Source organism: Salinibacter sp. 10B (assembly GCF_002954405.1).
Taxonomy (GTDB): domain Bacteria; phylum Bacteroidota; class Rhodothermia; order Rhodothermales; family Salinibacteraceae; genus Salinibacter.
Genome location: NZ_MQWC01000004.1, coordinates 1,952,266 through 2,067,608 on the forward strand (window position 1 = coordinate 1,952,266; position 115,343 = coordinate 2,067,608).

The window sequence follows — 115,343 nt, forward strand, 5'->3', positions numbered from 1 at the left end:
TTTGTTCTGCCCTCTCATCAGGATGCGTTCGGCCTCGTTGTCACCGAAGCCATGTCCACCGGACTACCCGTAATCGTGTCTCGGTCGGTCGGTGCTTCCTGTCTCGTGACTCCCGAAGTCGGAATCGTCATTGATCCCCCCGATAATGTCGAGGCCCTCAAAACGGCCTTTACCACGCTTGCGTCCGACCCAGACCGACGTGCGCAGATGGGGCGCGCTGCCCGAGAGACTGCCCTCAATTGCTCGTGGTCACGTATGGGGAGCCGTTACCTTGAACTGTTTCACGAGGTGGGTGCACCTTCCCACTCTGGATTGTCACAACCCGCCTCCAAAAAACTTGCATAGCATCGCCCTTCCTGGGGACGACTGCGCCAAAGCCCCCCTTGCTCCTGCGCCTGACCTCAGCTTCCGTTCTAGTGGAAAGTGAAGACCCAACCGCTCGTCTTGCGATAGATTCGAAGCACTGTGATTCTGCCTATGTCCCAATTCCCCCTTGTTTATGTGCGGCATTCTTGGCGTCATTGGCGACGCCCCCCTTCGCCCTGAGCGCTTCGACGCTGCCCGCGACCTGATGGTCCATCGCGGACCCGACGACGCTGGTTCTTTTTCGTCTGGCCCGGCGCATCTTGGCTTTCGTCGCCTCGCCATTCTCGACCTGTCGTCCGCAGGGCACCAGCCCATGACGGCCCTCGACGGCCAAGTCGCCCTGGCCTTCAACGGCGAGATCTACAACTACCGTGCGCTCCGCGACGAGCTGCAATCGGATCTGCCGTTCCACTCCGACACGGACTCGGAAGTGCTCCTGAATGGATACCTGGCATGGGGCTGGGACCGTCTCCTGAAGCGCATCGAAGGCATGTTCGCGTTCGTCATCTGGGATGCCCGGTCCCAAACCCTCTACGGTGCCCGAGATCGAGCAGGAAAGAAACCGTTCTACTATACGGAGCAGCCACAAAGCCTAGCGTTTGCCTCGACCTTGAATGCCCTCCGTGCCCTGCTCCCGACCTCTCCCTCGGTCAATGACGCGGCCCTGGACGCGTATCTGACCTACCAGGCGGTCCCGTCGCCCCTCACGATGTTCGAGGGGCTCTACCAGTTGCCCCCAGCGCACGAACTCCAGTACCACGTGCCAACCCAGCGCCTGGACGTAAACCGCTACTGGAAAGTACGCTTCACAAACAAGCTCAGCGTTACCGAAGATGACGCCCTCGATGCCCTCGACGACCTCGTCCGAACGGCCGTGCGGAAACGCCTCGTGAGCGACGTGCCCCTCGGCGCGTTCCTCTCTGGCGGCGTCGACTCCAGCCTCGTCGTGGCCATGATGGCACAGGAGCAGTCCCGCCCGGTCGAAGCCGTCGTGATGGGCTTCGACGACCCTGCCTACGACGAGCGGCCTTACGCGCGGCAGGTCGCCGACCGTTGGAACGTCAACCTGCATGAGCACATCCTCCGCCCCAATGCTATCGCCGATCTCCCCGAGATAATCTGGCAATACGGGCAGCCCCTGGCGGACGTCTCGATCGTTCCGACCTACTATGTCGCCCAGGCCGCAAAGCAACACGTGACGGTCGTCCTGAATGGAGATGGAGGCGATGAAGTATTCGGGGGATACGCCCGTCCAATGGTGGCCCGCGCGGCCCAGTCCTACCGTCGCTTCCTGCCCAAAATGGTACGTCAGATGCTGGGCCGAAGCTTAAACGGACTGGCTGACGATCGATACGGCGCGCTCCTGAAGCGCGTCGGGATGCTTGCGGACGCCGGCGCGGGATCTGCTCGCGACTCGTTCGTCTACGACCGGGCATTCCGCACCTACCGCGAGACGGCCTATACGCCTGCTCTCCATCGTTCGGTCGCCGAAAAGCACCCGGACACATGGTATCGGACCGTGTGGTCCCAGGCCGAGGGCCAAGACGATGTGGACCGCGCCCTCTACGGAGACTTCACCACGTATCTGCCGGACCAGCTTCTCACCAAGATGGACGTGTCGACCATGGCTCACGCCGTGGAAGCCCGTTCTCCGCTGCTCGACAAGGACCTCATTGAATACGCGGCTCGTCTCCCCACGTCCCTCCGCCTACACGGCTACACGACAAAGTATCTGCTAAAGCGCCTCGCCGAGCGCTACGTGCCCCACGAGGTGCTGTACCGCCGCAAGCGAGGGTTCGTAATGCCTGCGTCCGACTGGCTCCGAGGCGAACTGGCCCCGTACGTTCGCGCCGCTCTCGACAGTGATCACTTCTTCGATCGAGGCTGGATCCTTCCCTCCTTTGTCCGCCGCATGCTTGACGAGCACCGGCACCACACCCAGGACTGGGGAGAGCAGCTCTGGACGCTGTTCGTTTTAGAGCTGTGGGCCCGCCAGACGCTCGACGGTACGCTTTCTCGCTCCGACAGCCTCGACGCCCTCTTCCAATAACCCTTGCTCCCGTTTCGCCCCGACCCCGCTCTGCTTCCTCCTCAGTGAGGGAATTCAATAATCAGCACGCAGCCACTTCACCCACCTCATTCGCTCCGGAACGAATGCATGGGGCCCAGGCATTCCTGAATATTACTCTTTCATATTCCTACTTACTTTACCCCTCATATACTTCTGTACAAGATACTGATAGAACGCTACTTTATTTCTTCTTTTTACCAACTTCCTTCTCGTCCATGACATCAAAAGTGAAGCAAATAGCAAGGCAAATTTTTCAAATTGTCGCCCCATCGAGGTACGCTTCCCTCCATGCGGCACGGTCGAGACGTTTTTCGGAGTCGTACGAAAAAAGCTGCGGGTGCGACAAACTCACCGCAGAATGTATCGAAATCTTTGGATCTGCGACGGTGCAGGCGGGCCCATTCAAGGGATTAGAATTTCCGCCAGACACGCACCACCGGCATCTTGCCCCTAAATTGCTGGGGTCCTACGAGCATATTATCCACTCAAAAATTAAAGATTTTGCTTCCTCGTCCTACCAACAAATCCTTGACGTTGGTTCTGCCGAGGGATACTACGCTGTCGGGCTCGCTCTCCTTCATCCGGATACTCAAGTAGTGGCTTTTGATACTGATTGGTGGGCCCGAGATGTCACCCGAAAATCAGCTGCCCTCAATGGATCCCCGAATGTAGAGGTTGTTGGTGCATGTACTCCGACGTGGCTTAACAAAAACCTTCGGCCTCCCGCTCTCATCGTGCTCGACTGTGAGGGATACGAGTTTACGCTTGCGAACCCAGACGTAGTTGATTTCTCAAAATGCGACTTAATCATAGAGGTTCACCCCAACCAAGCATCAAACCGGGAGGCCGACATCGCCAGCCGGTTTCAGGACACCCACGATATTGACATCATTGACTGGAAATCTCCAGCCCCAGACATGTGGGCCTCTCGTCTTCCAAAGGCGCGACGTAGACAGGCCGTCTGCGAATACCGCACGGACGCAAACGACCAGTACTGGCTCGTTGCTAGCAGACAGCGCTGAGGAGAACATGACCCTCCTGAGCAAGCAGTACTGCCTGCTGCCCCTTAACTCGGATCGACAGCCTTCCTCCCGCTTCCCATGACCCGCATAGCGACCCATTCCCCACCGATCCACACAGTTCAGATCGGAATGAGTTGGTTTCCCGAACAGGCCGGAAACGGACTCGACCGGATGTACCACGGCCTCACGCAGCACCTGCCGGACACAGGAGTCTCTGTTCAGGGGGTGGTGGCTGGGTCGGAAAACGTCTATTCCACGTCCAATCAGGCGGTCTCGGCCTTCGCTTCCGACAGCAGCTCTCTTCTATCCCGCCTAACAGGAGTCCGACGAGCCGTCAATCGAATTCTTCAGAATGCGCCTGTGGATCTTATCGCGTCCCACTTCGCGCTCTACACCGCCCCTACCCTTCCCGCGATCGGCGACCGACCGCTCGTCATCCACTTCCACGGTCCGTGGGCACAGGAGAGTCGAGTCGAGGGCGCGTCGCCCCTCACCGTTCGGGCCAAGAAGTGGCTCGAAAACATCGTCTACCGGCGCGGGGTCCAGTTTATCGTTCTCTCTTCCGCGTTCCGTGATGTCCTGATTCGGGAGTTCGACGTCTCTCCCGAGAAAATCGAAATCGTACCCGGCGGGGTCCACGCCGATGCGTTCGACACGGGACGCTCTCGGCAAGACGCGCGCAGATCCCTTGGGTGGCCCACGGACTGTCCCACGATTGTTGCCGTTCGCCGGCTGGCCCGTCGCATGGGACTGGAAAACCTGATTGACGCCCTTCGAATGGTGCGGCGTCGTGTGCCCGACGTGCGCCTGTACGTGGCAGGAAAGGGACCGCTAGAAGCGGAGTTGAAGGCGCAAATTGAGCGATTCGAACTGGAAGACCACGTGCGTCTCCTCGGCTTCGTCCCGGAAGAGCAACTTCCCCTCGTGTACCGGGCCGCCGACGTTTCGATCGTTCCGACCATTGCCCTTGAAGGATTCGGCCTGATCACGGTCGAGTCTCTCGCCGCGGGCACACCCGTGCTCGTGACGCCGCACGGTGGACTCCCGGCGGTGGTTTCCGATCTAGACCCAACGCTCGTCCTTCCCGGAGACACCGCCGAAATACTGGCCAGCGGGCTCGTTCAGTCGCTTCGTGGTCGCCGCTCTCTTCCCTCTACAGCCGAATGCCAGCGCTATGTCCGCGAGCGCTTCGACTGGCCCGTCATTGCTGCGCACACGCGGCACGTCTACGAAACCGTTCTCGCCTAATCGCTGCCATCATGTCTCCTCGCGTACTTTTCGTTGACCACACGGCCAAACTTGGAGGGGGCGAACTGTCCCTCCTCGCAGTGGCCACCGCCTTCCAAGACACGAGTCAGGTGGTGTTGTTCGAGGAGGGTCCCTTTCTCGATCGTTTGCAAAAAAACGGCGTTGACACGACCGTTCTCCCCGCTCCAACGACGCTCGACGGCATCCGCCGGGAGGGCTCTCTACTTGATAGCGTGCGAGCCCTCCCGGGCCTCTGGCGACTCATCTGGCGCCTGGCCCGCCTAGCCCGAGACTACGATGTTATTCTGGCCAACTCGCAGAAGTCGATGCTCGTCGCGGCCCTTGCCGGCTTCCTTGCGCGACGACCCGTAATCTGGAACTTGCGGGACCTGATGTCGCCCGCCCACTTCGGGTTAGTGCAGCGGCGGGTCGGAGCGATCGTGGCTACAGCCTTCGCATCGCACGTCATCGCAAACTCGTATGCAACGCGCGACGCACTGGTTGCGAACGGGGGACCCGCAAATCGGATCTCCGTCGTGCATAATGGCATTGACGCATCCCCTTTCCTTGCTGTCACGCCTGACGACGTGGCCGCCGTTCGCCGCGAGCTTAATCTGCCGTCTTCTGGTGTGGTGGGGGTCTTTAGCCGATTGGCCGAGTGGAAAGGGCAGCACGTGCTTATCGAAGCATTGCGCGACCTCCCGAACGTTACGGCCCTTCTGGTTGGCGATGCGCTGTTTCCCGAAGACGAACACTACGCTGCCCGCCTCCGGAGCGACGTCGAACGGTGGAACCTGCACGATCGCGTGTGGATGACCGGGTTCCGGAACGACATTCCCGTGTTGATGCAGACCTGTGATGTCGTGTTGCACACCTCCACCGCACCCGAGCCGTTTGGACGAGTCATCGTGGAGGGCATGTTGGCCGGACGGCCGGTCATCGCCACCAACAAAGGAGGACCCGCTGAAATCATTGTCGACGGTGACACAGGAGTTCTAACCCCTGCCGACGATCCCCAAACGCTCCGCCTGGCCCTGCGGCACATGCTTGACAACCAGGAGTCTGCCACCTTGCTCGCCCGAAAGGGACACGCACTGGCTCGTTCCAGGTTTTCGACAGCAAATATGGTGGAAAGGGTACAGTTCTTAATTGGGAAGGTCCTTCAGAACTCCCCAAAGAGCACATCAGCCGGACGCATCTCATCTCGTCGTCCTGCGTCCGTGTAACCCCTTCACTTCCCCTCTGTTATCATGTTTTCTTTTATTCAGGTTCTTAAAAATCTCGGCGGTGGGCGTGGCACATTCATTCGCAAAGCTGCTCCCGAAAAGGTCGGAAGCATTCTCGATATTGGCTGCGCGTACGGATGGGAACTCAATGCACTGTCAAACAAGGCCGACCGCCTCGTAGGAATTGACATTGACGAGGCAGCACTAGCACAGGCCCGTGAGCAGTACCCGCACCTTACGTTTCTTTCATGCAACGCAACCGACCTCCCATTCGACGACCATGAGTTCGATGTCGTCATCCTGTCGGAGGTGCTCGAACACGTAGGGGAGGAAAACAAGCAACTGGTCATTGATGAGGCTTATCGCGTTCTCGCTTCCGGCGGACGCCTCATCCTTACAGGCCCGTTTGACGGAGCTACTGCATGGGCCGATCCCCTTGACTTCAAGCGACGATTCCCCACCCTTTACCAACGATATTTACAGGTAAGTGGTTACCATCCCAAGACTGCGATAGAAGTGGGCCACAAACACTTGTCTCTTCCAGAGATCCAGCAGCTCTTTCGTGGGAACTTTGATCCCCAAGAGACATGGTTCACTGGGCTTTTCTCCCCCTTCCTCACCTGGATACTTACCGTGGGCGAGCGAACAAACCTCCTCCCGGATGGGCTGGTCAAACGTCTGAATCAGCTTCGTGCGTGGGAGGGGGGCGTCTCATACCCGAAAGCACTCGCATACAATATCCGTCTCGTTGCGCGCAAGCGAGATTGCCCACCACAAGTTGTTCAAGCCTGAATAGTGAAGCCGTCCCAAGCGTATTGATCAGAGAAGGAGCGAGGGACAGTGTAGAACTCGGAAAAGCCCTCTGGTCTTCCCTGTAATCTATTCCAGAGGACCTCTCGAATTTTCCCCAATCGAGCTCATTTCCTAACCTCCACACCTTTCTCTCATTCCAACTTTGAAACTGTGCAGAATTCAATCGCAGGAAAAAGTGAATACGGACCTTCCTCCTCAGTAAAAATGCCAAGGAGAACAAATTACGCATGCTGAACGTCTCGCTTCTCATTATGAGTTCAGCCACATAAAGAGGGAATCTCCGTAAGTGCCCTGTCTTCAACCAACCTGTCGTATTCGCTCCCCTCTCCCATCTCATTTCTTTTTTTCGGGGGCTCTCTTTCTCCGATAGCTCGATAGGTCGAACTACGCTCTCATCTCCGACTAAGGAGGGGACGCCGTTCCTTTTCTACCCTCTTTAAGGGAGTCTTCGCGGCATACTCGTTGTGCCTCGTATTCGACGGTTTCTTGCTAAGCCTCTGCTCTCGTCATACTGGAGCGGACCCGCCGTCCTCCCCCCACATCGTAGACTTATATTTCTGTTATGATGGCTCCCCCGTCGACGTCCAGTTCTTCGCGCTTCAGTGCATGGTTGCAACTCCCAACAGTTGGAGTCGTGCTGGGCATCCTCATGTTCACTGTAGCCATTACCGCTTTCAACGGGGAGCTGACAACAGTGCGTACCCAGGGAGCCGACAATACAGTCACACTCCCGATCCTTGTATATCCCGATGACGGCCAATCGAGTCACATAGAGCGCGTGACCGTGAACGCCTCCGACGTATCCAGCGTGGATAGTCTCTATTTCCAGATGCACCAGCCCTCCTACCATCTGGGGGGGGTTCAAACCGATGAACAGGACGGTTTTGACACTGAAGGTGCCGCCTCGATTCGACTAAACGACGGTCCTTGGATTGACGTCCGAAACAATACCGTAGACTGTCCCCCTCCGGAATCTCGTCACGGATGTGTGGGGGGAACCTCAGCCACGATTCGGTTCACTCTTCCCGCCTCTGCGTCCGGGGCCCTTCAAGACGGGGCAAACACCATCGACTTCCGATTCAACGGCACAGACGGCATTCGATCCGGCTATCGCGTGCTCGGAATCGGATTCATGGAACCAGGAGATCCCGACGCCCGAGATTTTGACGCCTATGCGGACGACTACAACGGTGACGGAATGATGGATGGTGTCATTGACGGCACCACCTGGACGTGGGACGATCCCTCGAACTGGACCTCCCCTTCTGACGGAAATGCCTCAAATGGAGCCGACCTCTGGAGTCAGCGGGACATTCTCGTTAATGGGACCGATGAATCGATTACGGCTTCGTGCTCAAGCTGTCACCTCAAGGACGGAACCGACCTGAAGTATTTCGGCTATTCCAACCGCTCCATCGTTTCCCGAGCTCGTTTTCACGGACTCTCGGCTCAACAGGGAAAAGACATCGCCGCATACATTCGGTCTCTTACCCTTCAAACCGAAGGCGGGACGACGTACGACCCGCCAGGTCGCCCTTGGGATCCCCCGTTTCAACCGGGCCCCGAAATGCTCGGGTCGAATCAGCCCGCCGATGAGGGCGCTGCAGCCTACTGGATGGCGGGCGCGGGCCTGCGGTGGGTTCTTGACAATCAGCGAGAACAGCCAAACACCGAGCGAGACATGCTGGCTCATATTTTCCCCAAGAATGGGGACCCGTCTCAGGGGATTGATTACATCGAGAGCGGTCCCCATGCCGGTGACCTCAACTGGAGGCACATCCACATGGACTCGACGCTCAATTTACGTCGCATCCCTCTTGCTGTGCAGTTGCCGGACTGGAACAATTGGTTGCCCGACGTACACCCACTCGACTTCCATCCCGACATGACATCGACGGCCCCCTGGTCGTACCTCAACGGGGAATTCAGCCAATTGGTCGACAATGACGATGCTGGCGATGCCAACTGGGCAATCCGGTCGTTTCGGGATAAGACCCGCGAAATCGGCTGGCCGAAAAGCATCGACGGGGCAAGCATGATCGGCTCTCCGACGGATAACGAAGTGGCTCTTGCTCGCCTTTCGAGTCAACAATGGATCACCATTCGGGTGCTTAACGCCCTCTTCGACAACCACTTATTCGACAACGCGGGCGAAGAGTATTGCAATTATCAAGAACAAGACTACCACAGTTGGTGCGAACCCCGTTCCTGGCTGAGCGGGTCACGGATGCTCTTTCAACTCGGTCCCCATGTCAACGGGACCCTCAGTGGAGACCCGGAATATGGATACGGCGACCGGGCCCACAGCGTCCACATGACCCACCTTTGGTACCATGCTCAGCTTATCGTTAATCCCGGAGCTCGAGACCCCGGAGGCATTTCACCGGTCGACTGGAACTACCAGCAGGCCTTCATTACGGGCCCACACCCTACCGCTCTTCGAACCCTTACGAGTTCGGTTACGAAGTGGCAGCTCGTTTCGAACAAGCTCGGCAACAACCCAGAGAAATCAACGCGTTTTGTCTCGTCTTGGAATCCTGGGGGATTCAGATGGACGTTCCTCCTCAGCGATCTCTCTCCCTCCTGGAGAGGACTGTCTCACAATACCACGGGCAAAGTTGTGGAGGCGGCCTTCCGAACCTGGTGGCATGAGACAAAGAGCTATGATCCGAGCAGTTTCCCTCGTGATGCCGAAAGCGATCCCCGGATCTTTGATCATGAGGACATCGAGATCAAACCGGCCACGAACGTCCCGGAGTGGGAAAGCCAGTCCCGCTATTATCAGGCTTGGCGATCTATTGCCGACGATCACGGAGACGAGTTGGCAGGAGTCCTTGACTCGATGACCACGTGGGCCGGAAAGATGTGGCCAAAGGGAAACGATGAGTCGCTTATGGGAGACTACCCGACGTGGGACGAAATCATCGACTACACCCCGTCTGATACCACCAGTCAGAACATTACACTCACGTCCGGTTGGAATCTTATTTCCAGCCGCCTGACTCCTTCGGACGGATCGATGGATGTGCTCTTCTCGGACGTAGAGACGGACCTCGCGATCGTCCAGAACCAGCAGGGCGATGCCTACGATCCGACAAGCTCAAGCAATTCACTTGAGACCTGGGACGACAGCCAGGGCTACCGAGTCTACATGACCACGGACCGGACCATGACGATTGACGGCACAGCCCTGGAATCGCCGAGCCTCACCCTAAACGAGGGATGGAATATCGTCCCCTACTACCCGTCCAGCAAAATGCCGGTCGATGACGCATTTGCGTCGATTATCGACAAGGTCGACATCGTGAAAGACCAGGCTGGCAACTCGTACATCCCTGCTCGCGGGCTCGACGAGATTGGCTCGTTACAACCCGGACAGGCGTACAAGGTGTACGTAAGTGCGTCCACCTCCTTCTCCTATCCATAAGTACCACACGCAGGGAGGAACGGAATCTGACGTTCCTCCCCCCATTCCCACATAGCGTACATCCTCGAAGCCCCTGGGAGCGCCTCTCCCAGGAGCGTTCGTGTTTCTTCTCCTCTCATCTCAAGTCCCCGCTTTATACGACGTCCGGTTGCAGGCTTCAGGGACGAAGGGACCCTGCCTTGGCAGGCGAGGAAAACGTCGGTTCCTGCGCTGAATGAAACGGCATCTCCGAACAGGGAACCCCCGTGGCCTCACAAGTGCGGGACTGCTCGTCTCTCCTCACGCCTTCCGCTCTCCTCACACGGGAGGCCCCCGTCGGAGAATACTGCCCCTAAACGGGCGGATTCCGCCCCACATTCCTCAAATCTTCAACACGAAATTACTCGACGGGGACTACAGTATTCTGGCTCATACACTCAATATGGGCCGAGCGGACGGTTTGGTGTCATGCATTCCGTTGTTCTTACCGGGCACGTCCCAATTTCGTAATGTGCTTCCCTTTTCTGTCCAGACCGGCCAATAACCTTCAAACGGGCGATTCCATTTCCCAATCGCCCAGCCGTTCCACTTCTTCCGACCATGAGATCTCCCCGACCGGACCGAAGGTATAATCTTCCAGTCCCCTTCGCGCTCACATCTACGATTTCTCCCAGCCCGACATGTCTGATGCTCACACAGGAGAGAATCCGCTTTGAAACGTAACCGTGGTCACAGGCAGGCACACTGGGACTGCTCCAAAAGGAGACCGCGGTACGACCTTTGGGATGAGATGCGGACAACTGACGCTCTTTCCCGCTTCTCCCCCTCCCTCATGCGCCTTTGGACTCTCCTGCTTGCCCTGCCCCTTTGCCTGTCGTCCATCGGTCCCGCACAGGCCCAGTCGTTTCACTACGCGGAGAATTGCGTCTCGAATGTCGACAACGCCACCGTCCTCCTTCCCTCCTCCGCGAATCTCATCCTTCCGGACGGGACCTCGCTCGCCCCGTCGGATACCCTCGCGCTTCGCAATGCGGACGGCGACTGTGCAGGATACGGTGCTTGGTCAGGAAATGACCTCGCGGTGGCTGCGTCCGGTCCGGCCATCATCAGCGAGGCCCCGAGCGGCTACCAAGACGGGGCGCCGCTCACGTTCGAGGTGTACGACGTGTCGGACGATCGCGTCGTGAATGTGGGAGGACGCGTTGCTTATGCCTCGTGCGACAATGTCGACGTCGCAACGTGTCAAGACGATGGCACCTACGCCAATGGGGCATTCTTCGTACTCGATGCCCTCAATGCGTCGGCCCTCCCGGTGGAACTCACCGATCTTACGGCCGCCCGGGAAGACCGGCGCGTTCGCCTCGAATGGGCCACCGCTCAGGAGACCAACAACGCGGGCTTTGAGGTGCAGCACCGTCTGGCCGATGAGAGCGCCACTGCCTGGACGACAATTCAGTTTGTGGACGGGGCAGGCACGACCTCCACTCCAACCTCCTATACCTTGAAGACGGATCCCCTTGAGGTGGGAGCCCACGAATTTCGCCTTCAGCAAATCGACCAGGACGGGAGCACCTCCCTGAGCACGACGGTGACGGTCGAGATGACGCTCGACGAGGCCTATCGGCTTTCCCCCGTCGCCCCCAATCCCGTCCAGTCCGAAGCCCGACTGTCTATCACAGTGCGGAAGACCCAAAACGTCACTGTGTCAATGTACAACGTTCTGGGCCAGCGCGTGGCCACGCTGTACGATCGCACGCTCTCGGCCAACCAGAAGCAGGACATTCGCATTCCGGTCCAGAATCAATCGAGTGGCTCCTATTTCCTCCGCATTGAGGGAAAAACGTTTACCGACACGCAGCGACTGTCGGTTGTTCAGTAGTCTATTCGGGCTCCGAGGAGGCGCACTCCGACGTCAAAAACTCCTCGACGATCGAGTTAAAGGCCTCTGGCTTTTCGACGGGCAGTGCGTGACGGGCATCGTCCACCACGGCCACCCGCGCGTCGGGGATGCGAGTCGCAATCCGGTTCTTGGTGGCGACCGGCGTATAGTCGTGCTCCGCGGCCACGAGCAACGTAGGAGCGGAAAGAGACGAGAGCCGCTCCCTCACACTCCACCCCATAATCGCATCAATGGACCACAGGTATGCCTGCCGATCGTTCTGTGACCAGCGCTTGATAAATTCGCGGCGCAGGTTCGTCTGGTCCGGCTTCGGGAAGAGTCGTCCCGCAATAATTTTCCCCACGCGCCGCATGCCCAGCAGCTGCACGGCTGTGCGTCGCGACACGTAAAACCAGATGTCATTCCACGTCCGCAACCGGGCATCGGCGGTGCTATTGACCACGACGAGGCGTCGGACGAGCCGGGGGGCGTCGAGACCCAGCTGGAGGGTCACCATCCCCCCCATCGACAATCCCACGATATGTGCAGGGGTCGCATCCAGCGTCCGCAACGTCACGGCCACGTCTCTAGCGAACTGCGCCATGTGATAGGGCCCCTGTGTGGACTCCGAACGCCCGTGTCCCCGAAGATCTAGGCGGATCACGCGATAGCGATCGGCAAAATGGGACACCTGCGCAAACCAGTCCCGCGTGCTCGAGCCGAGGCCGTGAATAAAGAGCAGGGGAGGACCCGTCCCTTCTTCGTCGTAGTAAAGCCGTGCATTATCGACCGAAAGGTAGGGCATGCATACACCGGAACCAGCGAATCATCGTATTGAGCCGATGCCTGCTACCTTTTCGATTCCGGATCGTTCATTTCAGCACGGTCTTTGACGGCCCTTTCCGCCCTTCACGAATGTGAACTCCACAGAGAGCCGACCGAGGCGGGATCAATTTATAACACGGTGCGTCAAAATACACACGAATGACGCGTTGCGTTACGAATGTCCGATTCATCCTGGTTTCTCATGGCCCGCCGCATCAAACGATACGACAACCGGAAGCTCTACGACACCGAGGCAAGTGAGTACGTCTCGCTAAGCGACATCGCTACACTTGTTCGACGTGGGGAAACGGTAGAGGTGGTGGACAATGCTACGGACGAAGACCTGACGGCTCAAACCCTCACGCAGATTATTCTGGAGGAGGGAAAGGACGGCCGCCACGTCATTCCGTCCGATCTTCTGCACCAGATCCTCCGACGCAGTGAGGAGATGGTTGATACGAGCATCGACCAGATTCGGTCGACCGTCGACGACTTGGTGCAGAGTTCGCTGGGGCGCCTGAAGCAACTCGTGCAAACCCCTCGGGCCCAGGAACTGGACGAGCTACGCTCCCAACTGCGTCAGCTTGAACACCGACTCTCCGTCCTTCTCGACAACTTGGATGAGGAGCGACCGCCTTCGTCATCCGACGCCCCTCCGGCTGCGGCGGATGTGGATCGTTCCTCGTGATGTCTCCCTCCAGACCGCCGGTGAAGGCGACCGCACGTTCGCTCAATGCACTCACAACCAACACTTCGACCCATGACTGCTCAAAGCAAGAAACCCAACGACCGTACCGATACCCTTCAAGACGAACTGACCCAACGCGGCCGCGACGTGTGGCTGGCCGGCCTCGGAGCCCTTGCCACGGTGGAAGAGGAAGGCAATAAGCTTTACAACCGCCTCGTGGAGCGGGGCAAGGAGTTCGAGGAAGAACGGCGAAAAGAGCTAAAGGAAGCCGAAGAGGAGGTTCGAGAAAAGGGCGACAAGGCCCTCACCCAGCTCGAAGAGGCCGGCGAGGAAACGCAGTCCCTCCTGCTCGACACCGTTAATTCCGCCCTGGAACGCTTCGGCGTTCCCACGCGCTCGGAGGTTGATCGCCTCTCCGAGAAGGTGGAGACGCTCTCGAAACAGGTGGACGAGCTGTCGAGCACCCTTTCGGACCGGAACGCCCAGACGGACGGCAAGAAGTAACCCTCCATCGCCGAAAAGTACGGAGGAGTCCCGAAGCACGGGGCTCCTTTCGTACGGCGTGGCACTGTTTTTGTCACTGCGAAGGAACGGGCCATTCTTTGAGTTGTGAAGCTCATGGCATCGACCTGTGGGGCGCACTGGAACCGCTTCCGTACTCCCCCAATACAGTCTCCTGATTCTCTCACAGACATGGAGCATTCACGATGACGACGAACGGACGAACCGGCCGCAGTACCATCGGCCTCGGGTGTGCCGGAGGCGTGATCGAAGGGGCCATATACGAAATCGGCGCCCTTAGCGCCCTCGACGAGGCGGTAGAGGGCGTAGAGCTGCACAACCTTGATATGTACGTGGGCGTCAGCTCTGGGGCCCTCATCGGGTCGATGCTCGCAAACGGGGTGCCGGCCCGTACCCTCAGCCGCGCTGTGATTGGGGAGGCCGCCGATCCAACCCTCAACCTAAACCCCGAGGTGCTCTTTCGGCCCGCCATGAGAGAGTACGCCGGACGCCTCTGGAAACTGCCCAAAACCCTTGCGTCTTCCCTTCGCTACTACGCCTGCAACCCGAGGGATCTTTCCCTTTTCGGCCTCCTGTCCACGTTTGGGTCGGTCCTCCCAACAGGCTTCTTCACCAATGCCCCGCTGGAACGCTTCCTTTCAGAAGCTTTCTCTACCGGCGGCCGGACCAACGACTTCCGTCGCCTGAAACGTCAACTCTATGTCGTGGCCATGCACCTCGACTCGGCCAACGTGGTCGTCTTTGGCGAGCCGGGACACGACCACGTGCCCATTTCTTCTGCCATCCAGGCCTCAACTGCACTGCCCGGCCTCTACACACCGGTGGAGATTGACGGACGGCAATACATCGACGGTGTGGCTCGTCGCACGGTGCACGCCAGCGTGGCCCTCGATGCCGGGGCCGACCTGCTCTTCTGCATCAATCCCATCGTGCCAATCAACATTCAGATAAAGCAGCACGCCGGCCGCCTGCTGGACGACATGGATGCGCCGCCGTCCCTTGCAGACCGGGGCTTGCCTACGGTGCTTTCGCAAACCTTCCGCGCCATCGTAGACTCCCGCAAGAAAACGGGCTTCAAGAAGTACGAGCACACCCATCCGGACGCCGACCTGCTCCTCATTGAGCCGGAGTGCGACGATACGAGTCTCTTCTTCTCGAACATCTTCAGCTTCAAGAACCGCCACGACGTCTGCGAGCACGCCTACCAGGCCACGCGACGCCACCTTCTCAACCGGGCCGACGAGATCGGACCAATGCTGGCACGCCACGGCCTCACCCTTCGCCTGGATGTACTCCAGGACGAATCGCGCTCGCTTTACAAGGATCCCCCTACGCCCCTGCCCGCAACGGAACGGAATGGCGAACACGACGCCTCCACCGCCGATGTGTTGCGGGAAACCGATCAGGTGTTGGATCGACTCGATGAAGTTCTCGCCCGCGTCCGCTCTGAAGCGGCGTAACTCGTTTCCGAGCTGCCAGCTCCGGTGCAGCCTCGAAGCAGCCCCCACGTGTCGACTGCTCACATTTCACCAGGATGACGACGGACGGCCGACGATGGACGGCCATCCAGCATGCTCTTTGACCGCTGAGAACAGGCTGTGCTACAGTGTGAAGTATGTGCAGTGCTCCGGTGTGCTCCTTCCAAGAAACCCGCACCTTCGTCGCTCTAGGGCATCTGTGTAGGTTTTTGGGAATGTCCGCAAGATGCTGCACCGGTTCTTTCAGGGCACAATCCAGTGGTGCGGAGCTGTTCCGGCCTTGAAAAGTCAGGCGCCCGGACGGCGGGAAGGGAGGCGTCTCTGCTGCGCGTCGTTGCTTGAACGGAAGCGAGATTACCGATCTGAGATCGGTTGACGCGCAGAGCCCCCCGGAGCAGGGAATCCGGGATTCCCAGCGTCAGCCTGAGTTTTCACAGCCCTTGATCTTTTTGGTTCGTTTTTCGATCAAGCGAAAAATGAACGTTCATGATTGAAAACAGGCATTTGCCTTATCGCGAAGCAAAAGGGCCGAGGAAAGCGATTCTCCGTACTGCGGTTAATCACATAAATCCACAGAGATGTCCAGGAGCGACGATGGTGGCCGTTTCTGGCGGCTGAAAGCGGCCCCACATGCAATCTACATGTGGCACAAGACGTGCCGAGAACATTTAGTGGGAATCGGCTTACCAGCACGGCGGTCGGCCATCGGCGAGCTCTCTGGCAAGACAATCGCCTCTCACCAGAGGAGACGGATCTGGTCCTTCATCGGAGCAGATCCGTCCGTCCCCCCATACGCCCACACTCCCATACATTTCGGGCACACCCACGTGGCCTACGGGCAGCGGAGCCTCCCTCCTTTCATCCGACGTGTCCAATCTCCGGCCGCCACTCTACAACCGCCGCGACACTCGAGGCTGCACCTCCTCCTTCCAACTCGAAAAGCGATCTTCCCGAATGGCGGCCCGTGCCTCGCGCATGAGCCAACAGTAAAACGCCAGGTTCTGCTGAGACGCAATCTGGAGCCCCAGGTACTCGCGTGATTTCTGAAGATGCCGGACGTACGCCTTCGTGAAGGTTTGCGACACGTACGTATCGAGCCCCGGATCGATGGGCGTGTGATCGTCGGTCCACTGGGCATTTTTAATATTGATGATGCCCTCCGTGGTAAAGAGCTGCCCGTTGCGCCCGTTGCGCGTGGGCATCACGCAGTCGAACATGTCGACGCCCCGGGCCACGTTCTCCAGTAAATTGGCGGGCGTGCCCACGCCCATCAAGTAGCGCGGCTTGTCGGCCGGCAGTTCAGCCGTGGTCACCGACACCATTTCGTACATCTGCTCGTGCGGCTCCCCTACGCTGAGCCCCCCAATCGCGTACCCCGGAAAGCCGAGGTCGACCAGTGCCCGGGCCGATGCCCGACGCACCTCCGGATACACCACTCCTTGCACAATCCCAAACAGTGCCTGCTCGTGCCCGTAGCGCGGATCGGTCTCGTCGAACCGATCCTTGGCCCGCTCAGCCCAGCGCAGCGTGAGATCGTTGGACCGCCGAGCGTACGCCTTTGACACGTCCGCCGCCGGGCACTCATCGAGCACCATCATCACGTCGGCCCCCAGCGTGCGCTGCGTATCGACCACATTCTCAGGAGTAAAGAGGTGCGTATCCCCATCAATCGGATTCTTAAACTCGACGCCCTCCTCCGAGAGCGTAGCATGGTCACTCAGCGAGAAAACCTGATAGCCGCCCGAGTCGGTAAGCATCGGCCCCTCCCATCGCATAAATTCGTGCAGTCCACCGCCCCCCTCGATTACGTCCAGCCCAGGACGCAAAAAGAGGTGATAGGTATTGCCTAAAATCATCTCAGCGCCCACGTCCTGCCGGAGCGTGCGGGGGGACACCGCCTTCACGCTTCCGCGCGTGCCCACCGGCATAAAGATCGGCGTCTCCACCGTCCCATGGCTCGTGTGGAGGCGACCCGCACGAGCCGCCGACGAGGCATCCGTATGATCGAGCGTAAACGTCACGAAATGACGGGAGACTCAAGAAAAGACTCAGGACTGCGGCTGGGGCACCGGCTCCGGAACGTCGACGTCGGCCGTACGAATCTGTGCCTGCACGGCCTCCCGGTCCTCAGGATCGGGCAGGGCAACGACGACCGGTCCTTCGGCCGTACGCAGAAGCAACACCTCTTCCTCCAGCACACTTACAAACACATCCGTGTTGGCGTAGCGGCGGTAGTGCCGGTGGTAGGTTGTGGCCGAGATCGTCTCCACACGGTCAATATCCTCGTAGGGAACCGTGTGCGAGCGCGCCCCCTGCGTAAGCTCAAGAGCCGCGGACGTGCAACGCACCGCAACCGCGGGCCGAAATCCAACGAGACCAAGGGCTCCCAACAGCACGACCGATGCCAACTGGCCCGCCCAAAAGAACAGTTGCCACGAGGGATTGCTTGCCAGCACCGGCTTCAGAAGCGCCCACCCCAGATAGTGGGTCATCAACAGAACGAGAGCCAGGCCGGTTATCACAACAATAAACAGGGCCTCGGCCCGCCGTCGATCGGAGGTCCATGTCCGAATCGCACGCCCGAGAAGCGAGTAGCTGGGATCGAAACAACGTGGAGAGTCTGCTATGGGCGTCACAGTGACGGTGCTCGGTCTGTGAGCAAGAATGGACGGCGGAGCGGACCTCCAGTTGTGCGGATGGAGAATCTTGCCGAGCAATCATGGACTAGGAGCCGAAAGGGGCAGCCACGGGCCGCCTCGGCACCGCTCGTTCCTCCACGGGCACTCCTATCTGCAATGCCGAGCTCACCCTACACCGAATCACGGTGGTAAGCTACAAAGCAGAATCCCCAGCCCCAACCGCAACGGTCGTTCCGTCTTTACTCGAACCGATTTCGTGCTACCGAATCTCGAGAACTAGTATTACACTCCGAGTCCGGGTGAGTTGCCCTGGAGTCCTGTTCTGTGGATCTCTGTCTCCACAATGTTACTCAGACGCCAGAATTTGCGCCGTTCGCCTCGGTTTCCCCACCATACTCGCCGAGTTCGAGGGTCAATTCCTCGCGATAGGCCCGGTAGGCCGTCACCAAGATCGCAGTGAGGGGGACAGCGATAAGTAGGCCGAAGATGCCGAGAAACATCCCGAACGTGAGCAACGAGAATAGCACCAGCAGCGGGTGCAGCCCCACCTGATAGCTCAGAATATTGGGCGTCAGCACGCTCTGCTCAAGAAAGCTTTCCCCCAGCAGAACAGCGATCACCACGGCCGCCTTCACCCAGCCCGCTAACAGGAAAGCCACCAGTCCACCTACGACCAAAGCGATTATGGCCCCAAGCTGCGGGATAAAATTGAGCAGCCCGGCCAGCAACCCAATGATCAGCCAAAACGGTACGTCGAAGACGAAGAGGAGCACCGACACGTTGAAGGCGGCAATGGAGCTGATCATGAGTTGGCCGCGGAGGTACTGTCCCACGATGCTTCCGGCCTGCACGAGATAGTCGCGCCGCCCCCCCGCCGTCGGGAAGAGCTCCGTGAGGCTCGCCTGAATGTCGGGGTAGTCCCGCAACGTGTAGAAGAGCAGCACCGGCACGAGCGCCACGAGCGTGACGACGCCCAGCACGGACCCGAGCGAGGAGGCCACCCCCTCCACTGCCTCTGGCAACCGGCGGGCCTGCCGCTGCAGCAGCGCCTGCAGCTGCTGCAATGCTTCCTTCTTTTCGATGAGCCCGGTGCGTTCCAGGGTGTCGAGAACCGAGGACGAGGCCAACCACGACCGGAATCCGCCCACCCCGTCCAGCAGGCGATCCGACAAGACCTGAATCTGGTCGGTCACGCTGGGCGCAAGAATCAGAACAAACAGCGCAAAGGTGCCGACGACGGCCCCCGTAATCAGCAGCGAGGACGCCCAGCGCGGCAGCCGAAGCCGCTTGCGAAGGGCCGCCACGAGGGGATTCAATAGATAGGCGAGCAAGTACACCCCGACAAATGGGATGAGAACGCGACTCAGCTTGTCGATCGTCCACAGCAGTAACAGAACGCCCCCAGACAGCATGAGGGCACGGGCGGCCTTCTGGCGCCGGAGGGGCCAAAGCAGCAGAGCCCCTGCCAGTCCCACAAGGGGAGGATTGAGAAAGCTCCCTTCCTGAGGCGATACCTGCATCTGATACAGCAGGGCCAAAAAAAGCACCACTCCCCCGGCAATGAGCACGGTTTCGAACGCCGTGATGCGCTCGAAGGCCGATTGTGATACACTGTGCTCTGAAGAGGACGAACTGGACGCCGGCGTTTCGCTTTCCGCCTCAAACAGGGACGACGATGACGACTCTGGAGATTCAGATGGGGACGACATGGAGAACCTCTCGCACTGACAGAAACCAATCACCGACGATGGAAAGACCTGCTTCCTGCCTTCTCCGGCGTTCCCTGCTACAGCGAACAGCAGGCAGGGTTCAGGCCCGGCCTGTTACTCCAGTGCGCGCACAGCCCCTTCCACTACATCCTCGAACACCGACATCGGCAGGTCGAGCTTCGCCATCGTCTGCATCCCGAAGTACGTGTTCGCCAGAAAGTGGGCCATCGACTCGGCCTCACGCTCCTGCGAAAACTCTCCCTGTGCCTGTCCCCGCTCAACGAGAATCCGGAAGACCTCGTGCATACGAGCGAGGCTCTCACAGGCCCGCTCGTGTGTCTCGTCGTCGCAATGAGCCCGCTCCACCGCTGCGTTGGCAAGAAAACAACCCCGCTTCTCTCCCTGCCTCGGGATGCCCTCGTCCAGCAGATGCCGAATGGCAGCCCGTGCCGACCCAAACTGGTCGAGGAGTCCTTCTCCCCCTGTGGCCCCCTGACGGCGATAATGATCCAGCGCCTGCAGATACAACTCTTGCTTGCTCCCAAACGTGTTGTACAGACTGGATCGACTCAGTCCCGTTCGGTCCACGAGATCCTGTGCACTCGTCGCCTCGAAGCCCTGCTCCCAAAATAGCTCCATGGCCTGGTCCAGAACCTCTTCTGGATCGAACTCCTTCGTGCGAGGCATATTGTGGAGCCGTTGTAATGGGGAATGAGTCTGAGATATAAAAGCAGTATAGAAACGAACGTTCCAGTATTGACCGGCCGAAGGTCGCCGTGCGTGGCCCGGGCTCGTAAATGGCCGGGAGGCGGCCTCTGATCAACGATCGTGCCCAGACGGCGCGGATGCACAGGGAAACGCGATCATTCCGGCTCCATGGTAGAATCGAGTTCGAGTGCCCACGTCCACCGGTGATAATCCCGCAACGGAGTGCGGCATGCAGCCGTTCGAAAAGAAAGTCGATTTCTTTACGGGACGACGCTTGGATACGTAGAATTATCTTCGGTAGATGGTATTCATCTCCCATTCGGGTCTGGGGGCGTAGATTCATCCGGTCGGGGTTGCCCCTCCCTCTCTCGGGCACGCTCCTCAAGCCGCTCGGCCTGTTCGCGGAGATGCCGAGCCTGTTCGCGCAGCTGCTCCGGCATTTCTCGCTCCATCTGCCGCCGGAGGCTGTCCATGTGACGGCGCAGGCGATAAGCATCTGCACGGTGTTGGGTCACGAGACTGTCCGCCCGACGGGTGTATACTCGGGCAAGACTATCGGGATTGAGCCGCATTCGAAGGACGCGTTCGAGGCTGTCGGCATTAATGCGGGTGCGAACCTCGCGCTCAAGGCTGTCGGCGTCGATTCGAGCGTGGATTTCACGCTCGATGCTGTCGACGTTGATGCCTGCCCTGATGGCCCGATCGAGACTGTCGACGTCAATGTCGATATCCAGGTCCCCCAGTTCCGGCGGATCCGGGATTTTCGGCAGATCGAGAGTGTCGCGGTCCCCTCCTCGCCAGAACACGACCGTGCCGTCCCCGAGACTGTCAATCTCGAATGGGCCGCCCTCCCCGAGGCGAAGGGTGCGCTCCGTTGAATCGCTCCGGATGACGATTCTCCGCTCCCGTACCTTCGTTGTTGAATCGGTAGGAGATGCTTCTGCCGAGGTAGTCCCTTCTCTTTCTCTCGTCTCCATCACGTCCACGGTCTGCTCCGCCGTTGCGCGATCCGACTCCGTGTCTGCGGTCGACTGCTGTGAGGCACACGCGGCCAGCCCGAGCGGTAGACCCGTGAGGAGCAGAATCGCCGCCCCCATTGAGAGCCGCTGCACGTGCGTCGACGGGGCCTCGGACGGTGCGAGCACGCGTTGAATTCGCCCGAGTAATGATCCGTCGCTCGCCGCCGGGGTCCAGGCCGGAGACGTTCCGCCCACGGCCTGTTCTGCCAAAGTGGTGAGGGCGTTCGCGTACACGGTGCGCTTGGCGCCCGTATCCACTGCGAGAGCGTCACAGCAGGCTTCTCGGGTTCGGCGCACCTGCTTCGAAATCCACCACGTCGCTGGGTGGAAGAAGAGCAGCACTTCTACAACCGCCTGCAGGCGCCCCACCAGCACGTCGTGACGCCGGACGTGAGCCAGCTCGTGCCGGAGCAGTGCCTCTACCTGGTTCGGCGGAAAGCCGGTGAGAATTCCTGCTGGCACCAGCACGGCGGGCCGCCCCCACCCGACGACCATTGGACTGTCGATCCGCACCGATTGGCGAAGAGCCACCGGACCTGACACGCCCATCTCGTCCGCGAGGCGTCGCAGTCGATCCTGCCATTTGCTCGGAGCGGGTGTGCTCGTGCGGCGCAGTCGGCGGACGCGCCACGCCCCGCCGGCCAGCCGGATCGCATATACCACGACGCCGAAGCCCCAAACGACCACGATCCAAGGCAGGGCCGGCTGGAGCCCAGCGGCCGCCGTCTCGTACCAGGAGGCCGACCGGGCCCCCTCAATAGTTGTAGGTACTGGTGCAGACTCAACAGACGGCGCATCCACAGTTGCTGGGAGGACCGATGCGATTGGGGCTCCGCGTTCCTCCACGAGAACGTGCTCGCTCAGCAAGGTACCCGTGGCCACCGGTAGCACGAGAAGAGTGAGAAGCGCTGCACAACTCACGACGTAGCGAACCCGGGGCGGATGATCGTCCAGCAGGCGCAATGTCCCCGCCAGTAGCACAGCTACGAGCGCCCCCTGCCACACGAAGTGGAGGAGCGTCCACCCCAGCAGGTCGATGGAGGAAGCAGACAAAAGCGTCCAGAAGTCAGGCAGGGTCATCGGTCTCGTCGAACTGGTCTAGAAGATCACGGATTTGGTTAAGCTCGTCGCGGGACACGTCCTCGGTGGCGAGCGCCCGCATCACGAGCTGGCGCGCCGATCCCTCAAAGGCCCGGTCCAACAGGTCGCGGACGAGGCGGCGCTGCGTGTCGGCCTCCTCGATCACAGCCGCGTACACGTGGGCCCGGCCGGATTCGTCGCGGGTCACGAGCCCCTTCTCCAGCATGAGCTGCAAGTGCTTCAGCACGGTCGTGTAGCCCTGGTCGGTGTCGAGACGCTCCTGCACGGTGCGCACCGTGGCCGGGCCGTGTGTCCACAGCACACGCAGGATGGCGAGCTCAGCGTCGGTGGGGAGCGGTAGGTCGGGGGGCATGGAGGAGCGGTGAGAAACAAGATCACAATGAACGACTGCGTCTCCGTTACTCTTGTCGATTGTCGCTTTCTCGAACGCACAAGAGCACGGAAGCACGTAGGGGTGAATGTTCGCCCTCAAATACGAACTCGCTCGTACTTTACTACGAAGTCGTTCGTATGTTCTGAGATCATCGATTTTCTCCATAGGGCCCTTGAAATCGGGCCTCGTTTCAAGGCAAGCCATTTTCTTCTCTCCCCTCCCGCCCCATGTGCTTCTGAGTGAGGTTTGTGTGAGAGAAGCATCCATTCCGAACTCCGCCCCCCAACTTGCTTATGAGTATGGATGGTTTGCCGAAGATCGGCCTCCTCCTTCTCTTTGGTGTACCGACTCCGGTACGCCGTTTCGCGCCCCGCAACGAACCGATGACGCTTTCCCGTACATGATCGACGCTCTTTCTCCGGACGTTCTACGCACCCGCTTCGACTCGTCTCAGTTTGATTTCGAGACCACCGACGACCTGCCGGCCGACACCGAGGTTGTGGGCCAGGATCGAGCCGTCGAGGCCCTGGAGTTTGGGATGAACATCGAAAGCGACGGGTACAACGTCTTTGCTCTCGGTCCGTCGGGGACCGGTCGTCGCGAGCTCGTGCAGCATCTGCTAGAGAAGCAGGCCGAGGACGAGGAGACCCCACCCGACTGGTGCTACGTCAACGACTTCGATGAGGAGCGGGAGCCGAACGTCCTGAAGATGCCTCCGGGGCGCGGCCATGACCTGAAGGAAGACATTGACGATCTCATCGAGGAGCTCAAGACCGCCCTTCCCGCGGCGTTTGAAAGCGAAGAGTATCAGTCGCGCCGCGAGATGATTCAGGAGGAGGTGCGGGAGGACCAGGAGGTCGCCCTCGAACGGCTTCAAGAGCGGGCCCGCGAGGACGATATTGCCCTCATCCGCACGCCCCAGGGCTTTGCCTTTGCCCCCATCCGCGACGGCGAAGTGGTGGCCCCGGAGGAAATTGAGTCGATGCCGGACGAGGAGCGGGAGCAGGTCCAGACGCAAATCGACGAGTATCAGGAGGAGCTCCAGGAGATCCTGCGAAAGGTGCCGGAGCACGAGCGCGAGGCCCACGAGCGCATCGAAGAGCTAAACGAGGAAATGGCGGCCCTTGCGGTCGACGAATCCATTAACGTCCTCCGGCAAAAGTATAGCAATCTGGAGGCGGTGCTCGACTTTCTCACGGCCGTCCGGAATGACATTATCGAGAACGTCGACTTTTTCGTACAGGCGTCGCAGGACGGCGGACAGCAACAGGCCCAGCAGTCCCCAATGATGCAGCAGGGACAGCAGGGCGGGCAGCGGGGCGCCCCCCCAGACGGAGCCTTCTGGCGGCGCTACCGCGTAAACCTCATCGTCGATAATGGCGATACCGACGGCGCGCCGGTGATCTTCGAGGACAACCCGAACTACCAGAATCTCGTCGGTCAGGTGGAACAGATTGCCCAGATGGGCGCGCTGGTCACCGACTTTAATCTCATCCAGTCCGGCGCGCTCCACAAGGCCAACGGGGGCTACCTCATCGTGGAGGCCCGCGATTTGTTGACGCAGCCCTACGCCTGGGAGGGCCTGAAGCGGGCTCTCCAGAACGACGAGATTCAGATTGAATCGCCCGGACAGGCCCTCGGCCTTATCCGAACCGTCACGCTCGAACCGGAGGCCATCCCTCTCGACGTGAAACTCGTCGTCGTGGGCGAACGGCTGCTCTACTACCTCCTCGATGCCTACGACCCCGACATGGACCGGTTGTTCAAAGTCATGGCCGACTTTGACGAGCAGATCGACCGAGACGAGGGTCACGAAGGGGAGTATGCCGACCTCATTGCCACAATGATTGCGGACGAGGACCTGCGTCCCTTCGATCGTGCAGCCGTGACGCACGTCATGGAGCACAGCACGCGTCTCGTGAGTGACGCCGAGAAGCTCAGTGGCAAGATTGAGCGCATTCGCGACCTGGTGCAGCAGGCCCACTACTGGGCCGGGCAGGACGACGCCGAGACGGTGACCGATGCGCACGTGCAACAGGCCATTGACGCCCAGATCCGCCGTGCCGACCGGATGCGTGAGCGGATGCAGGAATCGATTGAGCGGGAAACGATCTACATTGATACGGACGGCGACGCTGTGGGGCAGGTTAACGGCCTTGCCTACCTCGACCTGGGCGGCTTCAGCTTCGGCAAACCAAACCGCATTACGGCCCGCACGCGGCTAGGAAAGGGAGAAATCGTAGACATCGAGCGCGAGGCGGCCCTCGGCGGCCCCCTTCACTCCAAGGGCGTGCTCATCCTCTCCGGCTTCCTCCAAGGACGCTTTGCCCAACAGTACCCGCTCTCCCTCTCGGCCAGTCTCGTGTTCGAGCAAACCTATGGCGGCGTCGACGGAGACAGCGCCTCGTCGGCGGAGCTCTATGCCCTTCTGTCGGCACTGGCGGACGTGCCCCTGCGGCAGGACCTCGCCGTCACCGGATCGGTGAACCAGCACGGCATCGTGCAGCCCATCGGGGGCGTCAACGAAAAGGTCGAGGGCTTCTTCGACATCTGCCAGGAGCGCGGCCTCACCGGCAAGCAGGGGGTGCTCATTCCGGCCAGCAACACCGACCACCTTATGCTTCGGCCCGACGTGGTGGATGCCGCCAAGGCGGGCGACTTTCACGTCTATCCCGTGGAAACTGTCGACCAGGGCATTGAGCTGCTGACGGGCCTCGAGGCCGGGACGCGAAATGAACAGGGGGCTTTCCCGAAGGGAACCATCAACGGAAAGGTGGAGGCGCAACTCCGCACATTTGCCAACCGTCGCCGCCAGTTTGCCCTCACAGATGGACAAATGGAATCGGTCGACGCGTGATACGTGATGAGTGATTCGTAAAGTGTGATATTGGGAAATAGTGTTCTCCCACGTCACAATTTCCGTATCGGACCGACGCTCCTCCCTTTGAACCTTTACGACCGTGTGCGCCATGAGCGAGGAGTCTTCCTCTTCCCCCCAGAACATTCTTGTGGCTCTCGACGCCTCCCCCCACAGCCGGGCAGCCCTCGACGCTGCCGTCCGGTTGGCCGCAACCTTCGAAGCCAAGGTGGAGGGACTGTTCGTCGAGGACGAGACGCTGCAGCGGGCGGCCCAGCTCCCCTTTGCGAAGGAAGTGCGCACGTACACCGCCCCACCCAAGCGTCTGAGCAACCAGCGCCTCCAACGCCAGCTACGCTACCGGGCCACATACGCCGAGCACACCCTCCAGCGGGCGGCCGAGCAGGCCGAGGTCTCCCACGCCTTTCGGACCGTAGAGGGGCAAGTGACAGAGGAGTTGCTGCGGGCCGCCGAAGGAACCGACCTTCTCATCCTGGGCAAAACAAGCACTGCCAGCAGTCGCCGCCGCCTCGGCAACACGAGCCGGACCCTCCTGTCTGACGCACCGACGCCGGTCATGGTGCTGCGAAAAACCGTGCCGGCCCAACATCCTCTTCTGGTCTACTATGACGGCTCGGACGCGGCCGACACCGCCCTCCGCCTCGTCCTCCAGATTTCGCGGCGGGCCGATGGCACCCCGATCCAGCTCCTCTTTCCGCCTCCGGAGGCCGACGTCGATCCGACCCGCCTCCGCAACCGCATTCAAACACGCCACGGGGAGGGGGATCTTCCCCTTCACGGTCGCCAGCTCACCCCCGCCGAGATGCACCGTCTCTCCGCCTTTGCCCGCGAAAAAGAGGGCCTCCTGGTGCTCCCTGCCGGATGCCCGCCCCTTTGCAATGTCCCCCTACAACAATTTCTCTACGAAATTGACCGCCCACTGCTCGTGGTGCGCTAGTGGTGCGTCACGTTTTCCATGTCGGGGAGACCGATGGGCCAGTGGACGGTCTTCAGGCTGCAGAATGCTGTATTCAACACAGCGTGTTCAATTCGGAATCCGACAGCTTCTGTTTGACTGGCCACTAGTTTCAATTTTCGTTTCGGGTTTTGCGTTGTGCATGACGCGTTCCCATTTTCAAGGGACGAGCGGGAACGTCCCCCGCTTTCGTCCGGACTCAAGTCCCTTCCCAACGCCTCTCTCCAAACGCCGAACACTTGCGCAGAACACCCAACCGCTCAACGCCCAACCGCTCAACGCTCATGGACACGGACCCAATTGCGAACCTCGCCCTCACCCCCACGTCAAACGCCAAACTCACGCCGCTGGAGGTGCTGGCCGACTTTGCCGACGCAACCCGCGGCTGGGTGTACCTGGAACGTGCATCGCGGCACTACGCCGATCAGAAAGCCGTGCCCGCCCTCGTGCTTCGACACTACCGGCAGGGCGCTCCGCCCCACATCGACTTTGCGTTTGCGTCGACGTCGGCGGAAAGCGATGAGGTGCGACTCGTGATCCTCGATGCACCGGATACCGACGAGCCCCTTTCCGAGCAACAGCACGCCCTGCTGCTCGACACCCTCCTAGAGACACTTCGAGACTACCTCAGCACCCGTCCCGATCACGTTGACCTGCATGTCGATCGGGACACTGCCTAGAAAACTGTTTTGATGTTCGCTCGCCTGAACATCGGAGAGAAGGCGCAGTCCTCGGCGTCCCTGCATCGTTCGAAAGGCCCTTACACTGACGGGGCTCGCCGATCTGCGGTCTTTACGATCAGCTTGACTTTTGATCGTGTGAACTGAAACCGGCGTGCCGTCCTTCTCGAAGACGAGCCGCTACCCCACGAGTACCCCAGCGATGGTGGCCGTCATCCACGAGGCGAGCGCCCCGCCGACCACCGCCCGCAGTCCAAGCGCCGCAATCTCGCTCTTCCGGGACGGCGCAATGCCGCCGATGCCGCCGATCTGAATGGCGATGGACGAGAAGTTGGCGAATCCGCAGAGGGCATACGTGCCAATGATGGTCGACCGCTCGCTGAGCACCGGCTTCAGGTCGCGCAGCGAGGCGTACGCCACAAACTCATTCACGGCCACCTTTTCGCCCAGCAGCGTACCGAACTGGAGGATGTCCGCGGCCTCCACGCCCATGGCCCACGCCAGCGGAGCAAAGAGAAACCCAAAAATGGCCTCTAGCGAGAGGGTCTCAAAGCGCCCCCCGGACGCCTGCTCCACGAGCACGTTTAGGTTATAGAGCTCTGTGCCGTAGACCGTCGGTGCCCCCACCCATTCGAAGCCCGCATTGATGGCCCCAATGAGGGCAATGAACGCCAGCAGCATGGCACCCACATTCAGGGCCAGGCGCAGGCCATCAGATGCGCCGCTGGCGGCCGCTTCGATGACGTTGTCATTCTCCTCATGATGTTTCACCTCCGCTCCGCCTTGCGTCTCTGGCGTTTCGGTTTCGGGCACGAGGATTTTTGCCATCACAATGGCCGCAGGGGCACTCATCACCGAGGCCGATAGCAAGTGCTTGGCGAAGAGCTGCCGCGAGGCCGCCGAGTCGCCCCCAAGAAACCCGATATAGGCCGCCAGCACACCGCCTGCTATTGTCGCCATGCCCCCCGTCATGAGCGTCATGATCTCGCTACGGGTCATGTCTTCCACGTAGGGCTTTACCGCGAGCGGCGCTTCCGTCTGCCCGATAAACACGTTTGCCGAGGCAGCCAGCGACTCGGCCCCCGAGATGCGCAGCGACTTCTGCATGAGCCATCCCATGCCCTGCACGAGGGGCTGTACGAGGCCCAGATGATACAGCACGCCCATCAGCGACGCAAAGAAGATAATCGTGGGCAGCACCTGAAAGGCAAAGTTATTGCCTTCCGCCGGATTCCCAAGGTCGCCGAAGATGAATTCCGACCCCTCGTAGGTGAACGAAAGCAGCGTGTCGAAGAAGGTGGCAAGCGTATCGAACACCATCTCGCCGGGCCCGGTCTTAAGCACCAGTATGGCAAAGATCAGCTGCAGCCCGAGCCCCACGCCCACAAGTCGCCAGTTGATGGCTTTTCGATTCGTGGAGAACAGAACGGCAATGCCGAGAAAGACCGTGACGCCAATGAGGCCGCGCAGGAGGGCGACGGGAAACGACATGTAGTGGAGCACTGCGTGAGAGGTCTAACCGAACGGGACAGGGCGTAATATAGACATCTGCTTTGGAATGGCAAGCGACAAGGGCGTGAGAACAAAATCAATACGCGAATGTCAAGTGACCCGTTAAATGAGAAAAGGGCGCTGGACGTAGGTCCAACGCCCTCTTCCCTCATGGCAAGCACACCGACGGAGCAGGAGTTGACTCCTCTCTCTTCCAATCTCTCCTCAGTTCTGTGATGAGGAGGAGCTCGTGCTCGACGTCTCCGTCGCACTCCAGGTATTGTTGTTCGGATTCACGTCCGGGAGCAGCTGGTTCGGGTCGAGCTGCACCTGCTGGAGCGTGCGGTCCGTAAACGTGAGGGTGTGAGTGTCCTTCGTGAAGAAGGCTTCCGCCGGAATGCGCTTCTGACTAGAGGACCCGTCCTCAAAGCGGAGCTGCACCGTCATCGGAAGCATCAGCTCTTTCTTCTGCTCAAGCGTAACCGTCGTCGTGTCGCCGGTCGCCACGTTGGCCACGGCGTGGTCGACATCGTCGGTCTCGTAGAACCAACTGCGCCAGAACCAGTCCAGGTCTTCCCCCGCCACGTCCTCGATGGTGCGGAAGAAGTCGGCGGGCTTCGGGTGCTTGTAGGCCCAACGGTCGAAGAAGGCACGGAACGCTCGATCGAAGCGCTCCGGCCCCACCACGTACTCTCGGAGCAGCATGAGGCCGTTGGCGGGCTTGTAATAGGCGAGAAAGCCGAGCGCCTGGTCGCGGATGTGGTCCGCGTACGTCATCACGGGCTGGTCGGAGAAGGGCGACGACGCAAACCGCTGGCCGAGCACGCGCGAGACCTGCTGTAGGCTCTGCCGGTTGCTGTTGTCGTAGAAGGCATCCTCCGAGTACTGATTCATGAACGTGTTGAGCCCCTCGTCCATCCAGGCCCAGCGTCGCTCATCCGATCCCACGACCATCGGGAACCACGTGTGACCAAACTCATGGTCGGTGACGCCGAAGAGACCTTTCCCCCGCGACTCCACGTCGCAGAACATAATCTGTGGATACTCCATTCCGGCCACGACTCCCGCCACGTTAATGGCGTTCGGATACGGATACGGCGCCAGGAAATCGGAGTAAAATTCGACGGAGTGCTGCACGTACTCGGTCGACTCCTCCCACCCGGGGTTCTTCTCGGTTCCAAGCCCTTCCTTCGGGTAGAAGGACTGGGCCAGAACCGTACGCTCACCGGTTTTCGCCTGTGCCGCATCCCAAATGAAGGCCTGCGAGGCCGCCCAGGAGAAGTCGCGCACCTCCTCGGCCTTGTACTCCCAGGTCAGCGGACCATTGCCGTCGGGGCGCGTATCCGCGTCGCCCACCTCGTCCTGCGACACGATCATAACCGTCTCCCGGCTCTGACGGGCCTTCTCCAGACGCGATCGCTGCTGCTGGGTCAGGACCTCTTCCGGATTCTGAAGCTGGCCAGTAGCCGCAACAATCATGTTGCGCGGCACCGTGATGTTGACGTTGAAGGTGCCGTACTCCAGGTAGTACTCGCCTTGTCCCAGGTAGGGCAGCGCGTTCCAGCCATTCACGTCGTCGTGTACATACATCCGCGGATACCACTGTGCAAGCTGGTACACGGTGCCCTGCTCCACGTCGAGAATGCCGTGACGGTCGGCCCCAAACTCAGGAATCTGGAAACTCCAATCGATGGTGAGCGTGAGGGTGCCGCCATTGGCCGACAGCGCCTCCCTCAACGGCACGAGAAGGCGCGTCCCATGCACAGCGTAGTCGGGGGAGACGGTGTCCCCGTTGCGCGTGACCTGCACATTCGACAACTCATAGCCCGCCCCTTCGAAAAAGCCGCTAAACCGGGCGTCGGATGGGACGACCCGCGCCCCCCGACTGTCGGGCTTAAAGTAGTTTTGCTCCAACTGCACCCAGAGTCGTTCCAGCTCCTTCGGCGAGTTGTTCGTATACGTGATCGTCTGCTGGCCCGTAAGCCGGTTGTTGGCCGTGTCGAGCTCGACATCGATCTGATAATCCGCCTCGTTCTGCCAGTACTGATCGCCGGGCCGGCCATCGGCGGCGCGATACTCGTTGGGATCGGGCAGGTCGAGGGGTTCAAAGGATTCGAGGTTGTGCTGAGGCACAGTCTGGCCGAGGGCGGGTCCGGCAAGAAGCAGCCCCACCACGGTCCAGAGAGCAGCGCGGAGGGTATCAGTCATGGCGAGAGACACATCGAGAAAAGAGCGAAAGCGCGTCTTCCAATGTAAGCGCTTCTTTTCTCAATTGGAACGAAGAGCGGGTTAAAGGACGAGGAACCCTCTCCCTCAGCAGTCTCCTTCCGCCAAGGCCCTTAGAGACTGTTTTGATTTTTGGCCGGATTGAAAATCGCAGAGGTGTTTCGCCGACCTGAGGAGACCGTTCATAGTTCGGAAGCCCCTAACAGAGAGATTTCGACGACCTGCGGTCGTTACGCTCAGCCTGAAATGCGATCGTGTGAAATCAAAACAGTCTCTTAGTCCCCGCGCCCACACGCCTCCGTTCAGGTGATCTTGTCAAAGATCATCCGCATCTCGCGGCGGAGCTGCTCGGGAAGCGTGGTCGACACGTCCCCAACCGTGAGCGTTACCGTTCCGGTTTCGGCCATCGTGAGAAAGTCCTCTTGCGTAACGTACACCTTGGTGGGCCCGACGCCATCGTCCGGGCGGTTGACCTCCAGAATTCGCAGCGACTGGTCCCCGTACGTCAGTGAGATCTCGTCCTCGGGATCTGCTCCAATGAGACTGAGCACCCAGCGGGTAGCGGTATCTGTCGCCTCGATGCCCATGGCCCGCACCGAGAGGCCGTCGGCCACACTGTGCGGCTGGGCCGTAAGCGTCATTTGCTCGCCATCCGCCCCCTCTACTGTCGTCACGTTCTCGGACTGGGCCGCGGCGGGCAATGCACACAGGCCGAACACTCCGATGAGGAAAAACAATCGCAGACGAAGTAGGGGCATGAGCACAGTGGTGTTGTGGAAAGCCGACGCAGCTATAAAACGCCGAACCCACACAGACGTTCGGCATCGGCCACTGCGCACCTCCAAATCCAGGCGTCGCTACGCCTGTCCCGTCTCGTCGAAGACGTCCCAAATCCGCTCCATCTCGTCCGTCGGGGGACTCTCGTCCTCCTCATCGGTGGATGCCGACGTGGAGGACGAGCTTTCGGACGGCCCCATGCCTTGCACGTCCTCCTTGATGGCCTCAAACTGGGACTCGCTCGCCGACGGTTCGTCGTCGGTCTCCTCATCTACCGCCTCTGAGGCCTCCTCCGCCGATGCGGTGTCTTCGGTCTCCGGAAGCCGGTTCGGAAAAAGGGAGTCGACCCATTCCTCCGTCGATTTCTCCTCGCTGGACGCCGCCTCGCCATTTGTTGTACTTGAGGCCTCGCCCCCCGACGCCGGAGCGGATTCGGGGGAAAGCGCCGACAGGGCCTCCTGCTCCTTCTGAAGAGCATCCTGCAAGCGCCGAGCCACCGCTTGCAGTTTGGCCTCCTTCTGTTCGACTCGGTCTCGCTTCTCCTCCAGCTTCTGCTCGCGCTCATCGAGCTGCTTTTCTCTGGCATCGACCGCTTCCTGCTGTTCCTTAATCTCCTTCCTCTCCTCCTCGGCACGCGCCCGAGCCTTCTGGACCTTGTCGGCCGTGTCGCCAATCTCGTCGATCTTACTCTGCAATTTCTGGACACGACGCTGCATTTCACTCCATCGATCGGCCACCTCACCAAGGAATGACTGCACCTCCTCCTCGTCGAGACCGCGGAGACTTTGGGAAAATGAACGGTTGCGAATATCGGCTGATGTGAGTTCCATGAACTGAAAATGGGGAGTCGTGAAGGGCACGGCAGTCGGGGATCACGTTCACAACACAAAAATCGTGCAGGAGCTGGCCACTCGGTTCCCCCGACCCATTGGCCGATTTTTGCAGGCAAAACCGCCTCTGCTTCCCTTCGTCTTTACGCTTCGTTTCAAAATTTCACGTCTCCGTAACCGATGCAAATCTGCTTTGCCCCACAAGGCGCGGCTGGAGCACGTGGTCGCTCAGGTCGGGCGTCCACCACCGCCCCCCCATCCGCATTGGATCCCGCTCCCTCGACGCGATGCCAATCTGTGCCGGCCTCGCCCGCACCGGATTGACAAGCTCGATAGCGGTAAATACCCTACACGTCCTCGTCCCTTTCGAATCTGGTTTATTCTCCATGCCGTCTTTCGACCTAGAAAATTTCACGCATCGCCTCCTTGCGGAATCTCTGTTCTACGACCTCGAGTACGGGCTCATTGGTAGTGTGAGCCTCATCGACGCCGACGCCGAAAAAGAGCGGTACATCGTCTCGTTCATGCCCAACGACGGCACATACATGATTGAAGAGGCCACGGCGTGGGAAAATCCGCCCGAATTGGAGGACGAGGAGGACGTGGCCTATGCCCTCGCTACGGAAAGTACGGTCCACGGCACCTACGACATTCCGGAAGTGGCCGCCAACGCGACGCTCAGCCTCGCCCGTGAGCACGACCTCTTGCCCAGCGTCACGGTACTATTTGAAGACGAGGAATTATAACACTGTCGTGATGCCCGCCCCGCTAATCAGGAAATCTGCGACCCGGACGCCTCGTTTGCTCCACCGGAGCTCTCGTTGCCTTCTGCGATGATTGGACATTGCGCTTCCGTCTTCAAGCACATCCCCCGCTATGCACACCGACCTTGACGCCGAAACGGCCGCCAAACACTATCAAAAGTGGAAATCTCTCGCGCCTCTCGGACTCGTGACTGTGGGACTCGGGGCAAGCCTAATCGGACAGTCAGCCATTCTCAAGTCCAAACGAACGTCGACCTGGAAATGGGTGGCCCTCGGGACTGTGAGCCTCGCGGTCTTGAATGCAGGCCTCTGCTTGTTCGGGGACGCGGTGAAGCATCGGGCCCTCTACGAGTGGACTGAGCGACAGCCATGAACCGTGAAGCGGAACTGCCCACAAACAGCGCACTCACGCATCACGTCTTGTCCCTCAGGACTCAGCCTTCCGAGCCCGTTGAAATAGGGGCGTTCCCTCCGTCGGGGCTTGAAACCAGCGGGGTCGAGCGCCCCCCTCCTGCCCTAGATGCCGACTGTGGTCTGCCGTCCACCGTCGGGTAACATACGAGCACGCAGGCTGCCCCCTTGATTCGAATCAGACGCCTCCGACTATGTCGTTTTGGTCTACCCTCACCGACGTGTGGGCGCAGGCACAAGAGCCTGTGGTGCTCGAGGGTCTCGTGCAGGTTGGGGCAGCGTCGCTGCTCGCCCTCCTCGTGATCGGACTCTCGTGGGGACGGCGGCTCGAGCTCGAAACGGAGCTGAGCACGGCCTTCGTGCGCGGCTTCGTGCAGATCGTCGCGGTCGGATTGCTCATCGGCGTGCTGCTTACGGTGCCACTGGGCTGGAGCGCTCTCATTCTGCTTGGCATGGTGGGCGGGGCCACGTGGATCTCGAAGCAGCGGGGAGAGGGGCTGCCGCAGGTGACGTGGATCTCGCTTCTCTCTATTGGCGTGGGCGCCGGACTGACCATCGTGCTCATGACGGCCGCCGGGGCAATTGAGGCCACTGTGCGCAGCCTCGTCCCAGTGGGCAGCATGGTGATCGCCAATGCGATGAAAATCAACGGCCTCGCGCTGGATCGCTTCAAAGAAGAGGTGACCGCCAACCGGGACGTGATCGAAATGGGGTTGGCCCTGGGCGGCCCGCCGCAACGCGTGTTGGCGCCCCACGTGCGGGACAGCGTCCGATCGGCTCTCATCCCTGTGGTTGACTCCCTAAAGAGCCTCGGCTGGGTCTGGATTCCCGGCATCATGGCGGGCATGATTCTCGCGGGCGACAACCCGATATACGCTGCGCTCTACCAGTTCGTCATCATGGCCATGATCTTTGCCGCGGGGGGGCTCACGAGCCTGCTCAGCAGTGGGCTGATGGGGCGCGCCGTTATGACCGACGCCGAGCAGCTTGCCTTCGGGAGGCCAACAAGCCAATCCGCCGGTTCATGAGAAACCACTTCCGCTCCTCGAAAACGAACTTGTCCCTCCCTGATACGTCTCTTATCCTACCCATGCCGGTGACGGAACCGGTTCCTCTTGCATCCACCCTTCACCTCTGGCCATGGACCTGGATCCGACCCTTCTAACCTGGGCCTTTGTCGTCGGCGGCCTCCTGCTGATGGCGGTGGAGACGGTGCTGCCCGGCGGTGTGGCCGGCTTCCTCGGGATCGGCGGGCTCGTGATTGCAGGACTTCGGGCGCTGGGCCTTCTCATCAATCCCTGGACGGCGATCATCACGTGGGCCTTTTTGTCCGTCGCCCTCACCATCGCGCTGCGCCCGCTGGCCATGCGCTTCATCCAGGGCGACATTTCGCTATCCCTCACCGACGAGGACGCGGAGGCAATGGGGCAGACGGTGCCCGTCCTCAGTGAGGTGACTGAAGACGAGCCGGGCCGCATCCGATTCCGGGGCGCAGAGTGGGATGCTCGCACCGTAGACGGCACGCTGCCCGAAGGGGCCGACGCCACACTCCTCTACCGCGACAACCTCACGTGGATCGTAAAGGCAGCCGACGACTCCGACCTCGACGCGGAGCTTTCGGAGGCCACCGGCAAAGACCTTTCCGCCCCTGGTACATCCGACGCTCGCAACGAGAGCACGCCTCCCGATTCCGGTCTCGACTACGATCCGTCCGCCCGCGTGCAAGAGTAACGATTGTATTGCGTACTGCGTATTCCGTCCAACTCCGGATCCTACGCAATACGACTATAGACTCGTCCGGCGCCTCAAGCGAGACCGTTGGCTCCCCATTTCGCTGACTCCCTGTCCCTTTTCTCTATTCCCATGTGGACCCTCCTTCTGCTCGTTCTCGCCGTCACCTTCTTCATCATCTACCACACGTTCATCATCGTGGAGATGCGGGAAGAGGTCATTCTGGAGCGTTTCGGCAAGTACCACGATACACTCACGCCCGGCTTTCATTTCGTGATTCCATTTGTGGACCGCGTGGCCTACCGACAGGAGACGCGCGAGCAGGTGCTCGACGTGCCGCACCAGAAGTGTATTACCAAGGACAACATTGAGGTGGATGTGGACGGCCTCGTGTACCTGAAGGTAATGGATTCCTACAAGGCCAGCTACGGCATCAACGACTATCGGCTGGCGGCCGTGAACCTGGCACAGACGACGATGCGGAGCGAGGTCGGTAAGATCACGCTCGACGACACGTTCAGCGAACGGGACGCGATGAACGAGGCCATTGTGAAGGAACTGGACAAGGCTTCCGATCCATGGGGCGTGAAGGTGATGCGGTACGAACTCAAGGACATCCAGCCGGCCGAGGACATCGTGCGCACGATGGAGAAACAGATGGAGGCCGAGCGTGAAAAGCGGGCCGAGATTACGGAATCGAGCGGGGAGCGGGACGCACGCATTAACGTGTCGGAAGGGGAGCAACAGGAGTCGATCCTGCTGTCAGAAGGTCGGCGACAGCAGCGCATCAACGAAGCGGAGGGCGACGCCCGCGAGATGGAACTCATCGCCGAAGCAACGGCCAACGGCATCGAGCGCATCGCCGACGCTATTTCGCAGCCCGGGGGCTCGCTGGCCGTAAAGATGCGTCTCACGGAGCAGTTCATCGACCGCCTCGGCGACGTCATCGACGGCGCGAACGTGAGCGTCCTCCCGATGGATGCCGCCAATATGCGATCCTTCTTTGAGGGTGCCTCTGAGGTGACGAATCCGATTCGGAAGGAGTGATTCCCACTTGAGCGTGGAGGCGTGGGAGCACGGGAGGAGAGAGCAGAGATGAGGAGCATATCCGATTCAGCCAAAGCCTCTTTTGCAGCCATGGCGATTCAAGAGTTCAGAGAATTGCGCGTGTACCAACACTCACACGAGGTTGCCATGCAGATTTTTGAGCTGTCGAAAGACTGGCCGAAAGAAGCCCCCTACTCTTTAACGGATCAAATTCGACGGTCGTCGCGATCCGTGTGCGCAAACATTGCCGAAGCGTGGCGCAAGCGCCGATACGAAAAGCACTTCGTCAGCAAGCGCTCGGATGCAGATGCAGAAGCGGCGGAAACACGAACGTGGCTCCAGTTCGGCCGTGATTGCAGCTATCTCGATCGCGAGTCTTTCGATAAACTCGACTCCACATACGACCGAATTTGCGGCGGTCTCGTGAATATGATGCAGAACCCTGCTCCCTGGTGCCGCCCGAGCAAGACGCACGCCCCCAACATCTCGTACGATCTCTCTTGACTTCCACGCTCCCTCTACTCCCAATCCCCATACGGGACCGGCACCGACGTTCTTTGCACCTATCTCCCTCCAACTCAGCTCAACCCTGTCATGGAATTGTTCACCGCCCTCAACAACGCCAGCCTCGGCATTCTCGCCCTGCTGGCCCTGTACGTTGCCTACAAATTTCTGCGTGCCATCCGGTTCGTGCCACAGCAGCGGGCCTACGTCGTGGAGCGCCTCGGCAACTACCACAAGACGCTGGAAGCGGGCTTTCACGCCCTCATTCCCTTCATCGACAAGGTGAAGTACACGCACGACCTTCGTGAGCAAGCCATCCCGGTCGAGCCGCAGGAGTGCTTCACGGAGGATAACGTGCGCGTGGAGGTCGACGGCGTCATTTACCTCAGCGTGACCAATCCCGTGAACGCCAGCTACGGCGTGACGGACTTCAACCGTGCGGCCATTCAACTGGCCCAGACCACCACGCGCTCGGTGATCGGTCGGATGGAGTTGGACACGACCTTCCAGGAGCGGGCCGCCATCAGCCGAGCCGTCGTGGAGGTGCTGAGCGAGGTAGAGCAGGCGTGGGGCATCAAGGTGCACCGCTACGAGATCAAGAACATCGACCCGCCGCGGACGGTGCAGAAGGCGATGGAGCGGCAAATGACGGCCGAGCGCGAGCGTCGTGCCACGGTGGCTCGGTCGGAAGGGAAGCAGCAGTCCACCGTCAACGACGCGCAAGGGGAAAAGCAGGAACTTATCAATCAGTCCGAGGGCGAGAAGCAGCGCCGGATCAATGAGGCCGAGGGCCGCGCCAAGGAGATCGAGGCGATTGCTGAAGCGACGGCGGAAGCGATCGAGCGCGTGGCGGGTGCCGTGTCGGCCCCCGGTGGCGAGGAAGCGGTGAAGCTGCGCCTGGCCGAACAGTACCTGCAGACGATTGCCAAGCTGGGGAAGAAGGAAAACGAGGTGCTTCTGCCGGCCGACCTCACACGTTACGAGTCGGTCATCGACGGCCTGTCCCTCGACGAGTTTACGCTGCGAGCAGACGAGGAGCCCTCTCGGCCTGCAGGAGATGGAGCCCCGGAGCCCGACGAGAGCTGAGATCAGCGCTGGCGAACGAGGAAAACTCTACCAGTCCGACGTGGCGGAGGTAAAGATGTCTTCCGCCACGCGTTCTACAGCGAGTTCGGCGGCCTGCTGCTCGCCCCCAAGCCCGGCCTGTACCGGATTGTAGTTGGCCGTCCCCGTAAAGGTCTGCTGGACCATCGTCGAGTCGGTGACCTGGTCGTAGTAGCGCACATCCACCTCGATGCTTACCCGATTCTGGGTCGCGCGTTCGTCGCCACTCACGCCCGTGGGCTGGTTCGTATACTGCACGATTCGGGTCGAGAGCACTGCATCCGCGTCGGTCTCGTTGTTGTTCAGTGACAGACTGGTGCGCCCCACAAACTGCTCGGTCAACAGGTCTGTGAGCTGATTGCCGAGGTTGGTCACGGGACTGGAGGTGTTGTCCTCAGCAATGGGGATGGCGATGGTCTCCAGGTGCGAGGGAATGCTCGCCCCCGTAAAGCCGTAGTATGCGCAGCCCGTGACCCCCCCCGCCCCGAGACAAAGCAGAACTCCCACCAGGAGGCATCTCCTCCTGAACGAGGAAAGGCACGGAGACGAGAAAAAACGGGAAATAGAAGAAAAGACCGTCATGGCACTTCAAATCTTCGGGGACCAGTCCTCAACGCTCGCAATCACTCGAACACGCTGTCCTGGAATTTGATCATCTTGCTCGTCAAAGTCCCTGGCATAAGTGGCAGTAAGCTCCCCCTAATCGCACTACGGATGCCTTCTTCTGCCTGGAGTAGAGCTCCCGGAATTGATACTACTTCAAGCTCGCGTTTCCTCAGCGTCGCTTTCTAAGAGTCCCTATCAAAACCGGGCACGTCCTCCTGACCATCGTGGAAGGAGCTCCTTAAACGTGGCTGCCCGCACCAAGAAGCTTCTTCGACAGGCTCAGAAGGACCTGCTAATCGCTGTTTTGATAGGGACTCTAAATCGCTCAACGTGGGCCGAATGGGGACGATCGATCCCCAGCCCTCGCGCTACTAAAGGTCTTCATCGATGTCCTTGAGTTTGCGGTAGAGGGTACGCTCGCTAATGCCCAGGGCCTGAGCGGTCTTGCGCCGGTTGCCATCGAACTGCTTGAGTGCCCGACTGATAAGCTGCTTTTCGGCCTCTTCGAGCGTGGGTAGCGCCTCCTCCACCTCCTCGGCTGCCGGCTCGGACCGCTCCATCTCCACGTCCTCGGACTCGTCCTCACTCGGCGCCGGCACATCCCGCGGGCGACGTGCGGTCGACTCGGGCACGACATCTTCCCCCTGCGGAGGCTCCCTGTGCCCTGCCCGCTCTCCCCGCGGCGTGGGACGGGCCGGTCCCTCCTCATCGACCTCATACACGACATCCCGGATTAGCGAATCCACCTCGCCGGGCTCATTCCGCTCGGGGCGATCCCGAAAGTCCTCGGCCTCCTCCGCATTGCGGACCACCACGAAATCGTCGTAGTCGCCCGGAAAATCCCCGCGCTCAGCCACGTCCCGCGGCACGACGACGCCCACATTCGACATCAACGAGCCGATCTGATCCTTCAATTCACGCAGGTCCATGCGCATCTCCAGAATGGCGCGATACAGCAGCTCCCGCTGGCGAATGTCGGTGCTCGTGTCGTCTTCGTCCTGTCGTTGCTCCTGCTGATCGACCCGCATCAGTTCGGTCGACGGCGCCGCTTCCCCGATGTCGCGGAGGAGTGGCCGCAGCTCATCGGCCGACACCTCGTCCGCTCGCAGTAGAACGGTTACCTGCTCGGCCACATTACGGAGTTCTCGCACGTTGCCCGGCCACCGGTAGTCCTTCAGCACGTCCTCTGCGTCCTCCGTCAACGTCTTTCGCGATGAGTTGTACTCCTTCGAAAACTCGTGGAGAAAGGTCTCAAAGATGGGCAGAATGTCTTCCGGACGCTCCCGAAGCGGCGGGATGTCGATGAGGACGGTGCTCAGCCGATAATACAGGTCTTTTCGAAACCGACCGGCCTGCACTTCCTCCGCAAGGTTCTTGTTCGTAGCCGCCACGATACGAACGTCCACCTGTTGCTGTTGCGAGGCACCTACCCGGCTAAACTTTCCGGTCTCCAGCACGCGCAACAACCGCACCTGTGCCTCCTTCGGCATCTCCCCAATTTCATCAAGAAAGATGGTGCTGCCGTCGGCCTCCTCAAAGTAGCCAACCCGCTGTTCGACCGCCCCCGTATAGGCGCCCTTCTCAGCCCCGAACAACTCGCTTTCAATAAGACCTTCGGGGATGGCCCCACAGTTGACAACCACCATCGGCTCGTGGCGGCGCACCGACAACTCGTGCAGCGCCTGCGCGATCAACTCCTTGCCCACTCCGCTCTCCCCCTGGAGAAGCACGCTGATGTCGGTTTTCGCCACCTGTCGAGCCCGGTCGATGACGTTTTTGATGGCATTGGACGACCCGACAATACCAAAGCGTTCCTGAATGGAGGCACGATCCATAACGTCAGACAAAACAAGAAGATACAACAACGCAGAGGGCGACCGTGGCAGATGATCGCAGCGCTATTCTGCCACATTGTCACGAGGGAATATCACACCTGTGCCCTGCTCAAAAGATCCGGCCGCCCATTCGTCCCCGTTGAAGATGGGGTGACGAAGAAAATGTGCGGATGCGGTAGCACCGCAGTCTGCCCGGTGTACTCACGCGTCGTAGTCGCCCGCTCGCCCGTAGATCCGCGTGAGCGTTTCCAGCAGCTCTTCGGCGCGGTCGGTCACCTGCGCAGGCGTAAAGCGCCACTCCCAATTCCCGTTCGGGTGCCCCGGCGTATTCATTCGGGCGTCCGATCCCAACCCCAGAAGATCCTGCATGGGAAACACCACGCGATCGGCCACCGAGGCCATCAGGACGCGCAGGGCTTGCTCATGCACCCCGGCGTCCACACGATCGAGGTTGAGATAGTCGCGCGCAAACGCCTGGGCTTCGGACGATGTGAGATCGTCGGCCCACCACCCCATGGTCGTGTTATTGTCGTGCGTGCCCGGATAGGCAACCAGGTTGCGCCGATAGTTGTGGGGGAGAAACTCGTTGGTCGGATCGTCCTCGAACGCAAACTGCAGCACGGCCATGCCGGGAAATCCACACTCTTCTCGCAGCGCCTCTACCGAATCGGTAATCACCCCGAGATCCTCCGCCACCACCGGGAGGGTCCCGAGCTCCTCTTCCACCTCCTCAAAAAAGGGCATGCCCGGTCCTTCCCGCCACTCTCCGTTCACGGCCGTCTCAGCCTCCGCCGGAATTTCCCAGTACGCATCGAATCCACGGAAATGGTCGAGGCGCACCAGATCCACGCGCTCCAGCGTACGCCGCAGTCGCTCCTTCCACCATCGGTAGTCGTTGGCCTCCATCTTGTCCCATCGGTAGAGCGGATTGCCCCAACGTTGGCCCTCGGGACTGAAGTAATCGGGCGGAACCCCCGCCACGACAGTGGGCCGGCCGTCGTCGTCGAGATGAAAAAGCTCCTGATGAGCCCATACGTCGGCGCTGTCGCGGGCCACATAGATGGGAATATCGCCGAACAGCCGAATGTCGCGTGCATGGCAATAGGACTGCAGAGCCGTCCACTGGCGATGGAAGAGATACTGCCAGAACACGTGCATGCGAATGGCGTCCGCGTGCGTCTCTCGTGCCTGTTCGAGAGCCTCTGGGTCGCGGCGCGACAGCGGATCCGGCCACTGCATCCAAGGGGCTTCGTCGTACGCATCCTTCAGAGCCGCGTAGAGCGCGTAGTCGTCGAGCCACGAGGCCTGGTCGGCCCGAAATTGTGCGAGGTCGGTGTCACTGACGACGGAGCGGCCGGTCTCGTATCGCTCATAGGCCGTGCGCAACACAGCGCGCTTCCGGGTCCTCACTCGTTCATAGTCGACATGGCCGTCCGGCAATTCGGCAAGGGGGGCAAGATCCTCCTCCGTAAGGAGGCCGTACTCCACGAGCGGCTCGGGGCTAATCAGAAGCGGATTGCCGGCAAAGGTCGACGTGCTGGAATAGGGCGAGGCACCGGCCCCCACCGGGCCGAGGGGCAGCACCTGCCAGAGCTTCTGGTGGGTGCGGGTGAGAAAATCAGCAAAACGGTAGGCCGCCGGGCCGAGGTCGCCGATCCCATAGGCACTGGGCAAAGAGGTGATGTGCAGCAGAATGCCGCTGACGCGTTGAGAGTCCACGGAGGCAGTCGGTTGGTCGAAAGGGAGAGAACGAAGGTGGAACACGAGCCGCCTCTGGTCAACGCGATGGTGGGAATCTCCCGCCACGGTGCAGGATCCTATCAGCCCCGTCGTCAAAAGGCGGCGAACGAACTCGCCCTCAGTGAAATGAAGGCGCACGGGAATCACAAGACATACTTGTGTCTCCTGCACGAAGCCTCAGTGGAGCCGCTACGAATCCTCTGCAACGGGCAACTGCGGACGCTCTTCTTCATCGAGGCGGGTATCGGGCGCCCCGGTCGCCGCCTCAATACGGGCCCGATAGAGGGTCTGGAACCGCCCGTAGAGCCGATCGAGTTGCTCCTCAGCCTCGTCGGCGGGCAGGTCAATCACCTCGGGATAGGCAAATGTGGCAGCTCCGGCCGTGTCTACAAACAGGGTTTTGAGGTCAAGGCGTCGCTGGAAGATCGTCGCCGTGGTATGAAAGACATGGTGTTTCTCAGTGGGAATGATCCAGAGGTAGTGCGCCAACACGCCGCGCCGGATGTACAGGCCGTCGTCCCGAACGGCATAGTCGTGATTTCGGTACTGGAGCACTGCCCACCCCAGAACAAACGGGATCAACGTGAAGCCCCACCACGGCAGCGCAAGCCCTCCCGGCATCCACCAGTCCGTCGGCCAAAAGTATGCACTCGGGACCAGGACGGCGGCCAACGCCATCGAGTACCGAACGAACCGGCGCCGGATCGTGATCGGAGAGACATTTCCAAACGCATCCGGCAGCTCGAACGAGCGAATGCGCCGCGCCAGGGACAGAACGTCTCCGTACTGAGCAAACGGCGCCACCACGCGATGACCCTGCTCGTCCACGTTCATCCCCACGGTTTGCACCTCCAGCTCATACCACCCGAACGCCCGCATCAGCGGATTCGTGCGCAGAATGAGGGCTTGTACCTTCTTAAGGGGAATCGTCCCCTCCGTCACCGTAAAGAGGCCATGGCGCTTCCGCAGCTTATCGCCGTCGAGCCAGAGCTGGAAATTGTAGTACCGCGCCAGGTGAATCAGAATGCCGCTGATCCATCCCAATACCCCCGCCGCTATGATCGATGCGAGGATCGAGAGACCGGGATGCGCAGCCATGGCCTCCGTGATCTGGTCAATCCGGCCTTGCGACCGCAGCACCCGCTGCACGATTATTTCGGGATCCACCAGCTGAAAGGCCGAAAAGACCAGGGCAATGTAGAGCAGCGAAAACCGGAAGGCACCGGAGAGCAGCACGTGCGGCAGTGCCATCGAGAACAGTTCTTCGCCCGTCGTTTCCCCTTCTTCCCCGTCTGCCTCGTCCGCGTCCGCGGCCCCACGATGTTGAAAGGACCGGACCGCCCGCCGAATATCGTGGGCATCACTCGTGCTCACGTATTCGAGCGACCCTTCGGTGGCCGAACTACCGGCCGTCTCGATGGTAACCTTCGCCAATCCCAAGAGCCGCGCCACCAGATTCTCCTCAATCTGGATGTTCTGGATTCGCTCGATCGGGATGCTCCGATTCTGCCGCTTGAGAACGCCCTTCTGAATGACGATCTGCTTCGGAGTGATGCGGTAGCTGAACCGAAGATACTGCAGAACGATGGCCGGAAGGGCCACCAGCCCGTACAGCAAACTAAAGACAACGGAGAAGACGTTTTCCGAACTCGGGTTCTGCAGGGTCGGCAGGAGAATCACGAACAGCGCGGGCAGACTCTGCCCCACTCGCAGCAGCAGCGTGAGCGGATGCAGGCGCTGGGGCTCCTGTACGGCCCCGAGGGTGGCCGATGACACGCCGGGCGCGTCTGCCGAAGGCTCCTTCTCGGTCGAGGCCGAGGGATCAGAAGCGGACGGGACATCTCCTCGTGCTTCCTCACTGTTCCCTTGCTCCCCCTCGCCCGACGTCGAAGGCTCTTCTGGGGAAGACGGCACAGCCCCTTCTTCTGGCGACGAGGCGGTAGCCGCACCCTCTTGCGAGGAAGCGGGAGTCCCGTCCCCTTGCGGGGAAGGGACAGATTCAGACTCTGAATGTGTCGAGGGGGACGGCATTACACCGGGTCTTCCGTGAGGGGATCTTCGAGAATGAAGCGCTTCACCTCGTCTCGGATGCGCTCTGCCTCTGCAAGCGGCAGGCCGGGAACAACGACGTCGCTGCTCCGCGAGCCCGCCGTGTGCACAACCAGACGACCCAGGGCGTACTCCCGCTCAATCAGATCTTGGGACACGTCCACATGCTGGATGCGACGGAGCGGCACGACCGTTCGCACGTTCGTGATAACCCCATGCTCCACGTACAATTCCTCCGGCCGCAGCGCAAAGCCCCACGACCGATACCGGAGGCGAGGCCAGGCAATTCCATAAAGAAGCCCCAGTCCCAGGACCGTCCCCGACAGCACCCCAAACGGCAACCAGGCGTCGGGCGCAAACATGTGGGTAAGGTCATAAAAGAGGGCCGGCAAAAATAGAAGAACCGCAAGGCCCAAAAGCTTAATCGTCCAGATGGACGTGATGGACGTGTCGAGCGGATGAAGGGCGTCGCCCGTCAGCACCTCCGAACGATCGGTACCGGAAGAAGACGTTTCCATGGACTAAATGAGGGGGCGAGCAGACACGCGTCTGTTAGATTTGCTATTTGAAATGCAGGGGGAAGGGGAAGTTTCCCCAACCCGATACCGCCTCAAGGGACACGGCCTCTAAAAATTCCCGGTTCTACACATAATAAGGGCGTTCCGGGCATCTTCCGTCCTCCCCTTGTATAGTTTTAAGGCAGTCCATGCAACCGGCGCCTCCAATCCGGAGTAGATGCAGTACTCCGATTCCTCACCCGACCATGCGCAATTCGCGACAAGTGCGATACGCCATCCTTCTGCAATCCCTTATCGACATCCCTCTATATTGAGCTTCCTTCGGAGCGGAGAAGATGCGGCATGCATACACACCCTAATTTTTTGTATCGCGTAGCATCGCCGAAGGCCAGGGCATTCTTGATCCTCACCCTGCTTTCGGCCGTGTTCGTGATCGGAAGCATTAGCTTTGCCAAATTGGAGGAGCAACGCCCCCCCGCTCCTGAGCCTGTGCAACTGTCCTCCTCGACGGCTCCCCAGCAATCCCCCGTAAGCCGCCCGGTCCCGTGGTACCGAACCCCGTGGGCCTTGGCAACCTACGGGCTCGGTGTAGCGGGCGCAATCGTATTTTTCGTACGGCGCCGCACGGCCGATCTTGCCGAACGGCACGAGAGTCTCGAACAGGTAGTGGCCCAGCGAACCGAAAAAGTACGTGAGCAAAAGCAGACGCTGGAGGCATACAACCGCGAGCTCCTTCGCACGAACCAAACCCTGCGCCGCACTGTCGAAGAGAAATCCAAGCTTCTGGGCATGGCGGCCCACGACCTCAAGAATCCTCTCTTCGGCATCCGCGCCCTCTCCGAAATCGTACTAGAAGCCGATGACCTGCCGTCCAAACACCACCGCAAGCTCAACCTCATCCGCGAGTCGGCCGATGAGACGCTTCACCTCATCGATGATCTTCTAGCCTCAGCAGCGGGCTCGACCCAGTCTGACTTGAACAAGGAGGATGTGGATGTGGCGGCCCTTGTCCAGTGGGTGGTTCGCAGCTTCGAGCCGCAGGCCCAGCGCAAGGAACAACCCCTCCAGTGCTCCGTGGCGGAGGCGCCCTGCACGGTCCGGGGCGACAAGCGCAAGCTTCGGGAAGCCATCGGCAACCTTATCAGCAACGCGCTAAAGTACTCCCCGCCTGGTCAGGAGATCAATGTGATCGTGGAGCGGGAACAGCAAACGGTCCAGGTCGCGGTGGTCGATACGGGACCGGGCCTGAGTGAAAGCGATCAGCAGCGCATGTTCACCCCGTTCCAACGCCTTTCAGCCGAGCCCACGGGAGACGAGGGATCGTCCGGCCTCGGCCTGTACATCGTAAAGCAAATTGCCGACCTCCACGACGGGACGATCGAGGTGGAGACGGCACCCGGCGAAGGAAGCACATTTACTCTGGTGCTTCCCGCAACGCCGCCCGACGCGTCTCCCGTCCCGGAGACGAACCCTACGGATGTGGAAGTGGAAATGCAGTCCTCAAACGCCTAGCTTACCGAAGCGAGACGCATAGGCCCAGAGGCGTTCGTGCCTGAAACGGATGCTCGCCGCCTCCAGTCCGGCCACGTGCCGCGCAGCCCTCGTCTTCCGTCCCCTGCTCGCTCGATCTCGTCCATTCTCGATCAATGTCCACTGTATGACCGCTCCAGTTAGCATTCTCGGTTGTGGGTGGCTGGGTCGTCCCCTCGGACAGCACCTCGTGGAACGGGGACACACGGTTCGGGGATCGACCACCACTCCTGACAAGCTTGAGACACTGCGTGAGGACGGGATCGAGCCCGTCCTTCTCACCCTCGACCCCGACTTGTCCGAGCCCCCTCCCGACGCCCTCTTCCAATCGCCCATTCTGGTCCTCAACATTCCTCCCTCCCGCGGTGCCGACGACGTGCGCACCCGACATCGCCACCAAATTGAGGCCGTCCGCGACGCGGCGGTTGAGGGATCGGTGGAATGGATCCTCTTTGCTAGCTCCACAGGGGTCTATCCCAGCGTGGAGCTGAGCATCGCGGAGGCCGACTGTCCACCGGGCCAGCCGGCGGTGCTGCCCGGCCCCCGCCGCCCCACGGGCGAGGCCCTGCTCGACGTGGAGGGCCTGCTCATGGATACGCCCGACGTCGACACCACCATTGTTCGCCTCGGCGGATTGTACGGAGGGGACCGCACCCCCGGCCGCTTCCTCGCAGGACGAACCGACGTGGGACGTCCCAACGCACCGGTAAATCTCCTGCATCGCGACGACGCCATAGGCGTATTTGCGACCCTCATCGAGCAGGACGTAAGAAACGAGGTCTTCAACGCTTGTGCCGACAAGCACCCCTCCCGACAGGCCTTCTATACCCGTGCCGCCAACGTGGCCGGCCTCGATGCTCCCACCTTCGACCCTACCGATACGACAACCGGCAAGCTCATCCGCAACCGGAAGATCAGAGTCCACTGCGACTATGAGTTCCAACACCCCGATCCACTTGCCGATCTGGAAAGCAGCGCATAACCCTTTTCTCCTGCTCTCCGGCCATTTCGCCCCCCTCCCGAAAGGAGAATCGCCTCCCCCTACGCGTGCGGGAGCACACGGCTCACAAGGCTAAATACAAAACCCGCGGCCTGTAACAATCCGCACAATCCTTTCACTGCGGACGCGTCCCCTTGACTTCCGACGGGAAACCCCCGTTGTTATCGGTCCGTCGGAGGTGTCCGCCAATTTTCAACATGCGCGGCTGTACGTACCGGACGTACAAACACAACTGTTACGGTCGTCGCCACAGACTGATACCGGTGGGTCTCGTCTCCCCTTCCTGCCCCCAAACGGGAAAACGACTTGCTGCACCTCCTGCCCAGTCCCTTCTGAAAGATCAATGCCCCTTTTCTGACGACGCTAGGTATACACCGCCGACAGGGGACGGGGCCATGTACCAGATTGGGGACGCCTGGGACTGGACTCGCAGCCAGTACTCGCCCCATCCCGGCTACAAGCCTCTTCTGGGCGCGATTGGTGAGGACAACGGCAAGTTTATGTCCGGGCAGTTCGTCCTCCGAGGCGGCTCGTGTGCAACCGCTCCCTTTCACATTCCTCCTCGTACCGCAACTTCGTCCCTCCCGACGAGGCGTAGCAATTTATGGGACTTCGTTTGGCGCGCGACCCAACGTTGTCTCCTCCGTTTGCTCTGAATCTCAACCTGTCCCCGATGTCCTCTCCGGGGGTCGGGGATCCCGTACGTCTCGCATAGCTTCGTATTCTCTCAAAGCTCCTTCTCTTTTCGAATGGAAACGACCACTCAGGCGCTTTCTCTTGTCGATGAGGCCCCAGCCACCGAGTCGTTCCGAGACGCCGCACTCGACGGCCTCCGAAAATCTCAGAAGCAGATCCCATCGAAATTCTTGTATGACGAACGCGGATCGAAGCTCTTCGATCAGATCTGTGAGCTGGAGGAGTACTACCCGACCCGAACCGAAATCGGCATTATGAGAGACAATGTCGAGGACATGGTCCAGTCCATCGGGCCCCAGGCACGGTTGTTAGAGCTTGGCAGTGGCAGTAGCCAGAAAACGCGCATCCTGCTTGACCACCTCGACGACCTCGCCGTCTACGTACCCGTCGATATTTCGCGATCCCACCTGGTCGAGGCCGCAGAGGCACTGGCAGAGGCGTATCCCCATATTCCGGTGCAGCCGCTGTGTGCGGACTATACCACCTCCTTCGACCTCCCTGAGCCGCCCCAGCCGGTACACCGGACGGTGGCCTATTATCCCGGGTCTACGGTCGGCAATTTTCGCCCCGAAGAGGCTCAGCGATTCCTCTCTCGCCTCGCCGAGGCCGTGGCCCCGAACGGGGGCCTCCTGATTGGGGTCGACTTAAAGAAGGACGTGGCGGTTATGGAGGCGGCCTACAACGACGCGGCGGGCGTCACGGCCGCCTTCAACAAAAACTTGCTTCGCCGCATGAATCGGGAGCTCAACGCCACCTTCGACCTTGACCGGTTCGAACACGAAAGCATCTGGAACGAAGAAAAGGGCTGTGTGGAAAGCTTCCTCCGCAGCCGAGAAGCCCAGACGGTCACGGTGGCCGGGCACTCCTTCTCGTTTGCCAAAGGGGAGCGGATTCACACCGAGTACTCCTACAAGTACACCCTTGAGGACTTTGCTGAACTGGTTGGGGCAGCCGGATTCTCCGTCGAGACGGTCTGGACAGACGACCAGTCGTACTTCAGTGTTCAGTACTGCACGGTGGACGGCTAACGCCTGAGGTTCGTTGCGTCCCCGTCGTCCTTGACACGTGCCTCCTCCGTGCGCCTCCCACACTCATGGGAAGACCTGTTGCAATATGCACACGAAGCCTGCACGTCGGAACGCGCGCGGCGGTACGTCATGGATACACCGATCCGTACACCCAGATGTCACGTCCCACGGCAGAGGCCTCTTGCTCGTGAAGATGCACTGAGACCGTCCGGGTGTTCTGGTTCGTGCTCTCCACACCCTTTCGGACCATCCCCCTTCTCGTCATGGCACATGCTTTCTTCCTTGGAGTCGACATCGCCTCTTCTCCCGACGCCTCCCTCGAAGTCACGCTCACCATGCTGGAGAAGGAGCAAGAGCAGTCGGAGGGCGTCGCCCGCTATCGACTGAATCACGTGCGCCACTACGCCGATGGGGGAACGCCCGATACCCTCGCCGACCATATTCAAAGCTTTGTGGCTGAGCAACCCTACATCGGGCGCACCAATATTGTCGTCAATCGGGGAGCCGAATCGGGACCTGCCCTTGTCGAGGCGCTCCAGAACCGGGGACTGGACCCGGTCGTGGCGACCCTGACGACCGGACGTGGCACGGGCCCTGGGGAAGCAAACGAGGAGGGCGTCACTCTGGGCACGTCCGATGCCGTTCGGACACTCGCGGAGCTCCACCGGGATGGGTTGCTCGAAATGGAGGACTATACCTCGGAGGCCTCGTCCCAGCTCGCACGAGGGATCCAACACGCCGCGGAGACCCTTGACGCTGCCGACGGCGATCAGTCTACTCCTGAGGCCTCCGGATCCACCCTGGAGGTTCTGGACGACGTGGACGTACACATGCGAAGCGCAGCCCTTGCGGCCTGGTGTGCAACAGAGCGATCTTTCGATCCGTCCCAGCATTTGAAGGAGAACCCGCAGACGGAACGTCCCAACGACGCGACGGCCCGCTAATCGGCTCATCGTCCGTTCCATCGGCCCCCTTCCCATAATTCGCTCCCCCCTTCCCCCAACCCGGAGGCCTCAATGGCGCACCCGTGGCACGACGTCAACGTGGGGACCGACGCGCCCGACGTGTTCAACGCAATTATCGAAATCCCCCAGGGCAGTAAGGTCAAGTACGAACTTGACAAAGACACCGGCATGTTGCGGGTAGATCGCATGTTGTACTCGTCGGTCGTCTATCCCGCCAACTACGGATTCATCCCGCAAACCTACGCCGATGACGGCGACCCGCTCGACGTACTGGTGCTGGCCCAGGAAGCGGTCGATCCGTTAAGTATCCTCCGTGCCCGTCCGATCGGCATGATGAGCATGCTCGACGATGAGGAGGAGGATGCGAAGATTATCTGCATCCACATGGACGACCCTGCCTTTAACGACTACTGGCACATCAAGGAACTGCCGGACCACCGCCTGCGGGAGCTTCGACGCTTCTTCCAGGACTACAAAGCGCTTGAAGACAAAACCGTGCGGGTGCAAGACTTCTTCGGTCCCGATCGCGCAAAGAGCGTGGTTACGGGAGCAGGAGAACAGTACGAAGAAGTGATCGCCTCAAGCACTGAGTAACGACCCTCTCACGACGCTCTCCAATCTATCCCATGGCTAATGTCCGTGACTCCCTGAAGGCCGTCATGAACATCGAGGGCGCCCTCGGGGCATCGATTGTGCACGACGAGTCCGGCGTGCCGCTGGGCACCATCGGCGGTGGGTCGCTCGACATGGAGCTGGCGGGAGCCGGAAGCACTGTGGTCGTGCAAACCCAGAAAGAGCTCCTCGAGGATCTGGTGCCGGAGGAGCAGATGGAAGATATTCTCATCTCTCTCGACCAGCAGTATCACCTTATCCGCTTCTTCCACGACACCGAGAACATCTTCACGTACGTCGTGCTCGACCGGGCAGACGCCAACCTTGCCCTCGCGCGCCGGAAGCTTGCCGAGATCGACCGCCAGCTGGAAATCGAGGACGCGGGATAGCCCTCCGCATACAAAAGAGGTCCTCCGCCATACGAGCGAAGGACCTCGTGCGAACTCTGCAGTGCCGGTTGGACGAGGGCTCTCCTAGAGGCGAACGCCAAGCCCCGTGGTTACGACGTTATTGTCGCTTCCAATCGCATAGTCAACGTTGAACCGAAGCACAGCAAACGTGAGCGTGAATCCCGCGAGGGCGCGGAACCGGTTGGCCGCCGTTTGACTGAGCGAAATCTTCGGGTCTTCAACGTCGTCGGTGTTCAGTGGGAAGGTGTAGTTGTAATCGACGTTGAACTTCTCATACTGGACGCCGCCGTAGAACGTAACAGGAAGGACAGGCACGCCTTTGCTCGCCTGAAGGTTAAACGCCCATCCCGAAGCGTCCAGTACCTCCTGGGCGCCTGTCTGCCCGAGTTCGTTTTCGAGAGAAAACTGGTTCCACGCGCCCTGAACGGCAATATTCATGGGAATTGGCGCCGGGAACCACTGGTCAATGTCGTGACGCACTGCAAGCCCAAACACCCCGACCGTTCCGTAACTGCTCCCCGCCCAAGAGAGCTTGGACTTCGGAAAATACCGGAGCTGTACGTCGGTTCCTGCAACGGACCCGACGCCCACCTGAGGAATGACGAGTGGTGCAATCGGGGTATCGACAAGTCCCTGTGGTGCCTTGGCCCTTGCCACCTCTCGCGTCTGCCCATTCACGACGGTCTCTACGACCAAGTCTGGACCGGGCGGTTCAGTTTCTCCAAGAATCGTCGGTACGGTTCCCGTTCCTTCGTAGGTGACCGTGAACTCCTGCCCATTGGAGGTAAATGACGTCTGCCCATTCCCAAACGGCCGGAAACTCGTCTTCATGGACGAGGTGAGCGTCCCGGAGACGCTCACCCCCACGTACACGTTAAAGGGGAAGCCCGGAATCAGGCTGTTGCCCACGTCGGCACTTCGAAAGAGGCCGCTGTTGACCCCAGCCCCAAAGGTGTTCGTAATCGGCTGAACGTAGCTATCAGCGTATTCCCCACTGATCGTCTGAAGCGTTTTTCCGAGATCGCTGAGGTCGTCCTGCCCTTGCTGGGCACGGGCAGGCGAGACGAGCAGAAGACCGGCGAGAACGAACGTACATAGAAGGGGAGAGATGCGACGCATGGACTCTCGAAAGTCGGTGAGGGAGCGGTTGAAAGAGGAGAGTAACCTATTCGGTAGAGCATATACTCGCAACCATCATTCCAGAACACGGCCCCGATGGGGGAAAATGCGACAACGACCGATTCTTTATCCGGCGGCGGACGCCTCCGGATGGAGCGGAGTATAGTGAGCAACACGGGCCTCGGCATGGGGAGACGTGAGCAGGCTCACCGTCACAAAAACGAGGAGATTGGCGATCAGGCCGTATACCCCCTCGTGTAAGGGAAAGGGCCGCAGCGTAGGGGCCACCAAAAACAGGGTGTTTACACTCACGCCGGTGAGAAGACCCGACAGGGCCCCAGCCCCGGTGGCGCGCGGCCAGTAAAAAGCGGCAAACACGAGCGGGAAGATCTGTGCGACTCCTCCATATGCCCCGAGCAGAAGCGCCACGATGCCCACTTCCGAAAACACAGCGAAGTAGTACGCCGCGGCACTGATTGCAACGACGAGTCCGCGAATCCACTGACGCTGACGACGGTCCGTCATCTCCCCAGACACGAGCGGCTTGATTCCATCCCGAAGCCCGATGGAGGCCGCAGCGTGTAGAATCGCATCGCCCGACGACATGGAGGCCGCAAGAGCACCCGCGCAGACAAGTCCCACAAGCACAGGCGAGAGGTCGATCTCGGTGAGAAGATGCGGCACGATCGTGTCGGCCGGAGCCACGTCCGGAAATGGAAGAACGCCCGCAAACCCGATCAGCAGAATCGGGACGAGAAAGAGTTGGAACGTGGGATAGAGGACCACCGTGAGCTTCAGCGTTCGCTCGCTCCGGGCCGTGAACGCCCGCATGAACAGGTGCGGCCACACCGAGAACCCCACCGCCGAAACGACCACAGCGGAGCTGTATCCCGCCCAGGTCCACGCCGATCCATCCGCGGCCAGCCCCGGGGCAATCAGCATGTCTCGCAGGTCGCTGGCCGCAATCGCCTCGAACATCGGCTGCACCCCGCCATGAAACTCAAATGGCAGGTAGAGGCCCAGAAACCACGCGACAATCATCATAAAAATGCCCTGCAGCGTGTTCGTCCACCCAATCGCCATCATGCCACTCGCAAAGACGTAGACGAGGACGACGCCGTACGCAACGAGCGCCCCCAGCCACTGCGGCACGTGCCCGTTTGAGATGGTGGCCAGCAGGAAGCCCGCCCCTTTCATTTGGAGCGTGAGGTACGGTACAAACACGACCACGCTCAACACCGCAAGCACGACCGAGAGCGCCTGGCTATTGTAGCGGTGCGCCAGCATCTCGGCCTGCGTAACGAAGCCGAGCGCCTCCCCGACCCGTCGTGCACGAGGCCCGAGGAAGTAGAACGGCACCATGCCCACTGCGCCGTAAGCGATGATGTAAAAGGCCGCTGCCCCGCGCGAGTATGCCCACCCCGGCGCCCCCAGAAAAGCGAACGACGAAAAGACCGACGCCCCCAGTACAAAGTACAGGACGAGCGTCCCAAGCGTACGGTCACCCGCGACGTACCCCGTCACGCTCTTCGATACTGTGCGCCCCGACCATACGCCCAGCCCCAGCGCAAGCACGAGGTATCCCCCACAGACAAGCAGTATGACGACCCATGCCTCCATACGCTTGGACGGCTATACATTATGATCGTATGCAAGTAGGGACGACCTGGACCTCTCCCCCACGAACCTCCCGGCCCGAAAAACGTCGACGGACATCGTTATCCTTCCTCTGCCCGATACAAGACCACAAGTGCACCAAACACGACGAGCAACCAGCCAACCACCCACGCGAAAGAGAATGGAAGCCCCAGAATGTAGGGCTCAATACTGGGAATGAGCGGATATACCGGCCAAAGCAACGCGAGCCCGGCCATGATCACGATCCCTACGAATGCGAGGAGACGCGTACGACCGGAACGGTCTCGCAGACCTCCGATCACGAGGCCGCGCGGTATGTCGTTTGATGAATCGGACATCCCAGCATGTAGAGTCATTCGCACAGTTTGTCCTCTGCTCGCAATCGCCTGCGGACCGCAATTTCCGAAAAAGCAGGTCCTACACGTCGTCGGAAATCGCACCTGCAGCCCGACGTGAACTAAACTTCCACGGAACGGCGACTGCACGCCGCCAGGATGCTACCCCTGCTCGAATGTCAATCGGGGCTCGGAAGAGAAGGACATCTCCATCCCTGTTCGGTGACGTGCAGCCACGGACAAATCCGAGTCCCCGGAGCTGCCGGACTCCACCTCCGTGCTCGAATTATACGGGGTTTTGTGCGGCGTGCCTCCCTGTCGACAGGAGTAAAGGATGCTGGCAACAAGAATGAGGGTCGCAAGGCCCCCAATAGTAGCAAAGGTTCCAGCGAGGGCGTAGCGTTTCATGGGTCAGTCGTCAAGATGAGGATCGGCGCGAAGCTCGGCTAAGGAAACTTCCTTGGTACGACAACAGCCGAGGGGACACTAGGGTAACGTCTCGATTGCCGACCAAAGAGACAAGCGGAAAGAAGAACCATCGGCCTCGTAGTCCCGCTGCGGAGAGAACCTAACGGATTTTTAGAAGTTCATCGCACATCGAGATCCTTCAAGTCGCTGCTGAGACGATCCGGCTACTCTTTCGCGCTCTCTAGCAACGCAATGGGCTGACGCTACAACGCGTGTACTTCGTATTGCGTATTCTGTGCTACGTCCGTTCGGTCGAGACCGAAATACGCAACACGCATACGCTTAAAATGGCACCTCGTCCTGCACTTCTTCATTTGTCGGATGATCGGCTTCGTGCTCCTGTTCCAGGATTTCGATGCCGTCCGCCGAAAAGCCAAACATATCTTCCGGCGAAAAGACGAGCCGAAAGTCTTCTTCGGTAAAGAACGGCTCGAATTTCGTCGCAAACTCGTTAAGCCGCTTTAGGTAGTAGGCCGTATTTTCGTCGGGATTCTCTGGATCCCAGTCGTCGGCCAGCGCACAGTTTTTGAAGGCCGTAACGGTGGCGCTGTCGCCGGTGATGTAGTACGTGATGCGGTCGCCCTTCTTCACGGGCTTGCCGGTGCGCTCCTGTTTCTGCTTCGCAAGCTCATAGGTCGCGGCACGCGGACGCTGGCCCTCTTCCACGTCGGCCTCGTACTGCTCCAGGGTGTCCTTCAGTGTCTCGGTGCGGGCAAAGCTCTCGACGCTCTCCCAGTCGTGCTCGATGATTTTGTCGCGAGTGTCCACGTAGAGGTCGTGCAGGCCCTCCACGTCATAATCGAGCAGGCGGCGGATGGCCTTCCGCACGAAGTCGCGGCCAAACGGCTCGTTGGAGCGGGAGATGAGCGAGGAGCCTTTAAACTTCAGATCGTCGTCGTACGTGAGGAGGGCATAGTTTTTCTTCTTGTAGGAGAGCATCTTCTTGTACCGCCCGTCGAACCCCACGCGGATGCCTTCGGGCATCGCCTCTGTGAGCCCCACGGTAAAGTCGACCTCGGCCTCCTCCCCCCGCACCCCGTCCGGCGGCACGAAGAGGACGCCGTCCGTGTCCACCTCGATGACAGTGCCGCCCCGGTTGCGAATCTCGTCGATGAGCTCGCGCAAGATCTCCTGCCCGGTGCGCGCCACGCGGTCGGCCTCCTCAAAGTCGTTAAAAACGGAGAGGGAGAAGCCGAGGACGCCGTAGAATGAGTTAATCAAAACTTTGTATGAGGATTGTCGCGCGTCGAGCTCACTGCGGATTTCCTCGTCCTCCGCGTTACGCATGTCCTCCTTCGTCTCCAGGCGCAGGTCCGTGAGCCGTTCCAGCAGCTGCGGGAAGAGGTCCAGCGAGTCGCCCGTCGGCTTCACGTCGTAGTTGAGCATGATGGAGGGGTACAGGCTCTCCACGTCGGCGTATACGATGGGTCCCATCACACCAGTGCGGAAGATGTCGGTGTAGCCGCCCATCGACTGACTACCCCACTCGCTGCGAGGCAGGGCGTGGCGCTTCCGCAGGTACTCGCGGACAAAGAGACTCTCGATCTTGGCCGCCGGCCCGCGCCGTGCCGACGAGCCGTACGTCATGGGAAGCATCTGCGCGAGGTAGAAGGTGGAACCGGAAAGGTGTCCGGCGAGGCGCTTCGTCTCGATCACGTCGTCAAGGGCGTAGTCGAGCAGTGTGTCGCGCTCTTCCCGCCACGCCCGTGAGATGTCGACGCCTTCGATGTACGTGCGCTCCTCGGGCGCGAGGCCGAAGTAGCGGGCCGCCGTCTTGAGGCTGTAGTCCGGCAGGTCGCGACTGAAGACGTCGAACGACATCACCTGGAAGTAGGTGTCGATCACGTGCCGCCCCACGATGTCGACCGCCGGGTAGTCCACCGTCCGCTCGGCAAAGCGCATGCTGGAGTCGTACGTGCGGGGCATCGACCCGTCGCGCCCGATGGCAAAATCGACGCCGTGCATTTCGCAGCGGTCGAGAATGTAGCTTAGGTCAAAGGAGAAGACGTTGTGCCCCTCGATCACATCGGGGTCGCGCTCCCGGATCACGTCCACGGTCTGCCGGAGCAACGCGGCCTCGTCCACCCCGTCCTGGAGGTGGAGGAGCTTCGTCCAGCCCCGGTTGTCAGAAAAGGCAACGATGATGATTTTGTCCTCCGGCCGCTCGGCGCTGGGGAAGCCGCCCTCGGTGTAGACCTCAATGTCGAGCTGGAGGCGGTGCAGATCGTCGAGCGTCATGTCGAGCAGGCAGGTCCGGCCCGACTGCATGAGGTACTGCTGCGTGGGCGAGCCGACGCGGTAGATCTCGTCGGGCCAGCTCTCGTCGCTGTCGGTGCGCCGCTCGATCTGCCGGACTGCGTCCCAGTAGTCGTTCCAGGTTTCGAAGACCACGAGATAGCGAAAGAAGTTGTCGCCGCTAAGCGTCTGGAACCGGAACCGGTCGCGCATCCCCTCCAGCAGCGAAATATCGCTCAGAAAAAAGAAGGGGAAGAACCGCTCCTCGTGCTCGATAATGTCAGAAAAATCCTCCGTGCGCTGGTAGAGTCGCACCGTCGCAGGCTCGCTCGACGGGCGATCCATCATCGGATGCACGTCCACGAGGCGCGGCATCGGATCCTTGCCGAACAGGGCCACGTCGGCCGCCGACGCCTCATCGGGGGCGGCCGGGGCCGGATCTGACGCCGTGGCAGCGGACGGAGAAGAAGATGGTGGCATGAACCAGGCGGAGGTTTCAGAAGAGATGTCCTCGATGAATACGAGCGTCAATGACGGATGTGTCCTCCATTAGTCCCGAGAGAGTCGTTCCTCCGGCAGCCACGCCCACTGCAACTGGCTGGAGACGAGCGTTTCCCCTCCGTCAGGAGCGGTAAGCGTCACGTTCACGTCGATGCGCCCGATGGGGCGGGACTGGATCGTCTCCGTCTCGTCATTAGACAGCGTGGCCTCGGCCTGCACAGTATCCCGACTAAACCGGTCGAACGACACGTCCATCGTGCGAAGCAGCGGAGCGGACCCCGTGGGTACGTTGAGGGCCACCACGAGCCCGGAGGCCGTCTCGGCCAGCAGGGCCAGCGCGGCGGCGTGAAGCCCTCCAAGGTGGTTCTGTACGCCCTTCCGGTTGTCGAGTCGCACAGCCACACGGGTCGGCGTGTAGGCATCAATAAAGCAACCGGCCGTATCGACGAATGGAATAACGTCTCCGACGGCCCTCGTGACCAGGGAGGGTCGTACATGCGACGGATGATCGGCGTAGCGATCCGCAATGCGAGCGAAGGGATTGATAGACGACATCGAGGACGAAAAGGATGGATTCGCAGTGAGACGAGCGAGAGAAGCACGGTACAGCGGGGCCCCGCGATTCCTCTTCGCGGCCGAGGCCTATCGATTGGTCCGCTTTTTGTTATTATCACGTTCGCGGATCAGAAAATAAGAATCCGAGAGAACGTACCTTCGGGTGGCTCGTAAGGGGAGATGTCTTTTGCCCATCCAACACGCGTCCTGTAAATCACACCGGGATTTTCGCACTATGGCCAGTTCGTCGTGCACAGAGAGGGCCTTAGAGGAGCTGGAGCGTCTCATTACGGAGAAGATGCCCATCACGGAGCATCTCGAGTTTTCGCTGGTAGCGGACGACGATGGACGAGTACGGGCCTCGGCCCCGCTGCAACCCAACGTGAATCATATGGGTAGTGCCTTCGGGGGAAGCCTTAGCATGCTGGCTACGGTCACCGGCTGGGCCATGATGCACCGCGTGGTCGAAGATGCAGTCGAGGACATGAAGCGCCGCGTAGAGGTGATGATTCAGGAGAGTGATATTGAGTACATGCGGCCCGTGTACGAAAATATTTCGGTGGTTTGTGAACGGCCGGATGAGGATACCCTAGAGCGGTTTCAGAAGATGCTAGATCGGTGGGGACGGGCCCGGCTCGATCTCAAGTGTAAGATCGACGCAGCGGGTGAACGAGCCGTTACCTTTATCGGAAGCTACGTGGCCCTCGCGAAGGGCGAAGAGCAGGGCGACGGCGCCCCGACCGAACTGATGTGAGGGAGGCCGTGCTCTTAGAAGCTGTTTTAATTTCACGCGCTGTGAGTTCGGCAGGACGCTACGACTGCGGACCCGTTCCTGCCCGCCGGGGATGCAGGCGTATACGCTCCGATTTGCTTTTGGTCTACGAAAATATCGGCATCGGATGTGGAGACGGGCGTAAATGAAAACGGGTTCTTAGGGCGAGCGCCGGGCGTCCACTTTGACGAACCGGGCGGGAGCCTATAGCATCTCTTCGTACATGCGGTACGAGGTTTCCGTCATTCCCATCGCCTCGTACGTCTCCCGTGCCGCTTCATTGCCCCGTTCCACGTAGAGGCGGAGTCCACACACCTCCTCCACATCTCGCGCCTGTCGCCGCACCGCCCGATGCAGGGCCCTATAAACCCCGCTCCGTCGTGCCTCGGGCCGCACGTATACGCTCTGAATCCACCAGAACGTGCCGTTGCGCCAGTCGCTCCACTCGGTCGTGATCATTAAGGATCCAACGATTCGTTCGTCCCGCACGGCCACAAGATAAAACCCGCGGCTCGGATCAGCGAATAGGGCCTGTACCCCGTTTCGCACAGTCTCTCGATCAAGGGATTTGCCCTCCGTCTCCTCCGCCATTTGCCGGTTGAAGTGGGCGATGGTGTCGGCGTCTTCACGCGTGGCACGTCGGATGATGATTTTGTCTGCCATCAGTTTAGGGGAAGATAATAACTCTGACGAAACAGCCTTCTTCAATCCGTAAATGTTCAACGTTAAACGGTAAAGAGTTCGGGGGCGTGCAGTGTATTCTTCTACAGCAGCCCGTGGGACAGTGGGACACTACTTCTGCTTGCGGCTTAACTTGTGCGCCTGCCGGGTGGGCTCCGGAATTTTATAGCGCGGGCTGCAGGCGAGAGTGACCGACACCGCATCGTCCAACGTGATGCGGTGCCCCACACTCACGTAGACGGGGTTCACGTCGGTCCGCGTGCGGAGCACTGCGCCGACCGTCTCCCCCTTGTCCTCCAGCGGTACCCGACTCCCCTTCTCCGTGCCGAGCGTGCCCTCCGGCTCGCCGACCAGAATCGACTTCGCGACGCCGAACGTGGGATGATCGAGAAGGACGCCGAGGTGGCACGCAAAGCCGAAACGGCGCGGGTGGGCCAACCCGTGGCTATCCGTCATCAACACATCGGGCGTTACGGAGAGTTGCTCCAGGGCCGGAAGCACGGGCGGCGTCTCGCGAAAGCTGAGCAGGCCCGGCACGTACGGAAAGGGCACATCGCACCGATGCACCGCCTCGTCCACCCGCTCCATTTCCGGCAGTGCAAGCACCGAAATCGCGGCCTGCGCCGTATCGTCGCGGATGCTCACGTCGATCCCCGCCACGGTCTCGACGTCCGCCGGAAGGGGACCTTCGACAACCTCGGGGGTTAACCGCTCCTGAATCTTCTTTGCCTCGTCCGGTGAGACATCCCAGTCGTGGTCGTCTTGCAGGTCGACATGCATGATCGAGGGGAGATCTGACGAGCAGTTCGTTCCGAATGAAACTGCGCGGATGACCAAAAAGCAAGCCCGCCGCCGACAATGCCAGACGTGCCCCCTGGACCTTTCGAGCTGAAATGTGCATTTGATAAGGAGAAAAGACCGAGGACTCGTCTTTTGCCCATCCGTCCCTTGTCCAGGTCTGCTCGATTGATGGATCCCGACGCCACATTCAACGAGGACGAAATCCAGAAGCTACTCGCGCGAGCTGCCGAGCTGCAGGCAGCGTCGGACGACGCGTCGTCGCCCCCAGGGCTCACACTTCAGGAGGTGGAGCAGGCTGCCGAAAGCGCAGGCCTCGACCCGCGCCACGTCCGCCAGGCTGCTCGCGAGTTGTCTCGGCCAAAGACTACGCACGCGTCGACGGACGTCAACGATTCGCACCTTTTTGTCGAGCGCCGAATCGACCGCCCAGTGTCGGACGATGCGTGGACGGCGGTATTGAGCGAGCTCCGGCATCGCACCGGCGTCCCGCAGGGGTGGTCCGTGAGCTCTCCGTTTGAGTGGAGTACGACCGACACGATTGGAAATACGCACGAATGGACACACCATCGTCTCGGCAACACGCGGGAACTGCGCGTCTCGCTGCGCCCCAGCGGAGAGCAAACTCAGCTCCGCCTCGCCAAGCGGACGTCCACCGACGGCACCCCCCTCCTAAATGCGATCGGCATCGGCCTCGCGTGTGCTATCGTGGCGGCCTCCATTGTGGGCGGAACGATGGCCTCTTGGCTCTGGGCCCTCGTCGGAGGCGTGATCGCGTTTTCGGTTGCCGCCCCGACCGCCTATGCCGGGATCCGGGCCTGGCGCCAGTCTCAACTCCGCTCCCTGAAAACCCTCGCCGACCAACTGGAGCGCGTCCTGGTCGAGTCTTCATCGACGGCTCCGTCCTCTCCAATGGACCCATCGTCCCAGCATCGGTTGGAACAGCCCCAACAGGACGCCTCCTCTTCAAGCTCCGACCTGCACCCACGTCGCCGGGAACGCGACACTCCGTAACCTCCCCGTTTCGGACGCACTCACAAAAGTTTCCGTGAATCGAGTTAGATCGGAATCCTGATCGCGCTGTGGGCATAAATACAAAATCCCGTACGGAGTTCGAGATCCGACTCCGACCTCGGGTCCATAGCTCAGCTGGTTAGAGCGCTACGTTGACATCGTAGAGGTCAGTGGTTCGAGTCCACTTGGACCCACCGTTGCCGCTCTCCGTCCCGAAGGCCTTCGGGATGAGGCGGCTTTTTTGTTATCGGTCCGGCCTTGTCCGGCCTTCGCGCGTACGAATCTCCCCTTCTGGTTCCCATGCCCGACGTTGACGAAAAGACCATTACGATCACCCTTCCCGATGGCTCTGAGCGTGAATATTCGGTCGGGACGACGGGACTGGAGATTGCTGAAAGCATCGGCGCGGGGCTGGCGCGGGATGCTCTTGCCATCAAGGTGAATGGAGAGGTCTGGGATCTTTCCCGTCCGATTACGGAGGACGCCGAGATTGCCATCCTGACGTGGGACGACGAGGAGGGCAAGGAGACCTTCTGGCACTCCTCCGCCCACCTCATGGCCGAGGCGCTCCAGGAGCTCTATCCGGACGTAAAGTTCACCATCGGTCCGCCCATCGATCAGGGCTTCTACTACGACGTGGACCTGGGCGACCAGACCCTTTCGTCCGACGAGCTGGAAGAGATCGAGGAAAAGATGCTGGAGCTCGCTCGTCGCGACGTGGAATACGAGCGGCATGAGGTCTCGAAGGACGACGCCATTGACTACTACCAGGATGCCGGCAACGAATACAAGCTGGAGCTGATTGAGGAGCTGGAGGAAGGGGAGATTTCCTTCTACGAGCAAGGGGCGTTTACCGACCTCTGCCGCGGCCCACACATTCCCTCAACCGGTCGCATCAAAGCCCCGAAACTGCTGTCCGTCGCCGGGGCGTACTGGCGCGGCGACGAGACGAACCCGCAGCTCACCCGCATCTACGGCGTGAGCTTTCCGAAGCAGAAGATGCTGGAGGACTTCCTGGAAAAGCGCCGCTTGGCAAAGGAACGGGATCACCGGAAGCTGGGCAAGGAACTCAACCTCTTCACGTTCGACACCGAGCAGGTGGGACCCGGCCTGCCGATGTGGTTGCCGAAGGGCACCACACTGCGCCAAACCCTCCGCGAGACGCTGCAGGAGGAACAGATCAAGCAAGGCTACAAGCCGGTGACCACCCCGCACATCGGACGGCTTGACCTCTACCGAACCAGCGGGCACTATCCGTACTACAAGGAGGACCAGTTCCCGCCAATGATCTTCGACGAGGGCGGCGAAGACGGTGAGGAGGACGGCTACCTCCTCAAGCCGATGAACTGCCCGCACCACGTCAAGATCTACCAGAATGACATGCACTCGTACCGGGACCTCCCGGTGCGGCTGGCGGAGTTCGGAACGGTCTATCGCCACGAGCAGACCGGCGAGTTGGGCGGCCTCACGCGAGTGCGCGGCTTCACCCAGGACGACGCCCACATCTTCTGCACCCCGGAGCAGGTCAAGGACGAATTCATCGAGGTCATCAACCTCACGCTGAAGGTGCTCAATGCCCTTGACTTCGAAGAGTTTGAGGCCCAGATCTCGCTTCGCGACCCGGCTGACAAAGACAAGTACGTGGGCCGAGACGAGCTCTGGAACCGGGCCGAGCAGGCCATCCGCGATGCCGTGGCCGAGACGGATCTCGATGCCCGCGAGGAGATCGGGGAAGCCGCCTTTTACGGCCCGAAGCTCGACTTTATGGTCGAAGATGCACTGGGGCGGGAGTGGCAGCTCGGCACCATCCAGGTCGACTACAATCTGCCGGAGCGGTTCGAGCTTACCTACGTTGATGAAAATGACGAGCGAAAGCGGCCCGTCATGATTCACCGCGCTCCGTTCGGATCGCTTGAGCGCTTCATCGGTGTGCTCATTGAACACTGCGGCGGGGACTTCCCGACGTGGCTCGCGCCGGTGCAGGCCCAGGTCATTCCGGTGAGCGACGACTTCAACGACTACGCGCAACGCGTGGCCCAGCAGCTCCGGCAGGCCGACGTGCGCGTAAACGTCGACACCGACGACGAGACCGTGGGCTACAAGATTCGACAGGCCGAAACCCAAAAGATTCCGTATATGCTGGTTGTGGGGGGGCGCGAGGAAGAAGACGGCACAGTGTCCGTCCGTGCCCACGGCGACGGGCAGCAGGACACCCTGTCGCTGGAGGCCTTCCTCGACCAGTATGGCCCCGAGTTTGCCCCCCGCCTCGAATGATTCTGTCTTTGCGACTCTCCGAACATTCTGGTAAGTCGTTCTTTACTGAAACCTCACAGGGGGACTTGCGTGTGAACTGAGTCCCTGGCTTGGTCCTGTGTACTTCGCACAGGCCAGTCCGTGCATGTGATCGTGCTCTTCACTCAACAACCCCATACACCGCTATCGCTGACGTCGACAAACTTCGCGTAAATGAGAGTATTCGGGCCGATGAGGTTCGAGTCGTAGAGCCGGACGGCGACCACGATGTCGTGCCCGTCGAAGAGGCGCTAGAACGCGCCCGCGACCACGAGCTCGATCTCGTCGAGATCGCCCCGGACGCCGATCCGCCCGTCTGCAAGATCCTGGACTACGGCAAGTACCGCTACGAGAAGCAAAAGGAAGAGAAGCGGCGCCGGAAGAAGTCGAAGTCCATGGAAATGAAGGAGCTTCGCTTCCGGCCCCGGACCGAGCAGCACGACTTCAACTTCAAGGCGGACCACGCTCGCGAGTTTTTGGAAGACGGCAACAAAGTGAAGGCCTACGTGCAGTTCCGCGGGCGAGACATTGTGTACAAAGACCAGGGCATGGATCTGCTCCGTCGGCTCATTGAGCGGCTCCAAGACATTGCCCGTATCGACCAGCCCCCTCAGATGGAAGGCCGCCGGATGACGACCATTCTGGCACCGCACAAGAACAAGTAGCCCTCTGGTTCTGGGGTGCGTTCCCCGTGAAGGACTCCCGATACGGGAACGTGCCCCGGGGGTCCTCATACACGAATTTCCGATTGTCCGTGCTCTCGCACAAATCCCTTCGGGGTGTTGATTGTCATGCCTAAGATGAAGTCCCACAGCGGCGCGAAGAAGCGCTTCAAGAAAACCGCAAACGGCAAGATCAAGCGCAAAAAGGCCAACAAGGGACACCTGTTGACCAAGAAGAATTCGAAGCGCAAGCGTCAGCTTCGCAAAAGCGTCGTCATTGACGACAAGGCGAACGAGAAGCGCATCAAGCGAATGCTGTCCACGTAGACAGCATTTGGGATCTCCACACGGTATGCACGTGGTGTTTCTCCAGTTTTCGCGGGCGGCAGGTTGAAGGCCTTGCCGCCCGTGTTCTACGTTTATTTATTCCGAGTCTGCGAATCCAACGCACGTTTCATTATGCCGCGCGCAACGAACAAGCCGGCCACCCGTCGTCGTCGCAAGAAAATCTTGAACAAGGCGAAGGGCTACTGGGGCCGTCGGAGCAAAGTCTACAAAGTGGCGAAGCACGCGGTCGAGAAGGGACTGCAGTACGCCTACCGTGATCGACGCCAGAAGAAGCGTCGGTTCCGGCGTCTGTGGATCACCCGCATCAACGCGGCCACACGCCAACACGACGTCAGCTACTCCCAGTTCATGGGACAGTACCGCAAGTCCGACCTCGACATGAACCGGAAGGTGCTGGCCGACCTCGCCGTGCACGACCCCGATGCGTTTGAGCAGATCGTGGATCACGTGATGGAGTAACCTCAGGCCCCTTTACTCTTGCGGTGATGTTGTTGTCGTTTCTGACGTTTGGGTCCTTTCACGTAGTCGGGCCCACGGAGCCCGCAGGGATCTGAACGTTGATCGCTGACATTGCCAGTGATACGAAGTCCCGTCCCGGCTCCGCAGGCCTGGCGGGACTTTCTTGTTTGGTTTAGGCTGGCGTTCGCCCCGCCCCTCCACTTCGCACCTCCTCGCACACTTTTGATTCGTTCCCCTGCCCATGCCCGACGAGATCGACGCGCTTCGCGAGCAGATCGACGCGGAGACCATTGAAAGCGAAGACGACGCCGAAGCCTTCCGGATCAAGTACCTCGGCCGCAACCAGGGCGCCATCACGGAGCTCTTCGATCAGATTAGCGACCTGCCCCCTGAAGACCGTCCCGAGTTCGGGAAGCGCGTCAACGCACTGAAGTCTTTTGCCCAAGAACGGCTCGACGAGGCAAAGGCTCGTCTCCAACGAGAAGAGCAGTCGGGCGGGCCCGACATCGATCTCACGCTGCCGGGACGTCGCAATTTTCGGGGCTCCACGCATCCGCTCACGCAGACGATGGAGGAGATTCTCCGCATCCTGCGTGGACTTGGCTTCTCGACGTACGAGGGCCCCGAAATCGAAACGGACTGGCACAACTTTACGGCCCTCAACTTTCCCCCCGACCACCCGGCGCGCGACATGCAGGACACGTTTTTCCTGCAGGACGAGACCGACACGTCGTCCCGCGATGCCCCCTCCGGCGACACCCCGACCGTTCTCCGCACCCATACGTCCCCGGGCCAAATCCGCATCATGCAGGAGGATCCTCCCCCGATTCGGGTCGCGGTGCCCGGGCGCGTGTACCGCAATGAGGCAATCTCGTACAAGTCCTACTGCCTCTTCCACCAGGTGGAACTGCTGTACGTGGACGAGAACGTGACGATGGCCCAGCTCAAACAGGCGCTCTATAGCCTCGCGCGCGCTCTCTTCGGGGAAGACGTGACGCTCCGCTTCCGCCCCAGCTACTTCCCTTTCACGGAGCCGAGCGCCGAGGTGGACGTGTGGTGGGAGGACGAGGAGTCCGACGACGGCGGGCAGTGGATGGAAATTCTCGGCTGCGGCATGGTGCACCCCAACGTGTTCGATTCCGTTGGCGTCGACTCAGAGCAATACACCGGCTACGCCGTGGGCATGGGCGTGGAGCGAATGGCCATGCTCCGCCACGGCATCGACGACATCCGCATCTTCTACGAGAACGACGTTCGGTTCCTCGATCAATTCTGACAATTGCGAATTGCGAGTGTCAACTTTCGAATTGGAGAAGGACCACTCGTCAAGCAGTTACTTCTGCTTCCGAGCGGTTTTCTTTGAGGCAACGATAATCGATACGAGTTCGTGAGCTTCTTCCTGTAACTGCTAGACGGACTCTTTTCCTCCTTCCCCCAATTCGTTGAGCAGCTCGAGCCAGAACTGGGATTCGTCGGCCTCCTCTTCCACAAGCGCAAGCTTTGCAATGAAGTCCTTGCGGGATCGGGCGTGACAGGCGGCTCGATAATTTGCCCCAACCGACGTTGCGGATCGGAGAAGCTGCCGTCGAATGATGCGACACTCCGCTGTGTTGGGCAATGATTTGCAGAGGTGGATCACGTTGAGAGCAAACCGCTTGGTGCGATCTCGAAGATCTGGCATGAGAAATCGTGCAGGCAAAGACAATAGAGAGGCTATGTGGTAGACACGAAGGCCTCACACGCATAACGACATTCGCCACTCGAAACTCGAAATTCGAAAATGCAGCTTAGTTATCGCTGGCTCGAACGGTACGTCAATCATGACTGGGATCCCGATGCTCTGGCCGAGCGGCTGACCATGGCCGGGCTGGAAGTGGAGACCGTTGAGCCAATTGGGCAGCACCTCGACGGGGTGGTCGTAGGCAAGATTGAGGACGTGCGTGAGCACCCGAACGCCGACCGTCTCGTCCTCTGCGACGTAGACCTGGGCAACGGCGCCCCCGTCCAGATTGCTTGTGGTGCCCCCAACGTGGCGGCCGGCCAAAAAGCCCCCGTCGCCACCGTCGGAACCACCCTTTCCCTCCCCGACCCCGACAATCCGGAGGAGCGCCAAGAGATCACGGTGGAGGCCCGGGAGATGCGCGGCGAAGAATCGAACGGCATGATCTGCGCGGAGGACGAGCTTGGCCTCTCCGACGACCACTCCGGCATCATGGTGCTGGACGAAAACGCCGAGGTCGGGCGTCCCCTCGCCGACTACCTGGCAGCCCATGACGTCACGCCCGACGACGCTATTCTCGACATCGAACTGACCCCCAACCGCCCGGACGCGGCCAGCCACCTTGGGGTGGCACGCGACGTAGCGGCCCTCGCCGAGTCGTCCCTTGAGTATCCCGAAGTAGACCCGCCCGCTCCCGGCGGCAGAGTGGCCGACGAAGTGACGGTACACATCGAGGACGAACAGGGCTGCCCGCGATACGTCGCCATGCTCGTGCGGGATGTAGAAGTGCAGCAGTCCCCCCTCTGGCTCCGACGGCGCCTCTCCGCCATCGGCCTACAGCCACGCAACCACGTCGTCGACGTTACCAACTTCGTCCTCCACGAGTGCGGCCAGCCGCTCCACGCCTTCGACCGCGCCCAGCTGGCCGACGACACGATCGTCGTCCGCCGCACCGACGGCGAAACCGACTTCACGACGCTTGATGACCAGGAGCGCGCCTTGCCCGAGGATACCCTCCTCATCTGCGACGCCGAGAAGCCCGTGGCCGTCGCGGGCGTGATGGGCGGCGCCAACTCGGAGGTGACGACGGAGACGACCGACGTGCTCATTGAGAGCGCCTACTTCGACCCATCCAGCATCCGAAAGACGGCGAAGGCGCTCGACGTACAGACCGACTCCTCCTACCGCTTCGAGCGCGGCGTGGACCGCGACGGGCAGGTATGGGCCGCCGCCCGCGCAGCGCAGCTCATCGCCGAGCTCGGGGACGGAACCATCGTGCCCGGCATGGTCGACGCGCATCCCAATCCATCGTCACCCACAACCGTCAACCTGCGCCCGGACCGGCTCCGTACCGTGCTGGGGCTGGATGTGCCAACGGACGAGGCCGTTCGTCTCCTCGACGCGATTGGCTTTGAGATTGACGAGAAGGAGGACGCCCTCCACTGCACCGTGCCGACGTGGCGGCCCGACGTGTCGATCGAGGAGGATCTGATCGAAGAGGTGGCGCGTCTCCACGGCTACGACCAAATTCCGGAACCGGAGCGCGTGCCCGTCCCCAGCCGCACGCCCGACCAGCGGCCCGAGGAAGTGCTGGAGCGAAAGACCCGCGAGCTGCTGCGCGGACGCGGCTACCGCGAGATCTACACGAACAGCATGCTGCGGACCGACCGCGCCGAGCGGTTCAACGTCCCCCCTGCCGGAAGCCAAAAGGCCCCGGTCGTAAAAACGAAAAATCCGATCTCGGAAGAAATGGCGGCGCTTCGGCCTCGCCTCCTCCCCGGCGCCCTCGAAGTGATGCAGCACAACCGAAACCACGGACAGAGTGCGCTTCGACTCTTCGAGTTCGGTCATGTCTACCGCCGGGCACAAGAACACGAGGATCCGATCGTACCGGGCTACGCCGAGCATCCGGCCCTTCTTCTCGCCATGAGCGGGCCGCACGCCCCCATCGGCTGGGACACCGACCCGCGCGACTCCGACATCTTCGACCTCAAGGGGCTTGTGGAGACGTTGTTCGACGATCTGCGGGTGCCGGACGTGTCCCTCACGCCGCGTACGGGCTCGGACTCTTCGTCTATCACGACGCACCAAATCGACGTGACGGCTGGCGACACGCCGCTCGGCACTGTGGCCCAGGTCCAGGACGACGTAGCGGCCGACTTCGACTTGGAGGACCATCCGGTCTTCGTGGCCGAGTTTCACTGGGGATCTCTCGCCGACCGGGCCACAACCGGCCGCCACCGTACCTACGCCCCGGTGAACCGCTTTCCGGTCGTGGACCGTGACCTCGCGATTCTCGTGCCCGCCGACCAGCCCGTGGGGCCGATGCAAGCCACCATCCGGGAGACCGGCGGCAACCTCCTCCGCCGTGTCGACGTATTCGATGTGTACCAGGGCGAAGGCATTGATGACGACGCAAAGAGCGTCGCATTTACCCTTCGCTTCGGCGCCGATCGCACGCTGACCGACGAGGAAGTCGATGAGCAAATCGACGCCATCACGGATGCGCTTGCCCGTGCCCACGACGCCACCCTTCGACAATGACCGGCGCCTCCCATGACAGAACGCTGGAAGTATCCTTTCTACGTCATCGCCATTCTCCTGCTAGTGATGTGGCTCTTTGGATGAGCTGCCTTCTCCAGAAGGGCCCGATGGGGAAAATCCAAGAGCGACGGGCAGAATCCTCATTCTCTCCTTGAGTTGCCGCCCCCTGTTCCCTATCGTACCTCATGCATCACTTTTAAAGTTACACTTGAACCAACCGTCGGTGCTCGACGAAGGAGAAGACATTCCCCTCCTCCTCGTACCGCAGAGAGGCTCGTTTCTTCAGGCCGATCGGTGTCCCGCAGATTCATCATGAACGACTCGTCCCCGTCCCTTCCAGAGTCCGACCCCGCCCCTCCCGTACCGGCGTCGATTTCTTCGGAGCACACGGACCGGTCTGGGACAGACGAGTCCATGGACATGTCTCACCTTCCGGCGGAACACCGAGACACTCTTCAGCGCCTCCATCGACGGGTACAAGACGCCGTCGAGACGATCGAACGGCTGCGTGCCAAGAATCGAGAACTGCAGCAGCGCGTGGAAGAACTGGAAGCGCGCCCCACCTTTCCGGAGAACGATACAGTGGTGGCCCTGGACGATGACCCCGACGAGCTCCGGGCCCAAATTACCGACTTTATCGACGCCATCGATACGTTCCTGGAAACGACTCCGACCGACGACGACCCAAAAGCGGCCGACGACGATCCGTCTGCCCCCCCTTCTGACGATTCTCCCGACGCGTAAGCGGCCCTGCCGGGTGTCCGTTTGTGCGATGTGCCGATCCGTGAAACCGACCCTCATTCAGTTTGCTCGGATGTCGAGAATCGCATTCACCCGTGAGCAGAGACGGATTCCATAAACCTCTTCACGCATCGGTATGGCCGACTCCTCTCAAACCAAATCCATCCGCGTCCACATCCTGGGACGAGAGTATGCTCTGCGCGTGCAGGAAGAAGACGAAGCGTTTACCCGAGAGGTTGCCTCGTTCGTCAACGCCCGCATGGAGCAATTTCGGGACCAACACCCAGAACAAGCTGAGCTCACGACGGCAGTGATCACGGCCTTGGCCTTGGCCGAGGATTTGCATACGCTGAAGGAGGAACAGGCCGGGGGCACGGAGGCCTTGAACGATGAGCTCGACCAGTTGTCTGACCGGCTCGGTTCTGTGATAGAGGACGACTGATTTTTGGATCTGCTTCCACACCGGGGAGTCTCAACGGAACGGAGCAGATTTGTCCTTGCGTCGCGGCGTATGTGAGTGTGTGGGTATGGATGTTTGGGCGTTCGTGGAGCCCAACCCCTGATTCTTTGCGGTCTTTGAACCGGAGGTAGTGCAACGTTCGCTTCTGCGAACCGTGGATACCTCCTTGCCCCTGCCCGTTCCTCCCAAACGCACGCCCACCCTCCCATCCCCAAGATGTATCGGCTCGGCAATCGGGGCGGGACCGCTGGCAGGTCGCTCGGGGACTATTGCGTACAGTTGAAGCAACCATGATCAAACTCGACGACGTTTCGGTCAAATTCGGGAGTGAGACGCTCTTCGACGACCTGTCGTGGACCATTACGCCTGAAGAGCACCGGATTGGGCTCGTGGGACCGAATGGGGCCGGAAAAACGACCCTCCTCAAGCTCATCGCCGGGCGCATGACCCCGGACAGTGGGCGCGTCACGCAGGAGGGCGTATCGGTGGGCTACCTGGAACAGGATGTGCAGGAACTGCCGGAAGACCGAACGGTGCGGGATGAAGCCCTCCGGGCGTTTGAGGAGGTGTTGGCGCTGGAAGAAAAAGAAAAGCGCATCACCGCCAAACTGGAGGAGACGGATCACGAGAGCCGCGAGCACACGAAGCTGCTCAACCAGCTGAACCGGGTGCAGGAACAGCTCAACAAGCACGACTCCCAGCGCATCCGTCCCCGCACCGAAGCGACCCTCACCGGCCTCGGCTTCGATCCCGACGAGTTAGACCGTCCCCTCCACACGTTCTCCGGCGGCTGGCGCATGCGCGCAGCCCTGGCCCGCCTTCTCCTCCGCGAGCCCGACATCCTGCTGCTCGACGAGCCCACCAACCACCTCGACATCGAGAGCATCGACTGGCTGGAGGGCTACCTGGAGGGCTATCCCGGAACGGTGATTCTGGTGAGCCACGACCGCTACGTCTTGGACCGCATGGTAACGGCCACCGCCGAAATCACGCGAGGGCGCCTGCTTCACTACGACGGCAACTATTCCCATTACCTGAAGGCACGCGAGGAACGATACGCCCGCTGGCAAAACGAGTACGAGAATCAACAGAAGCGGATCAAGGAGATTGAGGAGTTTATCTCCAAGTTTCGCTACAACGCCTCCCGGGCCAGCCAGGTACAGAGCCGGATCAAGAAGCTGGAGAAGATGGACCGGATCCCCCCGCCGCCCGACGACGAGCCGGAGATCCACTTCCGCTTCCCCGACCCGCCCCGCTCCGGTCGCGTGGTGCTCGAGCTCTCCCCGTTCAGTAAAACCTACGAGACCGAAACCGGGCCGGAGCCTGTGTTCACGAACGCGGGCCCACTTACCATCGAGCGCGGCGACAAGATCGCGATGGTTGGGCCGAACGGGGCTGGGAAATCGACGCTCGCCCGCATTCTACGCGGCGTGGAGCCGTTCGAAGGAGAGCGCGACCTCGGCCACAAGGTCAATCTGTCGTTTTACGCCCAGCACCAGGCCGACATGCTGGACGCCGATCAGACGGTGTTCGACGCCGTCCGCGAAGCCGCGCCGGACCGCCCCAAAACCGAGCTTCGCAATCTACTCGGCACGTTCCTCTTCACCGGCGAAGACGCGTTCAAGTCCGTAAGCGTCCTCTCTGGGGGCGAAAAAAGCCGGGTGGCCCTCGCCCGCACGCTCCTCTCCACCGCCAATTTTCTCATTCTCGATGAGCCGACCAATCACCTCGACATCCAGTCGAAAGAGGTACTCATCGAGGCGCTGCAGCAGTACGAAGGCACCTTCGTCCTCGTGAGTCACGACCGTCACGTGCTCGACGCCGTAGCCGAAAAGGTGTGGCGCATTGGCGGCGGGACGGTGCGCACCTTCCTCGGCAACTACTCGGACTTTCGCTGGCAGGTGGAGGAGGGGTCGGCCCGTCCGCTCGAAGGCACCACGTCTGCCTCCTCCGACCCGGAAGAATTCGCCCCCGACGCCTCCCCCTCCCAGAACGGACGCGATCATAGCGATCAATCCTCGTCGTCCTCGTCCTCCTCATCGGCTCCTCCCTCGGACGGCCGGTTTGCCGGCCTCAATTCGTACCAGCTCAAGCGGAAGCTGGAAGAGACCGAGGAGGAGATTATGGAGATCGAGGAGCGACAGGAAGAGCTGGAAACCAAGATGGCCGATCCGGACGCCTACGAAGGGGAAGGAGCCCGGGCCCGCGAGCTCTCTGATGAATACAATGCCCTCAAGAAGGAGCTCTCGTCCCTCTACGAAACCTGGGAGGCCCTCACCGAACACGTCATGGCACTGGAAGACGAATAGAGCAACGCCCGACGCAATGCTCCTTCGGTAGCGGACGGAGCAGAGCTAGACTTGCCCCTGAACTGCATCTCCCCCGAGAAGTATCCCTCACCCCTTCTCCCATCGCGGTCCTTCGTACACACTGCAGATCTTAAATGAGCGTGTGGGGACTCCGTCTCGTCGTTCTGCTCGAAATTGGGCTGCTGATTGGTGCTTTTCCTTCTCTCGGGTACGCCCAGATCGACGAGTTGCCCCGTCCGGACACTGCGCATGCGGGGTCATTCGGCGTCTCTGTCGCGCTCGGCGACTCGATTGCGGTAGTGGGGGCAAGTGGCGAGGAACGGTGCGGCCCAAATGCAGGCGCCGTGTATATATACGAGCGTGAGGTCGGCCCCCAGTTTGACGAATGGAACGGTGTTGCTCGCCTCACGCCTCGTACTTGTCGCGCGAACGCATTCTTCGGGGAGCAAGTGGCGCTGAGTGGGCATCGCTTGCTCGTGAGTGCCTCCTCGGGCGAACTGTTTGCCGAAACGGGCAGCAATGCAGCCTACATGTTTACCCGTACCTCGACGGGGACGTGGACGCAGACAGCCCGCTTCACGGGGCCGCCCAACCGCTCTGACGGCTCTTTTGCAGCCGACATTGACCTGGACGATGACCGCGCCGTCGTGAGCACGTCCGGCAATCCGGACAGTGGAGGGCATGGGGCCGTGTACGTATACAACTACGACGCAGCCACCGAGAAATGGACCCAATCGGCCCGGCTGACAGCCCCCTCCGATGAAACGCCAGGAGTGCTGGGACGGGGGGTGTCCCTTCACGGAAACCGGGTCGCCGTGGCGGCCTCTACGTACTTCGACGACTCTCCCGGGACCGTCTACGTCTTCCGTCGCAATCCGGAAGCCCAAACATGGGCCCCGTCGGCCCACCTGACTGACATCGATGCCTTTTTTATTGAGCTCGAGCTGTACGGCTCGGTCCTTCTCGTCGGCGAGGACCGAGCCGGCCCCGAAGAATCGGGACAGGCCACGATTTTTACTCACCGACGCAACCAGGGGTGGCGGAAGACGGAAACGCTCCGCCCCTCCCTTCCCTACGACTCCGGCGCATTCGGCACCGCCGTGGCCCTGGAACGCTCATGGGCACTCGTGACGGGTTACGGCGAACAGCTCAATAAGGACTTCAACATCGACCGTGTCGTGTACGTCTTCCGACGACGCGGAGGACAAAACTGGAGGCAGCGCTCCATTCTCGACATCGGGCAGGTGGACTTCGGGGCGGCCCTGGATCTCCACAACGCAACGGCTCTCGTGAGCTCGGTTCCCCCGGAAGGCCCCGGATCAGTATATATTGTCCAGCTTCACTGACCGTGCGTCTCTTCTGATATCGGGCCGTGTGCCCCCAACACCGGAGGACGCTATGCCTGCGCTTGTGCTTCTAAATTCCGATGCGCCCCGTCAATAAAGCGTTGGTGTTTGTGTGGGGGAGAGACTTCGAGGAATTCGGTCTCTTCCACAGCAACCCCCGTGTGTCCGGCCGGCAGATAAAATACATCGCCTGCTCGAAGCGTCTCCTCCTCGTCCGCATACTGGATCTTCAGGCGTCCTTTTACGACGTAGCCCCAATGCGGCGATGGACACAGGTCATTGGGCTGCCCCTTTAGCAATGGGCCAAAATCCGTGCCGGCGGGCACAGTCACCACAGCCACTCGCATGTCGTCCCAATCCACCCCTCGCACCGTCGCGTCGCCCGCTTCCAGCAAAATCGGTAGTTCACTTTTCGATGCACGCATAATCGTCCTCCGTAATAGCGTAAAATTATGGCATTGCTGCTGTGTGAGGCTACCACGCCACCCCTCTACAGCCGCGATCTTACAGCGTGCCCTCTCGTAATCGTACAGCGCTCTCCCCTGTAATAGGAGCCCCCCAGCCTGCTCACCCGGATCCAGAGGCCATCCCCATTCCACACCAGTTTCTGCAATCAATCCTCCCCGCTTCGCGTTATAGATACTTGAGTCCCCTCTCAAAACGAATACACTCCCATGTCCGGCACGCGCAAGTGGGCGAAGGTCAAGCGCAAGAAGCAGAAGCAGGACAAGCGCCAGTCGAAGATCTGGGCGAAATTGTCGCAGGAGATTGAGACGGCGGCCCGCGAGAGCGGGGGCGACCCGGACGCGAACGTGGCTCTCGCCCAGGCCATCGAGCGGGCCAAGGAGGAAGACATGGCCAAGGACACAATCGAACGGGCCATTAAGCGCGGCACCGGCGAACTGGAGGGCGAGGAAGTGACGTCTGTGACCTACGAGGGCTACGCGCCGCACGGCGTGGCCGTCTTCGTGGAGGCGCGAACGGACAACATCAACCGCACCGTCAAAGACCTCCGGAACCTGTTCAGTGATCACGGAGGCAACCTGGGCAAAGATGGGTCGGTGGCCTACCTGTTCGAACGAAAGGGCCGAATTGAGATTCCCACCGACGCGACCGACGAGATGTCCCTCTTCGAAACCGCGGTCGAGGCCGGTGCGGAGGACCTGAACGAGACAACAGACGCCTTCGTGGTCACGACACCTGTAGACGCCTTTTCCGACGTAGAGACGGCACTGGACGACGCGGGAATCGAAATCGGTGAATCAGAGCTTGTGCGTCTTCCCACCACAACCGTCGCTCTTGATCCGGATGAACGCGAGGAGGTTCAGACTCTCATTGACAAGATTGACGACCACAGGGACACAGAGGCCGTTTATACGACGCTTGAGGCGACTAATCGGGAATAGCGCCCTTTCGGTAGAGGCTCTCTGCCGTGCGCCGGCGGACGCGGACCGAAGGCAGGCACGGACGCTTGGACGCGTGGAAGAAAAGACACTTGAGCGAATCCGGAAACGAAGTCCCAAATCCCCACTTCACATTCCAAAATCCGAATGCGCATTCTTGGCATCGACCCCGGCTCCCGAGCCACCGGCTACGGCATCGTGAGCAGCACGGACGAAACCCTTATCGCAACGGACGTCATCCGACTTGACAATACCAGCGACCACCCCCAGCGGCTAAAGGAGATCTACGACCGGCTCACAGCAGTCATCTCGGAGTATGCCCCCGAGGCACTTTCAATCGAAATGCCCGTCTACGGCCAAAACCCACAGTCGATGCTTAAGCTGGGCCGAGCGCAGGCGGCCGCCATGATGGCGGGCCTCAATGCAGACATGCCCGTATCTCAGTACACCCCGAAAGAAATAAAGAAGTCCGTGACCGGCAACGGAAATGCCTCCAAAAAGCAGGTCCGTTTCATGGTGGCGTCGATTCTTGACCTAGAGGCAGACGCCCTCACGCACGACGCCGCCGATGCCCTCGCAACGGCCCTCTGCCACAACAACCGGGACGCTCACGGCGATTCCGATTCGTACACCGGCTGGGCAAGCTTCGTCGAGGCAAATCCCGACCGCATCTCGGAATGACGAGTTGCGAGTGTCGAAGAATGAACGGACGCTCTCATTCGACACTCGAACCTCGCAATTCGACACTGCTCAGTTTCGGTGATAGCCGCGCTCGCGATCGCGGACATTGATCACCTCTTTCACCTCCTCGACGTCGAGGCCACCTTCACTGAGTTCATCCGCTAGGCGGGCCATCTGCTCGGCCTTGTGGGGCGATTGTTGCCACTCCGGATGTGCCTGCTCGATGAGGCTGACGAGAATCCGGAGGTAGGGATAGCGCTCCTCCTTCGAGTCGATCTCGGCAATAGACTGGGCAAAGAGTTCGGCGTTTCGGCCGATCTGACGATCAACCATTCGGGAATCGTACCGCATGAGGGAAAACGGAAGATCAAAAAAATAGCGAATGACGGTGGGAAAGCACTATTAACGCGCACACTGCGGTGGAGTTGCCCACTGTCCGCGGTTCCGATTTCCAAATCTGTGTGGATCGTCCTCCCCTCGTCGCCCCTTCCATCTTGACCCGCCCCCCTGAAACTTGTAGCTTGCATGGCATCCTTCCCCATCGGGACGTACGAACGCAGAGGTGCTCGTTGATGACCCCACAGGTCCACGAACTCGGAGACGTCTCGGTCGTATTGATGATTGCAGCAGGAATTAGATTTGTCGCAGTTCTATGAGCACGTCCTCCAGCCAACGCTCCAGTTCGTACCGACTGGAAGTGCTCCCAGAAGTCCCCGCTTTCCACCGGGATGCCCTACGGAAGGGACGTCTCGAAAAGGGACAACTGGTCTACTATGGCCCGAAGCCCTCGTACTATGGCATCGGCGAAGTGAAGCGCGTGAACGGCTCCGACATTGCTGTGGATTTTCGGGGCACCGGCCACTTCGACGTGCATGAGGAAATTATTGAGCAGCGCTACCTCATCCGCATTCCCAACGAGAAAATGGCAGAGCTCTAGTGGTACGTCATGGATTCTGTCGGATAGAACACTGGCCTGTGGACTGTACTCAGACTGCTGAATGCCGTGTTCAGCACCCGTCCCCCTCAGTTTGACTGACCATTAGTGGTGCGTCACGTTTTCCATGTCGGGGAGAACAATGGCCGGCAGACTGTATTCAGGCCGCAGAATGGCGTATTCAACACAGCGTGTTCATTTCGGTATCCGACCGCTTCAACTTGACTGACCACTAGCGGCGTTTTTTCTGCCAGTTTGGGCATTTCTCTCTCGTCCGAGGACGCCCCTCGCGCAACTGATCTTCGGATGTACGCCTCACGCTTCACCAAATCTACACGTGTGAAGGGTCGTTTCCGTGTAAACCCTTTCCGCCCGTCCCGTGTCCGACCCGGGTGAGAAACAGAGGGATGCCAACTGGGTCCCCCTGATTCGCCTTCCCGTTTCTCCTGGACGCCTTGCTGACGCGTGCCCGACGCTCCCACTGCTCCCTCGTCGTCACTGAGCGCCGAAGAGTTGGTCGACCGCTACCATCGGCGGATCTATGCCCTTGCGCTCGACCTTACCGGCAATCACCACGACGCTGAGGACCTCTCACAAGAGGTGTTGATCAAGGCCTGCGAGTCTCTCGATTCGTATCGCGGAGACGCCAAGCCGTTTACGTGGCTGTACCGGATCGCGGTGAACACGTACCTGAATCGCACGCGGGGACGGACCCAACAAGCAACGACGCTTCAAGACGATTTTGAGCGGACGAGCGACGGGGTCGGCGCCCCGCCCACAACGGGCGAGCGTGCCGAACGACGTCAGATGCAGGATCACATTGAGGCGGCGCTGGAGGTGCTCTCCCCCCGTGAGCGAAGTGCCTTCGTGCTTAAACACGAACACGATCTGCGCATCAAGGATGTCGCAGCGTCGATGGACGTAGCGACGGGCACGGTGAAAAGCCTGCTCTATCGCGCCACTCGCAAGCTCCGCGATGAGCTGGCCTTTTATCGTGACCAGTTATGAGCGTGGCCCTACAACCACAACAGAACGCGAGAACGCCCCCCCCATACGCCCATCCCATCGCGTTTGAGACCGGGCAGACCGACGAAACGCCCTTTTCACGTCATGAGTGAGCATCATCAAAGGTATAGTGATCTGATGGTAGAGGCCCTCTACGGCGAAATTGAGCCGGAGGACCAACGCCGACTGGAAACGCACCTGGACGACTGTGAGGCGTGTGCACAGGAGTTTGCCGAGCTGCAGGACACCCTCGACGTGATGGCCCAACGCGAGCGGACAGAGCTGCCGGAAGCGTACTGGGACAGCTACTGTCGGCGTCTAGAGGAACGACGGGCCAAACGCGAACAAACGCCGATCGACCGGCTGCGGGTGTGGTGGCACTCGCTCCCTGTGCTTCTGCCACAAACGCGTGGGCAATGGGCCTTCCAGGGAGCGGTGGCCCTCGTCGTGCTCGCCGTGGGACTGTGGGGAGGACTCCGGGTGTCTCCCGGTGCACGGTCGCAAACGGCCGACGAAGCTCCGTCCTCCATTCTCAATCTCCGCCCGATCACGGAACCAACCAGTCCCCCCTACGAGACGGCGCAACCAATTCTGCGCGGCATCAACGACATCACGTTCGACGTCCAGGAAGGCACCGTGGCCATCCGGTACCGCACCACCAACCGTATTACCGTCCGCGGCCGCCCCACCGACCCTACGATCCGGCGCCTGCTGCGAGCAGCCCTCCTCGACAACAACAATCCGGCGTCGCAACTCCACGCGATGAAGACGGTCGAACGGTCCTCAATCGCCCCCGACGAGGATCTGGTGCAGGCCCTTACGTATCTGGTTCGCAAAGAACAAAACCCAAACCTGCAACTCCGCGCGCTGCGGTCACTTCGCGCCCTATACCGAGACACGTCGATGACCACTGATACCCGCAGCGTCCTCGTCAACCTACTGCTTGATACGAGCGCGTCGGAGGCACTTCGCGTAGAGGCGCTGCAGACGCTCAGGGCCACATCGTCGATGCCTGAGCCGAGCCTCCTGTATCCGGTACGAGACGACTCAAACGCGTACCTGCGCTATCAGGCCCGGGCCGCGCTTCAAGAGGTTCCCTCCTTCAACCGCTCATCTCTGGAAAACTGATTCCCTCTACCCGGGGGACGTATTTTTTTTCACTCAACCCGATATCCCCATGACGCTCCGATCCCGTTTTGCATTCTTGTTCGCACTCCTACTCATCCTGCCGGTGTCCGCTCCGGCCCAGCAGATTGAATCAACGAGCGGCGGCGTTACCGCTACCATCAACAAGACGTTCGCCGTCGAGCCCGGCGGCACACTCGACCTCCAGGCTCGCAACGGCAGCATCACCGTCACGGGCGGCGACCGCAGCGAGGTCGTCGTGGAAGAGACCATCCGGTTTGACGATGCCTCTCGCTCAGAAGCAAACGAGTTTCTCGAGGAATACCCAACGAGCTACGACGTCACGAACGGCACCGTGCGGATTCGTGGCCCTGAGGGCAATGGCAACGACTGGAGCTGGTGGGGCAATGCCAGCGACGACGTGCAGTACACCTACGTCGTGCAGGTGCCGCGCCAATTCAGCACAAAGCTCCAAACGAGCGGCGGATCCCTCTCGATCTCGAACCTGGAGGGCGAGATACAGGGCCAAACCGCGGGCGGCTCCGTCACCACCGAGCGCATCACTGGGAATGTGCAGGTGCGGACGGCGGGTGGGTCGCTCACCCTCCGCGACATTGACGGCCGCGTCCAGGGGGAAACGGCCGGCGGCTCTGTAGAGGTGACGACGGTCACCGGTCCAGCGAACGTGCGAACGGCCGGGGGCTCCATTCGGATCGAAAGCGTGGACGACAGCGTCTCGGCCGAAACGGCGGGCGGCTCAATTCACGTTGACGGAGTCGAGGGGGGACTGACGGCTCGAACGTCCGGCGGAGACATCATTGTACGCGGTGTGACACAGACAGTGGAGGCCAAAACGTCGGGTGGTGACATCGAGCTTGAAGACATCGGGGGACGCGTGGTCGTTAAAACCTCCGGGGGGGACATCATTGGTCGAGGGCTCCACGTAGCTGTTGATGCCCGGACCTCGGCCGGCGATATTGAGTTCCGAAACGTGCAGGCCAGCATCACGGCAAAGACCTCCGTCGGGGACGTGGTGGTGAAAAGTACCGCCGCAGAATATGCAGCCAACCCCGCCCTGCGCTTGCAAACCTCTCACGGCGACATTGAAGTCACGCTGTCCTCCGGTCTCCCCGCAACGATTCGAGCCAAGGTGGAGGGATACGGTGGCATCGGCAGGGACGAAATCCGGAGCGACGTGCCCCTCACGCGTGAAGGGGGCGACGGAGAACCGCTGCGGGCCACTGGGCAAATGAACGGTGGCGGCCCCACTATTGAGCTCGAAACCAGTGGGGGCAGTATTCACATTTGGACGAGTGACTCCTGATGGATCTTTCCCCGTCGCACTGTGCTGGACGCCCCAGCACAGTAATTTTCAGGGCAGTTCGTCATGAGAGACGAGTCATGAAGACTTTTGTACTCGAAAAACCAGAAGGAGGCAGGGGATGTGAGCGAGGATGTCGTTAAAGCGCGGGCCGGTTCTGAACGACCGACGGATCTAGGCGTCTATTCTGTGCTCCTTCGCCTTCTATTTTCAAACCGCCTCTTCCACCGTGGAAACGACCTCCCTGCCCGCCCTCGATCAAGATGTCTCGCGCGTTGGCCTCGGCACCTGGGCCATCGGGGGATGGCAGTGGGGCGGCACCGACGAGCGCCAGTCCATCGACACAATTCTCTCTGCCCTCGACCGCGGCATCAATCTGATCGACACCGCACCGGTCTACGGCTTCGGGCGATCCGAAGAGATCGTGGGGAAGGCCCTCAGCCAGTACGGCCAGCGCGAAGACGTGGTGCTGGCGACAAAAGTGGCCCTCGACTGGGACGAGGACGGATCCGTCGTGCGGCGCGCGACCCCCGAACGCATCCGTACCGAGATCACCGACTCCCTGGAGCGACTGCAAACGGACTACATCGACCTCTACCAAGTGCACTGGCCCGACCCGCTCGTGCCGGTAGACGAAGCGGCACGAGTCCTCCGCGAACTTCGAGACGAGGGGCTGATCCGTGCCATCGGGGTAAGCAACTTTTCTCCGTCCCAGATGGACACCTTTCGCCGGGCGGCCCCTCTGGCCACCTGCCAACCCCCGTACAACCTCTTCGAGCGGCACGCCGAGGACGGCGTCCTTCCCTACTGCCTGCAAGAAGACATCGGGCTCCTCACGTACGGCGCCCTCTGCCGCGGACTGCTGAGCGGCACGATGTCGAAGGATCGCTCGTTCGAGGGGGACGACCTGCGGCAGACGGATCCGAAGTTTCAGGAGCCGCTGTTCGACCAGTACCTCACGGCCGTGGACCGGCTCGACCAATTCGCGCAGGAGCACTATGGGCGCCGGGTGATCCACCTCGCGGTGCGCTGGATTCTGGATCAAGGGGTGAACGTTGCCCTCTGGGGCGCCCGGGAGCCCGCTCAGCTCGATCCGGTCGATGGCATAGACGACTGGTCACTCACCGACGAGGACCTGGACGAGATCGACCGGATCCTCGACGAGACCGTCGACGCGTTCCCGGCGCCTGACTTTATGGCCCCGCCGGTCCGGAACGAGGCTACGACTTGAAGAGCGCCTTCAACACGAACCACACGTTTTCCTTCTTCTCCCGAAGGCGCCGCGAGAAGTACGGAAACCACTCCGTGCCGTAGGGAACGTACACCATCATGTTGTACCCGTCCTCGACCATCTCTCGCTGCGTCTCCCGCCGGAGGCCGTAGAGCATCTGAAACTCGAAGGTCTCCGGCTCAATGTCGTTGCGATCGGCGAACGACTTCGTAGCGTCAATGATCTGGTCGTCGTGCGTGGCGATGCCGGAGTACTCGGTGTGCTGAAGCAGTCGCTCCATGTAGTCCACATACCGCTCTCGAATCCGACTCATATCCTGAAAGGCAATGGCCTTCGGCTCCGCGTATGCGCCCTTGCAGAGGCGCACGCTGGCCCCGAGTTCGCACATGCGATCGATGTCGCGATCCGTGCGACGGAGCATGGCTTGAAGAACGGGCCCCACGTGGTTGGGGAAGTCGTCGTAGGCCGCTTCAAACAGGTCGAGCGTGGACTCCGTGAGGTCACTTCCTTCCATGTCCAGCCGCACGAAAATGTCGTTCCGGGCAGCCACTTCCAACAGCTGCCGGAGATTGTCGAGACAAAAATCCTCGTCGATGAGCTGCCCCATCATGGAGAGTTTGATGGAGATACGGTTGCGCAGATCGTTGTTCGTTCGATCAGCGAGGGTATGCACGAGATCGATATACGTATCCCGAGCCGCTTCGGCAACCTCACGGTCGTAGACGTGCTCCCCGAGTTTATCAAGGGCAACGTGTAATCCGTCCGAGTTGAGTTCGTCGAGAACCGGAAGAGCTGCATCGAGCGTTTCGCCAGCCACAAACCGACTGGCGAGGAAAAATGGAAGCTTCATGCCAGAAAAGAGATCGACGTGAGTGAAAGCGCTACCAACCACGTCAACATCCAGCACGCGAAGATGTTGACCAATTTACGTTTCGTTTCGGCTTAGAATGGCGGGGATTGACCCAGGGGGATGCCCCGCGGGTCGCCCGTTCACACGCTGGTGTCTCGTCTTCGCAAGCCCTTACCGACACATCCGGCGTCTCCCAAATGGATCGCGCTGAATCCCCGAACGGCGACCCAATTTCCGGAACTAACGGAAATTAATCAGAAAAGCCAGATGCGCATCCCGCGTCGAAGCCCGGCCAGTCAACGAAGAATGAGCCACTTATCCACAACAGACTAACGCCTTTTTCCAGCGGTTTGAAATAACGGAAATACAGCCATGAGGCAGCCGAACCGGGTTATCAGCGTACCTCCGGCCTATTGGCTCTGTTATTGGGAACGTGAATCAAACCCCAAGAATTGTTGGAGATGTTATCCACAATACAATCCACATCCGGTCCAATCTCATCGAGAACAATAACGGATATTTAGCGCAGGGGGAATTCTCGTGAGGGTCGGAGGTACGGGTGGAAGAGATGAACGCTCACCGGCGGTTCCGTGTACGAATTCCATACGGAGGACAGGGGATGCGGGAACGCCTCGGAATCCTGTAGGATGCAGCGACGTAAATGTATTCCTACTCAGAAGGAGCGCTCTATCCTTCCGTGTTCTGTCTTCACGCATCCCGGATTCTCATGCCCGACGAAAGTAGTGCTTATCCCGAGCCCAGCGACTTCGAGGTCATGCGGCCCACCTATCACGAAAACGACGATGGATTCGTGACGGCCCGCATTTCGATTTCGCCGTTCAGTGTGGAAGGCGAAAGCTCAACGAAGGCCGGTGCACGACGCGCAGCACTCTACGAGGCCCGGAAAACGTATGCCTCTTACCACCCAAACTACGATGAGGAAAATCCTTTTCCGGAGCACTTCATCGATCGGCAGGGCACGGAGTGGGAGCTTCTTCCTCCGTTCGAGCGCAGCACGTACGGCGACTACCGGTTCACCGACGACCTCGGCGAAGAGGACTACGTTGACATCGAAACGATGCTGATGTGGGACGTACGTCCGGACGAGATTATCGAAGACGACGCGTAACGAATCGGCCCTGCTCAATCGGGGCAATCGGTCCAGCGAATGCTGAGCACACGGAGGAGCGAAGAGTCCTGTGTGGATCCTCCCTGGACGATATATCCGTTATTGTTCCACCCTTCACGGGAGCGTGACGATCCAGAAACAGCGGTGATTTTGCGCCGCGTGTGGACAGAATGTGGAAAGAAGCGCTTGATACTCCCTTGGTGTCGCTGTATTTAGTTGATCAGCGTTCCGGTGCTGTCCGGGTCGGCAAAAGTGTACCCTCGCGTTCACTGGCGTCCATCTCCGTTTTTGGTGTCCCCCGTCGTTTGAGAAACGGATCTCAATGAGTGGGACGTGTCTCTCCACGAGACGGCTCCGTTGGACACGGTCGCATCGATTCCGGTATCGGCACGCTTCTGAACGGCTCTCAGATTCCATCAAATTCCCGGATTTGCGCTCCGGGTCCTTCGCGGTACGTAGGGCGCCCGAAGATACTTGCAGTCTCTCGGTCACACAACACGAACCTCGGCAATATGTCCCAATCCCCTCCCTCCTCGGCGAACGCCTCTTCCGAATCCGCTCCCCCCGAGACCGCACCGCCGGCCTCTAATGGACGGGGCGACGGCGCTGTCCGTATGGCCCCCGCCGCCGACGTGCCCGATGGACAGTTTCAGCTCGACCAGAGCGACCGCATCGACGACGATCGCACGAACGCGGACATCTTTGAAACGGCCATCTCGGAGGAGGTCTACGAGCAAAATTATCAGTACGGCACCGACACGCACGTGCCGGATACGTGGTATCGGAATGCCCGCTACCTCGCCTCCGTCGAGAAAGATGAGGCCCGCTGGACGAAACGCTTCTACCAGCTGCTCAGCGGGGACGGTCTGTCGACCGGCCCTTTTCCCTTCACCCCTGGCGGTCGCATCTTCGCCAACGCCGGCACCTCGCTCGGCAAAGCAACGCTGATCAACTGCTTCGTCTCTGGCTTTCAGGGGTACGACCAGGACTCGATGGACGAGATCCAGGCGGAGCTGACCCGGCAGGCCAAGATCCTGGCGAGTGAGGGCGGATACGGCTTCTGTGCACACGTCATGCGCCCCCGCGGCTCTCGCATCGGTGGCGTCGGATCGATGACGCCGGGGGCGGTACAGATGCTGGACGTGTGGAACGAGCAGGCCGCGACCATCGTCGCCGGCTCCGGCATGCAGTCCGACCGTGACGACGTGAAGGACAAAATCCGGAAGGGCGCTCAGATGGTCACGATGGGCGTGTGGCACCCGGACATCGTCGAGTTTATCAAGGCGAAGCAGGAGCCGGGACGCCTGCACAAATTCAACATGTCGGTGCTCGTCAACGACGAGTTCATGGAGGCGGTGAAGAACGATGACACGTGGGCCCTCCGCTTTCCCGACTTTGAGAACGAGAAGGAGTTCTACAAAGAGCATTGGAACGGCAACCTGCAGGAGTACAAGGCCAAGGGAGGAACCGTAAACGTGTGGCGCGATCCCGCTACCGGCGAGAAGGCGATCTATGACGCGCGGGAAATCTGGGATCTGATCATGGATTCCACCTACAACAGAAACGAGCCCGGCGTCATCTTCGTCGACACCATCAACCGGGAAAACAACCTCCAGTACGCCGAGCACATCAATGCCACGAACCCGTGTGGCGAGCAGGTGCTGCCGGTCGGCGGCGTATGCCTGCTGGGCAACTTCAACCTGACGCAGTTTGTCGATCAGGACGCGGGGGAAATCGACTACGACCTGCTCGATGAGCTTATCCCGCGGGCGGTTCGCTTCCTCGACAATGTGAACGACCTCTCGTACGTCCCCCTAGAGGAGCAACGCCGCAACCTGCAAGAGAAGCGCCGCATCGGCCTCGGCCACTTCGGCGACGGCTCGGCACTCATGATGATGAAGAAGCGCTACGGGTCGGAGGACGGCGTGAAGGTCATGCGCGAGTTTCAGCAGCACCTGGCCAACAAGGCCTACCAGGCCAGTGCGCGATTGGCGGAAGAGAAGGGCGCGTTCCCGCTCTTCGACAAGGACGAGTACCTGTCCAGCCCGTTCGTGCAGCGCCTCTCCGACGAAACGCGCGAGATGATTGGCGACCTCGGCCTGCGCAACTCGCACCTCCTCTCAATCCAGCCAACGGGCAACACCTCGACCCTGGCCAACGCGCCGTCGAGTGGCATCGAGCCGGTGTTCATGCACAGCTACATCCGCACCGCCGAGCAGCCCGCCCTGCCCGACGAGCTGACCGCTCCGGAGATGTCCCCACGGGCCTACTCGGCCGGCGATACCGTGGACGCCGATGGCACCACCTGGAGCGCCGAGGAGCACGGCGACGAGGTGGTGCTCCGCTGTGCCGACGACGGCTACACGCAGTGGCAGATCCACCCGACGCGCGGCATCTGTAAAGATGAGAAGGTAGAGGATTACGCCGTGCGCCACATGAAGGATCGGGGCGAATGGGACCCCGAAGCCGACTGGGCCGTCACGACCCGCGACCTCGACGTCGACGATCATCTGCGCCAGATGGAGGCCCTCGCGCCCTTCATCGACTCCTCGATGTCCAAAACGGTAAATGTGCCGCAGGACTACCCCTTCGAGGAGTTTAAAAGCCTCTATCAGAAGGCCTGGGAGACCGGCTCCATCAAGGGCGTGACCACCTACCGCGCCGGTACCATGAGCGCCGTTCTCTCCGGCGACGACGAGGACGAAAACAACACCGTGCCGCGCACGGAGGCCCCAGACCGGCCGGACGAACTGCCGTGTGCCATCCATCGCGTCCGCTACCGCGGCGATCACTGGACGATTCTCGTGGGCTTCCTCGAAGAGGACCCCTACGAGGTCTTTGCATTCACGGCCGACGGCGAAGCCCCGCTCTTCGGTGAGCCGCAGGATCGGATCGACGAGGGCGTCATCCGGAAAAATGAAAGCCGGCACTACTCGCTCCTTACCCCCGAGGGCGACGTCGTGATCGACGACATCACGAGCAACATGCCCTCCGATGAGGTCCGCGTCGAAACCCGACTGGTCTCGACGGCCCTCCGCCACGGCTCGAAGGTGGACTTCCTCGTCGAGCAGTTGAAGAAGGCCGAAGGCTCGATTGCGTCCTTCGGACGCGCGATGGCGAAGGCCCTCACGGCCCACGCCGACGACCACGAGGTCACTTGTGACAAGTGCGGATCCTCCAACGTACGCCACGTTGAGGGCTGCATGCAGTGCGCCGACTGCGGCCACTCACGGTGCAGCTAGACATCTGAAGGTGTGCTGAGAACGAGGCGATCGCTCCCGAACCCGGGACCTGCCTTGGCACATCGTCGCGGACGGCAGCCTGCACTTGGCTTCTTCCCTGACAATCTCAGTCCCTTCGTTCGGGGCGCACTCTAAAAGCACTTCTTCTCTTCGTTCGGGGCGCCGCTGGGACACAGCGGTGCCTCGAACGTTTTGAGGGCCGTTTCTCATTTCTCTCTGCCGTGTCGCCTGCCAGAGTCCTGAACTCGTCGATACAGGGTCTACGCGACAGACGCCGATCGCTCCGACGCCGCTGACGGACGCCGGAGGGAAGTTCGGAGGTATTCGCCCCCCAGCTGTCGTTCCAGTGCGTCGAGAAGGAAGGTAGCCATCTCCTGTGTAAGCCGCGGCGCGTGAGAACTGGGAAGAGATGAGGACTCCGAGAGACAATAGGAAAACCCCTGCGAGGGACCGCCCTCAATTGTCCCCTGAATGTCGTACATGTTGCCGCCAAAGTGGCGAACGGCAAATGCTGCGTCCAGCACCAGCCGGCCGGCCTGTTCGATCTGAAGCCGCACGTCCGGAAACGATGAGTCCGCTCCCTCTACTGTGCATCGCAGCGAAATAGGGCGTCCGTACCGCTGCGTACAGAGGCGGCTAAAGACCGCGCGAAGGTTGTCGGCAAGCCCCTCAACAATCTGAACAACTGGAACGAGCTGAGACATGGAGGTCTGAGCAAAAGTGAAAGCCTGTACTTTGACTGCTTCACTACGTCGTACGCCCCCCGTCAATCTCCGGTCGTTCGGACTGGTGCATTGTACCCTCATTCAAGGGCGCCACTTCCCCGTCTCCATGCAACGAACAGAGTACCGAGGAAGGTAAAGTCGGCGCACTACTGATATGCGCCGCCGCCTTCTTCATCTGTGTCGTTGGGGTGGAAGTACGCTGCCCTCCCTGCCAAAACCGGCCCTTCGGACCCACCGTTGGCACTCAGGGGAATCTCATAGGCTGTACGAAGACGTGAGATCGCCCTGAACATACTGTCGCAGGCAGTGATTTTTACGGATACGGCAGGCCGTCTACGCCACCACCTGGGTACGGAGGACCTGTTTGCCGAGCCGCTGCTCTACCTCATCGAGGATCCGTTCGGCGATCTTCTTTCCCAGGTAGGGCGCAATAGAAAGAGACGAACCCGATGTGTCCGGTTCGCTGTAGGTGAAGCGCCGTACCGGTCCCTCTTCCACTTGCATACCAATGTCGTATACATTTCCCCCCACGTGACTAATCGTCACATGGATCTGAAGGGAAATTGCGTCTGTCCCCTCTAGGCGAAAAGAGACACAATTCGACGTGTCGGCATCCTCAATACGTCGAAGGCTGAGGGGCGCCCCGTACCGTTCTGGACACACCTCATTGAACGCCTGCTTTAAGCTCTTGGTGAGAACATCTGTAATTTGACGGAAGGAGTCAGGAGAATCGGCTTGCATGGCAACAGCACCTCGGAAAGTGTTATAGGGACTTCGGCACGCACGCGGCATTGTTTGTAAAATTTAACAATACCACGGCAAAACCTCGAATTCCTCCGGTTGCAATAGCAGTATTTTTCGAGGAGACGAGACACGAATGCCATCTCCGAAGGATCGATGTGCATCTGAAAGCCTCAGCCAAAACGGACGTCCGTCACGAGACGCGCCTCGTGCCCCTCGTTCCGAAACGCTTCCAGCAAATGCATAACCATCCTCGGCATCTGGTATGAGCTTCCTCATCGGCGTCCTCGGGAGAAAACTGACACCAGATCTCTCAGTCACCTACATCCAACGACCGGTCTCATACGGGTACCCTGCAGTTTTCATTGTAACCCTCAGAAAGTAAACGAGCCGACAAGAGCGGTCTCACCTCCTTGTAGGAAAATGGATTAATGATTGGTAGGGGACATCGTACTCGGCTCGTTGGAAATGACCCGGTACGATTGGATTCGCATCCCGACAGAGGGTTGCGCACTTTTGTTGTGTTGCTCATCTTCCTGGCTCAGAGCAGCGGTGCAATTTCCGAAATGTCTCCCTGCCTCAAAAGATGTCCTCGTTCCCGTATCCTATGCTAGCCCCCTCATATCTATGATCCGATTCTCCTCCTTTAGTCTAGCCGGGGTCGTCCTTGCTCTTCTGGTATTCGGGACCGGCTGCAATACCACCGATTCCGGCCCCTCGTCCTCCCACCCCAACGTTCTTGTCCTACTCGCCGACGATCAGGGATGGGGCGACCTCGGCCTCACGGGCAACACCACCGTTCGAACGCCTCACCTCGACGCACTCGCCCAGCAGGGCGCAGTCTTTGAGCACTTTTATGTACAACCGGTTTGCTCCCCCACCCGCGCCGAACTGCTTACGGGTCGGTATCATCCACGAGGCGGCGTCTACGGCACCTCGGCAGGGGCGGAGCGACTGGACCTCAACGAGCATACGATGGCGGAGGCGTTTCAGCGGGCCGGATATGCAACCGGAATCTTTGGCAAGTGGCACAACGGCTCGCAGTATCCCTACCACCCAAACGGCCGGGGCTTCGATACCTTCTACGGTTTTGCTTCGGGCCACTGGGGACACTACTTCGATTGGACGCTGGAACAGAATGCGGACCTCGTGACGGGAGACGGCTACCTCCCCGATGATCTCACGGACCACGCCCTCTCCTTCATCGAGGCGCATCGGGACAAGCCGTTCTTTGTCTATTTGCCCTACAACACGCCGCACTCGCCCATGCAGGTGCCGGACCGATTTTTCGACCGGTATGCGGATGCCGCTCTTCAAGACGAGCACCGCTACGCCGAGCGCGAGAACAAGACCAAGACCCGGGCCGCCCTCGCGATGGCAGAAAACCTAGACTGGAACGTCGGACGGCTCCTCGACCGGCTCGACGCGCTCAACCTTACTCGCGAAACGATCGTCCTATACTTCAGCGACAACGGACCCAACGGGTGGCGGTGGAATGCCAACATGCGAGGTCGAAAGGGCTCGACCGATGAGGGCGGTGTACGCGTGCCGATGATTGTCCGCTGGCCGGGAGAGATTGCTGCGGGAACCAACATCGAGACCATTGCAGGGGCCATTGACCTCTTTCCCACCCTCACGGATCTGGCCGATATCCCAACTGGCACCGACACGACATTTGACGGCCGAAGCCTGAAGCCCCTTCTCCTCAACCAGAATTCCGACGGATGGCCCGACCGGCGTCTTTTTGCCCACTGGCGGGGCGACGTGAGCGTCCGTACCCCGCAGTTTCGGCTCGACCATGAAGGCCGGCTCTACGACCTCTCCGCGGACCAACGACAACGGACGAACGTGGCCGACGAGCATCCGGCCGTGGCTGCTGAGCTCCGTGCGGCAGTGGCGAACTGGAAAGAACGACTGCTTCCCGAACTGGACCAAAAAGACCGTCCGTTTCCGATCGGCTACCCTGAATTTCCGACCACCCGTCTCCCTGCCCGCGACGGGACGGGCCACGGCACGATTGAGCGGAGCAACCGCTTCCCCAACAGCTCGTTCTTCCGACACTGGACGCGCCCCTCCGACTCCATTACGTGGGACGTACGGGTCAATACGCCGGGCCAGTACCGAGCGACGGTCTACTATACGCTCGCGGAGGAAAATAAGGGAGCAGAGCTCGAGCTCCGGTTCCAGGAGGAGTCGGTTCGAACGAGGGTGACGACCGTCCACAACCCACCGCTCGTTGGACAGGCACGAGACCGCATTCCGCGACAGGAGTCGTACGTGAAGACCTTTCGCCCCCTGAATCTCGGCACCATTCGTCTCGACACTGGACGGGGTCCCCTGGTCTTGCAGGCCCCCGAAATCCCCGGGCGTGAGGCCATTGACCTACGCTGGATGGAGCTGACCCTACTCGAGGAGGATACCGAAGCCCCCGACTCGTAGCGGTCGACCGGCTCCCTCAACGGACAAACGTCATCTTGCGCACCTTGGTGGTGCCCCCGACGACGAGGCGCGCCAGATACACACCGCTGGCCATGCGCCCGCCCGACTCGCCTCGGCCGTTCCACTGCACGGTGTGCCGCCCCGCCTGCTGCTGATCGTCGACGAGCACCCGGACCTGCCGCCCCAATACGTCATACACGGCCAGCCGCACCGACGCCGGCTCCGGCAATACATACTCAAGAGTCGTCTGGTCGTCAAAGGGATTCGGATAATTGGGCAGAAACTGAAGCTCACTCGGCAACGTGACCTGTTTCTTCGTTTCCACGTAATCAGAGCTCCCTATCAGCAGCCGTAGCGAACGGGATTGGGCCTCCGGTTGGAACGTAACCGGATTGGCAGCGCGGAGATCGTAGCTTTCCCCAGCCGTTGGATCGACGAGAACAATTTCCTGCCCTTCAAACGCCGACAGGCCGGCGGCTCGAATCGTGACCGGTACATTCGGGTTGGCTCGCAATTTCAGAGCAAAGCTGTGACCATCCGCATCGGTCGACCGGTATTCAACCGCAAGATGCTGCTGGCGAGGAGGGAGTTCCGTTCCAGAAGGCGCGAGCCGAAGAGACGGCTGGGTGAAGCGGGCGGGAGGAGCGACGCGATCGTATGTGTCCCACCCACTCGTGGCGTCATCGTGAGTCCCGACGCGGATCTCGGCGGCCGTCGTTCCCTGAACAGCAGTAATTGTTAGTCCCGGCGGAGCCTGTTTCGTCCCGGAACGGCCCTGCGGAGTACCGGGAAAAGCCGGATACGGAAGTCGGAGGGCATCGAGATTTTGGTCGTTCAGAAAATAGAAGGCCTCCCCCCGGCGTGCCGACGCAAAGGTTGTGGTGCGCTCAAATGAGCCCGAGAAGCGCCAGAGTGGAGACAGAGATCCGCCGTTGGCCGCCGCCACGGCGTTCCACGACACATCCAAGTCAAAAGGGTTGGAGATCACATTCCAGCCCTCCTGGAGCGGAATCGTGAACATGCCCTCTTCGGTCAGGGAGACGCTGGGCACCGAGGTGCGCACCTGCCAGTCCGCGTCGCTGCGGAGCCAGAACCCGACGCCCGGCCGGAAATGGAAGGCAGACGATCCGTCGAACGGAACCAGTCCATCGGTTCCGGGATCTCGATACGCCTGCCAGTCGGATCCGGGGCGCCCGTCCACCGTGCGGCTCACCAAACGCGAAGAGCGACCGGGCAAGGCCACAAGCCGATGGCCTCTACCGGGGGACGCAAACGACTGAGCGACCCGAACGGACACGGTGGTCGGATAATACAGAAACGTGCGTGTACGAGACCACGGACCGGAATACTCAAACCGTTCGGCGCGCACCCGCCAGTAATATCCCGTGCTCGGCGATGGATCAGGCAGGGTCAACGAGCGAGCTTCCGTCCGAAAGGTGTCGGTACGAGCCGGCGCAAATTCGGACGACGAAGACACGTGTATGGTGTATTCGTCCGCGTTTGGCACCGCCCCCCACGTCAGGGTTGGGGGCGCTGAGGCCTCCACGATTGCCTTTGCCCCCGGTTCCTTGAGATGAGGCGCCTCCAGGTCGAGGGCAAACGACGTGCTCACCTGCAAGGCTAGGTTGGCCCGCAATGCGGTCCACTCCCCCTTGCGTCGCCGAAGTGCGCCCCCATCCGGCCCGCTACGCTCTCCAGCCACCTCGAGGGTTCCGCCCCCCTCCTCGACGCTGAGCACGACATGGTAATTCGCGTCCGCAGTTACGACGGCACCGGATGCGGACAGCGATGCAAAACTCATTGCGTGATTGCCGACGGCCTCGGGCGCGAGCGACACCGCAGTGCCAATCTGTGCTCCAGGCCTGCCGTCCTCATCGGCATGGAGCGTGACCCGGAGAGAATCCCGCAGCCGGTTGGCCGTCTTAGACGCGGCCTGCACAAAGAGCCCATCGACGACCCCACTCTGATGAGGCGTAAACCGAAGAGCCAAAGCACGTGCCCCCGTTCCTCCGAGCGTGTACGCCGTGCGGTCGTTCTCCGGTGCAGGGGTACTGTATGCCGATTGAGTACGGGTGGCAACAGACCTGCCCATCAGTTGAGCCATGCCCCGGTACACGTCGAGGCGTCCGTTCCCCCCTTGCGCCGCCCCTTCCTCGGTCGAGCCTGCCCGAGTGTCCCCGGACAGCAGCGTGGAGATCCGACCGCCTGAAAGCGACGGGTCATGTTGAAGAAGGAGCGCCGCAGCACCGGCCGTGGCCGCCGCAGCCGCACTCGTCCCCCGATACAATGCGTAATCGTTTTCGCCCAACCGGCGCTGCTTCAGAAGCGAAGCAAACTGAGAACGAGCAGAGATCGTCCACTGACCAGGCGCCATCAGATCGAGAGCTTGCCCTCCTCCCCGCAACGGCCCCTGGCTGCTGAACGACGCCTCTCTCACCGGAAGATCAGACGTCGACGAGACGTCGCCCCCCGGCGCCCCTCGCCACCGCGGACGGTGAACCCAGGCCCCGACCGCAAGCGCCGACCGAGCCGTGGCTGGCGTCGTTACCGTCATGCGCGAATCCCCATTGCGCAACGTACTCTCCGTGGTCGTTCCCACCAACCAGCTATGCATAGTCGTTGCATCGGACGACGGATTTTCCATCACGATCGTCCAGGAACCGGACGCCGGCGGGGGATCCGCCGAGGCATCGTACGCAGCAATCTCGACGTGCTCGTCCCCCTGTAGCGAGCGGGTCTGCTCGTAAGTCACCGTGCCGTCGGGCGTCCGGACGACGGCCGCACTATCGGGCACGAGGGACACGCGACGCCCGTTCGGCGTGATGACCGTGATCGACGCTGTACCGCTGCCGCTGCGCCACAGGTCAAGGTGAAAGGCAACGTCGTTGGCGGCCCCATTCTGCGGGGAATAGCGAGGGACCTCCACCGTGAGGCTGTCGGCCCCGTTCCCAGGCAACGAATGAGAGACGTGCTGCTTCGAGTCGCCTCCATTTCCCGCTGCCGCGACCACGCTGCGCCCCGCCCCCGAGACGGCATCGATGGTGCGTGCCAACGCCGACGAGCCGTCGTGCGGCCCCGACCGCGCCCCCAAACTCAGGTTCACGACCATCGGACGGCCGGCCGCTTCCGCTTTCGCGTCGCAGTACCGCAGCCCGTCGGCAATACCGACGCCCGAGAAGTCCGTCTTGACCGCCACGATTTCGGCGTCCGGGGCCATGCCCCGATGCGTGCGGGCCGACTGCGCGCTCCCATTCCCTGCAATCGTAGCGGCCACTTGTGTGCCATGCCCCAGCGTGTCGACGCTGCGCACCGACGTGCCCCCTCCACTGAGGGCCGCTTCGAGATCGGACCGCGTGTATTCAACGCCGTACCCGGGCGCCTCGGGCGGCTGCTCCGAAGACCGAGGCGACAGGGTTTGATCCCAGAGCGCCCGGACGCGGCTGCGCGTCGTGTCTCGAATGCCTCGAACGTCCGGATGCGTCCAGTCGATGCCGCTGTCGATGACACACGCAAGCACCCCATCCCCAGTGTAGCGGCGGCCGAGGCGACCCGTATGGAGCGGATGCGCCCCCGTCACGCCCCGCACGACATCATTGAGCGGGACATACTGCCGGGCCGGCACGATCCCAGTCACCCCCTCTGTCCGTGCCAGCGCGCGCAGCCCCGTCGGCGTCACGCGTGCGGTCGCGATCTCAGGCGCGACCGGTCGAACGGGAATCTCCGTATTCTGCAGAGCATCGCGGTCCTCGAAATTCACGAACACTCCGTACCGGCCGTCGGTCGTCGAGAGCGGAGACAACAGAGGCCCCAGCGCGGGGGACGAGACGCGCTCCGCCGCCACGAGGCGAAGGCGCGGCGCGAGTCGATCGCGAACCTCCGACGAGAGCGATTGGGCATAGACCTCCCCGCCGCCCAGCAGGAGCAGCAAGACGATCAGACCGACAAGTCGTCGTGTCGTAGCACGTTGCTCCATGCAGGCGGGCGGTTATCCAGGAAGTCAAACCCGATGGGACGTCTACAGAAGTACACTTCTGTCTTATTTTAGCACTTATTCTGTCTTTACGAGATTGCCCCCAGACAGGTTCGAGCCGGATGGAAATTGATGGTACCGAAAGAATCGCATCTGTGGTGCCAGCAAAACGATCCCAATTCCCCACGAACCCGGATCATCCCCCCGCCCCCATCATATCCACGACCGCAGTCCCTCTCTGGGATTGCACGCCGGTCTGACGCGACCGCTCTCTACGCCTACGCTTCCGCGCCTTCCCCCACGCCCATGTCTGAGACCCTGCCCGAAACGCCCGACGTCGACCGCGAACTCGCGATTGACCACGGCCTTACCGACCGCGAGTACGACGAAATCTGCGACCGCCTGGGCCGCACGCCCACCTTCACCGAGCTCGGGATCTACTCGGTGATGTGGAGCGAGCACTGCAGCTACAAAAACTCGACGGCCCTCCTCAAGACGCTCCCGAACGAGGGCGAATACCTGCTGGCAGAAGTCGGCGAAGAGAACGCGGGCCTCGTGGACGTGGGCGACGGCATGGCGGTGGCCTTCAAGATCGAATCGCACAACCACCCTTCGGCCGTGGAGCCGTACGAGGGCGCGGCCACCGGCGTCGGCGGCATTCACCGGGACATCTTTACGATGGGCGCCCGTCCGATCTGCGCACTCGACTCCCTCCGCTTCGGCTCGCTGGAAAAGTCGCGCGTGCGCTACCTGTTCGACGGCGTGGTGCGCGGCATCGGGGACTACGGCAACTCGTTCGGCGTGCCCACCGTGGCGGGCGAGGTCGTGTTTGACGACGCCTACGAGGGCAACCCCCTCGTCAACGCGATGAGCGTGGGCACCGTGCGCCACGACCGCACGGCCAGCGCCGCCGCCGACACGCCCGGCCTGCCCGTCTACGTCGTCGGTGCCTCGACCGGGCGCGACGGCATCCACGGCGCCACCTTTGCCTCCGCCGAAATCGACGAGGACAGCGAAGAAGACCGCCCCAGCGTACAGGTGGGCGACCCGTTCACCGAGAAGCAGCTGCTGGAAGCCACGCTGGAGGCCATCCGCGAGGGCGCGGTGGAGGCGATCCAGGACATGGGCGCCGCGGGCATCACGAGCTCGGCCTTCGAGATGAGCGCGTCCGGCGGCACGGGGATGGAGCTCCACCTCGACCGCGTGCCCACCCGCGAGACCGGCATGACGCCCTACGAGATTATGCTCTCGGAGAGCCAGGAGCGCATGCTGGTGGTCTGCCGCCCGGAGGACGAGGAGGCGCTCATGGCGATCTACGACAAGTGGGATCTGAACGCCCAGCAAATCGGGGAGGTCACGAACGACGGCCGCGTCCGCGCCCTCTGGCACGGCGAGGAAGTGGCCGACATGGACCCGGCACACGTGGCCGGCGACGACGTGCCCGTCTATGAGCGCGACAAGAAACGCCCCTCCTACCTGGACGAGGTACACGCCTTTACGCCGGAGGACGAGGGCATCGACGACGTGACGCCCGATACGTCGGTCGACATGCTCACGGAGCTCTTGTCCTCTCCCACCATCGCCTCGAAGGCGTGGGTCCACGAGCAGTACGACACCGAGGTGCGCACGAACACGGTGGTCGGCCCCGGTCCCAGCGACGCCGCGGTGGTGCGCGTGAAAGAGACCGGTAAGGGCCTCGCGGTGAAGACGGACTGCAACGGCCGCTACGTCTACCTCAACCCGCGGAAGGGCGCGCAGATCGCCGTGGCGGAGGCCGCTAGGAACGTGACCTGCGCCGGGGGCGAGCCCGTCGCCATCACCAACTGCTGCAACTTCGGCAACCCGCACAACCCCGAAATGTACTGGCAGTTTGCCGAAGCCATCGGCGGCATGGGCGACGCCTGCCGCGCCCTCGGTACGCCCGTCACCGGCGGCAACGTGTCCCTCTACAACGAGCACCCCGAGGGTGCCATCTTCCCCACCCCCACCATCGGCATGCTCGGCGTGGTGGACGACCTGGAAACGCAGCCCACGACCGCCGACCTCAAGCAGGACGGTGACGTGCTCTTCCTGCTGTCGCCCGCCGACTGGCTCCATTCCGAGAGTATCGGTGGATCGGAGTACCTGTCATACGTCCACGACCGCACGACGGGCGACGCTCCGCACCTCGACCTCGACGAGGAAGTCGCCGTACAGGCGGCCACGCGTGCCCTCATCAAACGCGGCATTGTCCAACACGCGCACGACATTTCGGACGGCGGCCTGGCCACGTGCCTCGCCGAGTCGGCCATTCACTCCGACAATCTCGGACTTGAGGTCGACCTGCCCGACACGGACGCCCGTCTCGACAGTGTGCTCTTCGGAGAGGCCCAGTCCCGTGTCGTGCTCTCAGTCCAACCGGACGACGTGGAGCACCTCGAAACGACTCTGGCCGATCACGACACCGTGCGGGCGCACCGCCTCGGCCGGGTTACGGCGGCGGACAGTGTGCGGATTTCCGTCGGAGACACATCGGTCCTCACCACCGACCATGCCACGTTGGCCGAGCCGTACACGACAGCCATCCCGAATGCCGTGGCCTAACCATGTGGAGAGACCCGGCGCCGGGCGGTACGAGACTGGGCTCCTGCGATGGGACTATGGCGGAATCTGTCTCTTACGGCATGATACCGTTTGTGAACGTTCATTCCGTCGTCGAACCGGACACGACCCGGAGGTCACAACCTGGATTCCCCACTTTATTCAACCATAACCCTGAGGCCTGACCTTCTTTTGCGTTTGTGACTAAACGAAAAAATTATTACACCGAAAGCGCTTTTCTGGAGATAATACTTTGACAATACGGGCGCTTCGCGCTAACGTAGGAGGCGTATTTGACGGCAGGCTCCGATCCAGAAGTTCCTCCCCCGGAATCACACAGAGGAGCAACGCCCGGGATCCCGGAGCATGCCCCCGAATTGCCTCCCTCACCCGGAGGCGATCGACGGACCGTCCGGTGCCACGACTGTTGTGCTGACGCTGTTCAGCGAAACGGGCGTGCGCAACGGGATTGTGTACAAGCTCGCGATCGTTGCCAATCTCCTCCTACGCCTATGCTTTTCTCCCGCTGTGCCGTTGCCGTCGGCCTTCTGTTATTCTTCCCTCTCATCGCCAGTGCACAATCGACTGGCGTGGTGCAAGGCACCGTGACCGATGGGCAAGAACGCCCTCTCCCCGGTGCCAACGTGGCTGTTCAACGACTCCAGAGGGGAGCAGCAACGCAGGCCGACGGCTCTTATCGCATCGATGGACTCGCACCCGGTGAGTATACCCTCCGGGTCTCCCTCGTGGGCTTCGCCGCCAAGACCGCCACTGTAACCGTAGAGGCCGGAGAGACGACCACCCTGAATTTTACGATGAGCAGTGACCCGATGAACCTTGACGAGGTCGTCGTCACGGGACAGGGCAGCGAGGTCTCTCGCCGGGCGATTGGAACCAACATGGATGTTATCAGCGCCGAGGACCTGCAGGAGACGCCGACCACCTCGATCGACCAGTTGCTGCAAGGACGGGTCTCCGGATCTACGATTCGAGCCCAGTCGGCCCAACCCGGACAGGGGGCTCTCATGAATTTCCGGGGCATCACGAGCGTCTTCTCCAACCAGACCCCCGTGATCTACGTCGACGGCGTTCGGGTTGACAACTCGTCGAACACGAGCTTCTCCTACGGCGGCGAGACGACCTCCGCGCTCAGCGAAATCCTGACGAACGACATTGAGCGCATCGAGGTCACGAAGGGTGGGGCCGCCAGTACGCTCTACGGCTCCGACGCCGCCAACGGGGTCATTCAGATCTTTACGGCCGACGGGGAGCCGGGCGAAACGAACGTGACGTTCCGAACAAAGCAGGGCGTCGACTTTCCGGTGTCCCGATTCTTCATGGACACCGGCTTCTCATTTCCGGAGCGGACGGCCCCGGACGCTGACACCCCCGACGCCGGGCGCGCCAACTTCATCGAGAACGAGTACTTGCAGAACGGATACAGCCAGGATTACTATCTCGGCGTGTCGGGCGGAGCGGAAAACATTACGTACAACATGAGTGGACGGCTCCAGACCGGAGAGGGGGTCCAGCCGAACAACGGAAATACGCTGTACGCACTTCGGGGAAACCTCTCGACGGAGTTCACGGAGAACGTGAGCGTCCAGTTCAGCGGGTCCTACACCCGCTCCAACTTCGCTCGGGTCTCGAACGGAACGGCCATTGGGGACCCGCTCACGATGCTCGAAGTGGGAGACGCCCTTCGCTTCACCGGGACCAATAGCCTGCAGGAAGCCCTCCGTGTCGCCACCCTTCCGGAGATTAAGGAGGGGGTGGATCGCTATCGGCTCTCGGGAAAGACCAACTACAAGCCCAGTGAGCTCTTCACGACCAGTCTGACGATCGGCATCGACGGACGGGTCAACGAGCAACGGGCCCTGTTTCCCCGGGGCGCCGACTTCCTGACCGGAAACACCAACGGCGGGCTCACCCGCTTCAATCGGGACTTTCGGTCTCTCACGATCGACTACCGGGGCACCATCAGTTATCCCCGAGAAGGCCCCATCACCTCGGACTTCACGTTCGGGGCACAGGGGTTCCGAGACGAAGAGAGCCGGGTCTGGGTAGAGGCCGAGGGCTTCGCACTGCCCGGAACGGAAGACGTCGGCGAAGCGGCCACCAAAACGTCCGACGAGCTGCGTGAACAGGTCTTCAACGGCGGATTCTTCTTTAAGGAGCAGCTCGCCTACGAAGACCGCCTCTTCTTCAACCCGGGCATCCGCTTTGACGGTAACAGCGCGTTCGGAGAAGACGTAGGCCTCCAGGCGTACCCCAGTCTCTCTCTGTCATACATTCTGACCGACGAGCCATTCTGGACCGGTACGCTGGAAACGGTCCTCTCGCAGCTCAAGCTGCGGGCCGCGTGGGGCCAGACCGGGAATTTCCCGGAACCCTTCACGAAGGACGTGACCTTCCAGGCCGTCTCCTTTCGGGGCACCAGTGCCCCCCGATTCGACAACCCGGGGAACGAAAATCTCGGTCCTGAACGGACGTCGACCCTGGAGGGCGGATTTGAAAGCTCCTTCTTCAACGGCCGCTTCGGGGTGGACTTCACCGTGTACCGGTCCCGGACGACCGATGCACTCTTTGAGGTACCGGAACAGCCGGCGACGGGACAGGGGCTTCAGTTCCGCAACGTCGGCGAGATTCGCAACATCGGGACGGAGCTCAGTGCGGACGTAAGCATTCTGGAGATGGAGAACCTCTTCTGGCAGATCGGCGGCAACTGGAGCTGGAACCGGAACGAAATGGTGGATCTCGGCGGCACGGCGCCCTTCACCCTGGGCGGGAGTGACAACTTCGCTCAGCAGCGCGTCACGGAAGGACGCCCCATCGGCGCATGGCGTGCAACCACGCCGTATGACTCGAATGACGACGGCCGGCTCGACGCGTCCGAGTTTCGCTTCACGGGCGAGACCCCCTTTCCCACCCACACCGGAGCCTTCACGACCTCCCTCACATTCCAGAACATCCGCCTGTTTGCCCTGGCCGACTGGAGCCTCGGATCGCAGGTACTGGACTGGGGAAGCCGGTGGGCCGGATTCAACGGGCTTGAGCGAGTGCCTCGGCCGCAGAAGTACGACGCGAACGGAGATCTGGTCACGGGTCCCAATGGGGATCCGGTGGACTTCAGCGTGACGGAGGCCGGCTCCACTGTGCTTCTGGATGGAGACTACCTGAAGATTCGAGAGGTGACGCTCTCCTACAACCTGCCGAGCCAATTCCTGAGTGGTATCGGTCTCGCGCAAGGCTCCGTGTACGTGACCGGACGCAACATTTGGGAGTTCACCCGCCAGGAGTTCGTGGATCCGGAACTGGCGGGCCTGACGGACACGGGCAGCGTGGCCCTTGGAGGATCGCAGAGCGTCACGCTCTCTTCTCCTCGACAGCTCCGGGTCGGAGTGGAAATCACGCTCTAGTTCACCGCCCCTGTCTCTCACGCCAACGTCTGCACTCTGACGACTCCCCCAGTTATGATTACTCGCTCTCTTCCCTCTGCTTTCATCGTCGCTGTGATTGCGGCACTCACCCTCACGGCCTGCGATGCCTTGGACCCCACGCAGGTTGAGAATCCGCGCACGACCGACGAAGACCTCGCGCAGGCCGAGCGTCCCACGGCGGCCCTCCTCGACGGGATGCGCGCCCAGTTCGCCCGTGCCCTCGGGGCGGCCGTCGTCACGACCGAGCTGGCGTCGGACAACGCCTCCATTCACGGCACCGGCCTGGGCGGCAATACGCTCGACTTTCCCCGGCAGGTGACGCCCAACACCAGCATTTTGAACTGTACGTTCGTCGACTGCCTCTACTGGAATCTCCAGGAGCTTCGATCACAGGGTGACTTTCTTATCGAAGACATTGCCCCGGAGGACGATAACGCCACCGACGCGCAGATCGCCGAGGCACACTACTACCGTGGGATGGCGTTCCTGATGCAGGGCGAAAACTTCACGGCCGTCCCTACGACCGCGGACTCTGCTGCCGTTCTGGCGGCGGGCCTCCTCGCCAATGCGCAGCGCGACTTCTCAGCGGCGCTCGACATGGCGGACGCCGGGTCCGACCTTGCCGCCCAGATCAACGCTGGGCTCGCCCGTACCCATCGGGCGCTCGGGAACGTCGGGCCGGCACAGAACTTCGCGCAGGCGGCTCTCAATACGGGAGGGAACGCCTTTCTCTACAGCCAGCCCTACGACGCTCAAAACCTGGGCAATCCGCCGCACGACTACCTCGTGCAGCGCGCCCTGCAGGAAATGCAGCCCCTCCCTCGGCTCGACTTCCTCGACCCGAAGTATACGCAGGAACGCTCGCCCATCCCGTACGCCACAGCGGAAGAGATGCGGCTCATCCTCGCGGAGACCGCCCTGGCAAATGACAACCCGTCCGGAGCAAAGAGCCAACTCCGACGGGCGATCGACCTCGCGGACCGTCGGGAAACAGTCACGTTTGAGGACGGAGACGCTCGCCTCAACAACAACAGTGACACCCGACCCGACACCAGTGTCATCAGTATTCGATTCAGTCCGGGCGCCCCGCCGGTCGACAGTCTCGTGCTCACCCGACCGGGCACCATCACGATCCCGACAGTGTCGGGCACGCACGTGACCAAGGGACAAGTCACCAGCGCCTCCGGCACGGACCTCACGCGGTTGCTCTACCTGCTCCGTCAGGAAATTATGTACCTGGAGGGCCACCGGCTCCACGACCTCGGCATCCGTCTGCCCATGATGCTTCGAGAAATCGACACGAGCCCAGTCCTCGAAAGCGGGGATATGGGCACAGAGGTGAGCGTGCCGGACTACATTCCGTCCGCGAACGAGATGGATCTCTACGAGCCCAATCCTCTGTACGGAGGCGACGGACGGGCAGACGAAGGAGAAGCTCTCAGATCAGAGGTCGTTACCATGCTCCACGATATGAACCGGGTACTCGCCGAGGAGCGCGGCCTCGTCATCGAAAATCCGATGGTGCCGGGCCAGTAGCCGCCCGCCTTCAACGACCGCCTCCTTCGCCGTCGCGGCGGTGGGGGCGGTTTTCTTTTTCGGCCTCCGTTTGTCTTGTTGCAACGTGCCTGCTCCTCCGGAGCCCCGCCGACAGGCTGGAATGCCCCGGCTCCCGTTTTCAGTAAATACGAAGCAAATCTCCCCTTTCCGTGCCTCGATCCGTCTTCCCCCCGCTCCTCACTACCCTCCTCTTATGCATGCTGGGGGTCCCTTCCACCTCCGCCCAGACGCCGGCGGCCTGTCGCTCGGCGCACGATGCCCGCCAGGCCTCCGGCAGGTGCGAGGGCGAATCGTTCGACTTCTACGCCTTCGGCCCGTACCGCGACGACGTGCCGCAGCCCCGCGAGGTGCTGGGCTACTCAATCGGAGAAATCCACACCACCTACGGCCGGATGGACGACTACATCGAAGCCCTCACCGACGCCTCTGACCGAGTGCGGCACATCGTATACGGTGAGAGCGTCGAGAAGCGGGACATGCACCTGCTGGCCGTCGGCTCCGCCGAGACGATCGAGCAGCTCGACTCGATTCAGACACAGCTTCAACAACTGGCCGACCCGACCGAAACGTCAGCGAGCACAGCCAATGATCTCGCCGCGGACCTACCAGTCGCCGTCTGGATCAACTCCGCCAACGACGGCAACGAAACGGCAGCGTTCGAGTCGGTCATCCAGATGGCATACCAGCTCACTGCCGGACAGAGCGAGCGCGCTCAGCGGATCCGCGAGAATACGCTCGTACTCCTGAATATGGCCCACAATCCCGAAAGCCACGAGCGGTTCGTGTCGTGGTACAACGCGTTCGGGATGGGCGACGCGGCCCCGAAGGCCTACGAGCACGATGCGCCGTGGGGCGTGAACGCAAACAACAATCACTTCCAGATCGACCTCAACCGGGACGGCGTGGGCCTCACGCAGACGGAGAGCCGAGCCGTGAGCACGGCCATGCAGCAGTGGCGGCCGCAGGTGTTCGTCGACCTCCACGGCGAAACCACGCAGTACTTCTTCCCGCCGAACGCGGCCCCGATTAATCCGCTCTACCCCGATCAGCTCACGACGTGGATCGACACGGTGGGACAAGCCAACGCGAACGCGTTCGACGAATACGGCTGGAGCTACTACACCCGCGACATTTTCGACCTCCACTATCCGGGCTACTGGGACTCGTACCCGAGCCTCCACGGCGCAACGGGGATGACCTACGAGACGGACGGTGGGGGCGGCAAGGGCTACCGATGGCGCCGCGGCGACGGCACGGTGCTCACCTTCGAGGACGGCATCGCTCACCACTTCGTGGCCGTCCTGTCGACGATCGACGCGGCGGCCCGCAACCGGGAGGCGCGCCTGCAGGACTACTACCAGTTCTTTGCGGACGCGATGGAGACTGCCGAGTCGGAGACGCCCCGCGGCGTGGTGCTGCGAGTAGACAACGATCCGCGGCGCGCGGCCCGACTGGCAACGACGCTTCTACGGCACGGCGTGCAGGTTGAGCGCATCACGCAGTCCGGCACGGTGCAGGGCTACGATGCTCTGGCCGACGCTACGGTGCAGCGCACGGTTTCGTCCGGCTCCTACTTTGTCCCCTTCGCCCAGCCGAACGCGAAGATTGCCCGCATGCTGCTCCTCCCCGACATTCCGTTGCCAGAGGGCTTTCGGCAGCAGGAGCTGTCCCGTCTCGCCCACAACCTCCGCGTGGCGCCCGGCGAGCGGGAGTACCACGCGTTCTACGACGTGACGGCCTGGAATCTTGCGCTGGCCGGGGACGTGCCCGCCCTCTGGACTGACACGGGGGACCCGCTGCCGAGCACGGGCCTTTCGCTGCCCGACTCGGCAAAAGCAGCGCCGGGCGGTTGGACGCACGACGTGGCCGTGCCCACCGTGACGGGCGGCACGGATGGGCGCGCACAAAGCGCCTACGTCTGGACACCCGGCTCGGTGGGATCCACCCGACTCCTTGCCCAACTGATGAGCGAGGACTTCAACGTGGCCGTCGTGGATCAGCCGATGGTCGTCGGAGAGCGATCGTTCCCGCGCGGCAGCTACATCGCCCGGGTCGGCCGCAATCCGGCTGCCCTCCACACGCGCATCGACGCCCTCGCAGAAACGGCGGACGTGCCGGTGCACGCGGCCAACACGGCCTTCGCGACGCGCGGCCCCACCGGAACGGGATCGGAATCCACCCGCAACCTCACGCCGCCCGAGATCGCAGTGCTGGCCGGAGACGGCGTGTCCACGACCTCCTACGGCCACTTCTGGTACGTCTTTCAGGAGCGGCTGGGGCAGCCCTTCACGGCGCTCCAGACCCGCACTCTTTCGGCCGACGATCTGAAGGGCGAAGACGTGCTCGTGCTGCCGAACGGCGACTATGGCACACTGTCGAATGATCAACTTACCGCCGTGCGGCGCTGGGTCGAGCGCGGCGGGACCGTGGTCGGGTACGCCGGCGGGGCCCGCCTCCTGGCGCGCGACCCGATGGGCGTGGCGTACACCGACACCACGGCGTCGGAGATGTCCCTCGCTGCCATGCGCGACGCGATCGACGAGACGCTGACCGGCGATCCGGCGCTGCCCCCCGAGCCGAGCCCGTCGGCGTCCATTCCTGAGCAATCCGTGCCGGGGGCCTTCCTCCGCGCCCGAACCGACACGACGCACTGGCTCACGTACGGCCTCGATTCCGAGGTCGCTGTTCTCGCAGACAACACGCCGCTGTCCCTCTCGGTGAACGGCGCCAATCCCGTCACGTATGCTGCAAGTGCCCTGGAGGTGAGCGGCTTCACGTGGCCGGCCCTCACCGAGCACGTGTACGCCGAGCAGGCCTACGCCACCGTCGATCGGCTGGGAAATGGTCGGATCATTCGACTGGCCGAGGACCCGCTCTTCCGCGTCTGGGCCGACGGCCCGATCGACCTCCTGACGAACGCCATTTATCTTGGGGGACCGAACGAGACCGGTGGATACTGATGCGAACTCTGGCCGAAAGAGGAATGGTTACACGGTGCTGTGACGTTGTACGTTTAACTGTAGGAAATCTACCGTAGCACCGTCCCACGAAAGGCCTTGATTCCATCCGTAACGCCGTTGGACTCCAACGGCGCTACGCAGGGAGCACTCCTCAATCTCACATACAACCCCACGCGCCCACACCCTCAACCCCCACGCACTCTACGCCCACACCCCTTCACGCTTACGCCCCACGCTCACTCTATGCGCACCTGCGTTCTCTCCCTGTTCGCTCTTCTGTTGAGTCTGCCCCTCCAGGCCCAATCGCCCGACGATGCTCCCTGGACCATTGACCACGTGCTCAAACAGCGGTCCCTGAGCGACGTCGATATCGGCCCAAACGGGGATCGGGTACTCTGGGTGAAGGACACCCCCGATCCAGAAGCCGATCGTACGCAGTCGGACCTCTACCTGACCTACCGGGACGATCCGCATACAGGCGACTCGACCGCCACAATTCAGCTGACGCGCACCGGCAACAACGGCGACCCACAGTGGAGCCCCGACGGCCACCAAATTGCGTTCCTGTCGTCGCGGGAAGTAGACGGGGAAGACAAGGGCACACAGATCTGGCGCCTCGACCCGCGGGGCGGCGCGCCCACGGTCCTGACCGACGTGGAACACGGCGTGCGGGGCGCGCAGTGGCTCGACAATGACCGGCTTCTCTTTACCGCTCGAGAGAAAAGCTCGCGTTACGAAACCCACCTGAAGGAGGAAAATGATGACGCGCGCGTCGTGGAGGATACAACCCTCTACCACCCCGTACGTCTCTTCGTCGTAAACGTGGAGACGAAAGAGGTCACCCGCGTCACAGAAAATGACGGCCAGATCGGCGAGTTCGCCCCCTCGCCCAACGGTCGCTACGTCGTCTACAGCCTCGACGACTCGCCGGTGGACGCCGACGCTCGCAATCAGCCGCACCAGTACCTGCTCGACCTGGAGACGAACGAGACGACCGAAATCTTCGACGATCAGTACTTCGATCCATCCGGCTACCAGTGGACGCAGGATGGGGATGCCTTCTATGCCAGCGATACCTACTCGTCGGATCCGGAGCACGAGGGATCGGGCATCACCAAGCTCTACTACTACCCCCTCAGCACGCGCTCCTATGAGGAGGTGCCGCTCCGGTACAAAGACCACGGCGTGGGCTACGGCGGCTACAGCGTGGCTGACGGCGGCATTCACGTGCAGGTGGCCGACGGCCCGACCTTCCTGCCGCGCTTCTACCGCAAAACCGACGACGGGTGGGCAATTGAAGAGGTGGAAGACGAGCGCCTAGAGCACGCCACGTCGCTCACCATCGGCCCCGACGGCGAAACCATCGTCTTCAGCCACTCCCGCGCCGATGAACCGCCGGCCTACCGCGTGGGCACCTACCGCCGCGGGCAAATTCGCAGCGACGAAACGCTGACGACGCTCAATCCGCAGCTTGAGGAGCTTCCCATCCCGAAGGCCGAGGTCGTTCGGTGGGAAGGCGCACAGGGCGAAACGGTAAACGGCATTCTGTACTATCCGCTCAACTACGACGAGACCCGCGAGTACCCGATGGTCACCGTCATCCATGGTGGACCGAGCGCAGTGGACCTCGACGCCTGGGACCTGGGCTGGACCGTCTATCCGCCGCTCCTCGCTCAGAAGGAAGCGTTCGTGTTTCGCCCCAACTACCACGGCTCCGGCCACCACGGCCTGGATTTCGTCGAATCGATTAAGGGCAAATACTACGAACTGGAAGTCCCCGACATCGTACGCGGAATCGACAGCCTCGCGACCGCGGGCCTCGTCGATCGCGACTCGCTCGGCGTGATGGGATGGTCGAACGGAGCCATTCTCACGACGCAGCTTACCATCGAGCATCCGGAGCTCTTCCAGGTCGCCGCGCCCGGCGCCGGGGTCGTGAACTGGTCCTCCGACTACGGCAATTGCGCATTCGGCGTGCAATTCGACAACTCCTACTTCCGCGGCCCGCCCTGGCAGCACGAGGACTACTACGTCCAGAAGAGCCCGCTCTTCGAGATGGAGAAAATCCAGACGCCGACGCTCATCCACCACGGCACCGAGGACCGGGCCGTGCCGTACGAGCAGGGCTGGGAGTACTACCGCGCGCTTCAGCAGATCGGGCAGGCCCCGGTCCGATACCTGAGCTATCCGGGCGAGCCCCACGGCTTCCGCGAGCTCTCCCACCAGCGTCGGAAGATGGAGGAAGACCTAGCGTGGCTCAACACCTACCTCTTCGACACCACGTCGATGGAGGAGCGCGTGGAGGATCGGCTGCTTGCCGATGACGCGCCGCTCGCTCTTCTCGAAGCTGCCGACCAGCCCGCAACGGTGAACGGGCAGTATGGCACGCAGGTAAACGGAACGCTTGCCCCCGAGACGGTGACCCTCGGCGACACGCTCACGGTGGGCCGCTTTGAGGTCACACGGGCCCAGTTTCAGGTCTTTGAGGATGCTTACGACGTGCCGTCCGGCACGGCCAACTACCCGGCCCACGGGATCTCGGCCGAGCAGGCCCAAGCCTACGTTGCGTGGCTGAGCGAGCAAACGGGACGCACCTATCGCCTTCCTACCGCCGATGAATTCAAGACCCTGCAGGCAGCGCGGACCGGACCATCGGAAAACACGCCGGCGTACTGGGCTGGCTTCTCCCCCAACGTGGACGAGTACCGCCGTCTACGCGCGCGAATGGAGGCCCTCTCAACCGACGCGCTCCTCATGCCGGTGGGCAGCCGTCCGCCGGGCCACGGCCCGGACGGCACTGGCCCGCTCGTGTACGACGTGGACGGAAACGTGGCGGAATGGACCCGCACCGACGACGGATGGGACGCCCGCGGCGCCTCGGCCCTGACCCAAAAGAACGACAAGGCCGACCAGTCCCCCGACGTCCCGACCCGCATGACGGGGATTCGCGTCATCCTTGAGAAGTAATCCACAACCTAGCGACGGACCGCTCCCCTGCACCGCGGTCGGCGGTCCGTGCGCTCCCCTCTCCATGAGCACCAACCGCATACAGACGATCCACGCCCCGGACACAGATCCTCGCTTTTCGGTGCCGCTCCGGGGCGTACGGATCGATCCAGAAACGCGCTGTACCCACTACGACGGCCCCCGCGATCGGATTGCCCTCCGATTTGCGTGTTGTGGAATCTACTTCCCCTGCTTCCAATGCCACCAGGCAACGGCCCCCCACTCTCCGAGACGATGGCCCTCGGCCCGACGCCACGAGGCAGCGGTGCTCTGTGGGGCCTGCCGTCATACGATGAGCGCTCAGGCGTACCTCCAATGCAACCACACCTGTCCACACTGCGGCGCAGCATTTAATCCCGGCTGCGCAGCCCATCACAATCGCTACTTTGCCTTCGTCGATTGAGCGGCCTCTTTTCCTTCCTTAGCAACAACTGCACTGTGAAGGAAGCATGAGGGTAGAATTTCGATGAACCCCGAAACCTAGTCCCGGACCTCCTGTTGCAGATATCGCACTTATCACGACACGCCGCGTTCGTCTAGCCTGGTCTAGGACGCCGGCCTCTCACGCCGGTAACATGGGTTCAAATCCCATACGCGGTACGTCTCCGAGTTTTAAGAGGCGCTGGCCTTGCCCTCCTTCCTCCCCCCAGGCCAGTGCCTCTTTTTTTGCCCGACTATTTTAACACTCGGTTGCAGCTGATTGCTTCTCAAAAGAAAAGCGGCGGTCCTGAATGAGTTCAGGGCCGCCGCTGAGGGCAAGGGGTGCGCTAGAAACCACTACTCATTGTCTGTTCCCTCTTCCTCATCGAGGGTCGGCTTTCCGTTGGAGCGGACGGACTTCAGGCCTTCCAGATTCTCTGGATTGAGGACGTTGTCCACGAGACCGTAGTCTCGTGCCTCTTCGGCACTCATCCAGTAGTTGCGGTCGGCATCGTCCTCGATCTGGTCGATGCTCTTGTCCGTGTGCAGGGCCAGGATCTCGTAGAGCCGCTTCTTGAGCCACATAATCTCCTTGGCCTGGATCTCAATGTCGGACGCCTGTCCTTCAGCTCCGCCCATCGGCTGGTGAATCATGACGCGCGAGTTCGGAAGCGCCGCCCGCCGTCCGTCCTCGCCCGCCGCCAGCAACACCGACCCCATCGAGGCCGCGAGGCCCACGCAAATGGTTGCCACCGGCGCGTTCACGTACTGCATCGTGTCGTACACGCCAAGGCCGCTGTAGATGACCCCTCCGGGCGAGTTGACGTACAAGTTAATCTCCTTCTCCGAAGACTCGCTCTCCAGATACAGGAGCTGTGCGACGGTGAGGTTCGCGATCTGATCGTTGATCGGCGTCCCGATGAAAACGATCCGCTCCTTGAGCAGGCGGCTGAAGATGTCGTAGGCACGCTCGCCCCGCGTCGTCTGCTCGACGACCATCGGAACGAGGCCCGACATCGGCTGATCGTCCATGTCGCCCTTGTAAATGTCCCGCGGAAGCGACGTCAGGCTCTTGCTGAATTTGATGAAGTCGTCGGCGTCGGCCATGGCGACTCGTGAATCGATGGTGAGTACAACGGGGTGATGCGGACTGCTGCTCCCACCTTTCGGCGGGGGAATGGTTCCTGCTGTGTGGGGGTGGAGGGATGGAAGTGGGGGAATGGGCAAGCCACGTCCCCATCTCTACGCGTCCACACTTAGGACGTCATTCGCTGTTGGCCCTGGTGCTGCTGGTGCATCTCCTCCTCAAACTCCTCGCGCGACTTCTTCTGCACGTCGAAGCGGTCGATGAGTAGGTCATACACCTTGTCGCTCAGGACCTGCTGCTTCACGCGGTCCATCATCTTCGGCATCTGGCGGTAGAACTGCTCGATCTGCTGGGCACTCACCTCGTCGCCCTGTGCCTGATCGGCAAAGAACTCCTGCAGCTCCTCGTCGGTCACCTCCAGGTCCTCCTCTTCAATGATCTTGTCGCGGATGAGCATCCAGCGCCCCTGCTTCTCAGCGTCGCGCCGGTTGCGGTTGCGGAAGTGCTCCTCGTCGAAGTCGTCGGGCAGTTCGCCGTCATTCTCCTGCTCGACCTGATTGACAAACGAGTCGAGGTACGTTTCGATGACCGACTCGGGGACCGGTACAGGATGGAGCTCCAGCATCTTGTCGACGATCTCGCCCTGCACCATTTCCCGGGCCTGCTCGTCCCACTGCTCCTCCAGTTGCCGCCGTACCTCGTCGCGGAAGGCCTCTGGATCGCTGAACTCCTGCTCCGTCAGCCGCTCCACAAAGGCCTCGTCAAACGGCGGGAGGTCGCGCTGTTTGACGTCGTTGACCGTCACCTCATAGAGACGCTCCTCCTCATCGTGATCGTGGTCGTGGCCGCCCGGTCCATGATCGTGGTCGTGCGGATCCTGCGGCAGCTCCACGCGGAACGTGTCGCCCGCCTTCTTGCCCTTCAGGGCCTCGCGAAGCTCCTCCTTCAGCCGTTCATCATCGAGAAAGAAGGACAGGTCCTCATCCTTATCCCCAATGATGGGCGTATCGGTCTGTGGATCGATGCGCTGGAGGTCGATGTTCACGAAGTCCTCCTCCCCGGCCGGCTCATCCTCCATCGGAAGCAGATCCGCCTCCTTCGTGCGGAGACGCTCAATCTCCTCCTCTACGTCCTCCTCCGTCACCTCGTGCTCCAGCATCGAGATCTGCTCGGACGAGACGTCCTGCAGGTCCACCTCAGGGCGTACGCCGAACCGAACGACCGCGTGCAGATCCTGGTCGAGCTCGTAGTTGAGTTCCGTAATCGTGGGCTGGCCGAGAGGTTCGATGTCGTCGTTGCCCTCAACCTCGTCCTCAAAGGCCTCCTGCACGAATTCCTGGGCCACCTTGTAGCCGATCTGCTCACCGTGCATCTTCTTCACGAGGCCAAGCGGCACCTTGCCCTGCCGAAAGCCCTGCACGTCCATGTGCTTGCGCTGCTCTTTGAGGGCCTCTTTCAACTTGGGCTCAATGTCGTCGGCCGTAGCGTGGAGGTCCAGCTCGTACTCGACGGGAGAAGCTTTTGAGAGTGTCGTTTCCATAGGGCGGCAGGGTCAACCAGTAGAGAGAGGGCTCTATCGCGATTTTCTTCAAATGCATGGACGCCGCAGAAGATCGCAGCAAAGGCTCAAAAAGAGATGCAGACTGCCTTTTCAGTGTCAAATCCTGCGTGAAAACGGGACAGTCCGCCCTTGATGCCTGTCTCTCTCGTCGGTGGCTCCTCTGCCAGCCGCGTTCGGGGTATTCTACAGGCACGGATGAATGGAAGAGCGAAGGCGTGAACGCGGAACAGCCGACCGCAGACCACCGACAGCCGCTCTAAGTGAAATTGCGGAATTGGGAATTTGGAGTGCGGATTGAACTTCGTAGCGACGCGAGCTGCTGTATTCGGGACGGAGATTCGTGATGCCCCCACTCTCCCATGCCGTTCCGGCACATGTTCACCCAATCGTCCCATCGTACGGAGGCTAGTCGTATGTCACCCACTTGGCAATCTCGCGAAAGCCCGGCGTCTTCCCGTAGGACAGGATGCCGACCCGGTAGATGCGCCCCGCCAACCAGATAGTGCCCACGAAGCTGCCCACCAGCAGGACAAAGGCCGTCGCAATTTGCCAGACGGGCACGTTCGTGATCGCTGCCCGCAACACCATGAGGATGGGCGAGAACAGTGGAATCATGGATGTGACCACCGAGAGAGTGGCGTTGGGGCTCTCGATAATAAAGACAAGGAAGAGGATTGGCAGAATCAGCGGCGACATGACGGGAAGGAGCAGATTCTGGGCGTCCTGCTGCTGCTCCACGGCCGAGCCGACGGCAGCAAACAGCGCGGCATAGAGCAGAAAGCCGCCGAGGAAGAAGAGGATAAACCAAACGACGAGATCGATGGGAATTGTGGGCACGGAAACACCCGCGGCCTCCATCATGGCCTGCTGGGACGCATCGGGGGCCACCCCGAGATCCGACGGCGTGAAGAGCAGCGCAATGACCGGCCCCACCGCCGCAAAGCCGCCCATCACGAGCACCGCCCACGTGATCATTTGCGTCAGCCCCATCGCCCCGATGCCGAGCACCTTCCCCATCAACAGTTCGAAGGGCCGCACCGACGACACAATGACCTCAACCACCCGATTGCTCTTCTCTTCGATCACGCCCTGCATCACGTACTGCCCATAGATAAAGACGGCAAAGTAGATTGCCAGCGCCATCGCGTAGCCAATAAAGGTGTAGGCGATCGACGAGTCGGAGGTCGTGCCCTCTTCCTCACTCAGCTTTCGCGTGGAGAGACTCACGTCCGACCCAACAATTTTGAGCACATCGCCCGATGCGCCTGCCCCCTCCAATCGGCGCTGCCGCACTACCCGATTGACCTGATTATCGAGCTGCGCCCGGAGGGAAAGTCCACCTCCCTCCATCGAGTAGTACGTGGCTTCTCCTTCTCCCTCCAGCAGCGATTGCGGCAACAGCAGATAGCCGTCATACTGCCCGTCGCGTACCGCGGCCCGGACCGAGTCGGTGGACGCATCAGTGACCTCGAACGTGACCCGGTCGCCACTTTTTGCGATCAGCGAATCCGCCAGCTGGCCCGTCTCGTCCACCAGGGCCACCGTCCGTTCGTCGGTCTCTTCCGCAAGGTAGCCGAACACGGCAGGTGCAGCCGCCAGAATGACGAAGCCCACCGGCACCAGAAGAGTGGCCAACAAAAATGCCTTCGAGCGGACGCGGCGCCAGAATTCGCTGCGGAGAATGAGCCAGATCTTGTGGAACGACATGCTGCGTATGGGCGAGTGTGCGTGGAGAAGCGTGGGCGATCCGTGTGTGTGATTGCACCTTCCGTCAGGCGGTCTCAACCGCCTCTTCCTGCATCCGCCGGGCCTCCGACTCGCCCACCACCTCCACGAAAATCTCGTTCAGCGGCGGGGCCACCCGTTCGTAGCGATACACCTCCTCGGTCCGGTCCAACGCGAGGTCCAGCACCGAGCGGGCGTCGGTGCCGTCGGCCAAACTCAACTCCACGCGGTGGGCGTTCCGGGTATTCACGCGCACCTGTCCGGAGGCCTCCAGCTCGTCAACAAAGGTATCGTCGCCGTCGAACTCCAGCACCAATGTATTCTTGCCGAATTGCTCCTTGATGTCGCGAAGATTGCCCTGCAGCACCACGTCCCCCTGTGCCATGAGGCAGATGTCGTCGCAGAGCTGCTCGACCTGTTCCATGCGGTGGGAAGCAAACAGAATCGTTCGGTCGTCGCGGCGCAGCTCCAGAATGATGTCGCGCAGCAGGTCGGCGTTGATGGGGTCGAGGCCACTGAACGGCTCGTCGAAGATGAGGAGCGACGGGTCGTGCAGCAGCGTGGCGATAAACTGGATTTTCTGTTGCATGCCCTTCGACAACTCCTCCGTCTTCATGTCCGCCCAGTCCGTGGCGTCGAAGCGGTCGAGCCAGTGGTCGGCGCGCGTGGCCGCCTCGGTTTTCGAAAGCCCCTTCAGTGTGCCGAGATACACCAGTTGCTCTTTTACGCGGAGCCGCTTGTAAAGGCCCCGCTCTTCCGGCAGGTACCCCATGCGCTGCTGGCTCCACGGCCCTACAGTCTGCCCCTCGTAGCGAACGGTCCCCGCATCCGGCACCATGATGTAGGTGATCATGCGGATGGTCGAGGTTTTGCCCGCCCCGTTGGGGCCGAGAAGCCCGAGGATGCGCCCGGGCTCCGCTTCAAAAGAGACGTCGTCGACGGCCACGGTGTCGCCGTAGCGCTTCGTGACGTTTTCGACGGAGAGATGAGCCATGCCTGCTGTGGTATGTTCACACTCGAATGACAGCGCCCTTAAATAAGGAGGTCCACGGGTCAATCACAAGGAAGAATCGATGAGTGAGCTCGCGGATGGAAAACGGAGGACGAAATGGCTCGCTACCGTTTTTCGGCGGACGCCCCAAGTGCAATGCCAGTCGCCGAATCCCCAGTTGCAGGAAGAGTCCCGTCAGCGTTGAGCCCCCAGATTTGATTAACGGTGCGGACGAGTTTCCGGTAGCGAGGATCGCTGCGAAGAGGGTCCAGCGCGGTCCCGTAGCGGAGCTCGGCGGCGAGGAACTTCGCCCACGTCACCCGACGCAGATCGGCAAAAGCGGCATCGATCTCCCCGAGAGCCGCGTGCACCTCGGCCTGCGCAAAGGGACTCTCGTCGTTCGATTCCATCCGTTGCAGTCGTTCGCGGGCGCCCGTCGTGTCCCCCATCCGGAGGCGCACGACGGCCGGCTTGCCCAGGTGGAGCCGCCGCACCCCATCCCCGGGGGCGGCCATGTCGAGCCCGCGCTGCAGGGCCAGGAGCGCCTCCTCGTACCGCCTGGCCCGGCTCAGGGCCACGCCCTCTACGATGTGCCCGGCAGCGTAGTCGGGCGCCAACTGCTTGGCACGAGCGGTATGCGTGAGGGCCTCATCGGTCCGCGCCGGCTGCTGCCGGTTGTACGCTCCTGCGAGCGCCGCGTGGATGGATGGCGACATCGGGTCGAGCTCGGCGGCCGTCCGGAG

General features: G+C 61.1%; 90 protein-coding genes, 2 tRNA genes and 1 pseudogene (2 of these 93 only partly in view). 58 read left to right on the forward strand and 35 right to left on the reverse strand.

Annotated elements, in window-relative coordinates; genetic code table 11:
* From BSZ35_RS08205 to BSZ35_RS08240, 8 genes are all read left to right on the forward strand, one after another.
* On the forward strand, positions 1-345 hold the final stretch of the coding sequence (locus tag BSZ35_RS08205; protein WP_105011981.1) for a glycosyltransferase family 4 protein. Its footprint begins 819 nt before the window's first position; 345 of the gene's 1,164 nt are visible here — the last part of the coding sequence; its start codon lies off the left edge, out of view; the stop codon is at positions 343-345.
* Positions 346-499: 154 nt separating this feature from the next.
* Complete coding sequence (gene asnB / locus BSZ35_RS08210; RefSeq protein ID WP_105011982.1) at positions 500-2,416, forward strand: asparagine synthase (glutamine-hydrolyzing); 1,917 nt, start codon at positions 500-502, stop codon at positions 2,414-2,416.
* Positions 2,417-2,652: 236 nt separating this feature from the next.
* The gene (locus BSZ35_RS08215; RefSeq protein ID WP_105011983.1) at positions 2,653-3,459 is read left to right on the forward strand and encodes a class I SAM-dependent methyltransferase; all 807 of its coding nucleotides are present in this window, start codon (positions 2,653-2,655) and stop codon (positions 3,457-3,459) included.
* 129 nt (positions 3,460-3,588) lie between these two features.
* On the forward strand, positions 3,589-4,707 hold the full coding sequence (locus BSZ35_RS08220; RefSeq protein ID WP_258096151.1) for a glycosyltransferase family 4 protein: 1,119 nt from the start codon (positions 3,589-3,591) through the stop codon (positions 4,705-4,707).
* 11 nt (positions 4,708-4,718) lie between these two features.
* Positions 4,719-5,933 carry a glycosyltransferase family 4 protein gene (locus tag BSZ35_RS08225; protein ID WP_105011984.1) on the forward strand — a complete coding sequence of 405 codons (1,215 nt, stop codon included), beginning with the start codon at positions 4,719-4,721 and terminating at the stop codon, positions 5,931-5,933.
* Positions 5,934-5,957: 24 nt separating this feature from the next.
* On the forward strand, positions 5,958-6,725 hold the full coding sequence (locus tag BSZ35_RS08230) for a class I SAM-dependent methyltransferase (protein ID WP_105011985.1): 768 nt from the start codon (positions 5,958-5,960) through the stop codon (positions 6,723-6,725).
* Positions 6,726-7,308: 583 nt separating this feature from the next.
* Positions 7,309-10,173 carry a hypothetical protein gene (locus tag BSZ35_RS08235; RefSeq protein ID WP_181149245.1) on the forward strand — a complete coding sequence of 955 codons (2,865 nt, stop codon included), beginning with the start codon at positions 7,309-7,311 and terminating at the stop codon, positions 10,171-10,173.
* Between the two features lie 769 nt (positions 10,174-10,942).
* The gene (locus tag BSZ35_RS08240; protein WP_105011987.1) at positions 10,943-12,031 is read left to right on the forward strand and encodes a T9SS type A sorting domain-containing protein; all 1,089 of its coding nucleotides are present in this window, start codon (positions 10,943-10,945) and stop codon (positions 12,029-12,031) included.
* Between the two features lies 1 nt (position 12,032).
* On the opposite strand, the gene BSZ35_RS08245 is transcribed toward BSZ35_RS08240, so the two are convergent.
* Positions 12,033-12,836, reverse strand: a complete 804-nt coding sequence (locus tag BSZ35_RS08245) for an alpha/beta hydrolase (RefSeq protein WP_105011988.1) — start codon at positions 12,834-12,836, stop codon at positions 12,033-12,035.
* A 198-nt stretch (positions 12,837-13,034) separates the two neighbouring features.
* Here BSZ35_RS08245 and BSZ35_RS08250 point away from each other — a divergent pair, with 198 nt between their 5' ends.
* The 3 genes from BSZ35_RS08250 to BSZ35_RS08260 all read left to right on the forward strand — a co-directional run bounded on the left by BSZ35_RS08250 (position 13,035) and on the right by BSZ35_RS08260 (position 15,526).
* Positions 13,035-13,544, forward strand: coding sequence for a polyhydroxyalkanoate synthesis regulator DNA-binding domain-containing protein (locus BSZ35_RS08250; RefSeq protein ID WP_258096152.1), 510 nt, complete (start codon positions 13,035-13,037; stop codon positions 13,542-13,544).
* A gap of 72 nt (positions 13,545-13,616) precedes the next feature.
* Positions 13,617-14,048 (forward strand): phasin family protein, encoded by a 432-nt coding sequence (locus BSZ35_RS08255; RefSeq protein WP_105011989.1) that lies wholly within the window; start codon positions 13,617-13,619, stop codon positions 14,046-14,048.
* Between the two features lie 203 nt (positions 14,049-14,251).
* Positions 14,252-15,526, forward strand: coding sequence for a patatin-like phospholipase family protein (locus BSZ35_RS08260; protein WP_105011990.1), 1,275 nt, complete (start codon positions 14,252-14,254; stop codon positions 15,524-15,526).
* A 908-nt stretch (positions 15,527-16,434) separates the two neighbouring features.
* Here the strand turns inward: BSZ35_RS08260 and tgt are convergent.
* From tgt to BSZ35_RS08290, 6 genes are all read right to left on the reverse strand, one after another.
* Positions 16,435-17,565, reverse strand: a complete 1,131-nt coding sequence (tgt, locus tag BSZ35_RS08265) for a tRNA guanosine(34) transglycosylase Tgt (protein ID WP_105011991.1) — start codon at positions 17,563-17,565, stop codon at positions 16,435-16,437.
* A gap of 27 nt (positions 17,566-17,592) precedes the next feature.
* A complete protein-coding gene (locus BSZ35_RS08270; RefSeq protein ID WP_219846613.1) occupies positions 17,593-18,180 on the reverse strand; it encodes a hypothetical protein in 588 nt (195 codons plus the stop codon).
* Between the two features lie 353 nt (positions 18,181-18,533).
* The gene (locus BSZ35_RS08275; RefSeq protein ID WP_105011992.1) at positions 18,534-19,892 is read right to left on the reverse strand and encodes an AI-2E family transporter; all 1,359 of its coding nucleotides are present in this window, start codon (positions 19,890-19,892) and stop codon (positions 18,534-18,536) included.
* Between the two features lie 114 nt (positions 19,893-20,006).
* A complete protein-coding gene (locus BSZ35_RS08280) occupies positions 20,007-20,579 on the reverse strand; it encodes a TetR/AcrR family transcriptional regulator (protein WP_105011993.1) in 573 nt (190 codons plus the stop codon).
* A 329-nt stretch (positions 20,580-20,908) separates the two neighbouring features.
* A complete protein-coding gene (locus BSZ35_RS08285; RefSeq protein WP_105011994.1) occupies positions 20,909-22,699 on the reverse strand; it encodes a M56 family metallopeptidase in 1,791 nt (596 codons plus the stop codon).
* Complete coding sequence (locus tag BSZ35_RS08290; protein WP_105011995.1) at positions 22,686-23,072, reverse strand: BlaI/MecI/CopY family transcriptional regulator; 387 nt, start codon at positions 23,070-23,072, stop codon at positions 22,686-22,688. Before BSZ35_RS08290 ends, BSZ35_RS08285 begins: the two co-directional genes overlap by 14 nt.
* A 421-nt stretch (positions 23,073-23,493) precedes the next feature.
* Here BSZ35_RS08290 and BSZ35_RS08295 point away from each other — a divergent pair, with 421 nt between their 5' ends.
* From BSZ35_RS08295 to BSZ35_RS08305, 3 genes are all read left to right on the forward strand, one after another.
* Entirely contained in the window at positions 23,494-25,950 is a 2,457-nt protein-coding gene (locus tag BSZ35_RS08295) for an ATP-binding protein (protein ID WP_105011996.1), read from the forward strand.
* Between the two features lie 112 nt (positions 25,951-26,062).
* Positions 26,063-26,908, forward strand: coding sequence for a universal stress protein (locus BSZ35_RS08300; RefSeq protein ID WP_105011997.1), 846 nt, complete (start codon positions 26,063-26,065; stop codon positions 26,906-26,908).
* Between the two features lie 302 nt (positions 26,909-27,210).
* Positions 27,211-27,606 carry a hypothetical protein gene (locus BSZ35_RS08305; protein WP_105011998.1) on the forward strand — a complete coding sequence of 132 codons (396 nt, stop codon included), beginning with the start codon at positions 27,211-27,213 and terminating at the stop codon, positions 27,604-27,606.
* Positions 27,607-27,786: 180 nt separating this feature from the next.
* Here the strand turns inward: BSZ35_RS08305 and BSZ35_RS08310 are convergent, their stop codons facing one another.
* The 4 genes from BSZ35_RS08310 to BSZ35_RS08325 all read right to left on the reverse strand — a co-directional run bounded on the left by BSZ35_RS08310 (position 27,787) and on the right by BSZ35_RS08325 (position 32,930).
* Positions 27,787-29,097: a nucleoside transporter C-terminal domain-containing protein gene (locus tag BSZ35_RS08310; RefSeq protein ID WP_105011999.1), complete on the reverse strand. Its 1,311-nt coding sequence runs from the start codon at positions 29,095-29,097 to the stop codon at positions 27,787-27,789.
* Positions 29,098-29,322: 225 nt separating this feature from the next.
* A complete protein-coding gene (locus BSZ35_RS08315) occupies positions 29,323-31,305 on the reverse strand; it encodes a M1 family metallopeptidase (RefSeq protein WP_181149248.1) in 1,983 nt (660 codons plus the stop codon).
* Positions 31,306-31,625: 320 nt separating this feature from the next.
* On the reverse strand, positions 31,626-32,081 hold the full coding sequence (locus BSZ35_RS08320) for a hypothetical protein (protein WP_258096153.1): 456 nt from the start codon (positions 32,079-32,081) through the stop codon (positions 31,626-31,628).
* A gap of 99 nt (positions 32,082-32,180) precedes the next feature.
* On the reverse strand, positions 32,181-32,930 hold the full coding sequence (locus BSZ35_RS08325) for a DivIVA domain-containing protein (RefSeq protein WP_146110038.1): 750 nt from the start codon (positions 32,928-32,930) through the stop codon (positions 32,181-32,183).
* 386 nt (positions 32,931-33,316) lie between these two features.
* On the opposite strand from BSZ35_RS08325, the gene BSZ35_RS08335 reads away from it, so the two are divergent.
* From BSZ35_RS08335 to BSZ35_RS08365, 7 genes are all read left to right on the forward strand, one after another.
* Positions 33,317-33,676, forward strand: coding sequence for a hypothetical protein (locus BSZ35_RS08335; protein ID WP_105012002.1), 360 nt, complete (start codon positions 33,317-33,319; stop codon positions 33,674-33,676).
* A 130-nt stretch (positions 33,677-33,806) separates the two neighbouring features.
* Positions 33,807-34,067, forward strand: coding sequence for a hypothetical protein (locus BSZ35_RS08340; protein ID WP_105012003.1), 261 nt, complete (start codon positions 33,807-33,809; stop codon positions 34,065-34,067).
* 232 nt (positions 34,068-34,299) lie between these two features.
* Entirely contained in the window at positions 34,300-35,133 is an 834-nt protein-coding gene (locus BSZ35_RS08345) for an ABC transporter permease (RefSeq protein ID WP_105012004.1), read from the forward strand.
* 112 nt (positions 35,134-35,245) lie between these two features.
* On the forward strand, positions 35,246-35,836 hold the full coding sequence (locus BSZ35_RS08350) for an NfeD family protein (RefSeq protein ID WP_105012005.1): 591 nt from the start codon (positions 35,246-35,248) through the stop codon (positions 35,834-35,836).
* 132 nt (positions 35,837-35,968) lie between these two features.
* Entirely contained in the window at positions 35,969-36,883 is a 915-nt protein-coding gene (locus BSZ35_RS08355; protein WP_105012006.1) for a stomatin-like protein, read from the forward strand.
* Between the two features lie 48 nt (positions 36,884-36,931).
* On the forward strand, positions 36,932-37,387 hold the full coding sequence (locus tag BSZ35_RS08360; RefSeq protein WP_219846615.1) for a four helix bundle protein: 456 nt from the start codon (positions 36,932-36,934) through the stop codon (positions 37,385-37,387).
* A gap of 90 nt (positions 37,388-37,477) precedes the next feature.
* Positions 37,478-38,473: a stomatin-like protein gene (locus BSZ35_RS08365; protein WP_105012008.1), complete on the forward strand. Its 996-nt coding sequence runs from the start codon at positions 37,478-37,480 to the stop codon at positions 38,471-38,473.
* 27 nt (positions 38,474-38,500) lie between these two features.
* Here the strand turns inward: BSZ35_RS08365 and BSZ35_RS08370 are convergent, their stop codons facing one another.
* The 5 genes from BSZ35_RS08370 to BSZ35_RS08390 all read right to left on the reverse strand — a co-directional run bounded on the left by BSZ35_RS08370 (position 38,501) and on the right by BSZ35_RS08390 (position 45,239).
* The gene (locus BSZ35_RS08370; protein ID WP_258096154.1) at positions 38,501-38,998 is read right to left on the reverse strand and encodes an LptE family protein; all 498 of its coding nucleotides are present in this window, start codon (positions 38,996-38,998) and stop codon (positions 38,501-38,503) included.
* Positions 38,999-39,468: 470 nt separating this feature from the next.
* Complete coding sequence (locus BSZ35_RS08375; protein WP_105012010.1) at positions 39,469-40,932, reverse strand: sigma 54-interacting transcriptional regulator; 1,464 nt, start codon at positions 40,930-40,932, stop codon at positions 39,469-39,471.
* A gap of 201 nt (positions 40,933-41,133) precedes the next feature.
* Entirely contained in the window at positions 41,134-42,843 is a 1,710-nt protein-coding gene (gene malQ / locus BSZ35_RS08380; protein WP_347709569.1) for a 4-alpha-glucanotransferase, read from the reverse strand.
* Between the two features lie 18 nt (positions 42,844-42,861).
* Positions 42,862-44,586, reverse strand: coding sequence for a PH domain-containing protein (locus BSZ35_RS08385; protein ID WP_258096155.1), 1,725 nt, complete (start codon positions 44,584-44,586; stop codon positions 42,862-42,864).
* Positions 44,587-44,702: 116 nt separating this feature from the next.
* Positions 44,703-45,239: a PH domain-containing protein gene (locus BSZ35_RS08390; RefSeq protein ID WP_105012012.1), complete on the reverse strand. Its 537-nt coding sequence runs from the start codon at positions 45,237-45,239 to the stop codon at positions 44,703-44,705.
* A gap of 399 nt (positions 45,240-45,638) precedes the next feature.
* Here BSZ35_RS08390 and BSZ35_RS08395 point away from each other — a divergent pair, with 399 nt between their 5' ends.
* The 7 genes and pseudogenes from BSZ35_RS08395 to BSZ35_RS08420 all read left to right on the forward strand — a co-directional run bounded on the left by BSZ35_RS08395 (position 45,639) and on the right by BSZ35_RS08420 (position 51,459).
* Positions 45,639-46,751 carry a HAMP domain-containing sensor histidine kinase gene (locus BSZ35_RS08395; protein WP_181149249.1) on the forward strand — a complete coding sequence of 371 codons (1,113 nt, stop codon included), beginning with the start codon at positions 45,639-45,641 and terminating at the stop codon, positions 46,749-46,751.
* 145 nt (positions 46,752-46,896) lie between these two features.
* A complete protein-coding gene (locus tag BSZ35_RS08400; protein WP_105012014.1) occupies positions 46,897-47,751 on the forward strand; it encodes an SDR family oxidoreductase in 855 nt (284 codons plus the stop codon).
* A gap of 425 nt (positions 47,752-48,176) precedes the next feature.
* A pseudogene (locus tag BSZ35_RS20205) lies at positions 48,177-48,367 on the forward strand (ergothioneine biosynthesis protein EgtB); the annotation flags it as partial.
* A 151-nt stretch (positions 48,368-48,518) separates the two neighbouring features.
* Positions 48,519-49,493: an L-histidine N(alpha)-methyltransferase gene (gene egtD, locus BSZ35_RS08405; protein ID WP_105012015.1), complete on the forward strand. Its 975-nt coding sequence runs from the start codon at positions 48,519-48,521 to the stop codon at positions 49,491-49,493.
* Positions 49,494-49,756: 263 nt separating this feature from the next.
* Complete coding sequence (locus BSZ35_RS08410) at positions 49,757-50,437, forward strand: hypothetical protein (protein ID WP_105013787.1); 681 nt, start codon at positions 49,757-49,759, stop codon at positions 50,435-50,437.
* Between the two features lie 72 nt (positions 50,438-50,509).
* Positions 50,510-51,052 (forward strand): inorganic diphosphatase, encoded by a 543-nt coding sequence (locus BSZ35_RS08415; protein ID WP_105012016.1) that lies wholly within the window; start codon positions 50,510-50,512, stop codon positions 51,050-51,052.
* 32 nt (positions 51,053-51,084) lie between these two features.
* Positions 51,085-51,459, forward strand: coding sequence for a hypothetical protein (locus tag BSZ35_RS08420; RefSeq protein ID WP_105012017.1), 375 nt, complete (start codon positions 51,085-51,087; stop codon positions 51,457-51,459).
* Between the two features lie 84 nt (positions 51,460-51,543).
* On the opposite strand, the gene BSZ35_RS08425 is transcribed toward BSZ35_RS08420, so the two are convergent.
* The 5 genes from BSZ35_RS08425 to BSZ35_RS08450 form a co-directional block, all read right to left on the reverse strand.
* Positions 51,544-52,599, reverse strand: a complete 1,056-nt coding sequence (locus BSZ35_RS08425; protein WP_105012018.1) for a DUF6588 family protein — start codon at positions 52,597-52,599, stop codon at positions 51,544-51,546.
* A 126-nt stretch (positions 52,600-52,725) separates the two neighbouring features.
* Positions 52,726-54,219, reverse strand: coding sequence for a sodium:solute symporter family protein (locus BSZ35_RS08430; RefSeq protein ID WP_105012019.1), 1,494 nt, complete (start codon positions 54,217-54,219; stop codon positions 52,726-52,728).
* A gap of 98 nt (positions 54,220-54,317) precedes the next feature.
* Positions 54,318-54,575, reverse strand: coding sequence for a hypothetical protein (locus tag BSZ35_RS08435; RefSeq protein WP_105012020.1), 258 nt, complete (start codon positions 54,573-54,575; stop codon positions 54,318-54,320).
* A gap of 747 nt (positions 54,576-55,322) precedes the next feature.
* Entirely contained in the window at positions 55,323-57,755 is a 2,433-nt protein-coding gene (locus BSZ35_RS08445; RefSeq protein WP_105013788.1) for a DNA polymerase domain-containing protein, read from the reverse strand.
* A 69-nt stretch (positions 57,756-57,824) separates the two neighbouring features.
* The gene (locus BSZ35_RS08450) at positions 57,825-58,331 is read right to left on the reverse strand and encodes a DUF4442 domain-containing protein (RefSeq protein ID WP_105012022.1); all 507 of its coding nucleotides are present in this window, start codon (positions 58,329-58,331) and stop codon (positions 57,825-57,827) included.
* Between the two features lie 235 nt (positions 58,332-58,566).
* Here BSZ35_RS08450 and BSZ35_RS08455 point away from each other — a divergent pair, with 235 nt between their 5' ends.
* Positions 58,567-59,085 (forward strand): YiiD C-terminal domain-containing protein, encoded by a 519-nt coding sequence (locus BSZ35_RS08455; RefSeq protein WP_105012023.1) that lies wholly within the window; start codon positions 58,567-58,569, stop codon positions 59,083-59,085.
* Between the two features lie 222 nt (positions 59,086-59,307).
* Here BSZ35_RS08455 and BSZ35_RS08460 read toward each other — a convergent pair whose 3' ends face one another.
* On the reverse strand, positions 59,308-59,766 hold the full coding sequence (locus BSZ35_RS08460) for a GNAT family N-acetyltransferase (RefSeq protein WP_105012024.1): 459 nt from the start codon (positions 59,764-59,766) through the stop codon (positions 59,308-59,310).
* A 129-nt stretch (positions 59,767-59,895) separates the two neighbouring features.
* The gene (gene nfi / locus BSZ35_RS08465; protein WP_105012025.1) at positions 59,896-60,564 is read right to left on the reverse strand and encodes a deoxyribonuclease V; all 669 of its coding nucleotides are present in this window, start codon (positions 60,562-60,564) and stop codon (positions 59,896-59,898) included.
* A 189-nt stretch (positions 60,565-60,753) separates the two neighbouring features.
* On the opposite strand from nfi, the gene BSZ35_RS08470 reads away from it, so the two are divergent.
* The 7 genes from BSZ35_RS08470 to pheS all read left to right on the forward strand — a co-directional run bounded on the left by BSZ35_RS08470 (position 60,754) and on the right by pheS (position 66,633).
* Positions 60,754-61,596, forward strand: coding sequence for a hypothetical protein (locus tag BSZ35_RS08470; RefSeq protein ID WP_105012026.1), 843 nt, complete (start codon positions 60,754-60,756; stop codon positions 61,594-61,596).
* Between the two features lie 120 nt (positions 61,597-61,716).
* Positions 61,717-61,790, forward strand: a tRNA-Val gene (locus tag BSZ35_RS08475).
* 106 nt (positions 61,791-61,896) lie between these two features.
* On the forward strand, positions 61,897-63,870 hold the full coding sequence (thrS, locus tag BSZ35_RS08480; protein ID WP_105012027.1) for a threonine--tRNA ligase: 1,974 nt from the start codon (positions 61,897-61,899) through the stop codon (positions 63,868-63,870).
* A gap of 164 nt (positions 63,871-64,034) precedes the next feature.
* Positions 64,035-64,553: a translation initiation factor IF-3 gene (infC, locus tag BSZ35_RS08485; RefSeq protein WP_105013789.1), complete on the forward strand. Its 519-nt coding sequence runs from the start codon at positions 64,035-64,037 to the stop codon at positions 64,551-64,553.
* Positions 64,554-64,679: 126 nt separating this feature from the next.
* On the forward strand, positions 64,680-64,877 hold the full coding sequence (rpmI, locus tag BSZ35_RS08490; RefSeq protein WP_105012028.1) for a 50S ribosomal protein L35: 198 nt from the start codon (positions 64,680-64,682) through the stop codon (positions 64,875-64,877).
* A gap of 132 nt (positions 64,878-65,009) precedes the next feature.
* Positions 65,010-65,357, forward strand: a complete 348-nt coding sequence (rplT, locus tag BSZ35_RS08495) for a 50S ribosomal protein L20 (protein ID WP_011405508.1) — start codon at positions 65,010-65,012, stop codon at positions 65,355-65,357.
* A gap of 241 nt (positions 65,358-65,598) precedes the next feature.
* On the forward strand, positions 65,599-66,633 hold the full coding sequence (gene pheS, locus BSZ35_RS08500; protein WP_105012029.1) for a phenylalanine--tRNA ligase subunit alpha: 1,035 nt from the start codon (positions 65,599-65,601) through the stop codon (positions 66,631-66,633).
* A gap of 132 nt (positions 66,634-66,765) precedes the next feature.
* Here the strand turns inward: pheS and BSZ35_RS08505 are convergent, their stop codons facing one another.
* Complete coding sequence (locus tag BSZ35_RS08505) at positions 66,766-67,038, reverse strand: four helix bundle protein (protein WP_219846616.1); 273 nt, start codon at positions 67,036-67,038, stop codon at positions 66,766-66,768.
* A 99-nt stretch (positions 67,039-67,137) separates the two neighbouring features.
* On the opposite strand from BSZ35_RS08505, the gene pheT reads away from it, so the two are divergent.
* From pheT to BSZ35_RS08530, 5 genes are all read left to right on the forward strand, one after another.
* Positions 67,138-69,621: a phenylalanine--tRNA ligase subunit beta gene (gene pheT / locus BSZ35_RS08510; RefSeq protein ID WP_105012030.1), complete on the forward strand. Its 2,484-nt coding sequence runs from the start codon at positions 67,138-67,140 to the stop codon at positions 69,619-69,621.
* 312 nt (positions 69,622-69,933) lie between these two features.
* Entirely contained in the window at positions 69,934-70,365 is a 432-nt protein-coding gene (locus BSZ35_RS08515; protein WP_105012031.1) for a dopamine receptor D4, read from the forward strand.
* 133 nt (positions 70,366-70,498) lie between these two features.
* Positions 70,499-70,804 carry a cell division protein ZapA gene (locus BSZ35_RS08520; protein WP_105012032.1) on the forward strand — a complete coding sequence of 102 codons (306 nt, stop codon included), beginning with the start codon at positions 70,499-70,501 and terminating at the stop codon, positions 70,802-70,804.
* Positions 70,805-71,112: 308 nt separating this feature from the next.
* Positions 71,113-73,131: an ABC-F family ATP-binding cassette domain-containing protein gene (locus tag BSZ35_RS08525; protein WP_105012033.1), complete on the forward strand. Its 2,019-nt coding sequence runs from the start codon at positions 71,113-71,115 to the stop codon at positions 73,129-73,131.
* Between the two features lie 134 nt (positions 73,132-73,265).
* Positions 73,266-74,477, forward strand: a complete 1,212-nt coding sequence (locus BSZ35_RS08530) for an FG-GAP repeat protein (protein WP_105012034.1) — start codon at positions 73,266-73,268, stop codon at positions 74,475-74,477.
* A 50-nt stretch (positions 74,478-74,527) separates the two neighbouring features.
* Here the strand turns inward: BSZ35_RS08530 and BSZ35_RS08535 are convergent, their stop codons facing one another.
* Positions 74,528-74,902: a cupin domain-containing protein gene (locus BSZ35_RS08535; protein WP_105012035.1), complete on the reverse strand. Its 375-nt coding sequence runs from the start codon at positions 74,900-74,902 to the stop codon at positions 74,528-74,530.
* Positions 74,903-75,151: 249 nt separating this feature from the next.
* Here BSZ35_RS08535 and BSZ35_RS08540 point away from each other — a divergent pair, with 249 nt between their 5' ends.
* Positions 75,152-75,883, forward strand: a complete 732-nt coding sequence (locus BSZ35_RS08540; protein WP_105012036.1) for a YebC/PmpR family DNA-binding transcriptional regulator — start codon at positions 75,152-75,154, stop codon at positions 75,881-75,883.
* A 144-nt stretch (positions 75,884-76,027) separates the two neighbouring features.
* Positions 76,028-76,561 carry a crossover junction endodeoxyribonuclease RuvC gene (gene ruvC / locus BSZ35_RS08545; protein WP_105012037.1) on the forward strand — a complete coding sequence of 178 codons (534 nt, stop codon included), beginning with the start codon at positions 76,028-76,030 and terminating at the stop codon, positions 76,559-76,561.
* A gap of 69 nt (positions 76,562-76,630) precedes the next feature.
* On the opposite strand, the gene BSZ35_RS08550 is transcribed toward ruvC, so the two are convergent.
* Positions 76,631-76,912 carry a DUF4290 domain-containing protein gene (locus BSZ35_RS08550; protein ID WP_105012038.1) on the reverse strand — a complete coding sequence of 94 codons (282 nt, stop codon included), beginning with the start codon at positions 76,910-76,912 and terminating at the stop codon, positions 76,631-76,633.
* A gap of 301 nt (positions 76,913-77,213) precedes the next feature.
* Here BSZ35_RS08550 and BSZ35_RS08555 point away from each other — a divergent pair, with 301 nt between their 5' ends.
* The 5 genes from BSZ35_RS08555 (at position 77,214) to BSZ35_RS08575 (ending at position 82,177) form a co-directional block, all read left to right on the forward strand.
* Positions 77,214-77,498, forward strand: a complete 285-nt coding sequence (locus BSZ35_RS08555) for a hypothetical protein (protein WP_105012039.1) — start codon at positions 77,214-77,216, stop codon at positions 77,496-77,498.
* Between the two features lie 462 nt (positions 77,499-77,960).
* On the forward strand, positions 77,961-78,503 hold the full coding sequence (locus tag BSZ35_RS08560) for an RNA polymerase sigma factor (RefSeq protein WP_105012040.1): 543 nt from the start codon (positions 77,961-77,963) through the stop codon (positions 78,501-78,503).
* Positions 78,504-78,605: 102 nt separating this feature from the next.
* Entirely contained in the window at positions 78,606-79,628 is a 1,023-nt protein-coding gene (locus tag BSZ35_RS08565; protein WP_105012041.1) for a zf-HC2 domain-containing protein, read from the forward strand.
* 49 nt (positions 79,629-79,677) lie between these two features.
* A complete protein-coding gene (locus BSZ35_RS08570; RefSeq protein ID WP_105012042.1) occupies positions 79,678-80,949 on the forward strand; it encodes a DUF4097 family beta strand repeat-containing protein in 1,272 nt (423 codons plus the stop codon).
* A gap of 226 nt (positions 80,950-81,175) precedes the next feature.
* Positions 81,176-82,177, forward strand: coding sequence for an aldo/keto reductase (locus tag BSZ35_RS08575; RefSeq protein ID WP_105012043.1), 1,002 nt, complete (start codon positions 81,176-81,178; stop codon positions 82,175-82,177).
* On the opposite strand, the gene BSZ35_RS08580 is transcribed toward BSZ35_RS08575, so the two are convergent.
* Positions 82,167-83,027 (reverse strand): proline dehydrogenase family protein, encoded by an 861-nt coding sequence (locus BSZ35_RS08580; protein WP_105012044.1) that lies wholly within the window; start codon positions 83,025-83,027, stop codon positions 82,167-82,169. The two genes, BSZ35_RS08575 and BSZ35_RS08580, sit on opposite strands and share 11 nt — an antisense overlap.
* Positions 83,028-83,754: 727 nt before the next feature.
* On the opposite strand from BSZ35_RS08580, the gene BSZ35_RS08585 reads away from it, so the two are divergent.
* On the forward strand, positions 83,755-84,156 hold the full coding sequence (locus tag BSZ35_RS08585) for a hypothetical protein (RefSeq protein WP_105013790.1): 402 nt from the start codon (positions 83,755-83,757) through the stop codon (positions 84,154-84,156).
* Positions 84,157-84,668: 512 nt separating this feature from the next.
* Positions 84,669-87,398: an adenosylcobalamin-dependent ribonucleoside-diphosphate reductase gene (locus BSZ35_RS08590; RefSeq protein ID WP_105012045.1), complete on the forward strand. Its 2,730-nt coding sequence runs from the start codon at positions 84,669-84,671 to the stop codon at positions 87,396-87,398.
* A gap of 260 nt (positions 87,399-87,658) precedes the next feature.
* Here BSZ35_RS08590 and BSZ35_RS08595 read toward each other — a convergent pair whose 3' ends face one another.
* Together BSZ35_RS08595 and BSZ35_RS08600 are read right to left on the reverse strand one after the other, a co-directional pair.
* The gene (locus BSZ35_RS08595; RefSeq protein WP_105012046.1) at positions 87,659-88,102 is read right to left on the reverse strand and encodes a hypothetical protein; all 444 of its coding nucleotides are present in this window, start codon (positions 88,100-88,102) and stop codon (positions 87,659-87,661) included.
* Between the two features lie 354 nt (positions 88,103-88,456).
* The gene (locus BSZ35_RS08600) at positions 88,457-88,864 is read right to left on the reverse strand and encodes a hypothetical protein (protein ID WP_105012047.1); all 408 of its coding nucleotides are present in this window, start codon (positions 88,862-88,864) and stop codon (positions 88,457-88,459) included.
* A 627-nt stretch (positions 88,865-89,491) separates the two neighbouring features.
* On the opposite strand from BSZ35_RS08600, the gene BSZ35_RS08605 reads away from it, so the two are divergent.
* Positions 89,492-91,303 (forward strand): arylsulfatase, encoded by a 1,812-nt coding sequence (locus tag BSZ35_RS08605; RefSeq protein ID WP_105012048.1) that lies wholly within the window; start codon positions 89,492-89,494, stop codon positions 91,301-91,303.
* 16 nt (positions 91,304-91,319) lie between these two features.
* On the opposite strand, the gene BSZ35_RS08610 is transcribed toward BSZ35_RS08605, so the two are convergent.
* Positions 91,320-95,276 (reverse strand): S8 family serine peptidase, encoded by a 3,957-nt coding sequence (locus BSZ35_RS08610; protein ID WP_105012049.1) that lies wholly within the window; start codon positions 95,274-95,276, stop codon positions 91,320-91,322.
* Between the two features lie 303 nt (positions 95,277-95,579).
* On the opposite strand from BSZ35_RS08610, the gene purL reads away from it, so the two are divergent.
* From purL to BSZ35_RS08645, 7 genes are all read left to right on the forward strand, one after another.
* On the forward strand, positions 95,580-97,856 hold the full coding sequence (gene purL / locus BSZ35_RS08615; RefSeq protein WP_105012050.1) for a phosphoribosylformylglycinamidine synthase subunit PurL: 2,277 nt from the start codon (positions 95,580-95,582) through the stop codon (positions 97,854-97,856).
* A 509-nt stretch (positions 97,857-98,365) separates the two neighbouring features.
* Entirely contained in the window at positions 98,366-101,272 is a 2,907-nt protein-coding gene (locus BSZ35_RS08620) for a SusC/RagA family TonB-linked outer membrane protein (protein WP_105012051.1), read from the forward strand.
* A gap of 54 nt (positions 101,273-101,326) precedes the next feature.
* Positions 101,327-102,829, forward strand: coding sequence for a hypothetical protein (locus BSZ35_RS08625; RefSeq protein ID WP_105012052.1), 1,503 nt, complete (start codon positions 101,327-101,329; stop codon positions 102,827-102,829).
* A 170-nt stretch (positions 102,830-102,999) separates the two neighbouring features.
* Positions 103,000-105,810, forward strand: coding sequence for a M14 family metallopeptidase (locus BSZ35_RS08630; protein WP_146110039.1), 2,811 nt, complete (start codon positions 103,000-103,002; stop codon positions 105,808-105,810).
* 243 nt (positions 105,811-106,053) lie between these two features.
* A complete protein-coding gene (locus BSZ35_RS08635) occupies positions 106,054-108,777 on the forward strand; it encodes a prolyl oligopeptidase family serine peptidase (RefSeq protein WP_105012054.1) in 2,724 nt (907 codons plus the stop codon).
* Between the two features lie 64 nt (positions 108,778-108,841).
* Complete coding sequence (locus BSZ35_RS20210) at positions 108,842-109,219, forward strand: CHY zinc finger protein (RefSeq protein WP_105012055.1); 378 nt, start codon at positions 108,842-108,844, stop codon at positions 109,217-109,219.
* 122 nt (positions 109,220-109,341) lie between these two features.
* Positions 109,342-109,416: transfer RNA gene (locus BSZ35_RS08645), tRNA-Glu, on the forward strand.
* 177 nt (positions 109,417-109,593) lie between these two features.
* Here BSZ35_RS08645 and BSZ35_RS08650 read toward each other — a convergent pair.
* The 5 genes from BSZ35_RS08650 to BSZ35_RS08670 form a co-directional block, all read right to left on the reverse strand.
* Positions 109,594-110,343 (reverse strand): ATP-dependent Clp protease proteolytic subunit, encoded by a 750-nt coding sequence (locus tag BSZ35_RS08650; protein ID WP_105012056.1) that lies wholly within the window; start codon positions 110,341-110,343, stop codon positions 109,594-109,596.
* A 149-nt stretch (positions 110,344-110,492) separates the two neighbouring features.
* A complete protein-coding gene (gene tig / locus BSZ35_RS08655) occupies positions 110,493-111,863 on the reverse strand; it encodes a trigger factor (protein ID WP_105012057.1) in 1,371 nt (456 codons plus the stop codon).
* 426 nt (positions 111,864-112,289) lie between these two features.
* Complete coding sequence (locus tag BSZ35_RS08660; protein WP_105012058.1) at positions 112,290-113,591, reverse strand: ABC transporter permease; 1,302 nt, start codon at positions 113,589-113,591, stop codon at positions 112,290-112,292.
* A gap of 64 nt (positions 113,592-113,655) precedes the next feature.
* The gene (locus tag BSZ35_RS08665; protein WP_105012059.1) at positions 113,656-114,603 is read right to left on the reverse strand and encodes an ATP-binding cassette domain-containing protein; all 948 of its coding nucleotides are present in this window, start codon (positions 114,601-114,603) and stop codon (positions 113,656-113,658) included.
* A gap of 122 nt (positions 114,604-114,725) precedes the next feature.
* Positions 114,726-115,343 carry the end of a serine/threonine-protein kinase gene (locus BSZ35_RS08670; RefSeq protein ID WP_105012060.1) on the reverse strand. The gene runs 1,989 nt beyond the window's last position, so 618 of the gene's 2,607 nt are visible here — the last part of the coding sequence; the start codon falls outside the window, past its right edge; it ends in the stop codon at positions 114,726-114,728.

Excerpts from the sequence above, each read along its gene's own strand:
- asnB (WP_105011982.1), top strand. The coding sequence starts at position 500 with ATGTGCGGCATTCTTGGCGTCATTGGCGACGCCCCCCTTCGCCCTGAG.
- BSZ35_RS08215 (WP_105011983.1), top strand. The coding sequence starts at position 2,653 with ATGACATCAAAAGTGAAGCAAATAGCAAGGCAAATTTTTCAAATTGTC.
- BSZ35_RS08220 (WP_258096151.1), top strand. The coding sequence starts at position 3,589 with ATGAGTTGGTTTCCCGAACAGGCCGGAAACGGACTCGACCGGATGTAC.
- BSZ35_RS08225 (WP_105011984.1), top strand. The coding sequence starts at position 4,719 with ATGTCTCCTCGCGTACTTTTCGTTGACCACACGGCCAAACTTGGAGGG.
- BSZ35_RS08230 (WP_105011985.1), top strand. The coding sequence starts at position 5,958 with ATGTTTTCTTTTATTCAGGTTCTTAAAAATCTCGGCGGTGGGCGTGGC.
- BSZ35_RS08235 (WP_181149245.1), top strand. The coding sequence starts at position 7,309 with ATGATGGCTCCCCCGTCGACGTCCAGTTCTTCGCGCTTCAGTGCATGG.
- BSZ35_RS08240 (WP_105011987.1), top strand. The coding sequence starts at position 10,943 with ATGCGGACAACTGACGCTCTTTCCCGCTTCTCCCCCTCCCTCATGCGC.
- BSZ35_RS08245 (WP_105011988.1), bottom strand. The coding sequence starts at position 12,836 with ATGCCCTACCTTTCGGTCGATAATGCACGGCTTTACTACGACGAAGAA.
- BSZ35_RS08250 (WP_258096152.1), top strand. The coding sequence starts at position 13,035 with ATGTCCGATTCATCCTGGTTTCTCATGGCCCGCCGCATCAAACGATAC.
- BSZ35_RS08255 (WP_105011989.1), top strand. The coding sequence starts at position 13,617 with ATGACTGCTCAAAGCAAGAAACCCAACGACCGTACCGATACCCTTCAA.
- BSZ35_RS08260 (WP_105011990.1), top strand. The coding sequence starts at position 14,252 with ATGACGACGAACGGACGAACCGGCCGCAGTACCATCGGCCTCGGGTGT.
- BSZ35_RS08275 (WP_105011992.1), bottom strand. The coding sequence starts at position 19,892 with ATGTCGTCCCCATCTGAATCTCCAGAGTCGTCATCGTCGTCCCTGTTT.
- BSZ35_RS08280 (WP_105011993.1), bottom strand. The coding sequence starts at position 20,579 with ATGCCTCGCACGAAGGAGTTCGATCCAGAAGAGGTTCTGGACCAGGCC.
- BSZ35_RS08285 (WP_105011994.1), bottom strand. The coding sequence starts at position 22,699 with ATGACCCTGCCTGACTTCTGGACGCTTTTGTCTGCTTCCTCCATCGAC.
- BSZ35_RS08290 (WP_105011995.1), bottom strand. The coding sequence starts at position 23,072 with ATGCCCCCCGACCTACCGCTCCCCACCGACGCTGAGCTCGCCATCCTG.
- BSZ35_RS08295 (WP_105011996.1), top strand. The coding sequence starts at position 23,494 with ATGATCGACGCTCTTTCTCCGGACGTTCTACGCACCCGCTTCGACTCG.
- BSZ35_RS08300 (WP_105011997.1), top strand. The coding sequence starts at position 26,063 with ATGAGCGAGGAGTCTTCCTCTTCCCCCCAGAACATTCTTGTGGCTCTC.
- BSZ35_RS08305 (WP_105011998.1), top strand. The coding sequence starts at position 27,211 with ATGGACACGGACCCAATTGCGAACCTCGCCCTCACCCCCACGTCAAAC.
- BSZ35_RS08310 (WP_105011999.1), bottom strand. The coding sequence starts at position 29,097 with ATGTCGTTTCCCGTCGCCCTCCTGCGCGGCCTCATTGGCGTCACGGTC.
- BSZ35_RS08315 (WP_181149248.1), bottom strand. The coding sequence starts at position 31,305 with ATGACTGATACCCTCCGCGCTGCTCTCTGGACCGTGGTGGGGCTGCTT.
- BSZ35_RS08320 (WP_258096153.1), bottom strand. The coding sequence starts at position 32,081 with ATGCCCCTACTTCGTCTGCGATTGTTTTTCCTCATCGGAGTGTTCGGC.
- BSZ35_RS08325 (WP_146110038.1), bottom strand. The coding sequence starts at position 32,930 with ATGGAACTCACATCAGCCGATATTCGCAACCGTTCATTTTCCCAAAGT.
- BSZ35_RS08335 (WP_105012002.1), top strand. The coding sequence starts at position 33,317 with ATGCCGTCTTTCGACCTAGAAAATTTCACGCATCGCCTCCTTGCGGAA.
- BSZ35_RS08340 (WP_105012003.1), top strand. The coding sequence starts at position 33,807 with ATGCACACCGACCTTGACGCCGAAACGGCCGCCAAACACTATCAAAAG.
- BSZ35_RS08345 (WP_105012004.1), top strand. The coding sequence starts at position 34,300 with ATGTCGTTTTGGTCTACCCTCACCGACGTGTGGGCGCAGGCACAAGAG.
- BSZ35_RS08350 (WP_105012005.1), top strand. The coding sequence starts at position 35,246 with ATGGACCTGGATCCGACCCTTCTAACCTGGGCCTTTGTCGTCGGCGGC.
- BSZ35_RS08355 (WP_105012006.1), top strand. The coding sequence starts at position 35,969 with ATGTGGACCCTCCTTCTGCTCGTTCTCGCCGTCACCTTCTTCATCATC.
- BSZ35_RS08360 (WP_219846615.1), top strand. The coding sequence starts at position 36,932 with ATGAGGAGCATATCCGATTCAGCCAAAGCCTCTTTTGCAGCCATGGCG.
- BSZ35_RS08365 (WP_105012008.1), top strand. The coding sequence starts at position 37,478 with ATGGAATTGTTCACCGCCCTCAACAACGCCAGCCTCGGCATTCTCGCC.
- BSZ35_RS08375 (WP_105012010.1), bottom strand. The coding sequence starts at position 40,932 with ATGGATCGTGCCTCCATTCAGGAACGCTTTGGTATTGTCGGGTCGTCC.
- BSZ35_RS08390 (WP_105012012.1), bottom strand. The coding sequence starts at position 45,239 with ATGGAAACGTCTTCTTCCGGTACCGATCGTTCGGAGGTGCTGACGGGC.
- BSZ35_RS08400 (WP_105012014.1), top strand. The coding sequence starts at position 46,897 with ATGACCGCTCCAGTTAGCATTCTCGGTTGTGGGTGGCTGGGTCGTCCC.
- egtD (WP_105012015.1), top strand. The coding sequence starts at position 48,519 with ATGGAAACGACCACTCAGGCGCTTTCTCTTGTCGATGAGGCCCCAGCC.
- BSZ35_RS08410 (WP_105013787.1), top strand. The coding sequence starts at position 49,757 with ATGGCACATGCTTTCTTCCTTGGAGTCGACATCGCCTCTTCTCCCGAC.
- BSZ35_RS08415 (WP_105012016.1), top strand. The coding sequence starts at position 50,510 with ATGGCGCACCCGTGGCACGACGTCAACGTGGGGACCGACGCGCCCGAC.
- BSZ35_RS08420 (WP_105012017.1), top strand. The coding sequence starts at position 51,085 with ATGGCTAATGTCCGTGACTCCCTGAAGGCCGTCATGAACATCGAGGGC.
- BSZ35_RS08425 (WP_105012018.1), bottom strand. The coding sequence starts at position 52,599 with ATGCGTCGCATCTCTCCCCTTCTATGTACGTTCGTTCTCGCCGGTCTT.
- BSZ35_RS08430 (WP_105012019.1), bottom strand. The coding sequence starts at position 54,219 with ATGGAGGCATGGGTCGTCATACTGCTTGTCTGTGGGGGATACCTCGTG.
- BSZ35_RS08435 (WP_105012020.1), bottom strand. The coding sequence starts at position 54,575 with ATGTCCGATTCATCAAACGACATACCGCGCGGCCTCGTGATCGGAGGT.
- BSZ35_RS08445 (WP_105013788.1), bottom strand. The coding sequence starts at position 57,755 with ATGCCACCATCTTCTTCTCCGTCCGCTGCCACGGCGTCAGATCCGGCC.
- BSZ35_RS08450 (WP_105012022.1), bottom strand. The coding sequence starts at position 58,331 with ATGTCGTCTATCAATCCCTTCGCTCGCATTGCGGATCGCTACGCCGAT.
- BSZ35_RS08455 (WP_105012023.1), top strand. The coding sequence starts at position 58,567 with ATGGCCAGTTCGTCGTGCACAGAGAGGGCCTTAGAGGAGCTGGAGCGT.
- BSZ35_RS08460 (WP_105012024.1), bottom strand. The coding sequence starts at position 59,766 with ATGGCAGACAAAATCATCATCCGACGTGCCACGCGTGAAGACGCCGAC.
- nfi (WP_105012025.1), bottom strand. The coding sequence starts at position 60,564 with ATGCATGTCGACCTGCAAGACGACCACGACTGGGATGTCTCACCGGAC.
- BSZ35_RS08470 (WP_105012026.1), top strand. The coding sequence starts at position 60,754 with ATGGATCCCGACGCCACATTCAACGAGGACGAAATCCAGAAGCTACTC.
- thrS (WP_105012027.1), top strand. The coding sequence starts at position 61,897 with ATGCCCGACGTTGACGAAAAGACCATTACGATCACCCTTCCCGATGGC.
- rpmI (WP_105012028.1), top strand. The coding sequence starts at position 64,680 with ATGCCTAAGATGAAGTCCCACAGCGGCGCGAAGAAGCGCTTCAAGAAA.
- rplT (WP_011405508.1), top strand. The coding sequence starts at position 65,010 with ATGCCGCGCGCAACGAACAAGCCGGCCACCCGTCGTCGTCGCAAGAAA.
- pheS (WP_105012029.1), top strand. The coding sequence starts at position 65,599 with ATGCCCGACGAGATCGACGCGCTTCGCGAGCAGATCGACGCGGAGACC.
- BSZ35_RS08505 (WP_219846616.1), bottom strand. The coding sequence starts at position 67,038 with ATGCCAGATCTTCGAGATCGCACCAAGCGGTTTGCTCTCAACGTGATC.
- pheT (WP_105012030.1), top strand. The coding sequence starts at position 67,138 with ATGCAGCTTAGTTATCGCTGGCTCGAACGGTACGTCAATCATGACTGG.
- BSZ35_RS08515 (WP_105012031.1), top strand. The coding sequence starts at position 69,934 with ATGAACGACTCGTCCCCGTCCCTTCCAGAGTCCGACCCCGCCCCTCCC.
- BSZ35_RS08520 (WP_105012032.1), top strand. The coding sequence starts at position 70,499 with ATGGCCGACTCCTCTCAAACCAAATCCATCCGCGTCCACATCCTGGGA.
- BSZ35_RS08525 (WP_105012033.1), top strand. The coding sequence starts at position 71,113 with ATGATCAAACTCGACGACGTTTCGGTCAAATTCGGGAGTGAGACGCTC.
- BSZ35_RS08530 (WP_105012034.1), top strand. The coding sequence starts at position 73,266 with ATGAGCGTGTGGGGACTCCGTCTCGTCGTTCTGCTCGAAATTGGGCTG.
- BSZ35_RS08535 (WP_105012035.1), bottom strand. The coding sequence starts at position 74,902 with ATGCGTGCATCGAAAAGTGAACTACCGATTTTGCTGGAAGCGGGCGAC.
- BSZ35_RS08540 (WP_105012036.1), top strand. The coding sequence starts at position 75,152 with ATGTCCGGCACGCGCAAGTGGGCGAAGGTCAAGCGCAAGAAGCAGAAG.
- ruvC (WP_105012037.1), top strand. The coding sequence starts at position 76,028 with ATGCGCATTCTTGGCATCGACCCCGGCTCCCGAGCCACCGGCTACGGC.
- BSZ35_RS08550 (WP_105012038.1), bottom strand. The coding sequence starts at position 76,912 with ATGCGGTACGATTCCCGAATGGTTGATCGTCAGATCGGCCGAAACGCC.
- BSZ35_RS08555 (WP_105012039.1), top strand. The coding sequence starts at position 77,214 with ATGAGCACGTCCTCCAGCCAACGCTCCAGTTCGTACCGACTGGAAGTG.
- BSZ35_RS08565 (WP_105012041.1), top strand. The coding sequence starts at position 78,606 with ATGAGTGAGCATCATCAAAGGTATAGTGATCTGATGGTAGAGGCCCTC.
- BSZ35_RS08570 (WP_105012042.1), top strand. The coding sequence starts at position 79,678 with ATGACGCTCCGATCCCGTTTTGCATTCTTGTTCGCACTCCTACTCATC.
- BSZ35_RS08580 (WP_105012044.1), bottom strand. The coding sequence starts at position 83,027 with ATGAAGCTTCCATTTTTCCTCGCCAGTCGGTTTGTGGCTGGCGAAACG.
- BSZ35_RS08585 (WP_105013790.1), top strand. The coding sequence starts at position 83,755 with ATGCCCGACGAAAGTAGTGCTTATCCCGAGCCCAGCGACTTCGAGGTC.
- BSZ35_RS08590 (WP_105012045.1), top strand. The coding sequence starts at position 84,669 with ATGTCCCAATCCCCTCCCTCCTCGGCGAACGCCTCTTCCGAATCCGCT.
- BSZ35_RS08595 (WP_105012046.1), bottom strand. The coding sequence starts at position 88,102 with ATGTCTCAGCTCGTTCCAGTTGTTCAGATTGTTGAGGGGCTTGCCGAC.
- BSZ35_RS08600 (WP_105012047.1), bottom strand. The coding sequence starts at position 88,864 with ATGCAAGCCGATTCTCCTGACTCCTTCCGTCAAATTACAGATGTTCTC.
- BSZ35_RS08605 (WP_105012048.1), top strand. The coding sequence starts at position 89,492 with ATGATCCGATTCTCCTCCTTTAGTCTAGCCGGGGTCGTCCTTGCTCTT.
- BSZ35_RS08610 (WP_105012049.1), bottom strand. The coding sequence starts at position 95,276 with ATGGAGCAACGTGCTACGACACGACGACTTGTCGGTCTGATCGTCTTG.
- purL (WP_105012050.1), top strand. The coding sequence starts at position 95,580 with ATGTCTGAGACCCTGCCCGAAACGCCCGACGTCGACCGCGAACTCGCG.
- BSZ35_RS08620 (WP_105012051.1), top strand. The coding sequence starts at position 98,366 with ATGCTTTTCTCCCGCTGTGCCGTTGCCGTCGGCCTTCTGTTATTCTTC.
- BSZ35_RS08625 (WP_105012052.1), top strand. The coding sequence starts at position 101,327 with ATGATTACTCGCTCTCTTCCCTCTGCTTTCATCGTCGCTGTGATTGCG.
- BSZ35_RS08635 (WP_105012054.1), top strand. The coding sequence starts at position 106,054 with ATGCGCACCTGCGTTCTCTCCCTGTTCGCTCTTCTGTTGAGTCTGCCC.
- BSZ35_RS20210 (WP_105012055.1), top strand. The coding sequence starts at position 108,842 with ATGAGCACCAACCGCATACAGACGATCCACGCCCCGGACACAGATCCT.
- BSZ35_RS08650 (WP_105012056.1), bottom strand. The coding sequence starts at position 110,343 with ATGGCCGACGCCGACGACTTCATCAAATTCAGCAAGAGCCTGACGTCG.
- tig (WP_105012057.1), bottom strand. The coding sequence starts at position 111,863 with ATGGAAACGACACTCTCAAAAGCTTCTCCCGTCGAGTACGAGCTGGAC.
- BSZ35_RS08660 (WP_105012058.1), bottom strand. The coding sequence starts at position 113,591 with ATGTCGTTCCACAAGATCTGGCTCATTCTCCGCAGCGAATTCTGGCGC.
- BSZ35_RS08665 (WP_105012059.1), bottom strand. The coding sequence starts at position 114,603 with ATGGCTCATCTCTCCGTCGAAAACGTCACGAAGCGCTACGGCGACACC.